At 64.6% G+C, this 115343-nt stretch carries 102 protein-coding genes and 1 pseudogene (1 of these 103 running past the window's edge); 52 read left to right on the forward strand and 51 right to left on the reverse strand.

The genetic code is table 11. From position 1 onward, the window contains the following. Window positions 1–94 precede the first annotated feature (94 nt). A pseudogene (locus tag ACUXH0_RS17770) lies at window positions 95–460 on the forward strand (metallophosphoesterase); the annotation flags it as partial. Between the two features lie 254 nt (window positions 461–714). Here ACUXH0_RS17770 and recG read toward each other — a convergent pair. Beyond that, the gene (gene recG / locus ACUXH0_RS17775; protein ID WP_012436380.1) at window positions 715–2862 is read right to left on the reverse strand and encodes an ATP-dependent DNA helicase RecG; all 2148 of its coding nucleotides are present in this window, start codon (window positions 2860–2862) and stop codon (window positions 715–717) included. A gap of 131 nt (window positions 2863–2993) precedes the next feature. Here recG and queA point away from each other — a divergent pair, with 131 nt between their 5' ends. From queA to secF, 5 genes are all read left to right on the forward strand, one after another. Continuing rightward, on the forward strand, window positions 2994–4103 hold the full coding sequence (gene queA, locus ACUXH0_RS17780) for a tRNA preQ1(34) S-adenosylmethionine ribosyltransferase-isomerase QueA (RefSeq protein WP_182594449.1): 1110 nt from the start codon (window positions 2994–2996) through the stop codon (window positions 4101–4103). Beyond that, on the forward strand, window positions 4075–5226 hold the full coding sequence (tgt, locus tag ACUXH0_RS17785) for a tRNA guanosine(34) transglycosylase Tgt (protein WP_012436382.1): 1152 nt from the start codon (window positions 4075–4077) through the stop codon (window positions 5224–5226). The genes queA and tgt overlap by 29 nt, the downstream gene beginning before the upstream one ends. 105 nt (window positions 5227–5331) lie before the next feature. Next, on the forward strand, window positions 5332–5664 hold the full coding sequence (gene yajC, locus ACUXH0_RS17790) for a preprotein translocase subunit YajC (RefSeq protein ID WP_004632835.1): 333 nt from the start codon (window positions 5332–5334) through the stop codon (window positions 5662–5664). 110 nt (window positions 5665–5774) lie between these two features. After that, a complete protein-coding gene (secD, locus tag ACUXH0_RS17795; protein WP_012436383.1) occupies window positions 5775–7664 on the forward strand; it encodes a protein translocase subunit SecD in 1890 nt (629 codons plus the stop codon). A 79-nt stretch (window positions 7665–7743) separates the two neighbouring features. Continuing rightward, entirely contained in the window at window positions 7744–8715 is a 972-nt protein-coding gene (secF, locus tag ACUXH0_RS17800) for a protein translocase subunit SecF (protein ID WP_004632837.1), read from the forward strand. A gap of 95 nt (window positions 8716–8810) precedes the next feature. Here the strand turns inward: secF and ACUXH0_RS17805 are convergent, their stop codons facing one another. From ACUXH0_RS17805 to purB, 4 genes are all read right to left on the reverse strand, one after another. Then, complete coding sequence (locus ACUXH0_RS17805; RefSeq protein ID WP_012436384.1) at window positions 8811–9407, reverse strand: YceI family protein; 597 nt, start codon at window positions 9405–9407, stop codon at window positions 8811–8813. Between the two features lie 63 nt (window positions 9408–9470). After that, the gene (locus ACUXH0_RS17810; protein WP_012436385.1) at window positions 9471–10043 is read right to left on the reverse strand and encodes a YceI family protein; all 573 of its coding nucleotides are present in this window, start codon (window positions 10041–10043) and stop codon (window positions 9471–9473) included. Between the two features lie 99 nt (window positions 10044–10142). Further along, a complete protein-coding gene (locus tag ACUXH0_RS17815; RefSeq protein WP_012436386.1) occupies window positions 10143–10724 on the reverse strand; it encodes a cytochrome b in 582 nt (193 codons plus the stop codon). Window positions 10725–10986: 262 nt separating this feature from the next. Next, window positions 10987–12360 carry an adenylosuccinate lyase gene (purB, locus tag ACUXH0_RS17820; RefSeq protein ID WP_004632841.1) on the reverse strand — a complete coding sequence of 458 codons (1374 nt, stop codon included), beginning with the start codon at window positions 12358–12360 and terminating at the stop codon, window positions 10987–10989. A 239-nt stretch (window positions 12361–12599) separates the two neighbouring features. Here purB and ACUXH0_RS17825 point away from each other — a divergent pair, with 239 nt between their 5' ends. Next, window positions 12600–13208, forward strand: coding sequence for a glutathione S-transferase (locus ACUXH0_RS17825; protein ID WP_012436387.1), 609 nt, complete (start codon window positions 12600–12602; stop codon window positions 13206–13208). Between the two features lie 20 nt (window positions 13209–13228). On the opposite strand, the gene ACUXH0_RS17830 is transcribed toward ACUXH0_RS17825, so the two are convergent. From ACUXH0_RS17830 to ACUXH0_RS17840, 3 genes are all read right to left on the reverse strand, one after another. After that, window positions 13229–14827 (reverse strand): FMN-binding glutamate synthase family protein, encoded by a 1599-nt coding sequence (locus ACUXH0_RS17830; RefSeq protein WP_012436388.1) that lies wholly within the window; start codon window positions 14825–14827, stop codon window positions 13229–13231. Between the two features lie 89 nt (window positions 14828–14916). Next, complete coding sequence (mnmA, locus tag ACUXH0_RS17835) at window positions 14917–16029, reverse strand: tRNA 2-thiouridine(34) synthase MnmA (RefSeq protein WP_012436389.1); 1113 nt, start codon at window positions 16027–16029, stop codon at window positions 14917–14919. Beyond that, entirely contained in the window at window positions 16026–16520 is a 495-nt protein-coding gene (locus tag ACUXH0_RS17840) for an NUDIX hydrolase (protein ID WP_004632845.1), read from the reverse strand. The genes mnmA and ACUXH0_RS17840 overlap by 4 nt, the downstream gene beginning before the upstream one ends. A 288-nt stretch (window positions 16521–16808) precedes the next feature. Here ACUXH0_RS17840 and ACUXH0_RS17845 point away from each other — a divergent pair, with 288 nt between their 5' ends. The 9 genes from ACUXH0_RS17845 to ACUXH0_RS17885 all read left to right on the forward strand — a co-directional run bounded on the left by ACUXH0_RS17845 (window position 16809) and on the right by ACUXH0_RS17885 (window position 27072). After that, the gene (locus ACUXH0_RS17845) at window positions 16809–17948 is read left to right on the forward strand and encodes a Re/Si-specific NAD(P)(+) transhydrogenase subunit alpha (protein ID WP_004632846.1); all 1140 of its coding nucleotides are present in this window, start codon (window positions 16809–16811) and stop codon (window positions 17946–17948) included. An 83-nt stretch (window positions 17949–18031) separates the two neighbouring features. After that, window positions 18032–18394 (forward strand): aspartate 1-decarboxylase, encoded by a 363-nt coding sequence (gene panD, locus ACUXH0_RS17850; RefSeq protein ID WP_009241493.1) that lies wholly within the window; start codon window positions 18032–18034, stop codon window positions 18392–18394. Between the two features lie 70 nt (window positions 18395–18464). Then, window positions 18465–18794 carry an NAD(P) transhydrogenase subunit alpha part 2 gene (locus tag ACUXH0_RS17855; protein ID WP_004632848.1) on the forward strand — a complete coding sequence of 110 codons (330 nt, stop codon included), beginning with the start codon at window positions 18465–18467 and terminating at the stop codon, window positions 18792–18794. Next, complete coding sequence (locus tag ACUXH0_RS17860) at window positions 18791–20251, forward strand: NAD(P)(+) transhydrogenase (Re/Si-specific) subunit beta (RefSeq protein ID WP_012436390.1); 1461 nt, start codon at window positions 18791–18793, stop codon at window positions 20249–20251. Before ACUXH0_RS17855 ends, ACUXH0_RS17860 begins: the two co-directional genes overlap by 4 nt. A 150-nt stretch (window positions 20252–20401) precedes the next feature. After that, window positions 20402–21439, forward strand: a complete 1038-nt coding sequence (locus tag ACUXH0_RS17865; protein WP_012436391.1) for a response regulator — start codon at window positions 20402–20404, stop codon at window positions 21437–21439. Window positions 21440–22094: 655 nt separating this feature from the next. Next, entirely contained in the window at window positions 22095–23507 is a 1413-nt protein-coding gene (gene phcB, locus ACUXH0_RS17870; protein WP_004632851.1) for a class I SAM-dependent methyltransferase PhcB, read from the forward strand. Between the two features lie 20 nt (window positions 23508–23527). Then, on the forward strand, window positions 23528–24856 hold the full coding sequence (locus tag ACUXH0_RS17875) for a sensor histidine kinase (protein WP_182594450.1): 1329 nt from the start codon (window positions 23528–23530) through the stop codon (window positions 24854–24856). Between the two features lie 7 nt (window positions 24857–24863). Beyond that, on the forward strand, window positions 24864–25970 hold the full coding sequence (gene phcR / locus ACUXH0_RS17880) for a two-component system hybrid sensor histidine kinase/response regulator PhcR (RefSeq protein ID WP_137910750.1): 1107 nt from the start codon (window positions 24864–24866) through the stop codon (window positions 25968–25970). An 82-nt stretch (window positions 25971–26052) separates the two neighbouring features. Further along, complete coding sequence (locus ACUXH0_RS17885; protein WP_004632854.1) at window positions 26053–27072, forward strand: response regulator; 1020 nt, start codon at window positions 26053–26055, stop codon at window positions 27070–27072. Window positions 27073–27105: 33 nt separating this feature from the next. Here the strand turns inward: ACUXH0_RS17885 and ACUXH0_RS17890 are convergent, their stop codons facing one another. From ACUXH0_RS17890 to ACUXH0_RS17925, 8 genes are all read right to left on the reverse strand, one after another. After that, a complete protein-coding gene (locus ACUXH0_RS17890) occupies window positions 27106–28524 on the reverse strand; it encodes a THUMP domain-containing class I SAM-dependent RNA methyltransferase (protein WP_012436394.1) in 1419 nt (472 codons plus the stop codon). 16 nt (window positions 28525–28540) lie between these two features. Then, on the reverse strand, window positions 28541–28963 hold the full coding sequence (locus ACUXH0_RS17895; RefSeq protein ID WP_009277382.1) for a CopD family protein: 423 nt from the start codon (window positions 28961–28963) through the stop codon (window positions 28541–28543). 85 nt (window positions 28964–29048) lie between these two features. Further along, window positions 29049–30329: a glutamate-5-semialdehyde dehydrogenase gene (locus ACUXH0_RS17900; RefSeq protein WP_012436395.1), complete on the reverse strand. Its 1281-nt coding sequence runs from the start codon at window positions 30327–30329 to the stop codon at window positions 29049–29051. Between the two features lie 72 nt (window positions 30330–30401). Then, window positions 30402–31478, reverse strand: coding sequence for a DNA polymerase III subunit delta (gene holA, locus ACUXH0_RS17905; RefSeq protein WP_004632859.1), 1077 nt, complete (start codon window positions 31476–31478; stop codon window positions 30402–30404). Window positions 31479–31503: 25 nt separating this feature from the next. Then, complete coding sequence (locus ACUXH0_RS17910) at window positions 31504–32028, reverse strand: LPS-assembly lipoprotein LptE (protein WP_012436396.1); 525 nt, start codon at window positions 32026–32028, stop codon at window positions 31504–31506. A 30-nt stretch (window positions 32029–32058) separates the two neighbouring features. Next, entirely contained in the window at window positions 32059–34692 is a 2634-nt protein-coding gene (gene leuS, locus ACUXH0_RS17915; protein ID WP_012436397.1) for a leucine--tRNA ligase, read from the reverse strand. Window positions 34693–34870: 178 nt separating this feature from the next. Next, the gene (gene dapB / locus ACUXH0_RS17920) at window positions 34871–35662 is read right to left on the reverse strand and encodes a 4-hydroxy-tetrahydrodipicolinate reductase (protein ID WP_012436398.1); all 792 of its coding nucleotides are present in this window, start codon (window positions 35660–35662) and stop codon (window positions 34871–34873) included. Window positions 35663–35768: 106 nt separating this feature from the next. Next, the gene (locus ACUXH0_RS17925; protein ID WP_012436399.1) at window positions 35769–36425 is read right to left on the reverse strand and encodes an outer membrane protein assembly factor BamE; all 657 of its coding nucleotides are present in this window, start codon (window positions 36423–36425) and stop codon (window positions 35769–35771) included. A 149-nt stretch (window positions 36426–36574) separates the two neighbouring features. Here ACUXH0_RS17925 and fur point away from each other — a divergent pair, with 149 nt between their 5' ends. Further along, on the forward strand, window positions 36575–37006 hold the full coding sequence (gene fur / locus ACUXH0_RS17930) for a ferric iron uptake transcriptional regulator (protein ID WP_004632868.1): 432 nt from the start codon (window positions 36575–36577) through the stop codon (window positions 37004–37006). A gap of 72 nt (window positions 37007–37078) precedes the next feature. On the opposite strand, the gene ACUXH0_RS17935 is transcribed toward fur, so the two are convergent. The 13 genes from ACUXH0_RS17935 to ACUXH0_RS17995 form a co-directional block, all read right to left on the reverse strand. Further along, window positions 37079–38122 carry a LysR family transcriptional regulator gene (locus ACUXH0_RS17935; protein WP_012436400.1) on the reverse strand — a complete coding sequence of 348 codons (1044 nt, stop codon included), beginning with the start codon at window positions 38120–38122 and terminating at the stop codon, window positions 37079–37081. 318 nt (window positions 38123–38440) lie between these two features. After that, the gene (gap, locus tag ACUXH0_RS17940; RefSeq protein ID WP_004632871.1) at window positions 38441–39439 is read right to left on the reverse strand and encodes a type I glyceraldehyde-3-phosphate dehydrogenase; all 999 of its coding nucleotides are present in this window, start codon (window positions 39437–39439) and stop codon (window positions 38441–38443) included. Between the two features lie 86 nt (window positions 39440–39525). Next, on the reverse strand, window positions 39526–41541 hold the full coding sequence (gene tkt / locus ACUXH0_RS17945) for a transketolase (protein ID WP_004632874.1): 2016 nt from the start codon (window positions 41539–41541) through the stop codon (window positions 39526–39528). 115 nt (window positions 41542–41656) lie between these two features. Then, window positions 41657–42805: a galactonate dehydratase gene (gene dgoD / locus ACUXH0_RS17950; protein WP_182594451.1), complete on the reverse strand. Its 1149-nt coding sequence runs from the start codon at window positions 42803–42805 to the stop codon at window positions 41657–41659. A gap of 20 nt (window positions 42806–42825) precedes the next feature. Beyond that, window positions 42826–43452, reverse strand: a complete 627-nt coding sequence (locus ACUXH0_RS17955) for a 2-dehydro-3-deoxy-6-phosphogalactonate aldolase (protein ID WP_182594452.1) — start codon at window positions 43450–43452, stop codon at window positions 42826–42828. Beyond that, window positions 43449–44258, reverse strand: coding sequence for an SDR family oxidoreductase (locus tag ACUXH0_RS17960; protein ID WP_182594453.1), 810 nt, complete (start codon window positions 44256–44258; stop codon window positions 43449–43451). The genes ACUXH0_RS17955 and ACUXH0_RS17960 overlap by 4 nt, the downstream gene beginning before the upstream one ends. Continuing rightward, on the reverse strand, window positions 44255–45139 hold the full coding sequence (locus tag ACUXH0_RS17965) for an aldose 1-epimerase (RefSeq protein WP_012436405.1): 885 nt from the start codon (window positions 45137–45139) through the stop codon (window positions 44255–44257). The genes ACUXH0_RS17960 and ACUXH0_RS17965 overlap by 4 nt, the downstream gene beginning before the upstream one ends. After that, window positions 45120–46034, reverse strand: a complete 915-nt coding sequence (locus tag ACUXH0_RS17970) for an SMP-30/gluconolactonase/LRE family protein (protein ID WP_012436406.1) — start codon at window positions 46032–46034, stop codon at window positions 45120–45122. Before ACUXH0_RS17970 ends, ACUXH0_RS17965 begins: the two co-directional genes overlap by 20 nt. Before the next feature lie 10 nt (window positions 46035–46044). Beyond that, window positions 46045–46992, reverse strand: a complete 948-nt coding sequence (araH, locus tag ACUXH0_RS17975; RefSeq protein ID WP_249262918.1) for an L-arabinose ABC transporter permease AraH — start codon at window positions 46990–46992, stop codon at window positions 46045–46047. A 77-nt stretch (window positions 46993–47069) separates the two neighbouring features. After that, complete coding sequence (araG, locus tag ACUXH0_RS17980; RefSeq protein ID WP_012436408.1) at window positions 47070–48605, reverse strand: L-arabinose ABC transporter ATP-binding protein AraG; 1536 nt, start codon at window positions 48603–48605, stop codon at window positions 47070–47072. 33 nt (window positions 48606–48638) lie between these two features. Further along, complete coding sequence (locus ACUXH0_RS17985; protein ID WP_004632890.1) at window positions 48639–49643, reverse strand: arabinose ABC transporter substrate-binding protein; 1005 nt, start codon at window positions 49641–49643, stop codon at window positions 48639–48641. Window positions 49644–49719: 76 nt separating this feature from the next. After that, window positions 49720–50733, reverse strand: a complete 1014-nt coding sequence (locus tag ACUXH0_RS17990; protein ID WP_012436409.1) for a 2-dehydro-3-deoxygalactonokinase — start codon at window positions 50731–50733, stop codon at window positions 49720–49722. Between the two features lie 174 nt (window positions 50734–50907). Further along, window positions 50908–51972 (reverse strand): porin, encoded by a 1065-nt coding sequence (locus ACUXH0_RS17995; protein WP_012436410.1) that lies wholly within the window; start codon window positions 51970–51972, stop codon window positions 50908–50910. A 175-nt stretch (window positions 51973–52147) separates the two neighbouring features. Between ACUXH0_RS17995 and gcvA the strand changes: the two genes are divergently transcribed. From gcvA to ACUXH0_RS18015, 4 genes are all read left to right on the forward strand, one after another. Then, a complete protein-coding gene (gene gcvA, locus ACUXH0_RS18000) occupies window positions 52148–53074 on the forward strand; it encodes a transcriptional regulator GcvA (protein WP_012436411.1) in 927 nt (308 codons plus the stop codon). 77 nt (window positions 53075–53151) lie between these two features. Next, window positions 53152–53571: a VOC family protein gene (locus ACUXH0_RS18005; protein ID WP_004632896.1), complete on the forward strand. Its 420-nt coding sequence runs from the start codon at window positions 53152–53154 to the stop codon at window positions 53569–53571. 49 nt (window positions 53572–53620) lie between these two features. Further along, window positions 53621–54370: a 16S rRNA (uracil(1498)-N(3))-methyltransferase gene (locus tag ACUXH0_RS18010; protein WP_012436412.1), complete on the forward strand. Its 750-nt coding sequence runs from the start codon at window positions 53621–53623 to the stop codon at window positions 54368–54370. 92 nt (window positions 54371–54462) lie between these two features. Further along, window positions 54463–55062: a YidB family protein gene (locus ACUXH0_RS18015; protein ID WP_012436413.1), complete on the forward strand. Its 600-nt coding sequence runs from the start codon at window positions 54463–54465 to the stop codon at window positions 55060–55062. Window positions 55063–55122: 60 nt separating this feature from the next. Here ACUXH0_RS18015 and ACUXH0_RS18020 read toward each other — a convergent pair whose 3' ends face one another. Further along, window positions 55123–56067 (reverse strand): LysR family transcriptional regulator, encoded by a 945-nt coding sequence (locus tag ACUXH0_RS18020; protein ID WP_012436414.1) that lies wholly within the window; start codon window positions 56065–56067, stop codon window positions 55123–55125. A 199-nt stretch (window positions 56068–56266) separates the two neighbouring features. On the opposite strand from ACUXH0_RS18020, the gene ACUXH0_RS18025 reads away from it, so the two are divergent. From ACUXH0_RS18025 to araH (ACUXH0_RS18050), 6 genes are read left to right on the forward strand one after another with little or no spacing between them, the layout of a single operon-like run. Continuing rightward, entirely contained in the window at window positions 56267–58003 is a 1737-nt protein-coding gene (locus tag ACUXH0_RS18025; RefSeq protein WP_012436415.1) for an IlvD/Edd family dehydratase, read from the forward strand. 26 nt (window positions 58004–58029) lie between these two features. Next, window positions 58030–58971, forward strand: a complete 942-nt coding sequence (locus tag ACUXH0_RS18030) for a dihydrodipicolinate synthase family protein (protein ID WP_012436416.1) — start codon at window positions 58030–58032, stop codon at window positions 58969–58971. Between the two features lie 2 nt (window positions 58972–58973). Then, on the forward strand, window positions 58974–59912 hold the full coding sequence (locus ACUXH0_RS18035) for a Gfo/Idh/MocA family protein (protein WP_012436417.1): 939 nt from the start codon (window positions 58974–58976) through the stop codon (window positions 59910–59912). A 53-nt stretch (window positions 59913–59965) separates the two neighbouring features. Further along, complete coding sequence (locus ACUXH0_RS18040) at window positions 59966–60970, forward strand: arabinose ABC transporter substrate-binding protein (protein WP_012436418.1); 1005 nt, start codon at window positions 59966–59968, stop codon at window positions 60968–60970. Window positions 60971–61027: 57 nt separating this feature from the next. Then, window positions 61028–62557 (forward strand): L-arabinose ABC transporter ATP-binding protein AraG, encoded by a 1530-nt coding sequence (gene araG / locus ACUXH0_RS18045; protein ID WP_012436419.1) that lies wholly within the window; start codon window positions 61028–61030, stop codon window positions 62555–62557. A 33-nt stretch (window positions 62558–62590) separates the two neighbouring features. Then, window positions 62591–63601 carry an L-arabinose ABC transporter permease AraH gene (araH, locus tag ACUXH0_RS18050; RefSeq protein ID WP_012436420.1) on the forward strand — a complete coding sequence of 337 codons (1011 nt, stop codon included), beginning with the start codon at window positions 62591–62593 and terminating at the stop codon, window positions 63599–63601. 103 nt (window positions 63602–63704) lie between these two features. Here araH (ACUXH0_RS18050) and ACUXH0_RS18055 read toward each other — a convergent pair whose 3' ends face one another. The 3 genes from ACUXH0_RS18055 to ACUXH0_RS18065 all read right to left on the reverse strand — a co-directional run bounded on the left by ACUXH0_RS18055 (window position 63705) and on the right by ACUXH0_RS18065 (window position 67574). Then, window positions 63705–64328, reverse strand: coding sequence for a barstar family protein (locus ACUXH0_RS18055; protein WP_004632915.1), 624 nt, complete (start codon window positions 64326–64328; stop codon window positions 63705–63707). Then, window positions 64325–64756: a ribonuclease gene (locus ACUXH0_RS18060; RefSeq protein WP_004632916.1), complete on the reverse strand. Its 432-nt coding sequence runs from the start codon at window positions 64754–64756 to the stop codon at window positions 64325–64327. The genes ACUXH0_RS18055 and ACUXH0_RS18060 overlap by 4 nt, the downstream gene beginning before the upstream one ends. Window positions 64757–65228: 472 nt before the next feature. Continuing rightward, window positions 65229–67574 (reverse strand): NADP-dependent malic enzyme, encoded by a 2346-nt coding sequence (locus ACUXH0_RS18065; RefSeq protein WP_182594454.1) that lies wholly within the window; start codon window positions 67572–67574, stop codon window positions 65229–65231. A 161-nt stretch (window positions 67575–67735) separates the two neighbouring features. Here ACUXH0_RS18065 and thiL point away from each other — a divergent pair, with 161 nt between their 5' ends. Genes thiL through ACUXH0_RS18080 form a run of 3 tightly spaced genes read left to right on the forward strand, consistent with a single transcriptional unit; the run spans window position 67736 to window position 69929 of the window. Beyond that, window positions 67736–68821: a thiamine-phosphate kinase gene (thiL, locus tag ACUXH0_RS18070; protein ID WP_012436422.1), complete on the forward strand. Its 1086-nt coding sequence runs from the start codon at window positions 67736–67738 to the stop codon at window positions 68819–68821. After that, entirely contained in the window at window positions 68818–69396 is a 579-nt protein-coding gene (locus tag ACUXH0_RS18075; RefSeq protein ID WP_012436423.1) for a phosphatidylglycerophosphatase A family protein, read from the forward strand. Before thiL ends, ACUXH0_RS18075 begins: the two co-directional genes overlap by 4 nt. 32 nt (window positions 69397–69428) lie before the next feature. Beyond that, entirely contained in the window at window positions 69429–69929 is a 501-nt protein-coding gene (locus ACUXH0_RS18080) for a CinA family protein (protein WP_182594455.1), read from the forward strand. A gap of 1 nt (window position 69930) precedes the next feature. Here the strand turns inward: ACUXH0_RS18080 and ACUXH0_RS18085 are convergent, their stop codons facing one another. Together ACUXH0_RS18085 and pyrF are read right to left on the reverse strand one after the other, a co-directional pair. Further along, on the reverse strand, window positions 69931–70149 hold the full coding sequence (locus tag ACUXH0_RS18085) for a hypothetical protein (RefSeq protein WP_012436424.1): 219 nt from the start codon (window positions 70147–70149) through the stop codon (window positions 69931–69933). A 40-nt stretch (window positions 70150–70189) separates the two neighbouring features. Further along, a complete protein-coding gene (gene pyrF / locus ACUXH0_RS18090) occupies window positions 70190–71005 on the reverse strand; it encodes an orotidine-5'-phosphate decarboxylase (protein ID WP_012436425.1) in 816 nt (271 codons plus the stop codon). 210 nt (window positions 71006–71215) lie between these two features. Here pyrF and corA point away from each other — a divergent pair, with 210 nt between their 5' ends. Further along, on the forward strand, window positions 71216–72178 hold the full coding sequence (gene corA / locus ACUXH0_RS18095) for a magnesium/cobalt transporter CorA (protein ID WP_012436426.1): 963 nt from the start codon (window positions 71216–71218) through the stop codon (window positions 72176–72178). 12 nt (window positions 72179–72190) lie between these two features. Here corA and mtgA read toward each other — a convergent pair whose 3' ends face one another. The 7 genes from mtgA to mpl form a co-directional block, all read right to left on the reverse strand. Further along, window positions 72191–72895 carry a monofunctional biosynthetic peptidoglycan transglycosylase gene (mtgA, locus tag ACUXH0_RS18100; protein WP_182594456.1) on the reverse strand — a complete coding sequence of 235 codons (705 nt, stop codon included), beginning with the start codon at window positions 72893–72895 and terminating at the stop codon, window positions 72191–72193. A gap of 20 nt (window positions 72896–72915) precedes the next feature. Continuing rightward, on the reverse strand, window positions 72916–73833 hold the full coding sequence (gene aroE / locus ACUXH0_RS18105; protein WP_004632935.1) for a shikimate dehydrogenase: 918 nt from the start codon (window positions 73831–73833) through the stop codon (window positions 72916–72918). Window positions 73834–73844: 11 nt separating this feature from the next. Then, the gene (locus ACUXH0_RS18110) at window positions 73845–74759 is read right to left on the reverse strand and encodes an energy transducer TonB family protein (RefSeq protein WP_012436428.1); all 915 of its coding nucleotides are present in this window, start codon (window positions 74757–74759) and stop codon (window positions 73845–73847) included. A 52-nt stretch (window positions 74760–74811) separates the two neighbouring features. Beyond that, window positions 74812–76908 (reverse strand): ribonuclease catalytic domain-containing protein, encoded by a 2097-nt coding sequence (locus ACUXH0_RS18115; RefSeq protein WP_012436429.1) that lies wholly within the window; start codon window positions 76906–76908, stop codon window positions 74812–74814. Window positions 76909–77060: 152 nt separating this feature from the next. Next, window positions 77061–77639: a chorismate--pyruvate lyase family protein gene (locus tag ACUXH0_RS18120; protein ID WP_004632940.1), complete on the reverse strand. Its 579-nt coding sequence runs from the start codon at window positions 77637–77639 to the stop codon at window positions 77061–77063. Continuing rightward, a complete protein-coding gene (locus tag ACUXH0_RS18125; RefSeq protein WP_004632943.1) occupies window positions 77636–78259 on the reverse strand; it encodes a YqiA/YcfP family alpha/beta fold hydrolase in 624 nt (207 codons plus the stop codon). The genes ACUXH0_RS18120 and ACUXH0_RS18125 overlap by 4 nt, the downstream gene beginning before the upstream one ends. Before the next feature lie 7 nt (window positions 78260–78266). Next, window positions 78267–79652 carry a UDP-N-acetylmuramate:L-alanyl-gamma-D-glutamyl-meso-diaminopimelate ligase gene (mpl, locus tag ACUXH0_RS18130; protein WP_012436430.1) on the reverse strand — a complete coding sequence of 462 codons (1386 nt, stop codon included), beginning with the start codon at window positions 79650–79652 and terminating at the stop codon, window positions 78267–78269. Between the two features lie 78 nt (window positions 79653–79730). On the opposite strand from mpl, the gene ACUXH0_RS18135 reads away from it, so the two are divergent. The 10 genes from ACUXH0_RS18135 (at window position 79731) to ACUXH0_RS18180 (ending at window position 88351) form a co-directional block, all read left to right on the forward strand. Beyond that, entirely contained in the window at window positions 79731–80405 is a 675-nt protein-coding gene (locus tag ACUXH0_RS18135; protein ID WP_012436431.1) for a hypothetical protein, read from the forward strand. Window positions 80406–80471: 66 nt separating this feature from the next. Next, the gene (locus ACUXH0_RS18140; protein WP_004632947.1) at window positions 80472–80996 is read left to right on the forward strand and encodes a TlpA family protein disulfide reductase; all 525 of its coding nucleotides are present in this window, start codon (window positions 80472–80474) and stop codon (window positions 80994–80996) included. A gap of 183 nt (window positions 80997–81179) precedes the next feature. Next, window positions 81180–81647, forward strand: a complete 468-nt coding sequence (aroQ, locus tag ACUXH0_RS18145) for a type II 3-dehydroquinate dehydratase (protein WP_004632949.1) — start codon at window positions 81180–81182, stop codon at window positions 81645–81647. 142 nt (window positions 81648–81789) lie between these two features. Then, the gene (gene accB / locus ACUXH0_RS18150) at window positions 81790–82257 is read left to right on the forward strand and encodes an acetyl-CoA carboxylase biotin carboxyl carrier protein (protein WP_004632950.1); all 468 of its coding nucleotides are present in this window, start codon (window positions 81790–81792) and stop codon (window positions 82255–82257) included. A 132-nt stretch (window positions 82258–82389) separates the two neighbouring features. Next, window positions 82390–83757: an acetyl-CoA carboxylase biotin carboxylase subunit gene (gene accC, locus ACUXH0_RS18155; protein WP_004632953.1), complete on the forward strand. Its 1368-nt coding sequence runs from the start codon at window positions 82390–82392 to the stop codon at window positions 83755–83757. Continuing rightward, window positions 83754–84650: a 50S ribosomal protein L11 methyltransferase gene (gene prmA / locus ACUXH0_RS18160; RefSeq protein ID WP_182594457.1), complete on the forward strand. Its 897-nt coding sequence runs from the start codon at window positions 83754–83756 to the stop codon at window positions 84648–84650. Before accC ends, prmA begins: the two co-directional genes overlap by 4 nt. 96 nt (window positions 84651–84746) lie before the next feature. Then, entirely contained in the window at window positions 84747–86195 is a 1449-nt protein-coding gene (locus tag ACUXH0_RS18165) for a DUF3426 domain-containing protein (RefSeq protein ID WP_182594458.1), read from the forward strand. A 150-nt stretch (window positions 86196–86345) separates the two neighbouring features. After that, complete coding sequence (gene tpx / locus ACUXH0_RS18170; protein ID WP_004632960.1) at window positions 86346–86846, forward strand: thiol peroxidase; 501 nt, start codon at window positions 86346–86348, stop codon at window positions 86844–86846. 92 nt (window positions 86847–86938) lie between these two features. Then, entirely contained in the window at window positions 86939–87874 is a 936-nt protein-coding gene (locus ACUXH0_RS18175; RefSeq protein WP_012436436.1) for a carbohydrate kinase family protein, read from the forward strand. A 9-nt stretch (window positions 87875–87883) separates the two neighbouring features. Beyond that, entirely contained in the window at window positions 87884–88351 is a 468-nt protein-coding gene (locus tag ACUXH0_RS18180; RefSeq protein WP_012436437.1) for an outer membrane lipoprotein, read from the forward strand. A 252-nt stretch (window positions 88352–88603) separates the two neighbouring features. Here ACUXH0_RS18180 and ACUXH0_RS18185 read toward each other — a convergent pair whose 3' ends face one another. Next, window positions 88604–89182 carry a histone H1-like DNA-binding protein gene (locus ACUXH0_RS18185; protein ID WP_476196435.1) on the reverse strand — a complete coding sequence of 193 codons (579 nt, stop codon included), beginning with the start codon at window positions 89180–89182 and terminating at the stop codon, window positions 88604–88606. A gap of 970 nt (window positions 89183–90152) precedes the next feature. On the opposite strand from ACUXH0_RS18185, the gene ACUXH0_RS18190 reads away from it, so the two are divergent. The 7 genes from ACUXH0_RS18190 (at window position 90153) to ACUXH0_RS18220 (ending at window position 97752) form a co-directional block, all read left to right on the forward strand. Beyond that, entirely contained in the window at window positions 90153–90428 is a 276-nt protein-coding gene (locus ACUXH0_RS18190) for a hypothetical protein (protein ID WP_137910748.1), read from the forward strand. A gap of 497 nt (window positions 90429–90925) precedes the next feature. Next, on the forward strand, window positions 90926–91735 hold the full coding sequence (locus tag ACUXH0_RS18195) for a collagen-like triple helix repeat-containing protein (protein WP_012436439.1): 810 nt from the start codon (window positions 90926–90928) through the stop codon (window positions 91733–91735). A 132-nt stretch (window positions 91736–91867) separates the two neighbouring features. Next, entirely contained in the window at window positions 91868–92980 is a 1113-nt protein-coding gene (locus ACUXH0_RS18200) for a collagen-like triple helix repeat-containing protein (protein WP_012436440.1), read from the forward strand. Window positions 92981–93046: 66 nt separating this feature from the next. Then, window positions 93047–93502, forward strand: a complete 456-nt coding sequence (locus ACUXH0_RS18205) for a DUF2147 domain-containing protein (RefSeq protein ID WP_012436441.1) — start codon at window positions 93047–93049, stop codon at window positions 93500–93502. 207 nt (window positions 93503–93709) lie between these two features. Beyond that, a complete protein-coding gene (locus ACUXH0_RS18210) occupies window positions 93710–95257 on the forward strand; it encodes a methyl-accepting chemotaxis protein (protein ID WP_182594459.1) in 1548 nt (515 codons plus the stop codon). Window positions 95258–95375: 118 nt separating this feature from the next. Then, on the forward strand, window positions 95376–96719 hold the full coding sequence (locus ACUXH0_RS18215; protein WP_182594460.1) for a peroxidase: 1344 nt from the start codon (window positions 95376–95378) through the stop codon (window positions 96717–96719). Window positions 96720–96840: 121 nt separating this feature from the next. Beyond that, window positions 96841–97752 carry an EamA family transporter gene (locus ACUXH0_RS18220; protein ID WP_004632979.1) on the forward strand — a complete coding sequence of 304 codons (912 nt, stop codon included), beginning with the start codon at window positions 96841–96843 and terminating at the stop codon, window positions 97750–97752. Window positions 97753–97755: 3 nt separating this feature from the next. Here ACUXH0_RS18220 and ACUXH0_RS18225 read toward each other — a convergent pair whose 3' ends face one another. The 3 genes from ACUXH0_RS18225 to ACUXH0_RS18235 form a co-directional block, all read right to left on the reverse strand. Continuing rightward, window positions 97756–98838, reverse strand: coding sequence for a M14 family metallopeptidase (locus tag ACUXH0_RS18225; protein ID WP_004632982.1), 1083 nt, complete (start codon window positions 98836–98838; stop codon window positions 97756–97758). A 169-nt stretch (window positions 98839–99007) separates the two neighbouring features. Continuing rightward, window positions 99008–100216, reverse strand: a complete 1209-nt coding sequence (locus ACUXH0_RS18230) for a ribonucleotide-diphosphate reductase subunit beta (RefSeq protein ID WP_004632983.1) — start codon at window positions 100214–100216, stop codon at window positions 99008–99010. 116 nt (window positions 100217–100332) lie between these two features. Next, entirely contained in the window at window positions 100333–103317 is a 2985-nt protein-coding gene (locus tag ACUXH0_RS18235) for a ribonucleoside-diphosphate reductase subunit alpha (protein ID WP_004632986.1), read from the reverse strand. A 649-nt stretch (window positions 103318–103966) separates the two neighbouring features. Here ACUXH0_RS18235 and ACUXH0_RS18240 point away from each other — a divergent pair. The 3 genes from ACUXH0_RS18240 to ACUXH0_RS18250 are packed head-to-tail and all read left to right on the forward strand — an operon-like array spanning window position 103967 to window position 108424. Next, window positions 103967–105997 (forward strand): alkaline phosphatase family protein, encoded by a 2031-nt coding sequence (locus ACUXH0_RS18240; protein WP_182594461.1) that lies wholly within the window; start codon window positions 103967–103969, stop codon window positions 105995–105997. 30 nt (window positions 105998–106027) lie between these two features. Continuing rightward, window positions 106028–106228 carry a hypothetical protein gene (locus ACUXH0_RS18245; protein ID WP_012436446.1) on the forward strand — a complete coding sequence of 67 codons (201 nt, stop codon included), beginning with the start codon at window positions 106028–106030 and terminating at the stop codon, window positions 106226–106228. Between the two features lie 36 nt (window positions 106229–106264). After that, the gene (locus ACUXH0_RS18250; RefSeq protein ID WP_012436447.1) at window positions 106265–108424 is read left to right on the forward strand and encodes a phosphocholine-specific phospholipase C; all 2160 of its coding nucleotides are present in this window, start codon (window positions 106265–106267) and stop codon (window positions 108422–108424) included. Window positions 108425–109078: 654 nt separating this feature from the next. Here the strand turns inward: ACUXH0_RS18250 and ampD are convergent. Genes ampD through ACUXH0_RS18275 form a run of 5 tightly spaced genes read right to left on the reverse strand, consistent with a single transcriptional unit; the run spans window position 109079 to window position 114589 of the window. Then, window positions 109079–109675 (reverse strand): 1,6-anhydro-N-acetylmuramyl-L-alanine amidase AmpD, encoded by a 597-nt coding sequence (gene ampD / locus ACUXH0_RS18255; protein ID WP_012436448.1) that lies wholly within the window; start codon window positions 109673–109675, stop codon window positions 109079–109081. Continuing rightward, window positions 109668–111293 (reverse strand): sigma-54-dependent transcriptional regulator, encoded by a 1626-nt coding sequence (locus ACUXH0_RS18260; RefSeq protein ID WP_012436449.1) that lies wholly within the window; start codon window positions 111291–111293, stop codon window positions 109668–109670. The genes ampD and ACUXH0_RS18260 overlap by 8 nt, the downstream gene beginning before the upstream one ends. A gap of 39 nt (window positions 111294–111332) precedes the next feature. Next, window positions 111333–113372, reverse strand: coding sequence for an ATP-binding protein (locus tag ACUXH0_RS18265; RefSeq protein ID WP_004632997.1), 2040 nt, complete (start codon window positions 113370–113372; stop codon window positions 111333–111335). After that, the gene (locus ACUXH0_RS18270; protein WP_004632999.1) at window positions 113369–113635 is read right to left on the reverse strand and encodes a hypothetical protein; all 267 of its coding nucleotides are present in this window, start codon (window positions 113633–113635) and stop codon (window positions 113369–113371) included. The genes ACUXH0_RS18265 and ACUXH0_RS18270 overlap by 4 nt, the downstream gene beginning before the upstream one ends. A 45-nt stretch (window positions 113636–113680) precedes the next feature. Beyond that, window positions 113681–114589: a cytochrome C assembly family protein gene (locus ACUXH0_RS18275; RefSeq protein ID WP_012436450.1), complete on the reverse strand. Its 909-nt coding sequence runs from the start codon at window positions 114587–114589 to the stop codon at window positions 113681–113683. Between the two features lie 174 nt (window positions 114590–114763). On the opposite strand from ACUXH0_RS18275, the gene ffh reads away from it, so the two are divergent. Next, a protein-coding gene (gene ffh / locus ACUXH0_RS18280; RefSeq protein WP_012436451.1) for a signal recognition particle protein crosses the window boundary here: on the forward strand, window positions 114764–115343 show its 5' end (the start). 836 nt of this gene lie beyond the right edge of the window; only the first 580 of its 1416 coding nucleotides appear in the window; the start codon lies at window positions 114764–114766; the stop codon falls past the right edge of the window.

Genomic DNA, 115343 nt, shown 5'->3' on the forward strand with positions numbered 1-115343 from the left:
AAATATGGCATTGGGCGGCTTTACCCCGAAGCAGCGGCTGGCCATGGCCGCTTAGTTTCTACTTCTGCCGACTGTGGAAAACGGGGGCATTACCATCGCAGGCGTGACCGATTTCAGTGCGGGTAAGTTCGACACTGCCCACACGAGCGATCCGACGCGAGCGCTGGCGGGGTCGCCGTCCGGCGTGACGCCCACGATCCTGCTCGCGCATCAACCGCGTAGCGCCCCGGCCGCGGCAGAGGCCGGCTTCGACCTGCAACTGTCAGGACACACGCATGGTGGCCAGTTCTGGCCGTGGAGTTTGTTTGTCCCGCTGCAGCAGCCATTTACGGCCGGGTTGCACAAGCTGGGGCGTCTGTGGATCTACACCAGCCGTGGCACCGGATATTGGGGCCCGCCCAAGCGGTTCGGTGCGCCGTCGGAGATCACGCTGATTCGGCTGGAGCCGACTATCGGCTAAGCCGTGAGGGCGAGCGTCGGACGAAGAGCGATGGGACATCAACGTCTCGCGCCCGGCCGAGTCCACCCGCGCCGTCGCAGAGCATACGAAAGTTGTAACGGCGCCTCATACGGGCGACATGCCGGTCCGTGTCGTTCAGCTGACGGAGAGACGGAGATCGCCGCCCCGCTCAAGCAGGCCGATCGTGCGATGGACACGGTCAAGCGCTTGCGCAAGCAGGCACAGCTGGCGTACCGAAGCGTGCGCCTCAGCCCTTAAACACGCAGGTAGTGCTCGCGCTCGCCCAGCCAGCGCTTGAGATGGGTGTCGACGGCTTCAGGAAAGCGCGCAAGCATCTCGTCCGCGGTGCCCTGCGCAAACTCGACGAGCCACGCATCTTGGTTCAGGTCGGCAAAGCGCAGCATCGCTTCGCCCGATTGCCTCGCCCCCAGGAACTCGCCAGGGCCGCGGATCTCCAGATCGCGCCGGGCGATTTCGAAACCGTCGGTGGTCTCGCGCATGGTCTGCAGGCGTTGCTTGGCCGTCGGGGACAGTGGCGCCTGATACAGCAGCACGCAGACCGATTCCGCCGTGCCGCGCCCCACCCGCCCGCGCAGTTGATGCAGTTGCGCAAGGCCAAAGCGCTCGGCGTGCTCGATCACCATCAATGAGGCATTGGGCACGTCCACGCCCACTTCGATGACGGTGGTGGCCACCAGCACGTGCAGGTCGCCGCCGGCGAAGGCGCTCATCACGGCGGCCTTCTCGGCCGATGGCAGGCGTCCATGCACGAGGCCCACCTTCAGGCCTTGCAGACTTTGCGAAAGCGTCTCGAAGGTTTCAACGGCGGTCTGCAATTGCAGCGCTTCGCTTTCCTCGATCAGCGGGCAAACCCAGTAGACCTGTCGCCCTTCGCGTGCTGCGGCGTAGATGCGTTCAATCACTTCGTCGCGCCGCGCATCGTTGACCAGGCGCGTCACGATGGGCGTGCGGCCGGGCGGCAACTCGTCGATGGCAGAGACGTCGAGATCGGCGTAATACGTCATCGCCAGCGTGCGCGGGATCGGCGTGGCGGACATCATCAGTTGGTGCGGCACCTGGACGTTGGCGGCGGGGCCGTCGCCGTTGCTCGCCTTGCCGCGCAGGGCGAGCCGCTGCGCCACGCCGAAGCGATGCTGTTCATCGACCACCGCCAGGCCGAGCCGCGCGAACGTGACCGCATCCTGGATCAGCGCGTGCGTACCGATCACGAGTTGCGCCGTGCCGGCCGCCACGCGCGCCGCCGCCTCGTCCTTCTGCTTGCGCTTGAGGCTGCCGGCCAGCCAGACGATGTCCACGCCAAGCGGTTCGAGCCACGCAGAAAGCTTGCGATAGTGCTGCTCGGCCAACAGTTCTGTCGGCGCCATCAGCGCCGCCTGCCAGCCCGCATCGATGGCCTGGCAGGCTGCCAGCGCGGCAATGACGGTCTTGCCGCTGCCCACATCGCCCTGCAGCAACCGCTGCATCGGGTACGGGTGCGCGAGATCGGCGCGAATCTCTTCCCACACGCGGGCCTGGGCGCCGGTCAGCTTGAACGGCAGCGCATCCATGAAGCGCGCGAGCAGCCCATCCTTGCCGCTGTCGCGCAGGATGGGCGCGTTGCGCATGCGGCGCGCGGCCTGCGCACGCTTGAGCGACAACTGCTGCGACAGTAGTTCATCAAACTTGATGCGCAGCCACGCCGGGTGCGTGCGCTCGACGAGGCTGTGCTCATCGACATCGGGCATCGGCTGATGCAGCAGGCGCACGGCGTCGGCCGGCGTCATCAGCTTGAGCGGCGCGAGCGGGCCGGTGACGAGGCTGTTCGGCAGCGTTTCCGGCAGCGGCGTGCGCGTGAGCGCGTTCAGGATCGCCTTGCGCAGATAGGCCTGCGCCACGCCGGCCGTGCTCGGATACACCGGTGTCAGGCGATCGGGCAGCGGCTCATCGTCCGCCACGGCGCGCACGGTCGGGTGCACCATCTCGGCGCCGAAGAAGCCGCCGCGCACTTCGCCGCGCACGCGCAGGCGCACGCCTTCGGCCATCTGCTTGACCTGGCTGCCGTAGAAATTGAGAAAGCGCAGGACCAGCTCGCCCGAGTCATCGGCGATATGCACGACGAGCTGCCGACGCGGCCGAAACGCCACTTCATTGCGCGTGACCGTGCCTTCCACCTGCGCAGCCCAGCCGGTGTTGGCGCGGGCCGTGGCCTCGGCAATGGTCAGCAGCGTGGTTTCATCCTCGTAGCGCATCGGCAGATGGAGGACGAGATCGACGTCGCGGTGCAGGCCGAGCTTGGCGAGCTTGTCTGCTGGGCGGGCAGTTTTGGCCGTTGCCTTGGCTGGCTTGTCTGCCGTGGCCGCGCGTTTTGGCTTCGGCGCCGGCGCAGTATCAGCGTCGGGCATAGGAGCAGCATCAGTGGCGGAACGGGCGCGAGACGGCACAGGACGTTTACAATGGCGAACTTTGCGAGTCGCCCGATTGTACCGGCGCCCGCGACCATCACTTGGCGCAATCCACGTCTGCGCCACTTTTCATGCTGACGCTGTCCGATTTCGATTTCGATCTGCCGCCTGAGCTGATCGCACAAACCGCCCTGCCCGACCGCACCGCGAGCCGCCTGCTGGCCGTACGCCGTACGGAAGATGCCGTGCATTTTGAAGACCGCCAGTTTGCCGACCTGGTCGACTACCTGCGCCCCGGCGACCTGCTGGTCTTCAACGACACGCGCGTCATCAAGGCACGCTTTTTTGGCCACAAAGCCAGCGGCGGCAAGGTGGAGGTGCTTGTCGAGCGCCTGCTGGACGAACACACGGTGCTGGCGCAGATCCGCTCCAGCAAGTCGCCCGTCGAGGGCACCTCGCTGCGCCTGGCCGACGCCTTTGACGTGACGGTCGGACCGCGCGCCGAGCCGTTCTTTACGTTGCGTTTCCCGCAGCCGGCGCTCGATCTGATCGAGCAGTACGGCCGCCTGCCGCTGCCGCCCTACATCGAGCACGACCCCGACAGCTTCGACGAGACGCGCTACCAGACCGTCTATGCGCGCAACCCGGGCGCCGTCGCGGCACCCACGGCCGGTCTGCATTTCGACGATGCGCTGTTCGCCAAGCTGGACGCCATGGGCATCCGGCGCGGTTTTCTCACGCTGCACGTCGGTGCCGGCACGTTCCAGCCGGTGCGCGTGGAAAACATTGCCGAGCACCGCATGCACAGCGAGTGGTACGAAATTACGCCCGAACTGGCCGAAGCGATCCGCGCCACGCGCGCAGCCGGCGGCCGCGTGATCGCGGTCGGCACAACGTCGATGCGCGCGCTTGAATCGGCCGCGCAGCCGGATGGCACGCTCAATGCCTGCAGCGGCGAGACCGACATCTTCATCACCCCCGGCTACCGCTTCCGCGCCGTCGACCTGCTGGTGACGAACTTCCACCTGCCCAAGTCGACCTTGCTGATGCTGGTATCGGCGTTTGCCGGCATGAGCGCCATCCGTGAGGCCTATCAGCACGCCATCGCCCAGCGCTACCGCTTCTTCAGTTACGGCGACGCCATGCTGCTGACGCGCGCCCCCACCGAACCCGGCAACCCGGCGAACCCGGCGAAACCCAATCGCTCTGACCATGCTCAAGTACGAACTGCTCACCACTGATGGCCTCGCCCGACGCGGCCGCATGACCCTGAACCACGGCGTGGTCGAAACGCCCATCTTCATGCCGGTGGGCACCTATGGCGCGGTCAAGGCGATGTCCCCGGCGGAGCTGAAGGACATCGGCGCACAGATCATCCTTGGCAACACGTTCCACCTGTGGCTGCGCCCGGGCCTGGAAGTGATGGACGCGCACAAGGGCCTGCATGGCTTCAACGGCTGGGACAAGCCCATCCTGACCGATTCGGGTGGTTTTCAGGTGTTTTCGCTGGGTGATCTGCGCAAGATCACCGAGGATGGCGTGACGTTTGCGTCGCCCATCAATGGCGACAAGCTGTTCCTGTCGCCCGAGATCTCGATGCAGATCCAGCGCCGGCTGAACTCCGACATCGTCATGCAGTTCGACGAATGCACGCCATACAAAATCGGCGATCGCCCCGCCACCGAGGCCGAAGCCGCCGCCTCGATGCGCATGAGCCTGCGTTGGGCCCAGCGCTCACGCAACGAATTCGAGCGCGAGAAGAATCCGAACGCGCTGTTCGCCATCGTCCAGGGCGGCATGTTCGAGAACCTGCGCGATGAATCGCTGGCCGGTTTGCAAGCGATTGACGCCGATGCGGGCGGCGAAGGTTTCGGCGGCTACGCCATCGGTGGCCTGTCGGTCGGCGAACCCAAGGAAGACATGATGCGCGTGCTGCAGCACGTGGCGCCTCGCCTGCCTGCCGACAAGCCGCATTACCTGATGGGCGTGGGCACGCCGGAAGACCTGGTGGCAGGCGTTGCCGCCGGCGTCGACATGTTCGACTGCGTGATGCCGACCCGCAACGCGCGCAACGGCTGGCTCTTCACCCGCTTTGGCGACATCAAGATCAAGAACGCGGTGCACCGCAACGATCCGCGCCCGCTGGACGAGACCTGCGGTTGCTACACCTGCAGCAATTTCTCCCGCGCCTACCTGCACCATTTGCAGCGCGTCGGCGAGATCCTGGGTGCCCGCCTGAACACCATCCACAACCTGTATTACTACCTGGAATTGATGGCCGAAATGCGCACCGCCATCGAGTCGCACGGCTTTGCCGCATTCCAGGCGCGCTTTGCTGCAGACCGCGCGCGCGGAGCGTTGTAACGCGCCTGCCCAGGGTGCCCGGCGCGCCCATTTGCCGCAGCATCGCAATGGTAGAATGTCGGGTCCGATTTTTGACCGATTGACGAACCATTACGGAGTTCTGACGTGTTCCTGATTTCCGACGCTTACGCGCAAACTGCACCGGCAGCTGGTGGTGCCGCGGGTGGCCTGATGAGCTTCCTGCCCATCATCCTGATGTTCGTGGTGCTGTGGTTCATCATGATCCGCCCGCAAATGAAGCGCCAGAAAGAAACCAAGGCGATGCTCGAAGCCCTGGCCAAGGGCGACGAAGTGGTCACCGCCGGCGGCATCCTCGGTAAGGTCAGCAAGGTGGCCGAGCAGTACGTCACCGTGGAAATCGCTGCCAACACCGAAATCACTGTCCAGAAGAGTGCCGTGACCACCGTGCTGCCCAAGGGCACGCTCAAGGCGCTGTAATCGCCACATCCAGGCGCCGCGCACGATTGTGCCGGCGCCGGAACCCCAGGCAGCGCCTATTCTAAGAATCCGCGCCCGCGCCCTTCGGCGTCGCCTCTCTGCATTCCAAGATGAATCGCTATCCGCTCTGGAAATACCTTGTGATCCTGGTGGCGCTTGCCATTGGGTTCCTCTATACGCTGCCGAACTTCTTCGGTGAGGCGCCTGCTGTGCAGGTGTCTTCGGGCAAGGCCACCGTCAAGGTCGACCTGAACGTGCAAAAGCAGGTCGAGAGCCTGCTGGCTGCGGCCAGCATTCAGCCCGACGGCGTGTTCTTCGACAACAACGGCACCTCCGCCAGCGTGCGCGTGCGTTTTGCCGACACCGACACGCAGCTCAAGGCCAAGGACATCCTGGCCCGCGGCCTGAACACCGATCAAGCCGATCCGACCTACATCGTGGCGCTGAACCTGCTGCCCGGTTCGCCGCGCTGGTTGAGCGGGGCACCGTTCTTTGCCAAGCCCATGTTCCTGGGCCTCGATTTGCGCGGTGGCGTGCACTTCCTGCTGCAGGTCGACATGAACGGCGCCGTGACGAAGAAGCTCGACTCGCTGGCCGGCGACATCCGCACGCAACTGCGTGACAAGGGCATTCGACACAGCGGCATCGACCGCAACGGCAACACCATCACGATCAAGTTCAGCACCCCGGACGACGCCGACCGCGCCCGCACGCTGCTGGCCGATTCGACCCGCGAACTGGCCTACACCGTGGACAAGAGCGCCGACGGCGCCACGCTCACCGGCACCTTCACCGCCGCTGCGATGAAGGAAGTGCAGGACAACGCAGTCAAGCAGAACATCGTCACGCTGCATAACCGAGTGAACGAACTCGGCGTGGCCGAGCCGGTGATCCAACAGCAGGGTCCGGACCGCATCGTTGTGCAATTGCCCGGCGTGCAGGACACCGCCAAGGCCAAGGACATCATCGGCCGCACCGCTACGCTGGAAGCGCGCCTGGCCGATCCGAACGCGCCGCTCGCGCCCCGCCCCGGCGACCCGGTGCCGCTGGGCGACGAGCTGTTCACGCAAGGGCGCAGCGCTCCCGTCCTGCTGCAGAAGCAGGTGATCTTCACGGGCGATCGCATCACCAGCGCCTCGGCGGGCTTCGACCAAAACCACAATTCGTCGGTCGACATCACGCTCGACGGCCAGGGCGGCCGCATGCTGCGCGATGTCTCGCGTGACAACATCGGCAAGCGCATGGGTATCGTGCTCTTTGAAAAGGGCAAGGGCGAAGTGCTGACGGTGGCGACCATCCAGTCCGAACTGGGCTCGCGCTTCCAGATCACCGGCATGGGCTCGACCGAGGCGGCTTCCGACCTGGCGCTGCTGCTGCGTGCAGGCTCGCTGGCCGCGCCAATGGAAATCATCGAAGAACGCACCATCGGCCCATCGCTGGGTGCCGACAACATCAAGAAGGGCTTCGATTCGGCGCTGTACGGCTTCCTCGCCATCTCGGTGTTCATGGTGCTGTACTACATGCTGTTCGGCGCGTTCTCGGTGGCGGCCCTGGGCGTCAACGTGTTCCTGCTGATCGCACTGCTCTCCATGCTGCAGGCCACGCTCACGTTGCCGGGTATCGCGGCCATCGCACTGGCGCTCGGTATGGCCATTGACGCGAACGTGCTGATCAACGAGCGCGTGCGTGAAGAGCTGCGCAGCGGCGCGTCGGCACAGATGGCCATCGCCGCCGGCTTTGACCGTGCCTGGGCGACCATCCTCGATTCGAACGTGACGACGCTCATCGCCGGTCTGGCGCTGATCGCCTTCGGTTCGGGCCCGGTACGCGGCTTCGCGATCGTGCACTGCCTGGGGATCGGCACGTCCATGTTCTCGGCGGTGTTCTTCAACCGCGGTCTCGTGAACCTCTGGTACGGCCGCAAGAAGAAGCTCCAGAGCGTCGCCATCGGGCAGGTGTGGAAGCCGGGCAATACGAACGCGGAATCGCCCGCCAAGTAATCACGCCACCCACAACGAATCTCGCATAAAACCGGCACCGCCCCCAACATGAAGGGGCGGTCGCCACAAAGGGCAGACCATGGAGTTTTTCCGCATCCGCCGCGACATTCCGTTCATGAAGCACGCGTTGATCCTCAACGCGCTGTCGTTCCTGACGTTTATCGCCGCTGTCTTCTTCCTGTTCCACAAGGGGCTGCACCTGTCGGTGGAGTTCACCGGCGGTACGGTGATGGAAGTCGCTTACACCCAGGCCGCCGATCTGCCGAAGATCCGCGGCGACGTTGAGAAGCTCGGCTACGCCGATGCGCAGGTGCAGAACTTCGGCACCTCGCGCGACGTGATGATCCGTCTGCCGCTCAAGACCGGCCCGGACGGCAAGCCCATCGCCTCGGCCGTGCAAAGCCAGCAGGTGATGACAGCCCTGAACGCAGTGAACCCCGACGCCAAGCTGCAGCGCGTTGAGTTCGTCGGCCCGCAAGTGGGCAAGGAGCTCGCCACCGACGGCCTGCTGGCGCTCCTGTTCGTTGTGGTCGGCATCGTGATCTACCTGTCGATCCGCTTCGAATGGAAGTTTGCCGTTGCGGGCGTGATCGCCAACCTGCACGACGTTGTGATCATCCTGGGCTTCTTCGCCTTCTTCCAGTGGGAGTTTTCGCTGTCGGTGCTGGCGGGGGTGCTGGCGGTGCTGGGCTATTCGGTCAACGAATCCGTGGTGATTTTCGACCGGATCCGCGAAGCCTTCCGCAAGTACCGCAAGATGAACACGCACGAGGTGATCGATCACGCGATTACCAGCACCATCTCGCGCACGATCATCACCCACGGCTCGACCGAAATGATGGTGGTGTCGATGCTGGTGTTCGGCGGCCCGACGCTGCACTACTTCGCCCTGGCGCTGACGATCGGTATCCTGTTCGGTATCTACTCGTCGGTGTTCGTTGCCGCTGCGCTGTGCATGTGGCTCGGCGTCAAGCGTGAAGACCTGGTCAAGTCCGAGAAGAAGGCCGGTGGCCCGAAAGAAGACGATCCGAACTTCGGCGCGCAGGTCTGAAGACCTCGCTTCGCATCGCCCTGAAAGCGCATTCTCGGGCAACAAAAAGCCCCGCAGCTGCGGGGCTTTTTCTTTGGTTGTAGCGGCTGCGTGGCTTATTGCTGCGCGACGCTGGCGTCTTGCTTGACGCCTTCCACCTGGATCTTCAGCTTGGTTTCCATGTTGAAGCCATAGGCCTTGCCGTAGTCCACGCCGAAGTCGTCGCGCTTGAACTTCATCTCGGCATCGGCGCCGCAGACTTCACGCTTGAGCATCGGGTGCTGCATGCACTTGAACGCGTCGATTTCCAGCTTGGCCGGCTTGGTCACGCCATGCAGCGTCAACTGGCCTTCGGCTTCGGTCGGCACGTCGCCCTTGAACTTCGTGAAGTTGCCCTTGAACGTGGCGGTCGGGTACTTGGCCACGTCGAAAATCTCGGCGCTCTTGGCGTGCTCGTTCATCTTGGCGAGACCGAAGTCGATGCTGTCAGTCTGCACGGTCACGTCGATGCTGCCGGTCTTGGCGGCGCGATCCAGCGTCACGGTGCCGCTGGACTTTTCGAACTTGCCGCGCCACTTCGACAGACCGCCCATGTGGTCAGCTTCGAAGCTTGGGTAGGTGTGGCTCGGATCGAGTTGGTACGTGGCCGGTGCAGCAAAGGCGGCGGTGGCAGCAATGGCCGACAGTGCGGCAACGAGGGTACGCAATTTCATGAGAACTCCTGCGGATAAAAGCGGCACACGAGGGCCGGAAAAACGTTGGGTTGGAACTGCTGATTACTTCTTGGCGATGACGACGCGGAACTTGATCGTTACGTCGTCCGAGACGACCGACGTGTCCTTCCACTCACCGTCACCCACCTTGAATGCGTTGCGCTTGACCGGCAGTGCGCCTTCAAATATCTGCGTGGCGCCTTCCTGCCTGAAGGTGAAAGGTGCCGTCACATCTTGCGTAATGCCCTTGATGGTCAGCTTACCGACCACGTCAACCTTGCCGCCCGCGCCGGGCTTGAACGCAGACGACACGAACGTCGCCTTCGGATACTTGGCGGTGTCGAACCAATCCTTCTTCTTGAGTTCGTCGTTGTATTCCTTACTGCCCACGTCGACGCTGGTGACATCGATGTCGACTTTGGCAGTCGATGCCGCCACGTTGGCCGGGTTGTAGTTCACCGCCGCGTCGAACTTGCCGAACTTGATGTCCATCGGCACACCGAGCTGCTTGCCGGTGGCGGTGACGCTGCTCTTGGCGGCATCCACCTGGGCGATGGCCGATACCGACACGGCAGCGATCGCCAGCGCGCCGGCAGCAACCAGGGCGATGACGCGGGGGCGCACAAAACGTTTCATCATCAGACTCCTTCGGTCAGGCCGGATCATGCCGGCAGTCTTGGTGAGGATGGCGAGGCAGAAGCACCGGCACACACCGTGCACCGGCACGTTTGGAAATCAGCGGAGGAAAGGCACCATGCGGCGCAGCGTGCCGTCACGCTCGACGACGTGGTGCTTGAGCGCAGCCAGGATGTGCACCACGACGATGGCCGCCATGGTCCAGTTCAGCCATTCGTGCGCCATGCTGAAGATGTCTTTCAGCGCGTCGCTCTTGTCGAACGGCATCGGCAGTTCCCACAGGCCAAGATAGACAACCTTGACGCCGGCCGCGACGCTGAGCAGATAGCCGGTCAGCGGCACCGCAAGAATCAAAAGATACAACCCGACGTGCGCGGCTTCCGCGGCGGCGTGTTGCCACTTCGGCATGCCCGGCACAGGGCCCGGCGCGGGATGCGTCAAGCGCCACAGCACGCGCAGCACCGCAAAGATCAGCACCGTGATACCGATCCATTTGTGATACGAGAACAGTTTCAGCTTGGTAGGCGTAAAGCCCGGGATATCGGTCATGTACAGACCGAGCCCGAAGGCCGCGAAGATCAGCAACGCGACGATCCAGTGCATCGCAATCGCCGGCTTGGTATAGGCGCCGTGGTCAGCGGCGCCGCGCATGGCGGGATTCGAGTGGGCGGCTTGTGACATCGGTTCCCTCGGTATTTTGGAGCGCTCGGTGGCGGCGCCTGTGGATAGGGCCACGGCGCCAAACAGTTGTGCATTATTTGCGCAATCCGACCGGTCAAGTCAGCGCGAAGTTCACCAAGCAATTCAAATTTTTTGATTGACTAAGCATATTAATGCCAGCGGCTCAGCGGATAGCTCTGCGGAGGACGCCAACCAAAACGGCCCGCCCTCGGATTCGAGAGCGGGCCGTTCTTCAGACCACACCACCAAATTTTTGCAACAATCAGGCGATACGGCGCGCCAGTTCTTCTGCCTTGCCGATATAGCTGCCGGGCGTCATGTCCAGCAGCAGCTTGCGAGCGTCTTCGGGAATCGCCAGCGTGCCGATGAACTCACGCAGCGCATCTCGCGAAATGCCCTTGCCGCGCGTCAGTTCCTTGAGTTGCTCGTACGGGTTGGCAATGCCGTAGCGACGCATCACGGTCTGCACCGGCTCGGCCAGCACTTCCCAGCAGGCGTCGAGGTCTTCGGCCAGACGGGCCGGGTTGGTTTCGAGCTTGCCGAGGCCGCGCAGGCAGGCGTCGTATGCGAGCAGGCTATAGCCGAACGCCACGCCGATGTTGCGCAGCACGGTCGAATCGGTCAGATCACGCTGCCAACGCGATACCGGCAGCTTTTCCGACAGATGGCGCAGCACCGCGTTGGCCAGGCCGACGTTGCCTTCGGAGTTTTCGAAGTCGATCGGGTTGACCTTGTGTGGCATCGTCGACGAGCCGATCTCGCCGGCCTTGGTCTTCTGTTTGAAGTAGCCCTGCGAGATGTAGCCCCAGACGTCGCGGTCCAGATCCAGGATGATCGTGTTGGCGCGCGCCACGGCGTCGAACAGCTCCGCCATGTAATCGTGCGGCTCGATCTGGATGGTGTACGGGTTGAACGTCAGGCCCAGGCGCGTCTCGATCACGTTCTTCGAGAAGGCTTCCCAGTCCAGCGACGGATACGCCGACAGGTGCGCATTGTAGTTGCCCACGGCGCCGTTCATCTTGCCCAGCAGTTCAACGGCTTCGATGCGGCGGATGGCGCGGTCCAGGCGCGCGGCCACGTTGGCCATTTCCTTGCCCAGCGTGGTCGGGCTGGCCGGCTGGCCGTGCGTGCGCGACAGCATCGGCACGTCGGCGTTGGCATGAGCCAGCTCCACCAGGCGAGCCTGAACGCGGCGCAGCGTCGGCACGATCACGGTGTCACGCGCACCCTTGAGCATCATCCCGTGGGAGGTGTTATTGATGTCTTCCGACGTGCAGGCGAAGTGGATGAACTCGCTGGCGGCTTCCAGTTCGGCATTGCCGCGCACGCGCTCCTTCATCCAGTACTCGACGGCCTTCACGTCATGGTTGGTGACGGCTTCGATCTCTTTGATGCGGGCGGCGTCTGCCTCGGCAAAGTTCTCCACCAGAGCCAGCAGTGCGCCCTCGGCGGCGGCCGAGAAGCGCGGAATCTCTGCCAGGCCAGCCTGCGACAGGGCGATCAGCCAATGCACCTCCACCTTCACGCGATTGCGCATGAAAGCGGCTTCCGACAGCCACTCGCGCAGCGGATCGGCCTTGGCAGCGTAGCGGCCATCGATGGGAGACAGAGCGGTCAGGGCAGAAAGCGACGACATGGCAGGCGGGGAAAAATGTGAAGGGAATCTCAATCCGGACAACCCGGACGCGGCATTGCGCGTTGAACCAAGGTGCATATGCGCACCCAAGCGAGCCCGCGATTTTACCACCCGGCACCTGTCTTTCATGGCCAATCCAGCCTAAAGCAAGCCTCCGTTTGGTTGAGTTGGGGCCAGGCGCCGCCCAGCGCACTCGGGAAAGTGCGCGGCTATACTTCCGCCTCCAACATGACATGCCTATGAAACTGATCGGATCGCACGCCAGCCCGTACACCCGCAAGGTGCGCGTCGTCCTGGCTGAAAAGAAAATCGACTACCAGTTCGTGCTGGAAGACGTGTGGAGCGCAGATACGCAGATCCACCAGTTCAACCCGCTGGGCAAGGTGCCCTGCCTGGTGATGGACGACGGCGGCGCCCTGTTCGACTCGCGCGTCATTGCGGAATACGCCGATACGCTGTCGCCGGTGGCGCGCCTCATTCCGCCTTCGAGCCGTGAACGCGTAGAAGTGCGCTGCTGGGAAGCGCTGGCCGACGGCCTGCTCGACGCCGCGCTCATGCTGCGCATCGAACATACACAGCGCACGCCGGAGCAGCGCAGCGAAACGTGGCTCGCGCGCCAGAGCCACAAGATCGATCAGGCGCTGCAAGCCATGTCGCAAGGCTTGGCCGACAAGACCTGGTGCAACGGAAACCATCTGACGCTGGCCGACATCGCCGTCGGTTGCGCACTTGCCTACCTGGATTTCCGCCAGCCGCAGATCGACTGGCGCGAGCGTCACGCCAACCTCGCCACGTTCTACGCGCGCATTGAAAAGCGGCCGAGTTTCATGGAAACCCAGCCGCAGTAATCCATAGCAATTGGCGAGCGTTACACGGCCACCGGATCAAACCGTTCGGCCCGGGCCATCGGCCAGTAGCGTTCGTACAACTGGAAGCGATACCGCCCGGCCAGCAGGTCGCCGGGTTCGAGGTACTTGAGCAGAGCGGAGAGCAACTGCACCTCGTTACCCGACACGCGCCGCACGATGTGGTGCGCGCGGAAATCCGCCGGATGCTGCAGGCCGGCCGCCTGCGTCAGTTCCAGCAGTGCATGCAGCGTGTGCGCGTGATATTGATGCACGCGCTCGGCCTTGTCCGGCACCACCAGCGCCTTCTGGCGAGACGGGTCTTGTGTCGCCACGCCGGTCGGGCAGCGGTCGGTGTGGCACTTCTGCGCCTGGATGCAGCCCAGCGCAAACATGAAGCCGCGCGCAGCGTTGCACCAGTCGGCACCCATCGCGAGCGTGCGGGCTACATCGAACGCCGTGACGATCTTGCCTGACGCGCCAATCTTGATCTTGTCGCGCAGGTTAGCTCCCACCAGCGTGTTGTGCACCAGCAGCAGCCCTTCCTGCAGCGGCGTGCCGACGTGGTCGGTAAATTCCAGCGGCGCCGCACCCGTGCCGCCCTCCGCCCCGTCGACGACGATGAAGTCCGGCAGGATGCCGGACTCGAGCATTGCCTTGACGATGCCGAAGAACTCCCACGGATGCCCGATGCACAGTTTGAAGCCGGTCGGCTTGCCGCCCGACAGCGTACGCAGCCGATCCACAAACTGCAGGAGCCCCAGCGGCGTGCTGAATTCCGAATGCGCGGCCGGCGAGATGCAGTCCTTGCCGATCTGAATACCGCGCGTGGCGGCAATCTCGGGCGTCACCTTGGCGGCAGGCAGGACGCCACCGTGCCCCGGCTTGGCGCCCTGAGACAGCTTTACCTCGATCATCTTCACCTGGGGGCTGCGCGCCTGTTCGGCAAAGCGGTCCGGATCAAAGCGGCCATTGGCGTCACGGCAGCCGAAGTAGCCGGAGGCGACTTCCCAGATCAGGTCGCCGCCTTCTTCGCGGTGGTACGGCGAGATCGAACCCTCGCCCGTGTCATGGATGAAGTTGCCGAGCTTCGCACCACGGTTGAGCGCGCGAATGGCATTGCCCGACAGCGCCCCGAAGCTCATCGCCGAGATGTTGAACACCGACATCGAATACGGCTTGGCGCGCCCCTCGCCCACCATCACGCGGAAGTCCGACGAGGCAATGCGCGTTGGCGCCAGCGAGTGGCCGATCCACTCGTGCCCCGCCACCTTCACATCGACTTCGGTGCCGAACGGACGGCTATCGACTTCGCCCTTGGCGCGCTGATAAACGATGCTGCGCTGGGCGCGCGAGAATGGCTTTTCGTCCGTGTCGTCTTCAACGAAGTACTGGCGTATTTCCGGGCGAATGAACTCGAACAGGAAGCGGAAATGGCCCCAGAGCGGGTAGTTGCGCAGCACCGAATGGCGCGTCTGCGTGAGGTCGTGCACGCCCAGGATGACAAACATGCCCGGAATGACCGCGCACACCCAATGCAGGCGCCCCGCCACCGCAAACCCGGCGGTGACGGCAAACAACAGCCCAACGCCCGCAAAGGCCCAGTAACGACGTGGCAGCATGACCAACCCTGTGGAGACGAATCAGGGCGCAAGAATAAACGAGTGCCGCAACAGCCGCAGCCACCACAACGCAGTGTTGCGAAAACCGCTTAGGCGATCGCCTTTTCGACGACTGCCGGCTCAGCTGCCGAAATAATGCCGCCGCCGAGGCAGACCTCGCCGTCGTACAGCACGGCGGACTGGCCTGGCGTGACGGCCCACTGCGCCTCGGAGAAGGTCAGCGTGAGTGCGCCGCCTGCCGCGCGTGCGACCGTGCAAGGCGCATCCGCCTGGCGGTAACGCGTCTTGGCGCCAAGGTGCGTGCCTTCGGCGGGCGCGTGGCCGGCAACCCAGCTTAGATCGTCGGCGTGCACGGTATGCGCCAGCAGCCACGGGTGGTCGTGCCCCTGCACGACGTACAACGTGTTGGCCGCCATGTCCTTGCGCGCCACGTACCAGGCATCGCCGGTGCCGTCGCGGCTGCCGCCGATGCCGATGCCCTTACGCTGTCCCAGCGTGTAGAACGCCAGGCCGATGTGCTCGCCGATGGTCTTGCCGTCCGGCGTCTTGATCGGGCCGGGCTTGGTCGGCAGGTAGCGGTTGAGGAAATCGCGGAACGGCCGCTCGCCGATGAAGCAGATGCCGGTCGAGTCCTTCTTCTTGGCGTTCGGCAGGCCAATCTCGGCAGCAATTTCACGCACTTTCGTCTTCGGCATCTCGCCCAGCGGGAACAGCGTGCGCGAAAGCTGCGCTTGGTTCAGCCGGTGCAGGAAGTAGCTCTGGTCCTTCGTGTGATCGAACGCCTTGAGCAGCTCGAAGCGGCCATCGACCTCTCGCACGCGGGCGTAGTGCCCGGTCGCGATGGTGTCGGCGCCTAACGCCATCGCATGATCGAGGAAGGCCTTGAACTTAATCTCGGCGTTGCACAGCACGTCGGGATTCGGGGTGCGGCCGGCCGAATACTCGCGCAGGAAGTCCGCAAACACGCGGTCTTTGTACTCTGCGGCAAAGTTGACGGCTTCCACGTCGACGCCGATCAGGTCGGCCACCGATACCACGTCGATCCAGTCCTGCCGGGTCGAGCAGTATTCGCTGTCATCATCATCTTCCCAGTTCTTCATGAACAGGCCGACGACGTCGTAGCCCTGCTGTTTGAGCAGCCAGGCAGTGACGGAGGAATCCACGCCGCCCGACATCCCGACGACGATGCGCTTCTTGCTCATGACTGCGCTCCCAGGCCGTACACGCTGGCGTGCGTGTGGATGACGTCAAGCGGATACCGCTTGCCGGCCAGGTAGTCCTCCACGCAGGCGAGCAGCAGCGGGCTGCGATGGCGCTCGCGGCTGGCGCGGACTTCATCCGCCGTCATCCAGACAGTGCGAACGATGCCGTCGTCCAGCGTGCGGCGCGGGTCTTGGGGGCCCAGCTCGCCGGTAAATGCCATCCGCACGTAGGTGACCGGATCCCCCTGCGGCGGCTGGAACTGCGCCATGTAGCAGCCCAGAAACGCGGTCGGCACAAAGCTGTAGGCGGTTTCTTCCAGTGCCTCGCGCGCGACGGCGTCGACCAGGCTTTCGTCCGGGTCGAGATGGCCGGCAGGCTGGTTCAGGCGCAAGCCAGCATCGGTGTGCTCCTCCACCAGCAGAAAGCGCCCGTCCTGTTCAATGACGGCGGCAACGGTAACGCTGGGTTTCCAGCGGACAGCTTGGTTCATGGCAAAAAGGCAACAAAAACAAGGCGTTATTGTAGCTGGAGGCTGCCCTCCCCGCTTGCATGGGGCCGCTGGAACAAGGGCATGTCGCGCCAGGCCTGAGTTGTGAACAATTGAGCACACGTTTGCGCAGAATCGGCCCGCATTCCATGTTGGATCGGATATTCGACATGGCATTCGACGAGCGTCCGTGCGCCAAAAAGTTCGGGTAAGCTGCACGTCGATCCTGATCCAGCGCGCCTTCGTTCACTTCGCGCGCATCCTAACCATAATCAGCGAGGAGAGAACACGATGCACATCGGCATCCCGCAGGAGACGCGGGCGGACGAGACGCGCGTTGCCGCGACCCCGGAAACGGTGAAAAAGTACGTGGCGCTTGGCCATCAGGTCACGGTGCAATCGGGTGCCGGTGTCGCCGCTGCCCAGCCTGACGACGCCTATGTGGCGGCCGGCGCCAAGATCGGAACCGCCGCCGAGGCGCTTGGCGCGCAGATCGTGCTCAAGGTGCGCTCGCCGGAAGCGGCCGAACTGGCGCAGATGCAACCGGGCGCCGTGCTGGTCGGCATGCTCAACCCGTTTGATGACGAAAACACGGCCCGCCTCGCCGCCGCCAACGTCACCGCGTTTGCGCTGGAAGCCGCGCCGCGCACCACGCGCGCGCAGAGCATGGACGTGCTCTCCTCGCAGGCCAACATCGCCGGCTACAAGGCGGTGATGGTCGCTGCCAACCATTACCAGCGCTTCATGCCGATGTTGATGACCGCCGCTGGCACCGTGAAAGCCGCGCGCGTGCTGATCCTCGGCGCCGGTGTGGCCGGCCTGCAGGCCATCGCCACGGCCAAGCGCCTGGGTGCCGTCATTGAGGCGTCCGACGTGCGGCCAGCGGTGAAAGAGCAGATCGAATCGCTGGGTGCGAAGTTTCTCGACGTACCGTTCCTGACGGACGAAGAGCGCGAAATCGCCCAGGGCGTGGGCGGCTATGCCCGCCCGATGCCGCCTGACTGGATGCGCCGCCAGGCCGAACTCGTGCACACGCGTGCAGCCCAAGCCGACATCGTCATCACGACGGCGCTGATCCCGGGCCGCCGCGCGCCGACGCTGCTGTCGGAAGCTACCGTGCAGGCCATGAAGCCAGGCTCGGTCGTCGTCGATCTGGCGGCAGCGCAAGGCGGCAACTGCCCGCTGACCGAAGCCGACCGCGTGGTCGTCAAACACGGCGTCACGCTGGTGGGCTACACCAACCTCGCGTCGATGGTGGCGGCCGATGCCTCTGCCCTCTACGCCCGTAACGTGCTTGATTTCCTCAAGCTGATCATCGACAAGGATGGCGGCTTGAACATCAACCGCGAAGACGACATCGTGGCCGCCTGCCTGCTCAGCCAGGCCGGCCAGGTGGTGCGCGCTCCCGCAGCCACGAGCGCCGCCAAATAAGAACGGAGACGGCGGCCTGCCGGGCGTCACAGCCCGGCATGGTGGCCAGTGGCGATTTCATCTTTTGTTTCAAGGAAAGCTTCATGCAACGCAACATGCTTCGCGCCAAGCTGCACCGCGCGACGGTCACCCAGGCCGATCTCGACTACGAAGGCTCCTGCGGCATCGACGAGGACCTCCTCGATGCCGCCGACATGCGCGAATACGAAAAGATCGAGCTGTACAACGTCAACAACGGCGAACGCTTCTCGACCTACATCATCAAGGGCAAACGCGGCTCGGGCGAAATCTCGCTCAACGGCGCCGCCGCACGCCGCGCCCACGTGGGCGACCTGCTGATCATCTGCACTTACGCGCCGATGAACGAAGAAGAAGTCGCCAGCTACAAGCCCAAAGTCGTGCTGCTGGGCGAGGGCAACAAGATCAAGGCCATCAAGGAAACCTGACGCGCCAGGCGGCCGGGCCTGAACGACCTGGCCGCTTCGCACATCGACCAAGAAGCGAGGAGGAGCACTCATGGAGCTGGTCAATCACACGGTGATCAATCTGATCATCTTCGTGCTGGCGATCTACGTCGGCTACCACGTGGTCTGGACGGTCACGCCGGCGCTGCATACACCGCTGATGGCCGTGACGAATGCCATCTCGGCCATCATCATCATCGGTGCCATGCTGGCAGCCGGCCTCACACAGACGGGCCTCGGCCGCACGATGGGCGTGGTGGCGGTGGCGCTGGCGGCAGTCAACGTGTTTGGCGGCTTCCTGGTCACGCAGCGCATGCTTGAGATGTTCAAAAAGAAGGAGCCGAAGGCCAAGGCCGATCAGAGCGAGGGAGCCAAGCAATGAGCATGAACCTTGTCACCCTGCTGTATCTGCTGGCTTCCGTCTGCTTCATCCAGGCGCTCAAGGGGCTTTCGCATCCGACCACGGCGCGGCGCGGCAACGCGTTCGGCATGACGGGCATGGCGATTGCCGCCGTCACGACCGTCGCACTGATCTACAAGCTCAAGGCCGAGATGTTTGCCGGCACTGAGAGCGGCACATCCACGGGTTTCATCCTGATCTTCGCGGGCCTGGTGGTGGGCGGGGGCATCGGCGCCTATGTGGCGCGCACGGTCGAGATGACCAAGATGCCTGAGCTGGTGGCCGCCATGCACTCGCTGATCGGTCTGGCCGCAGTGTGTATTGCCGTCGCTGCGGTAGCCGAACCGTCTGCCTTCGGCATCACGATGGCCGGCGACAACGTGCTGCCCCTGGGCAACCGCGTGGAGCTGTTCATCGGCACGTTCGTCGGCGCCATCACGTTTTCGGGTTCGGTGATCGCCTTCGGCAAGCTGTCGGGCAAATACAAGTTCCGCCTGTTCCAGGGCGCGCCGGTGCAGTTTGCCGGCCAACACATGCTGAACCTGCTGCTGGCGGTGGCCATGCTCGGCTTCGGCATCCTGTTCTTCCTGAGCCAGAGCTGGCTGCCGTTCATCATCATGACGGCCATCGCCTTTGTGCTGGGCGTGCTGATCATCATCCCCATTGGCGGCGCAGACATGCCGGTGGTGGTGTCGATGCTGAATTCGTATTCGGGCTGGGCGGCGGCCGGCATCGGCTTCTCGCTCAACAACCCGATGCTGATCATTGCCGGCTCGCTGGTCGGGTCATCCGGTGCAATTCTGTCTTACATCATGTGTAGGGCGATGAACCGGTCGTTCTTCAACGTGATCCTGGGCGGCTTCGGTTCTGAAGCATCCGCCGGGGCCGCAGCAGGTGGCGGCGGACAGCAGCGCCCGGTCAAATCGGGCTCGCCGGATGATGCAGCCTTCCTCATGGGCAACGCCGAGACGGTCATCATCGTCCCCGGCTATGGCCTGGCCGTGGCGCGCGCGCAGCACGCCCTGAAGGAACTGACCGAAAAGCTGTCGGACAAGGGCGTGACCGTCAAATACGCGATCCACCCGGTCGCAGGCCGCATGCCGGGCCACATGAACGTGCTGCTGGCCGAAGCCGAAGTGCCTTACGACCAGGTCTTCGAGATGGAAGACATCAACGGTGAGTTTGGCCAGGCCGACGTGGTGCTGGTGCTGGGCGCCAACGACGTGGTCAACCCGGCGGCCAAGAACGATCCGAAGTCGCCCATTGCCGGCATGCCGATCCTGGAGGCCTACAAGGCCAAGACCATCATCGTGAACAAGCGCTCGATGAACGCCGGCTATGCCGGGCTGGACAACGAGCTGTTCTACATGGACAAGACGATGATGGTGTTTGGCGACGCCAAGAAGGTCGTTGAGGACATGGTGAAATCCGTCGAGTAAAGCGGCGCACTGACGGCCGTCAATGTGCCGTCAGGCCAGACCGGTTCCGCTTGCTCCCGGCAGCGGCAGACAGTAACGTAGTGGAAACGGGCAGCGCCGGCCACACCGGCCGTGCGCTGCACCCAGCCCTCTTCCGACTCTTCCCGACGTATGCAACAGGACAGCGCCCTGCCGGTCTATTTCCACCCTACCCTGACGGTGGTGGTCGACGACAGCCAATCGTTCGTGGAAAGCCTCGGGTTCCAGATGGACCCATCACGTGCGCTGCTGGCTTTCAATGATCCGGAAGAGGCGCTGGCGTGGCTGCGCCAGTGGCATTCGCTTCGCATGCCGGGTTTCCTGCCCGTGCGCGTCACGCACGATGACCTGACGTTCTCGACCGAGCGCCGCACGATCCAGCTCGACGTCGACCGCGTCTACCGCCAGATCCACGAGGTCAACCGCTTCCTCCAGCCCTCGGTCATCGTGGTGGATTACTCCATGCCACGCATGAACGGTCTGGAGTTCTGCGCCAAGCTCAAAGATCTGCCGTGCATGACGATCCTGCTCACCGGCATGGCCGACGAGAACATCGCCGTGCAGGGTTTCAACGACGGCCTGATCGACCGCTACATCAAGAAAGACAATCCGGCGATGGCCGAGCGGCTCAGCGCGGAAATCGAAGCACTGCAGGTGCGCTACTTCAGCAACCTGTCGAGCACACTGCGCGATCTCCTGTCGCGCCACTCGTTCAGCTTCCTGTCAGACCCGGCGATCACACGGCTCGTGCGCGATTTGTCTACGCGCTACCGCTTTATCGAGTACTACCTCTATCCGCACCCCGCCGGCGTGCTGCTGCTCACGGCCGATGGGCGGGCGACGCTCATGGTCATCGAGACCAACGCGAGCATGCTCACGCACCTGGAAAACGCCGAGGCCTACAACGCGCCCGACGCGCTGCTCAAGGGGCTACACGACAAGCAGATCGTCCCGTTCTTCTGGCCCGGCGATGGGATGTACACCCCGGCCTGTGTGGAGTGGGAACAATATTGCCTGCCCGCAGAGGTGTGCCAGGGGCGCGAGCCGTATTACTACGCGCTGTTCGACATGCCCAGCCATCTGCTGCCGGCACAGGTCTACAGCTACGCCCAATTCCTCACCAACTACAAACAGGATCCGGACGCGCTCACCGGCCGCAAGCCACGCTGAGGTGGTGTTTCCGCTTTGCTCTGCACTGCGGGTTTCCGCATTGTGTGGGTCACATTGGGCAAGTACAATCAATTGCGTCATCCGGCAGCCATGACGTCAGAGCATGGCCCGGCTGAATCGCCCTGATGCATGCGTGGCATACCTGCGGCATCATGGCGAATACGGGTGCCAGCACGCAACATACGATATGGCGCCCCGAGTTCATTACTGTGCGGGATTCTCCTTGAGGGACGATTTGGGATGCAGCAGCGGGCCGCGCGTTCAAGCAGCGCGCGTTGCGGATGTCAGCGGAGTGCATCGTTCCAATCTGGTCATGGTTCACGGTTGCACGATTCCCGTTGCCACGCTGTTGATCGGCGAGCAGTAGAGGTGCCGCGGTAGCAGTACTGAAGGCGCCGGCTGCAGTCGATCATCCTCCCCGATCTTCTCGAAGCGGGTTTGGGCGAGAGACGCCCGGGCTGGCGCGTATTGCGCACAGCCAGCGGACGGCTTCAAGCACGCTTTCACGACTGATGCGGCGGCATGCCCGGCAGTGTCGGCGGGGCGCGCCGTATTCGCGGTGCCCGGATCGCGCTACGACCCCGGGTGCGCGGTTGTTGGAGTGAGCGTCCCGCTTGGCAGACGTTTTCCCTGAAGTCTCCGGCAAATTCGCACCGTGTACTCACCCAACCAAATCGATCCCGCGGTCAGCTTCCGCAACTCACAGGGTCAGCAGGTCCGCGGCACCATCATCACGCTGCAGCGGCGTGCCCTGGTGATGGAGATCTACAACCCCTACTCGATCGTGCAGGTGAGCGAGGTGCTGTCCGAACTCGCGATCAAGATGGGGACGCGCCAAGCCTATCTTGGCAAGGCGGTGGTGATCAGCCTGGTGAACACGGGGCTGACCGCCGTCGTCTCGCTCACGCTGATCGACGAATGGCGCGAGCTGTCGGAAGTGGCCGACACGCCCGCCTCGGTGGGCGAAGAAGCGCGAACGTTCGTGCAGGAATGGCAGGAACGTTTCCGCATCCATCGCGACTATCAGATCGTCGTCAACGAGATGCGAGCGTTCCTGGCCGAAGTGTCGCGCTGGGTGGAACAGGTGGATCTGTCGAAGACATTGCCGCGCGAAGACAACAAGCTGCGCATGGATGTCTTCCAGGAGCTGGCCGAGCCGATCATGCTCAAGCTCAAGGGCTACATGGACGGGCTGGAATCGGAAGCGGGCAAGGTCGAGGCGGAGCTTGCACCTGCTCACCGCACGTTCGCGCAGGCGGCGCTGCATCCGCTGCTGTTGCGCGCGCCATTCATCTATCGCACGTACACCAAGCCGCTGGGCTACGCGGGCGACTACGAGATGGTCAACCAGATCCTCTCCGACCCGCGAGAGGGGCCGAACACGTACTTCCAGATCGTCAACGCCGCCTTCTTGCGTACCGACGTGGCCGAGGCGCACCGCAACCGCATCGACATTCTCGTGCAGTATCTGAGCGACCTGGCAGCCCAGGCCAAGGCGGCGGGCCGACCGTTCAAGGTGCTGAACGTCGGCTGCGGGCCTGCGGTGGAAATTCAGCGCTTCATTCAGGAGCATCCCGAGCCATCGCTGCTGTCGTTCGAGCTGGTGGATTTCAGCGAAGAGACGCTCGACTACACCCGCGAGCAGATGCGCCGCGCGATGGACCGCGCGCGCAAGACCGTCACCGTCGATTTCGTGCATGAATCGGTGCATCAACTGCTCAAGCGCCGCATCACGGCCGACAGCCCGCAAGCCGGCGATTGCGATGCAGTGTATTGCGCCGGCCTGTTCGACTATCTGTCCAACAAGGTCTGCCAGCGCCTGCTCTCCTACTTTGCTTCGCGCACGCGCCAGGGCGGCGCCATTCTTGCGACGAACGTGCACGGCAACAACCCGATGCGCTTCGTGATGGAACACGTGCTGGAGTGGTACCTCGTCTATCGCGATGAACCGCTGATGGCTGAGTTGCTGCCCGAAGGCTCGCACGACGTGCGTGTCTATACCGACGTGACCGGCGTCAACGTATTCGCCCAGGCCAGCGTGGCCCGGCTTGCCACATCCGCTGCTTAATCCGCAGCCCAGGAACACGCATGGAGCCTATTACACATCGCGGATACCAGGCCGAGCTCAAGCAGTTCCGGCTCGTCTTCAGCCGCATGGCCGCCATTACCGGCATCGTGCTGGTGCTGGCCGGTGTCGGGCTGGACTACGGCATGTATGTGGACAAGCTGTGGCTGTTCGCTTCGCTGCGCGTCATCACGTCGCTCATCATGCTAGGCGCACTGCTGGTGCTGTACACGCGCTGGGGCGAGGAGCACGTGCAGAGCCTGACGTTCTTCTGGCTGATCTGTCCGCAGATCATGATCTCGTGGATGATCTACGACACCGAGGGCGCCAGTTCACCGTATTACTCGGGGCTGAACCTGGCGATCTATGCAGTGGGCATGGTGATGCCGATCGGCTTTCTGCAGGCCGTACTGTTCGGCACCTGCACGTACATCTTCTGGGTGATCGCGTGCACGCTGCATCCGGGCGGCATCCAGTCGCGCGAGATCTTCATCGTGCATTCGATGTTCATCCTGTTCTCGATTGCGACGAGTACGCTGTACACGTACTTCAACGAGCGCGGGCGCTTCCAGCTCTTCCGGCTCAAGGAAGAAGTGGCGCAGAAGAACGAGCAGCTGGCGCAGACCAATCAGAACCTCACCGACATCAAGGGCCAGCTTCTGCAGCAGGAAAAGATGGCCGCCATCGGCACGCTGTCCGCCGGCCTGCTGCATGAGATCAACAACCCGGTCAACTTTTGCCTGATGGCGATTGCCGTGGCGCAGGAAGATCCGACCGCCAAGAGCAGCCCGATGCTGCTCGAATGCCTGACCGATGCCAAGGAAGGCATGCAGCGCGTGCAGCACATCGTGTCGGACCTGAAGACCTTCGCCTACCGCAGCCCCGAGAAAGGCGAAGCCGATGCACCGTTCCTGGTCGAGAAGGCTATCGACTCGGCCGTCCGCCTGACGAGCCACGAGTTGCGCGGCGTGGCCCTGGAACGCAAGCTGCCGGCTGACACGCTCGTGCGCGGCGACGAGGCGGCCATCATCGGCGTGCTGATCAACCTGTTGTCGAACGCGGCGCTTGCCATGCAAAAGGTGCAGCGCGAGAACCCGCGCATCGAAATTGCCGGTGAGTGGATCGACAACCGCCTCCATGTGGTGGTGACCGACAATGGCCCGGGGATCTCGGAAAAGAACCTGTCGCGCGTGTTCAAGCCGTTTTTCACCACGCGCGATGTCGGCAAGGGCCTGGGCCTGGGCCTGTCGATCAGCTACAGCGTGATCCAGCGCCACGGCGGCACCCTTGCGGTGACGAGCCAGGAAGGCGAGTGGGCGCGCTTCACGTTCGATCTGCCGCGCTCGGAGTAGACGCATCATGGACACCACGCCGGAGACCGTCACCATCCTCTACGTCGACGATGAAGCGCAAGCCTGCAAATGGTTCGCGCGCACCATCGGCGTCGGCTACGAAGTACTGACGGCCAACAGCGTCGAAGAAGCCAAGACCGTGCTGCGCGATTCGCACGAGCGCATCAGCGTGGTCCTGACCGACTTCCGCATGCCCGGCGGCGACGGCACCGAACTGCTGCGCTTCATCGATGCAGAATACGGCGACATCGCCACCATCCTCGTCACTGCGTATGCCGACAAGGACCTGCTGATCCAGGCCGTGAACACCGGACGCGTGTTCAAGATCCTGGAGAAGCCCTATCAGCCCGAAGACGTGCGGCGCTCGCTGCAGGAGGCTCTGGCACTGCGCCAGGACCGCCTCTTGCGTACCCAGCGCCTCATGGCAATCGACGAAACGCTGGCCTTTCTGGCGCACGAGTTGAACACGCCGCTGGCGGCCATCTCCAACTTTGCGCGCGGCATCCGCATGCGCGTGGACCAGAGTGAGCCCACGCCCGGCGCCCTTCCTGAAATTGGGCGCGCGGCCGATCGCGTGCAAGACAACGCGCGCTACTGCCTTTCAGTGATCGCCACGTTTCTGAACTCCGTGCGCAACACCTACGGCAAGCCCGGCACCGCAGCCACGCCCAACAGCGCGGGCGGGCTGATCCGCTCGTTGTTCGATACGTACCCGTTTACGAACGCACAGCGCGAATGGGTGTCGTACCGCGTGGAAGAGGATTTTCCGATCCAGACGCTGCCCAACTGCGTGATGCTGGTGCTCTCGTCGCTCACGAGCAACGCGTTGCAGGCACTGCGACACACCCATGCGCCGAAGCTTGAAATCGTCGCAAGCCGTGCGCCAGATGCGGGCAACGCCCAGCACATGATCCGCATCGAAGACAACGGCCCCGGTATCGCGCCCGACGTTCTCGCGCGGCTGACCATCGACCCCGTGACCACGCGCGCCGAAGAAGGCGGCAACGGCATGGGCATGATTTTTTGTACGCGGATCATGCAATCGTTCGGGGGAGCGATTGCAATCGATTCCGCACCCAGCGCAGGCACGCGCGTGACTCTGACGTTCCCATGACAAGACCATCAACATTACGAACCACGCCGCACGTGATCCGCGCGTTTGCCGTATTGGCCGCATTTGCTATGAGGAGTGACGGATGACCAATCCCGGGGGCCACACGCCCACTAACCCGCCCAAGATCCTGTACGTGGACGACGAGACATTGGCGCTGACGTACTTCGGCCGTGCCATCGGTTCACTGGCGCCGGTCGTCACCGCCACCTCGGTCGAAGAAGGCAAACGCATGCTCGACCGGCACGCCGCCACACTCGGTGTGCTCGTGTCGGACCAGCGCATGCCCGGTGAACTCGGCAACGAGCTGCTGCGCTATGCCCGCGAGCGCTATCCGCACCTCGTGCGCATCCTGACGACCGCCTACTCCGAAATCGAAGACACGGTGGAGGCCGTCAACCAGGGGCAGATTCACCGCTACATCAAGAAGCCGTGGGACATCACCGCATTGCGCGTGGAACTGAAGCAAGCATTGGAGTTCTCCGATCTGCGCCGCGAACGCGACGCGCTGCTACGCGAGAAGATGACGGTGCGCCAAAGCCAGACGCTGACGCATCGCATCGGGGCGCTGCAGACGCTGTACCTGGCGGTGTCGGGGCTGTCATCGTTCAGCGCCGTCAACGATTACCTGCGTGCTGCCGCAGCCGTGGGTCTGCAATCGTTGGCACAGCCCGACTGGGCGATGAAGGACTACACCGAGCTGGTCGGCGAAGAAAGCCTGCGCACCGGCGAGTTCAGCCACGCAGTACGGCAGGCCTATCTCGACTTGTCGTCGCGCTTTGACAGCAAGCCGGCAGCCCAGGCGTTGGAGGTGCTGGCCGAGGCGCTGGACGGCAAGGTCTCGCCGTCGGGCCACGATGCTGCGGCGGTGGTTGATCTCACCACGCTGACGGAATTCCTGGAAGCCGCGTCCACGCACAAGGTGTCGGAGGCGCATGCCAAGTGGCTGGCGTTCCTGCTGTGGCTCGATGGCAAGGGCTGGTCGCTCACGGCCGAGCGCGATGGCGCGACCGTCAAGCTGCGCCTGCTCGACAACCAGACGCAGCTCACGCCGGATCAACTCGCGGCGTGGATGGAGCATTTCCAGGATCTGCAGGCCGCCTGAAACGGGCCCGCAGTTGTCACACAGCGCCGATGCCTATGCGTCGGCGTTGTCGTTTGAGGCATCGCCCTTTGCGGGCCGCTCGGGCCGTTCGGGTCGATCACGCATGCCGCCCTTCACCATGTCGAAGCGGAACAGGCGGCATTCGATGTTGCCGTTGTAGAGCGGCGTGCGCTGCGATTCCTTCAGCCGCATCCGACGCGGCATCGAAAGATCGCCGGTGAAGACGAACGCCTTCCAGCCGGCGAACTCACGCTTGAGCGTGCCGGCAAAAGCCTGCGCGAATTCGTTGGCGGCGGCCTCTTCCTCGGGGTCAACCGGGGGGGGCGGCTCAGGTTGCCGCAGCTCGCGCATCGGACGGCGGCCATCGTCGCGCGGGGCACCCATGGCGCGGCTGGCGCGCTCGAACACGGTGCCATCCTCGTCGCCCTCGCCTTCCGGTCGGCGGCGGCGTGAACCGTGTGCACCGCGCACGGCGATACGCTCACCGTAGGGCGGGTTCATCAACAACACGCCGGCTGCCTCGAACGGCGGCTTGCCGAAGCGTGCATCGACTTGCTTGAGCGCCGGCTCGCCGGGCAGGCCGGCACGCTGCCAGTTGGCGGCGGCATAGGCCAGCATGTCGGTGGAAATGTCGGAGCCGGCCACCAGCGGCGGCGCACGGCGCATGGATGCGGCGGCCGCATCGGCGGCAGCTTCGCGCAGGCGCTTGAAGCATTTGGCGTCGTGGTCCTGCAACCACTCGCAGGCGAAGGCGCGCTGCCCGCCCGGTGCAATGCCCAGAGCACGTTGCGCAGCTTCGATGAGGAACGTGCCGCTGCCGCACATCGGGTCGTAGAACGGCATGCCGTGGGCACCCGTCCAGCCCGTCAGGCGCAGGATGCCGGCCGCGAGGTTCTCCTTCAGCGGCGCCTCGCCCTTTTCCTGGCGCCAGCCGCGCTTGAAGAGCGGCTCGCCGGTGGTGTCGAGGTAGATCGTGCAATCGGTCTCGGTCAGGTATGCGTAGATGCGCACGTCGGGGGAGACCGTATCGACGCTGGGGCGCGCGCCCATGCGCTGGCGGAAGCGGTCACACACCCCGTCCTTGACGCGCAGGCCGACAAACTTCAGGCTCTGCAACGGCGATTTGTGCGCGGTCACGTCCACGCGGATCATTTCGTCGGGCGTGAAATAGTCTTCCCAGCGCTGCGCAGCGGCCAAGGCGTAGATGTCGTCTTCCGAGCGATACCCGCGCGAGCCCAGGCGCATCAGCACACGGCTGGCAATGCGGCTGTGCAGGTTGACGGCATACGCCGCGCCCTGCGTGCCGAAGAAGTGCACGCCGCCCGGCACGGTGCGGCCCACCTCGAACGCGGCCAGCTCATCCACCTCGGGGCGGATGGCGATTTCGGCCAGTTCATCGGCCAGCGCCTGTTCCAGCCCACGGGGGCATGGCGCGAAGTAAGCAGTTGCCATCGGAAAACCAGAAAAATCAGAACGGCTTGACGACCACCAAGATCGTAATCGCCAGCAACAACAGCACCGGCAGTTCATTGAACCAGCGGTAGAACTTGTGGGAGCGCTTGTTGGCGCCCGCCTCGAACTTGCGCAGCAGCACGCCGCAGCCATGGTGGTATCCGATCGTCACGAGCACCAGCGCGAGCTTCGCGTGCATCCAGCCATTGGGTGGATACAGCCCGATGCGATATCCCAGGAACAGCCACAGCCCCAGCAGGATCGCGACAATTGCCAGGATGGTCGTAAAGCGGAACAGCTTGCGCGCCATGATCAGCAGGCGCGTGATGGCCGCGCGCTCGGTTTCCATTGCCAGGTTGACGAAGATGCGCGGCAGATAGAACAGCCCAGCAAACCACGACGCAATGAAGACGATGTGAAAGGCTTTGACCCAGAGCATGCGAACCGTCCCGTGAATGGAGTGAAGCGCGATCGGTAAAAACAGCGCGCCGCTCGTGGCGGCGCTCAATGTGCAGCAAGCGATATCAGGTGCGAATCTCGCCGTGCCCGAACACGACGTACTTCAGCGAGGTCAGTCCCTCCAGCCCGACCGGCCCACGCGCATGCAGCTTGTCGTTGGAGATGCCGATCTCGGCGCCCAGGCCGTACTCGAATCCATCGGCAAAGCGCGTGGACGCGTTGATCATCACGCTGGCCGAATCGACCTCGCGCAGGAAGCGCATGCCGGTCGAATAGTTCTCCGTGATGATCGAATCGGTGTGCGCGGAACCGTAGGTATTGATGTGCTCGATGGCCGCGTCCAGACCGTCAACGGTGCGGATCGACAGGATCGGCGCAAGATATTCGGTGTGCCAGTCGGCCTCGACGGCATCTTTCAGATTGCCGAAGCCTGCAGCTTCGAGCGTAGCGCGCGTGCCCGGGCACACCCGCAGTTCGACGCCCTTGTCCTGGTAGATACGTGCCAGCGGCGGCAGCGCGCGTGCGGCCACATCGCGCGACACGAGCAGCGTTTCCATCGTGTTGCACGGCGCATAGCGTTGCGTCTTGGCGTTGTCGCACACGCGCACGGCCTTCTCGATGTCCGCGTCGGCGTCGATGTAGACGTGGCAGATGCCGTCCAGATGCTTGATCATCGGCACGCGTGCTTCTTCGATCAGTCGCGCGATCAGGCTCTTGCCGCCGCGAGGCACGATCACATCGACGTACTCCGTCATGGTGATCAGCTTGCCGACGGCCGCGCGATCCGTCGTAGCCACCACTTGTACGGCGTTGGCCGGCAGGCCTGCGTCTGCCAAGCCTTCCTCGATGAGCGCCGCCAGCGCGCCGTTCGATTCGATCGCTTCGGAACCGCCTCGCAGAATGGTCGCGTTGCCCGACTTGATGCACAGCGCCGCGGCATCCACCGTCACGTTCGGCCGCGACTCATAGATGATGCCGATCACGCCAAGCGGCACGCGCATCTGGCCGACCTGGATGCCGGTGGGCCGGAACTTCATATTGCTGATCTCGCCGATCGGGTCGGGCAGCGCAGCGATCTGCTCCAGGCCCGCGGCCATGGTATCGATGGCGCGGTCGGTCAGCGTGAGGCGGTCGATAAAGGCAGCATCCTGGCCGTTGGCGCGGGCACGCTCGACGTCGCGGGCGTTGATCTCTTTGAGCTTGGCGGCATCGCGACGGACAGCGGCCGCAATATGCAACAGCGCGCGGTTCTTTTGCGCAGTGCCGGCGCGTGCCATGCCGCGCGAGGCAGTGCGCGCCTGACGGCCGACCAGGGCCATGTATTCGTTGACGTCGAGCTGCTTCATGATGATCGCGACCGGCAAGCTGCCGGCAATTCAGTGTGAGGACAATTCGAAGGCTTGCGCCGATGGCGCGGATCAGGCCGGCACCGGGAGGCTGCCCGGCCGCGCGATACGCATCGCCAGTTGCAGCAAGCCATCCCAAGGTTCAGCGGGTAGCGATGGTTCACGCAACCCCTTGACCTGCCGATCCAGCTTGGCCGCCATGGAGAGCGCTCCCTCCAGCTCGCGCTGCGACAACCGCTGCGCCGCCTGCGGCACCAACCGCTCGCGCGGGCCCCACACCCGAAGTTCCCGCAGCATGGACGCCACCGGCTTGCCTTGGGCCGCGCCCGAGGCGATTTTTGATAATACGCGAATTTCTTCGGTCAACGTCCAGAGGACCAGGACCGTCGCTTCGCCCTCGCCCCGCAGCCCTTCGAGCATGCGTACCAGGCGCGGCACGTCTCCAGCCAGCATGGCTTCGGACAGCTTGAACACGTCGTAACGCGCCACGTTGAGCACCGCATCGTGCACATCGTCGAACGTCAGTACACCGGGCGGATGCAGCAAGCCGAGTTTCTGGATTTCCTGATGCGCGGCCAGCAGATTGCCTTCCACACGGTCGGCAATGAACTGCAGGGCGCGGCGGCCAGGCTCACCGGGCTCCACACGTTGCTGCTGGCGCGCCAAGCGCTCGCCAATCCAGCCGGGCAGCTTGGTGCGGTCCACCGAATCGACCTTGATCGACACGCCAGCGCCTTCCAGCGCCGCGAACCACGCCGACTTGGCGGTCGCAAAATCCAGGCGCGGCAGCGTGATCAGCGTGAGGGTGTCGGTGGCGGGGCCGGACGGTGTGCCGGCCGCCAATGCGCGCAATGCTTCGCCGCCATCCTTGCCAGGCTTGCCGGACGGAATGCGCAGCTCGACGATCTTGCGATCTCCGAACAGCGACATCGACTGCTGCGCCTCGGTCACGCGCGACCACGAGAAGCCGCGTTCGACGCTCATCACCTCGCGCTCGCTAAAGCCCTGCGCGCGCGCAGCTTGGCGCAGCGCATCGACAGTCTCAAGTGCGAGCAGGTGCTCGTCGCCGTGCACCACGTACAGCGGCGCGAGCCCCTTGGCAGTGGCCTGCTTCAGATGACCTTCGAGCGCGTCGAGCCGCAATTGCATGGGAAACCTTGCCCTGATCTGCCGCTTACGACGGCAGTTTCACGGCGCCCAGGCGCCGTACGAGCTGGTTGATCGTATCGCCCTGCATGTCCCGGTAGAGCGCCGCTTCTTCGTAGTCCTTGGCGAGCACCTGTGTCTCGTTGTACGAGAGATCGCGGAACTGCGTGATTTCCGACGGCGGGATCAGCAGGTTGTCGTGCGCATCGCGCAGCTGGAAGCGGAAGCGGTACGTGATGCGGTACTCGCGCACCACACCCTGCGGCGTGAGCGACGAGATGGTCTTCACGCGGTCTTCGGCCAGCACGTCGAGCAGCGCATCGGCGTCTTTCTTATCCGACACGATGATGGTGTCGGAGCCGTTGTCGATCAGCCGGCGCAACTGCGCGCGCATCTGCGAGTTCTGCGGCAAGTTGATGTACAGCCGCTTGAACGCGAAGTCGGTGTTGCCCCGCATGTGGAAACCGCAAGCGGACAGCGCCGGCAGCGCAATCGCAAGCGCAAGGACAGAGCGGCCAAAGCGACGGCGGGACAAACCTCGGGACAACGACATAACCATGCGTTCCTTGAGTGGGATGGCCGATCAGGCCACCACGTTCACCAGACGGCCCGGCACCACGATGATCTTCTTGGGCGGCTTGCCTTCAGCAAATTTCTGGACAGCTTCATCCTTGGCGGCAATCGCTTCGATGGCAGCGCGGTCGGCATCGGCCGGCACGACAATGCTGCCGCGCACCTTGCCGTTGACCTGCAGCACGAGTTCGATCTCGCTTTGCACCAGCGCACCTTCGTCGACCTGCGGCCACGGGGCATCGAGCAGGTCGCCATATGCGCCCGCGTAGCCCAGTTCCGTCCAGAGCACGTGCGTGATGTGCGGCACGACCGGGTACAGCACGCGCAGCAGCAGCCCCAAGCCTTCGCGACGCGCGTCGGCACCGGCGTCCTTGGCGCCTTCCAGCGCGTTGAGCATCTTCATCGTCGCGGAGACGACGGTGTTGTACTGCAGGCGCTCGTAGTCGTAGTTCGCTTGCTTGAGTACGGTGTACAGTTCGCGGCGCAACGCGCGATCGGCATCCGTCGCACCCGCCACGACGCCATTGCCGTGGCCGCCGCGAATGGCGTCACCATGCACCACACCAAAGTTCCACAGACGGCGCAGGAAGCGCGAGGCGCCCTCCACGCCGGCGTCGTTCCACTCGAGTTGTTGCTCGGGCGGCGCGGCGAACATCGTGAACAGGCGCGCCGTGTCGGCACCGTACTGGTCGATCAGCGCTTGCGGGTCGATGCCGTTGTTCTTCGACTTCGACATCTTCTCCACGCCGCCGATCACCACCGGCTGGCCGTCGGCCTTGAGCGTGGCACCCACCGGGCGGCCGCGTTCGTCAGTCTGCACGTCAACATCGGCGGGGTTGATCCACTGCTTCTTGCCCGATGCATCTTCGCGGTAGTACGTCTCGTTGAGCACCATGCCCTGCGTGAGCAGGTTGGTGAACGGCTCGTCGAATTTGACGAGGCCCAGGTCACGCATGACCTTGGTCCAGAAGCGCGCGTACAGCAGGTGCAGGATCGCATGCTCGATGCCGCCGATGTACTGGTCCATCGGCATCCAGTAATCGTTGCGGGCATCGACCATTGTTTCGCCGTCCGGGCACGTATAGCGCATGTAGTACCAGCACGAATCGATGAAGGTATCCATCGTGTCGGTCTCGCGGCGCGCGGGCTTGCCGCACGACGGGCACGTGCAATTCAGAAAGCGCGGATCCTTGGCGAGCGGATTGCCCGTGCCGTCCGGAACGAGGTCTTCGGGCAGACGCACCGGCAGGTCCTGCTCGGGCACCGGCACGACACCACAGCTCTCGCAATGGATCAACGGGATCGGCGTGCCCCAGTAGCGCTGGCGCGAGATGCCCCAGTCGCGCAGGCGCCAGGTGGTCTTCTTCTCGCCCAGGCCTTGTGCGGCCAGATCGGCAGCCACGGCATCAACGGCCTGCTGATAGTTCAGGCCATCGTACTTGCCGCTGTGGAACAGCACGCCGTGTTCCTTGTCGCCGTACCAGTCGGCCCAGGTGGTCGTGTCGTACGACTGGCCCTTCACGTCGATCACCTGCTTGATGGGCAGGTGGTACTTGTTGGCAAAGGCAAAGTCGCGCTCGTCGTGCGCGGGCACGCCCATCACGGCGCCGTCGCCGTAGGTCATCAGCACGTAGTTGCCGACCCACACCGGCACGGATTCGCCCGTGAGCGGATGCGTGACGGTCAGGCCAGTCGGCATGCCTTTCTTTTCCATGGTGGCCATGTCGGCTTCCATGACACTGCCGTGCTTGCACTCTTCGATGAACGCGGCGAGTGCCGGGTTGCTCTGCGCGGCGTGCGTAGCAATCGGATGCTCGGCGGCCACGGCGCAGAACGTCACGCCCATGATCGTGTCGGCGCGCGTGGTGAAGACGTACAGCTTGCCGTCGTTGATCAGCTTGCCGTCGTCACCGGAAATGTTATGCGGGAATGCGAAGCGCACCCCCTCGCTCTTGCCGATCCAGTTCTGCTGCATCAGCTTGACGCGCTCGGGCCAGCCCAGCGGGTCAAGGTCGGAGAGCAGTTCCTGCGCATACTTGGTGATGCCCAGGTAGTACATCGGGATCTCGCGCTTTTCCACCACCGCGCCCGAACGCCAGCCGCGCCCGTCGATCACCTGCTCGTTGGCGAGCACGGTCTGGTCGACCGGGTCCCAGTTCACGGTGCCGGTCTTGCGGTAGGCGATGCCCTTTTCGAGCATCTTCAGGAACAGCCACTGGTTCCAGCGGTAGTAGTCGGGGCTGCAGGTCGCCACTTCGCGCGACCAGTCGATCGCCAGGCCCATCGACTGCATCTGCTTCTTCATGTAAGCGATGTTGTCGTAGGTCCATGCAGCCGGCGCCACGCCGTTGTTCAGCGCCGCGTTTTCCGCCGGCATGCCGAAGGCGTCCCACCCCATCGGCATCAGCACGTTGTATCCCTTCATGCGCAGTTGACGCGTCATCACGTCGTTGATCGTGTAGTTGCGCACGTGGCCCATGTGCAGCTTGCCCGACGGATACGGCAGCATCGAGCAGGCGTAGAACTTGGGCTTGTCCGAGCCGTCAGCAGCGCGCGCGTGTTCGGTCACGCGGTAGGCATCCAGAGCCTGCCAGTGTTGCTGCGCTTGCTGTTCGACGTCGGACGGGGAGTATTTGTCTTGCATGGTGATGGGTCGTCCGGGTGTCCGGGCGATTGCAGCCGCGCCACCAACGCGCGCAGCCGGATTGAATAACGGAAAAGGCCCGATTATACCGTCGCCACCCGCGCCATCCGGGCGATCGCGAGCGGAGAAAAAAAGGGCGCCGGACAGGCCTGCCGGCGCCCTTTCCTGCCCGCCTGATTTACAGGCCGAGCACGTCGTTCATGTCGTACAAGCCTTTCTTGCCAGCCACGTAAACCGCAGCACGCACTGCACCTTCGGCATACGACTGGCGGGTGTTGGAGCGATGCGTGATTTCGATGCGCTCGCCGTCGCCAGCAAACAGCACGGTGTGGTCGCCCACGATGTCACCGCCACGCACGGTGGCAAAACCGATGGTGCCAAGCTCCCGCGGGCCGGTCTCCCCTTCTCGGGCGTACACTGCGCGATCAGCCAGCTTGGTGCCCTGCGCCTCGGCCACGATCTCGCCCATCTTGAGCGCGGTGCCCGACGGCGCGTCGATCTTGTGCTTGTGATGCGCCTCGATGATTTCGACGTCGTAGCCCTGCGCCAGGATCTTGGCGGCGACTTCGATCAGCTTGAACGTCGCGTTCACGCCCACGCTCATGTTCGGTGCCCAGACCACGCCGATCGACTCGCCGTAGGTCTTGAAGCTGGCCTTCTGCTCGGCCGTGAAGCCGGTTGTACCGATGACCACCGCGGTGCCCAGCTCACGGGCCACGTTCAGGTGATTGAGCGTTGCATCAGGACGCGTGAAGTCGATCAGCACGTCGGCTTGCGAAAGCCCCGCACGCACGTCGTCGGTCACAATCACGCCGGTGGTCTTGCCCAGCTTGACGCCGGCGTCCTGGCCCACGGCGTCGCTGCCTGGGCGGTCCAGCGCAGCGCCCAGCGTCACGCCGGGCGTGCGCAGTACGGTGTCGATCAGCATCTGGCCCATGCGGCCCGAGGCGCCTGCAATCGCAATTTTCATGTCGGTGGAAGCGAAAAGCTGCAAAAGAGAAAACGGTCTGTCAAACGCACAAGCGGCGGAACCCGTCCGCCGCTCGCTCGAAGATGGTGTGCCGATGCCTGGGCGCTCAGGGCGACGTCGTAGCCGGCGGCGGAACGCTGGTGTCGGTGCCGCCACCGCCCGTGCGGCGCTCCGGCAGCGTCACGTCAACACTGTTTTTGGAGCCGGCGGTCGATTGCACGCGGTCAGTCACCTCAGCCGACGGGATCGACGGAGCGCGCGCTGCCGGTGCGGCACCCGCAGCAGCAGCGGCTTGCGCGGCATCCTTCTTCGGGCGTTTGATGCCGTCGATCTCAGAGATCAGCTCCGATTCGGACGGCAGCTCATCAGCGCCCACCCACTTGGCGAGGCGTTCGCCATCAAACCACACGGTCAGCTTGCGTTCCTGCACAACGGCCGTGTTGCCGCGCTTGAACGAAAAGATGTAATCCCAGCGGTTGGCATGGAACATATCGGTCAACAGTGGCGTACCGAGTACAAAGCGCACCTGGTCACGCGTCATGCCTTCCTTGAGTTGTGCAGCCTGTTCTCGCGAGACGAAATTGCCTTGCACGATATCGATGCGATACGGCGTGATGGCATTGGCGATCTTGCGCGTGGTGCTGTCATAGGTGCCGCATCCGGCCAGCAACGCCGACGCGGCGAGCATGGCACCCACCAACAGGCCGCCGCGACGGGCGACGTTGGCAAAATGGACAGGACTGCGCGCAAAGGGAAAGGTCATGAGCGATCGGCCTTCAAACGGTTCCGGACATGCCGGTACAGGAGGAATCGGCGGCGGCCAGGCACATTGTGCAGGCCCGTCAGTAGGACTTTTGCCGCCAAAACCCTTATGATTGGAATCCGAACATTGTACTCTAGGGAGCCTGGCGCATGCCGAGTCCTGCAGACCTCAAGAACATCGGTCTGAAAGCCACGGTGCCGCGGTTGAAGATCCTCGAGATCTTTCAGACCAGCGAAGAGCGCCACATGAGCGCCGAAGACGTGTACCGCATCCTGCTCGCCGAGCACATGGACATTGGCCTGGCCACCGTCTATCGCGTGCTGACGCAGTTCGAGCAAGCGGGGCTGCTGTCACGCAACAACTTCGAATCCGGCAAGGCGATCTACGAACTCAACGAGGGCAAGCACCACGATCACCTGGTGTGCCTCGACTGCGGCCGCGTGGAAGAATTTTTCGATGCCGAGATCGAACAGCGCCAGCAGAGCATTGCACGTGCGCGCGGCTTTGCGCTGCAGGAGCACGCGCTGTCGCTCTATGGCAATTGCACGAAGGAAGCCTGCCCGCATCGGCCAAAGCGCTGAAGCAGCGTCGCAAAAAAGAAACGGCCGCATCATCTGCGGCCGTTTTTCATTGGAGCGGAGAGACGACGAATGTCAGGCGGACAGCCGCGTCTCGCCCTCCTTTTCTGCGTCGCCCTGGCCGCCCTTCTCGGCCTTGCCGTGTTCGTTGGCCTGCATGGGCGGATGGGTCGGAGCGCCCGACGCCTGGCCGGTGTATTCGGCCACGACCTGCTTGAAGAGCTGTCGCGCCCACACCAGCATCGGATGCGTGTTGCGGCTGCGGTGCCACAGCATGTTGAGGCCGAGCACGGTTTCCAGCTCCGCCGGTAGCGGAAACGCGTTGAGGTCGTACATCTTGCAGACCATATCCTTCATCAGCGAATTGACCGTGAAGATCATGTCGGTCTGGGCAGCCACTTCGCCTTGCGTGCGCCAGCTATGCACCGTCATGGTCGAATTGCGCTTGAGGCCGCGCTGCTGCAAGGCGTAATCCAGCGGAATGAGCGACGGCGCGACACGGCTGCCCGGGCTGCCCTGCGCGATGAAGATGTGCTCGCAGTCCAGGTATTGCTCGAGCGTGCAGCGATCGCCGAGGATCGGGTGGTCCTTGCGTGCGCAAACCCACATGTTGAAGGAGGTCACGACCTCTTCCATGATCTCGGGGTGGCGCGTGGGGAACGGCGAGAACGCCAGATCCAGCTCGTTCGCGCGCATAGCGGCCACATCGGCTTCCCACGAGGACGACTCCGTCAGGCGCACCTGCAATGCCGGCGCCAGACGCTTGATGCGCAGCAGGAAGCGATCGAACAGCGCATCGCCCAGCGTGCCGGCAAAGCTCACGTTGAACGTGCCGGTGGCTTCGGCCGGGTCAAACGTGGCGATATCGCCTTCGTTGATGGCGGCCCACAGGTCGAGCATCTCGCGCACCTTCGGGCCCAGCTCAAGCGCCTTGGGCGTGGGCGTCAGGCCGTGCGGAACACGGATGAAGAGGGGATCGTCGAAGATTTCGCGCAGACGGCCCAGCGAATGCGAGACAGCCGGTGCGGTCATGTGCATCTTTTCGGCCACGTAGGTGGCGTTGCGCTTGCTGAGCAGCTCAACAAAAATCACCAGCAGCTTGGTATCGACGTTGACCATGGGACGCCTTGGCTCGAACACGTTGGAGACTGGAAAGGCAACCATTGCCGAGGCAATGGGCCGGACGCGACGTAAAAGCCCCGCCACATCACAATGTAGTATTTGTTCAGTGTACGGACTGCAACCCGATTTTCAAAGCGAATTCCTGTAGCCCGAATTCGAAATTTGCCAATTCGCAAACGTTTTCGTTCCAGTCCATAACAAACATCGATTTGTACCCAAGCGACAACGTTTTGGGGAGACACCTCACCCGGGCCGCAGGCCTATGAAAAAACGCGCCCGAAGGCGCGTTCTCTTTCGACTGCTAAGTGGGTTGGATTACTTGCCCACCACACGTGCCATTTCCAGGCACTTGTTCGAATAGCCCCACTCGTTGTCGTACCAGCTCACGACCTTGATGAAGGTGCCATCCAGTGCGATGCCGGCTTCGGCGTCGAAGATGGAGGTGCGTGCATCGCCGCGGAAATCCGTAGCGACGACCTTGTCTTCGGTGTAGCCGAGCACGCCCTTCAGCGGGCCTTCGCTCTGTGCCTTCATTTCGGCGCAGATTTCAGCGTACGTGGCGGCGCTTTCCAGCTCGACGGTCAGGTCGACGACCGACACATCCGAGGTCGGCACGCGGAACGACATGCCGGTCAGCTTCTTGTTCAGCTGCGGAATCACCACGCCCACGGCCTTGGCGGCGCCAGTGGACGACGGGATGATGTTTTCCAGGATGCCGCGGCCGCCGCGCCAGTCCTTGTTGGACGGGCCGTCAACGGTCTTCTGCGTGGCAGTGGCAGCGTGCACGGTCGTCATCAGGCCGCGCTTGATGCCCCACTTGTCGTTCAGCACCTTGGCAACCGGTGCGAGGCAGTTGGTCGTGCACGAAGCGTTGGAGATGATCGCCTCGCCCTTGTACGTTTCGTGGTTCACGCCATACACGAACATCGGGGTGTCGTCCTTCGACGGGGCCGACATGATCACCTTCTTGGCGCCCGCGTCGATGTGCTTCTGCGCGCCTTCCTTGGTCAGGAAGATGCCGGTCGATTCGATCACCACGTCGGCGCCGACTTCGCCCCACTTCAGCTCGGACGGATCCTTCACGGCGGTCAGGCGGATCTTCTTGCCGTTGACGACGAGCGTGTTGCCGTCGACCGACACTTCACCGTCGAAGCGGCCGTGCACCGAGTCATACTTCAGCATGTACGCCAGGTAGTCGGGCTCGAGCAGGTCGTTGATGGCAACAACTTCGATGTCCTTGAAGTTGGCGGCGGCGGCGCGGAACACCATGCGTCCGATGCGGCCGAAGCCGTTGATGCCGATCTTGATGGTCATGGTCAGTCTCCTGATAGCAGAAAAGAAATCGACGATGCGATAAAAACCAGCGCGGCACCTCGTAGGTGCCGCGTGCGCAAATTCAGTTAAGCAATGACGCTCTTGGCGGTGTTCACCACGTTCTCGACGGTGAAGCCGAAGTGCTTGAACAGCACACCTGCCGGGGCGGATTCACCGAACGTGTCGATACCGACCACGGCTTGTACCTGGTACTTCCACCAGAAATCGGTCACGCCCGCTTCCACGGCGATGCGCGGCACGCCGGCCGGCAGCACGCTCGCCTTGTAGGCCGAATCCTGTTTATCGAACACGGTGGTGGCGGGCACGGAAACCACGCGCGCGTGGATTCCCTCGGCGGCGAGCTGGTCTGCTGCACCGACCGCCAGGCCAACTTCCGAGCCGGTGGCGATGATGACCACGTCCGGCTTGCCGTTGGCCGCATCGCGCAGCACATAGCCGCCGCGCGCGATGGCTTCGCGCGTGGCCGGGTTGCGCGCCTGGAACGGCAGGTTCTGGCGGCTGAAGATCAGGCAGCTCGGGCCGTTCTGGCGCTCGATGGCAGCGGCCCAGGCAACGGCGGTTTCGGTCGTGTCGGCGGTGCGCCAGACATCCATGTTCGGGATCAGGCGCAGGCTGGCAACGTGCTCGATGGACTGGTGCGTCGGGCCGTCTTCGCCCAGGCCGATGGAATCGTGCGTGAAGACGAAGATCGAGCGGATCTTCATCAGCGCGGCCATGCGCAGCGCGTTGCGGCTGTAGTCGGAGAACGTCAGGAACGTGCCGCCGTACGGAATGTAGCCGCCGTGCAGCGCGATGCCGTTCATGATGGCGCTCATGCCGAACTCACGCACGCCGTAGTTGATGTGGTTGCCCCAGGCATCCACGCGCACGGCCTTGCTGCCGCTCCAGTTGGTCAGGTTCGAACCGGTCAGATCGGCCGAGCCGCCCAGCAGCTCGCCCAGGACCGGGGCGTAGGCTTCAAGCGTGTTCTGGCTGGCCTTGCGGGTGGCGATGGTCTCAGCCTTGAGTTCGCATTTCTCGATGAACTCGTCGACGGCCTTTTCGAAGCTGGCGGGCAGTTCGCCGCGCATGCGGCGCTCGAATTGTTCGGCTTCGGCGGGGTAGCGGTCGGAATATGCATCGAACAGCGCGTTCCACGCCTTTTCCAGCGCCTGGCCCTGTCCTTTGGCATCCCAGGCGTCGTACACGGCTTGCGGGACTTCGAACGGGGCGTGCGGCCAAGCCAGCGCTTCGCGCGCAGCGGCGATTTCAACGCCGCCCAGCGGGGCGCCATGCACGTCGTGGCCGCCTTCCTTGTTGGGCGCACCCTTGCCGATGAGCGTGCGGCAGCAGATCAGGGTCGGCTTGTCGGACTTCTTGGCCTCGGCAATGGCGGCGTCCACGGCGTCAACGTTGTGGCCGTCCACGGCGCGGATCACGTTCCAGCCGTAGGCTTCGAAGCGCTTCGGGGTGTCGTCGTTGAACCAGTGGACGACGTCGCCGTCGATCGAGATGCCGTTGTCGTCCCACAGCGCGATCAGCTTGTTCAGCTTGAGCGTGCCGGCCAGCGAGCAGGCTTCGTGGCTGATGCCTTCCATCAGGCAGCCGTCGCCCAGGAAGACATAGGTGTGATGGTTGACGATGTCAAAGCCCGGGCGATTGAATTCCTGACCCAGCAGACGTTCAGCCAGGGCCATGCCGACGGCGTTGGTGATGCCTTGGCCGAGCGGGCCGGTGGTGGTTTCCACGCCCGGGGTGATGCCGTATTCCGGGTGGCCGGCGGTCTTGCTGTGCAGCTGGCGGAAATTCTTCAGTTCCGACATCGGCAGGTCGTAGCCGGTGAGGTGCAGCAGCGCGTAGATCAGCATCGAGCCATGGCCGTTGGACAGCACGAAACGGTCACGATCAGGCCAGCGCGGGTTCAGCGGGTTGTGGCGCAGGTGGCGGCTCCACAGTGCCACGGCGATATCCGCCATGCCCATCGGCGCGCCGGGGTGGCCCGAATTGGCCTGCTGGACGGCGTCCATGGCGAGCACGCGAATGGCGTTGGCCATTAACTGGGTAGGCTGGGTGGTGTTCGAGTGGAGGGCGGGGGCGGTCATGCGAACCTGCGGCAGGAGATAGGCGGGAAAACCGCAATTTTACCAGACGGGGATGACCCGGCTGGGGTGATCGCGGTCAGTAAAACGTGCTACGACGTCCCCTCCCCCGCCCGGCTTACCACTCCGCGACAGAACCGTCGGCGTGGCGCCACACCGGGTTGCGCCAGTCGGGGGCTTCCTTGCTGCGTTCGATGACCAGCGCCTCGTCGATGTCCACGCCCAGGCCGGGCAGGCGCGGCGGGCGGATATACCCGCCTTCCAGAGCAAAATCGGCCTTGTTTCGCACGTAATCGAGCAGTTCGGCGCCCTTGTTGTAGTGGATGCCCATGCTCTGTTCCTGCAACGTGGCGTTCCAGCTGACGAAATCCACGTGCAGGCAGGCGGCCAGCGCGATGGGGCCGAGCGGGCAATGCGGCGCCAGCGCCACATCGTAGGCCTCGGCCATTGCGGCGATCTTCACGCATTCAGTAATGCCGCCGGCGTGAGACAGGTCCGGCTGCAGGATCGACACCCCGCCCGCTTCCAGCACGCGCTTGAAGTCGAAGCGCGAGAACATGCGCTCGCCGGCAGCGATAGGCAGTTGGGTGTGGGCGGCCAGGCGGGCGTAGGTTTCAGCCTGCTCGGCAAGCACCGGTTCTTCGATAAACAGCGGGCGGTACGGCTCCAACTCCTTGATGAGCACCTTGGCCATCGGCGCAGAAACGCGACCGTGAAAATCCAGCCCGAATTCGACGGTGTTGCCGAACGCCGAGCGGATCTCGGCAACCTTCGCCACCGCGGCATCCACGGCGCGCGAGGTGTCGATGATGCCCATCTCTTCGCAGCCGTTGAGCTTGAAGTGGTCGAAGCCGCCGGCCTGCAGCGCCTTCATGCCGGCAATCACGTCGGCCGGGCGATCGCCGCCCACCCAGCTGTAGGTGCGCATCTTGTCGCGCACGAGGCCGCCAAGCAGTTCGTACACCGGCACGCCCAGCACCTTGCCCTTGATGTCCCACAGCGCCTGGTCGATGCCGGCAATGGCACTCATCAGGATCGGGCCGCCGCGGTAGAAACCCGCGCGGTACATGGTCTGCCATAGGTCGTTGATGCGACTCGGGTCTTGGCCGATGAGGTAGTCGGACAGCTCGTGCACCGCCGCTTCCACTGTGCGCGCACGGCCTTCGATAACGGGTTCGCCCCAGCCGGTGACGCCCTCGTCGGTCTCGACTTTCAGGAACATCCAGCGCGGCGGCAGGCGGTACGTGGTCAGGCGGGTGATTTTCATGGATCGAATCGATGGTGCGTTCAAGTGCGGTCGGATTGGGCGCTGCGGTAGGCGGTGACGAAGGCGCGCGCGCGTTCGGCGGTGCGCTCGACGGGCTGGCCCGGGCGATACAGGTCGCTGCCGAGGCCTGCGCCGATGCAGCCGGCGGCAAGGTAATCGGCGAGGTTCTCCGGCGTGATGCCACCGACGGCAAACACCGGCACCTCGGCGGGCAGCACGGCCTTGAGCGCGCGCACGTAGCCCGGGCCGAGCGCGCCGGCCGGGAAGATCTTCAGCGCCTGCGCGCCCGCGTCGAGCGCGGCAAAAGCCTCGGTGGCGGTCATGCAGCCGATGCAGGTGACGAGCCCGGCCTGTGCGGCGGCGCGGATCACAGGCGCATGCGTGTTGGGCGTGACGATCAGCTTGCCGCCCGCCGCGACCATCAGGTCAACGTCTTCGGGGCGCAGCACGGTGCCTGCGCCGATCAATGCGCGTTCACCGAAGGCGCGCGCGGCAAGTTGCACGCTCTGCGCCCAGTCGGGCGAGTTGAGCGGAATCTCGATGGCATCGAAACCCGCATCGACCAGCGCCTGCGTGTGCGCGAGCACCTCGTCAGGCCGGATGCCGCGCAGGATGGCGATCAGCGGAAGGTGGGTTGTCCAGGTCATTCCTGATAGAGCTGCGAGCGGCCGCCATCGATGAGGATGTCGGTCGCGTTGATGAAACGCGCCTCGTCGGAAGCGAGGAACAGCGCGGTGTAGGCCACCTCTTCGGGCGCGCCGATGCGCTTGCACGGCAGCAGCTCGGCCTGGCGGCGGCGTTCGGCTTCGGGGTCAGGCGCGGCGGCAAAGCCGGCCTCGGCAATCGGCGTGAGGATCAGTCCCGGCGAGATCGAATTGACGCGGATACCGCGCGCCGCATATTCGATGCCCAGCGCCCGCGTGAGCCCGATCAGCCCATGCTTGGCCACCGGATACGGAAACGCGCCGGGAATGATCTTGTGCCCATGCACCGAGGCAATGTTCACGATGCTGCCCGCCCCGCGCGCCAGCATGTGCGGCAGCACGGCGCGCGCGCAGTGCCACGCGCCTTCCAGATCGACGGAAAGGCAGCGCGCCCAGTCGCCCTCGCTCAACTTGAGCGGATCGGAAAACACGTTGATGCCGGCGTTGTTGACCAGCACGTCGATGCCGCCAAAGCGCTCGACGCCGGCAGCGACCATCGCGTCGATCTGCGCACGGTCGCGCACGTCGGCTTGCACGAGGAGGATGTTGTCGTCGTTGCCAACGCTGTTGCCAATTTCGGCGGCAAAGGCTTCGGCGCGCGCGTCACGGATCAGCGCGTTGACGATCACGCGCGCGCCGTGCTGCGCGAACAGCTTGGCGATCGCACCGCCAATGCCCTGCGTGGCGCCCGTTACCAAGGCGACCTTGCCAGCAAGACGCGGCGGAAAAGACATCGGAGAAGCAGTCATGCGTTGGGTTGATTCACGGTGAATTGATAGCTGCGCTGCAAGCTCTGCCCGGTGCCGAGAATGGTCAGGCCGTGGTCTTGCGGCAAGCCCGGCAGGTTGTGCGCATTGATCGCGTGGTCGACCGGCTCGAAGCAGAAGAAGTCGTACGCAACCGGCGTGTACAACACATAGCGCGACGTATCGGCGGTGATGCCCACAGACACGCGGCGGCTGGGCCAGACGATTTCGGCGCGGCCATCCCAGCCTTCAAAGCTGTGATTGATGGCGGCGCTGGCGTCCAGCTTCCGCAGCTTGCGAAAGTCTGCATCTGCCGATGGCGCGTTCAGGACCGTCGGCAGATAGTCCGGCGCGGATTGCCACATGGCCGTGGCTCCCGCGCGCAACTGGACATCGGGCGTGCGGGGGAAAAACGGATGCACGCCCAGCCCGAATGGCAGCGGTGAGCCTTCGTTGCGTACCGTCAGCGCGATATTCAGCGTGTTGCCTGCCAGCACATAGCGCTGCAACGCGAGATAGCGGAACGGGCGGCCGTGATCGACCATCGCAGCGAGTTCGACCGACGTGGCTGTCTGCGAGACTGGGTGCCACGGCATCAGCCAGCCGTGACCATGCAGCGGATACGGCTCGTCGCCACGCGTGCGCGGCACTTCGATGGTCCGCCCCCGGAACGGGAACTGCCCGCCGCCGATGCGGTTGGACCACGGCACCAGCGGATAACAGGCCAGCGTTCTCGTATCGCGCAGCGCGGCGTCTGTCTCGCCCGGACGAAAGATGGGCATCACAGCGCCATCGCGCAACAGATCGAAACGCAGCAACCCGCCGCCGGCCTCGGGCAACACCTCGGCGCGCAGTACGCCGTTTTCAAGCTGCAACGTAGGCATGGCCGAAGCGGCCCTCCGGCAATCCGCGTACGTCCGGCACGGCAAGCCGGAACGTCGCGCCGGCATTCACGTCTTCCGCCAAGCGGCGCGCCGACAAGCCATCGCGCGCCGTCGTCAGATACAGCGTGTCGAGCGCCTCGCCGCCAAATGCCGGACATGTCGGCTGCGATGCCGGCACGGAAACGCGCGCCAGCACGCGCCCGTCTGGCGCGTAGCGCGTCAGCCGGTTGCCGCCCCACTCTGCATTCCACAGGCAGCCGTCTGCGTCGACGGTGGAGCCATCGGGTGAGCCTTTGTGCGCGCCATCCGCATCCTGGCCGCGCAGATCGGCGAAGACGCGAATATTGGCGACTTGGCCCGTCTGCCCCTCGTAATCGCACGCGTGGATGCGCCGGCTGCTCGTATCGCACCAATACAGGGTCGCGCCGTCGGGACTGAAGGCGATGCTATTGGCGATGGCGATGTGCGGCAGCGCAAGGCGTTGCAGCGTGCCCACGGGCGTGAAGCGATAGAAGCTGCCGGTCGGTTCCGGGCCGCCTTCGTGCATGGTGCCGAAGACGTAGTTTCCGGAGCGGTCGGCACGGCCGTCATTGACGCGCGTGGTCGGGTTGTCGGGCTCGACGTCGGCCAGCAGCGTGAGCGCGCCGGTACGCGTGTCGAAGCGGGCGATGTTTTTGGCAAGGCCCAGGATCAGCACGCCTGGCTCGTCCGTCAGCACGAAAGAACCCACGCGTTGTGGCAGCGGCCATTGGCGCTCCTGCCCCGTCGCCGGATCGTGCTGCCACAGCAGCGATTCCTGGATGTCGGTCCACCAGAGCACGCGCAGGGCGTTGTCCCAGACAATGCCTTCGCCCAGCGTACAGCGCAGATCGGACAGCGTGGTTGCGGTTGTCATCTGCACGGCCTCACTCACGGCCGCCGCGGTTCTTCAACTGGTCGACCAGCACCGCTGCCAGCAGAATCGCGCCGCGCACGAGGTACTGATAGAACGCGTCGATGTTCAGCAGGTTCATCGCGTTCTGCACGGTGCCCATGATCAGCACGCCGACCAGCACCCCGCTGATGGTCGCGCGGCCGCCCAGCAGCGACACGCCGCCCAGCACGCAGGCCGAGATCACGTTCAGCTCAAAGCCTTGCGCCGCATTCGGCTGGCCGCTGGTGATGCGCGCCGCCAGAATCACACCGGCCAGCGCGGCAATCACGCCCTGGATCAGGAAGATGACGATGCGCGTCATGTTGACGTTCACGCCGGCCAGCCGCGCCGCTTCAGGGTTGCCGCCGATCGCCAGCGTATTGCGGCCGTAGATTGTCTTGTTGAGCAGGACACCAAACACCACGAAGCACAGCGCCGCGACCCACACCGGCGTCGGCACACCAAAAAAGATGGTGTTGCCGAGGTCGAAGAAATCCATGTCGGACACGCCCACCGCCTGCCCATGCGAGGCGATGAAGGCGAGGCCGCGCACGATTTCCATCGTGGCCAGCGTGGTGATCAGCGCATTGATCTTCAGCTTGGCGATCACGAAACCATTGATGCCGCCGATGATCGCGCCTGCCACCAGGCTGGCGCCAATGCCGAGTGCGATGCTGCCGGTGGCATTGATGATCATCGCGCAGAGCACGCCGGCAAACGCCACCGTGGAGCCGATCGACAGATCGAAATCACGCGACGCCAGACAGAACATCATCGTGCAGGCGACCATGCCGATCTGCGAGACCGACAGCGCAAGGCCGACCATGTTCTGCCACGAGAAGAAATACTCGACCGAGAACGACAGCGCGGCAAAGAGAATGGCGAAGATCAGCGGCAGGCTGAAATCGTCCAGCAGGCGAAGCAGGCGCGTCTTGTTCATGGCAGAGCGTGCCGATGCGGCGACGGCATCGGAATGTTGCAGGGGTTGAGACTGGGACATCTTGGACTCCGGGGTTCTCAGGCAGCCAGCGGCGGCTGCGGTGCAGATGGCAGCGGCGCAGATTCAGGTCGCAGTGCGAGCTTGAGCACGGCTTGCTCGTTGGCCTGTTCGCGCGGCAGTTCGCCGGCGATGCGGCCTTCGCTCATCACGAGCACGCGATCGGCCACACCCAGAATTTCCGGCAGCTCGCTGGAAATCATCAGCACGGCCACGCCGCGTTCGGCCAGCTCGTACAGCACCTGGTAAATCTCGTTCTTGGCGCCAACGTCGATGCCGCGCGTCGGCTCGTCGATGATGAGCACGCGCATGTCGTCTTCCGCCAGCCAGCGGGCCAGGATCGCCTTCTGCTGGTTGCCGCCCGACAGCAGGCGGATCGGCTGCTCGCGGTTGGGTGTCTTGATGCGCAGGCGCGTGATGTAGTGGTCGGCCGTCTTCGCTTCCTGCTTGTCGTTGACGAACAGGCCGAAGCGACGCTGGTTGCGCCGGCAACTGATGTTGATGTTTTCCGACACCGAGCGGCAGCCGATGATGCCTTCTTCCTTGCGGTCTTCCGGGCACAGCACGATGCCTTGGCGGATGGCGTCGGCCACGTCGCGGATGCGGATTGGCGCGCCGTCGAGCGTAAGACTGCCCGCCGTCTTGCGATCAGCGCCGTAAATCAATCGCGCGAGTTCCGAACGCCCCGCGCCCACCAGCCCGAACAGGCCGACGATCTCGCCGCGGCGTACGAACAGGCTTGCCGGTTCAGCCAGCTTCGGGCCCATCAGGCCATCCACCTGCAAGCGCACGTCGCCAAGCGGGCGCGCGCGGTAATCGAAGATGTCGTCGATCTGGCGGCCGACCATCTGCGCCACCAGCTCGTCGCGCGTGACGTTGGCCATCGACGGGAAATCCGCCACCTTGCGGCCGTCGCGGAAGATCGTGCAGCCATCGCACAGCTCGAAAATCTCATCGAGACGGTGCGAGATGTAGATCAGCGCCCGGCCCTGCGCGCGCAGGTCTTTCACAAGGCGGAACAGAATGTCGGTCTCGCGGATCGACAGCGAACTCGTCGGCTCGTCCAGCGCAATGACGCGCGCATCGCGCAGGATCGCCTTGCAGATCTCGACCATCTGGCGCTGCCCGATCGACAGGTGTTTCAGCTTGGCGCGCGGGTCCAGATCGACGCCGATGCGGCCGAGCTGCTCGCGCGTCCAGGCCATCGCCTCGCGCTGACGGATGAACCCGCCGCTGGCCGGCAGGTGGCCCAGCAGCAGGTTGTCCATCACCGTCAGCTCGGGCACCGTCTGCAGTTCCTGATGGATGACGGCAATACCGGCATCCAGCGCCGCGCGCGTCGTCGGGAACGCCGTCGGCTTTCCCTCCACGACGATCTGCCCGCCATCGGGCTGATAGTCGCCGCCCAGAATCTTCAACAGCGTCGACTTGCCCGCGCCGTTCTCGCCCAGCAAGCCGTGCACGCGACCGCATTCGATGCCGAACGACACATCGGACAGCGCCCGCACACCCGGAAACACCTTGCTGATGCCACGAAACTCAAGAAACGCCGACATGGCAAGTCTCCTTCAACAACGGTATCCGCAAGATCACAAACCCATCTCTTGGCGGACGGCCTTTTCGTTGTCGCGCGTCATCAGGCGGCCGCTGGTCAGGATGAGCGGGTCCGGCGCCTTGTTGCTCTTGACCCACTCGTACATGTTGAGCGAGGTTTCATAGCCGTGGCGCTTCGGGCTAATCAGCACGGTGCCGAAGAAGCCGGTCTTCTCGGGCTTGGCAAACTCGTTGAGCGCAGACTGGCTGCCGCCGATACCTACCCCGATGATGTCCGCCGGCTTCACGCCGTGGCCTTCCGCTGCGCGCACGGCACCCAGCACGGCTTCGTCATTCAGGCCGAAGGCAATCCAGTGCTTGAACTTCGGGTTCTTGGTCAGGGTGATGTTGGCGGCGTTGAAGGCGGCTTCGGTATCCGTCTTGGCCTGCGGGCTGGTCAGCACGTTGGCGGCCGGGAAGCCCGCCTTGCTGAGCGCGGCGACTGCACCGTCGGTGCGCTCCTTGGCGGTCGGCAGCTGGTCGTAGGCGATGCGAATGGCGCCGACCTCCGACAGGTTCCAGCCGCGCTTCTTCATCTCCTGCGCGATGGCATCGCCCACCTGCTCGCCGATCTTCGTGGCCGAGATGCCCATGTGCGGCACGGCTTCGATGGGCTTGCCGGCGCCATCCACCAAACGGTCATCCACCGTCATCAGCTTGAGGTTGTTCTGTTTGGCCTTGGCCACGACTGCAGGTCCGAGCTTCACGTCGGGCACGCAGATCACGAAACCCTGCGCGTGCTGCGCGCCCAGGTTGTCGATGGCCGTCAGCACTTCGCCGCCGCTGGGCACGCCGATCTTTACCAGCTTGAAGCCCTTCTCCTTGGCGGCCTGGTCTGCGAACTTCCACTCATCCTGGAACCACGGCTCTTCGGGCTGCTTGACCAGGAAACCGATCTTCACGTCATCGGCTGCATGGGCAAACACTGAAAGGCCGCCGGCCATGGCAAACAGCGTGGCAGCCGCAATGGCCTTGAATGTCCCGCGTCGTTGTTGTTGCATGTTTGTCTCCTTGCGATACCGTCATTGCGGCATCTGTTCTGCGTTGGATGAAAGAGGGATGGCGTGTGCGCCGGGCTCACGCCACCTTCAAGGTTTTGACCAGGCCGCGCTCGCGTGCGATGGCGATCGCGCCGCTGCCGGCCAGGTGCTCCTGCTGTTCACTGCTGGTGACGGTGACCTTGCCCGAGAAGAAATCGTCGTCCGACACCAGCACGGCCAGCGCTTCGCGCAGCAGCGGCTTGCCCGTGATGACGAACTGCGTGCCCGGGTTCATGCGGATCGCGCTGCTGTTCTTGAGCGTGAGCAAATCCGCGCCCAGCACCGCGCCCAGCAGGAAGTTGGCCCGCGCATTGCGCTCGTAGATCGTGAACTGGCCCAGCGTGCGCACCATGAAGCAGGCGCGCCCCAGTCCGATGCTGCTGGCGCTGCGCGCGCCGGACAGCAACATTTCCGGATCGACCTCGGTGGCAAAGTCCGAGTCGAGCGCGTCGGCCAGGATGGTGTTGTGGGTAATCACGTGGAGCAGCTCGCCGGCCAGCGTGGTCACACAGCCGGTGATGCGCTGGTCGGCGTCCAGATGCACGAACTTCGAGTGCGACCCGGGCAGCACGATCACCGCCGGCTCCGTGATGCCGAGGCGCGAGACCAAACCCATGGTCTCGACCTCTTCGCCGCGCATCATGTCCATCGACTCGATGTTGTGCAGGCCGAGGTTGTCCACCGGATTGCGTACGCCCGGCACGAACCAGATTGGCTGAGGGCACACCTCGGGAATGCTCGCCTGCACCATCCCGGCCGCCAGGTCGCGCAGGCCGGCCGGCGCGATCAGGTGCGGGACTTCGTGCAGGCCAACGTTGGAGGTGATCATGCCGGAGGCCAGCACCAAGTCGACCTGGCCCATGCCGAAACCGGCCTTCTGCAGCGCAGCGTCAATCGTGTCTTGCACGCCGCGCTGCAGCGTCGTCCGGTTGCCGGTGATGGCGGTATCGCGCACACCAACCTGGCGCGCAGCCTGGCAAAGCGCAACGTCATCGCGCCAGACCGTGACGCGTGTGTTGGTGGTACCGGTATCGATGGTGAGGATGTTCATGCGTGGCATTGCTTGGTGTGACTTGGGACGCGGCCCGGGTTAAAACCATCCATGAGCCGCAGCGGGCGGCCCCAGGTTGACTTGAGAATTGCCGCCGCTCATGAGGACGTCATCTGGAAACAGCAGCATCGCGGGGTCAAGTTGGGGGTGCGCACCACGATCATGAGCGGTTTTTTAGAACGAGTGAACGATACCCGTATAGGCACCCAGCTGGTTCTTGCCCGGCGCCGGGTTGTTGTTGGTCGCTTCTACCGAGAAGTTGGCGGTGGCGCTGTTCTGCACGGTGCCCACGCTCGCGTACAGCATCGTGCGCTTGGACAGGTTGTAGTTTGCGCCGGCCATGAACAGGTTGGCGTTGCCGCCACCGTGGTTCACGTTGACGCGGTAGGCCGCGCCGATCAGCGTCAGCGCCGGCGTGAGTTCGTAGTTGATGCCCAGCCAATAATGGTTCGCCTTGGTCGGGGCGCCGGCTGCGGCATCCGGGGCCGACAGGTTTTCATACACGGCAAACAGCTTCGCCTTGCCGATCGTGTACGTACCGCCGACCGTCGCTTCCTTCGAGAAGTTGAAGATGTCGCTGAACTTGCCGTTGCCGTCGCGGATCACGTCGTAAATCGCGCGCACTTCCAGCGGACCGGCGGAGTAGACAGCAGACACGCCATCGCGCCGGCTGTTCGTGAAGGAGCCCGGCTGCTCGCCCAGGCCGGTCTGCAGACCGATCTGGAAGCCGCCCCAGGTCGGGCTCTGGTATTCGACGATGTTGTTGGCACCCGGCCAGTTGCGCCCGCGCACGAGCGTGGCCGAGCCGATGAACTGCTGGCCGGTCGGGTCGAGGAACCAGACGTCGTTGCTGATGAAGAGGTTCTTGCCCGCAGTCAACGTGCCCCAGGTGGGGCTGGACAGGCCGACGTACGAACGGCGGTTGAACAGCGCATCGCCATTGGTTTTGCCCTGGGCTGCGCCGAAGCCGGATTCGAGCCGGAAGACCGCCTGCAGACCACCGCCCAGATCCTCCTTGCCCATGAATCCGAACATGCTGGTCCCCCACTGGTTGTCGGCGGCGCGCCAGAGGCTGCCGCCCGGCGAGGTCGCGGTGGGGGCGACGTTGTTCTGGTAGTCGATGCCGCTGGCGACGCGGCCGTACAGCGTGACGCTGGTTTGTGCGAGGGCGGGAGCGGTCCAGCCAGCGAGCGCAAGGCCGCACGCCAGCATCCCGCGAACAGCGGTGGTTCGATTCATGACGTCTCCTGAAATGTTTTTGTAGGCGGGGTCCGGTGCGTCGCGTGGTTTGAGATCGCTGGAGGCACGCACCAGGCATCGTCACCGTCCCCAGGCGCATTTGTAGTTGGGGCAGCCTTAACGTGGCAAACTACAAATTCTTCGTGAGACGTTAAATTTTTCTTAACGAGAACGCATGCCACGGCGCCTCCCTCCCCTTAATGCATTGCGCGTCTTTGAAGTCGCGGGCCGTCACCTGAGCTTCAGCCGGGCTGCGGATGAGCTTTGCGTGACCAACGCCGCCGTCAGCCACCAGATCAAGCAGCTCGAAGATCATCTGGGCAAGAAGCTCTTCGCACGCCGCAACAACCAGCTCACGCTCACAGACGCGGGCGACAACTACCTGCCCCGCGTGCGGGACGCGCTGCGTGCGCTCGAACAAGCCACCGACCTGTTGATGGACACCGCCGATGCGCCCCTGCGCGTGGCCGTGCCCCCAACCTTCGGCGCCAAATGGCTGGTGCCGCGGCTGTACCGCTTCTTCAACCAGCACCCGCACGTGCGCGTCGAGGTGTCGACCGCCGATGTGCAGGACCACGGCCAGTTCGATCTCTGCATTGATGACCGGCAAGTCAACGCACCCAATCTGCGCGTCGAGTGGTTCACCTCCACCGACTTCTTTCCGGTATGCAATGCCACGCTGCAGGCCGCGATCCGGATGCCGCAGGACCTGGCCACACAGACGCTCCTGCACGAGCGCGGCGGACGCCATCTCGCGCACCATCCGACATGGCGGCAATGGCTCGACGAGGTGGGCGTACCCCAGATTGATGCCACGCGCGGGCCGGCGTTTTCCGAGGCGTTGATGGCGCTGCAGGCGGCCATTGACGGCCAGGGCGTGGCGCTCGGGCAGGGCATTCTCGTCGAATACGACATCGCCGCCGGACGCCTGATGCGCCCACTGGCGACCGAAGCCTCGCTGCGCCTGTCGTACTACCTGATCCATCCGCACCAGGCGGCCGAGCACGCAGGCTTTGCACTGTTCCGCCAGTGGCTCGTCGACGAGGTTGCACGCGGCGGCGGCCGCGCACGCAACCAGCCCCCGGCAAGCGAGGTGTTTTGATTTCTTTTTGATTGTGGCGTGGCGGGCGCTCTACACTACTCGTCCCTGGTTGCACCGCGCCGAAGAAGGAGCCCGCCATGAGCTTCCCCCGCCCCGCCAACACCCCGTGGCTGGTCCCGTACCTGACCGTGCGCGACGCCTCGGCCGCCATCGCCTTCTATCGCAACGCGTTCGGTTTTGATGTGCAGGATGAAATGCACGACCATGGCCGCCCGATCCACGTCGAGATGACCTACCAGGGCCAGCTCATGCTGATGTTTGCGCCCGAAGGCGTCTTTGGCTCCACCGCGAAAGCCCCGGCCGGCGCGGGCTTTGAATGCCCGCAGAGCTTCCACCTGTATTGCGACGACGTCGACACCGTGTATCAGAACGCGCTCGACCAGGGCGCCGCGTCCATCATGGCGCCGCACGATGCCTTCTGGGGCGAGCGCTACGCCGCCGTGCGCGATCCCGACGGCTATCGCTGGGGCCTCGCCTGCCGCCCCGCAGCGGCCTGATCGCTCCATCGCTCGATCGCCTGACCGATTCACCACAAGGATTGCTGTAATGGGGCTTCCCCGTTTTTTCGTCGACACGCCGCTGGCCCCCAACACCACCGTCACGCTGGACGAGTCCGTCACACGCCACATCCACGTGCTGCGCCTGGCCGCTGGCGATGACATCTGCCTGTTCGATGGCTCCGGCTACGAATTTCGTGCACGGCTCGACGCCATCAACAAGCGCGACGCCACCGCCAGCCTTGTCGACGCCACGCAGCCCGACACCGAGGCGCGCTACGCCATCACGCTCGCGCAAGGCATTGCCGGCGGCGACAAGATGGATTGGCTGATCGAGAAGGCCGTCGAACTGGGCGTCAATGCCGTCGCGCCGCTGCAGACCGAACGCGGCGTGGTGCGACTCTCCGGCGAGCGTGCCGTCAAGCGCGTGCAGCACTGGCAGGCATTGGTGCAAGCGGCCTGCGAGCAGTGCGGCAGAGCCCGCGTGCCGGTGGTCGCACCCGTCGCCACGCTGCGCGAATGGCTTGCCACCGCCAAGTCCACCGACGCGCCGCGCGTGTTGCTGTCACCGCGCGGCGCGCAATCGCTCACGCAGTGGGCCGTGCAATCGCGCACGCGCATCGTAGGCAGCGGCATCGTGCTGCTGATCGGCCCCGAAGGCGGGCTTTCGCCCGACGAGGAAGCACTTGCCGAGGCCGCCGGTTTCTTACCACTGACACTTGGACGACGTATTCTGAGAACGGAATCGGCGGCGCTTGTGGCCGTCTCCGCGCTGCACGCCGTGCTCGGCGAGTTCTAGGTTCTGACGACGAAACACTGACCGTTACTGGCCGTTTGATCCCACCGGTGGGCCTTTCCCCCGTGCCCGCCATTGACCAAAGGAGCTTCATCATGGGTCTACTCGATTCGATTCTCGGCGGCGGCAATGACGCCAGCGGCGCGCAATCGTCTTTGCTGGGCAACAAGAAAGTGCTGCTCGCCATGGGCGTGCTGGCCTACCTGGCGATGAAGCACAAGTCGCAAGGCGCGGGCGATGCGGCCGCGCCGCAAGGCCAGGAAGATCAGGGCGGCGGCCTGTTCGGTTCGCTCGGTGGCCTGCTGGGTGCGGCAGGCGGTGCCGGCGCGCTGGGCGGCCTGCTCGGCGGCGCTGGCGGAGCGGGTGGCCTTGGCGGTCTGCTTGGCGGTTTGCTGGGCGGCGGCAACACCAATGCTGATCAGGCAGCGGTGGGTGGCCTCGGGCCGCTGCAGCAGATCCTGGAGCAAGCCGGCCTGGGCGAACAGGTGAAATCGTGGATCGGCAATGGTCAGAACTTGCCGGTGTCGGGCGAGCAGATCACGCAGGCACTGAGCGGCACAGGTGCGTTGGAGGAGGTGTCGAAACTGGCCGCCCACCTGGGCATCAGCGAAGGCGACCTCGCCAACCACCTCGCTGAAGGCCTGCCCGAAGCGGTCAACCACCTCACGCCGCAGGGCGCAGTGCCGGCGGCCTGAACGTCATCGCCGCACAGAAAAAGCCCGCAATTGCGGGCTTTTCTTTTTTTGCGCTGGCATTCAACCCGCGCTGTAGGCCATTCGGCCTGCTTCGTGCAGCGCCTGCACCACATGCAGCGCAGCCGGAGACAGCAACCGGTCGGTGCGCGTGATGATGCCGAAATCGTCCATCTGGCACGGCATCGCTATCGGAAGAATCGCCAGCATCCGATACGACGCGTAGTACTGCGCGACGTCGGTGCCGATCACGGCCAGCATGTCGCTCTGCTCAAGGATGCGCGTCAGGAACAGCAACGCGGAGGTTTCCACCACGCTGGACGGCGCTGTCAGGCTCTCCCGCTGGAACATCAAATCGAACCGGTGGCGCAGAACGCTGCCGATGGGTGGCACCACCCAGGTGGCCGGCTGCACATCGGCCAAGGTCAGCGACGGTTCTGCCAGCAGCGGATGCCCCGGCCGCGCCACCGCAACCACCGGTTCGTCGGCCAGCGGCTCGTAGCGCAGATGCAGCTTGTCGTGCTCGGCAAACAGGCGACCGACCACCAGGTCGAGCTTGTCCTGCGCCAGTCGTTCCAACAACACGTTGCTGCTTTCGATTTCCAGCGACACCCGCAGCCCCGGATGCTCGCGCGTGATCTGCGCCACCACCGGCGGCAACAGCCGCACGCCCGGCGAGGTGATGGTGCCCACCGCCACGTGCCCGAGGTGTCCCGCCTTGAGCCCGAGCACTTCCTCCTGCGCCTGGTCCAGGCTGCCGACGACTGCGCGCGCGTGGCGGATCAGCGCGTCGCCATAGCGCGTGGGCCGCATGCCGCGCGGCATGCGCTCAAACAGTTGCACATCCAGCATGGCCTCCAGCTCGCGCAGCAGCTTGGAGGCGGCGGGCTGCGTCATGTTGAGCGCGGCGGCCGCCCGGTGGATGTTGCCCTCCTCGGCAAGGGCAATCAGCAACAGCAATTGCCGCGTCTTCAGGCGCGCACGGACATACCAGGGGCTGTTCGACATCGGGTCTTCCTCGGGATATCAAATCGGATATCGGTCGCGGCCAATATTTCATTGGAAGGATATCAGGGCGCTCCGTACACTCGGTCCGATCAAAAAACCACAACCACACCGGAGACAACGGACGTGCCGCGCGCCCTGCGAGTGCCGCGCTGCGGTCGACGCGCGCGCCTCGACAACCACGTCCGTGACACACGCACCCATGTCGGAATCGAAACCCAAGCTGCGCTCGGCCCAATGGTTCGGCACTGCCGATAAAAACGGCTTCATGTATCGAAGCTGGATGAAGAACCAGGGCATCCCCGACCACGAATTCGACGGCCGCCCGATCATCGGCATCTGCAATACCTGGTCGGAGCTGACGCCGTGCAACGCGCATTTCCGCAAGCTGGCCGAACACGTCAAGCGCGGCATTTACGAGGCGGGCGGCTTTCCGGTGGAGTTTCCGGTGTTCTCCAACGGCGAATCGAACCTGCGCCCGACCGCCATGCTCACGCGCAACCTTGCGGCCATGGATGTGGAAGAGGCGATTCGCGGCAACCCGATCGACGCGGTGGTGCTGCTCACCGGCTGCGACAAGACCACGCCCGCCCTGCTGATGGGCGCAGCCAGCTGCGACGTGCCGGCGATCGTCGTGACGGGCGGGCCGATGCTCAACGGCAAGCTCGACGGCAAGAACATCGGCTCGGGCACGGCGGTGTGGCAGTTGCACGAATCGCTCAAGGCGGGCGAGATCGACCTGCATCACTTCCTGTCGGCGGAAGCCGGGATGTCACGCTCGGCCGGCACGTGCAACACGATGGGCACGGCGTCCACCATGGCATGCATGGCGGAAGCGCTCGGCACATCGCTGCCGCACAACGCGGCCATTCCCGCGGTGGATGCGCGGCGCTACGTGCTTGCGCATATGTCAGGTATCCGCATCGTCGATATGGCGCTGCAGGGGCTGACGCTGTCCAAGATCCTCACGCGCGCCGCGTTCGAAAACGCCATCCGTGTCAACGCGGCCATTGGTGGCTCGACCAACGCGGTGATCCACCTCAAGGCGATTGCCGGGCGCATTGGCGTGCCGCTTGAGCTGGAAGACTGGTCACGCATCGGCCGGGACACACCGACCATCGTCGACCTGATGCCCTCGGGACGCTTCCTGATGGAGGAGTTCTATTACGCCGGCGGCCTGCCCGCAGTGCTGCGCCGCCTCGGTGAAGCAGACTTGCTGCCGCACCCCGATGCGTTGACGGTCAACGGCAAGACGCTGTGGGAGAACGTCAAGAGCGCGCCCATCACCGACGATGAAGTCATCCGCCCGCTCACCAACCCGCTGATCGACGATGGCGGCATTCGGGTGCTGCGCGGCAACCTCGCGCCGCGCGGTGCGGTGCTCAAGCCATCGGCCGCCAGTCCGGAATTGCTGCGGCATCGCGGCCGTGCGGTCGTGTTCGAAAACCTCGAACACTACAAGGAACGCATCGTCGATGAAGCGCTGGACGTGGATGCCAGCTCCGTGCTGGTGATGAAGAACTGCGGGCCGAAGGGCTACCCGGGCATGGCCGAGGTCGGAAACATGGGCCTGCCGCCCAAGCTGCTGCGCCAGGGCGTAAAGGATATGGTCCGCATTTCCGACGCGCGCATGAGCGGCACGGCCTACGGAACAGTCGTGCTGCACGTCGCGCCCGAAGCGGCGGCCGGCGGCCCGCTGGCCGCGGTGCAGGACGGCGACTGGATCGAACTCGACTGCGAAGCCGGCACGCTGCACCTGGACATCGACGACGCCGAACTTGCGCGTCGCATGGCCGCCTATCAGGCGCCGCGCTCCCATGGTGAAGGCGGTGGCTACCAGCGCCTGTACGTCAACCACGTATTGCAGGCCGACGAGGGCTGCGACCTCGATTTCCTGGTCGGCTGCCGTGGCGCCGCCGTGCCGCGCCATTCGCACTGAATCGACACACGCGTAGGAGACTGGCTTTGCCGATTGATCAACCCGCCGCGCACGCACCGCGCTATCGCGGCATCTTCCCGGTGGTGCCCACCACGTTCACGGAAACTGGCGAACTCGACCTTGCCAGCCAGAAGCGTGCGATCGATTTCATGATCGATGCAGGCTCCGATGGCCTGTGCATCCTGGCCAATTTCTCCGAGCAATTCTCGCTGTCGGACGACGAACGCGAGGTGCTCACCCGCACCGCGCTGGAACACGTGGCGGGCCGCGTACCGGTGATCGTGACCACGTCGCACTACAGCACGCAGGTCTGCACGCAACGCAGCCGCCGTGCGCAGGACATGGGCGCCGCCATGCTGATGGTGATGCCGCCCTACCACGGCGCCACCTTCCGCGTGCCCGAAGCGCAGATCTACGAATTCTCTGCGCGCGTGTCGGATGCGGTGGGCATTCCGATCATGATTCAGGACGCGCCGGCCAGCGGCACGGTGCTCTCAGCGGCGTTCCTCGCGCGCGTGGCCCGCGAAATCGAGCAGGTCGCCTACTTCAAGATCGAAACGCCCGGTGCGGCGGCCAAGCTGCGCGAACTGATCCGCCTCGGCGGCGACGCCATCGAAGGCCCCTGGGACGGCGAAGAAGCCATTACGCTGCTGGCCGATCTCGATGCTGGCGCCACGGGCAGCATGACCGGCGGCGCGTATCCCGACGGGATCCGGCCGATCATCGAGGCGCACGCCCAAGGGCAGCACGATCTCGCCTTCGATCTGTACCAACGCTGGTTGCCGCTCATCAATCACGAGAACCGGCAGGCCGGCATCCTGGCCGCCAAGGCGTTGATGAAGGAAGGCGGCGTGATCGCCTGCGAGGCATCGCGCCATCCGTTGCCACCGATGCATCCAGATACGCGCCGGGGCCTGATCGACATTGCCCGGCGGCTTGACCCGCTGGTCTTGCGCTGGGGGCGATAGCCATGCACGGTGACCGTTCCCCCGTTGCGATCGGCATTGTCGGCGTTGGCAAGATCGCGCGCGACCAGCATCTGCCGGCGCTTGCCGCGCAGCCGGGCTTCACGCTTGCGGCCTGCGCGAGCCCGCATTCGCGCATTGACGGCCTGCCGCATTACACGACGCTCGAGGCCATGCTGGCAGACGAACGCGCATTGCAGGCGGTCTCGCTGTGCACACCGCCGCAGGTGCGGTTTGCCCAGGCCCGCGCGGCGCTCGCTGCGGGCAAGCACGTGATGCTGGAGAAGCCTCCCGGTGCCAGCGTCTCGGAAGTGGCGATCCTCGCTGAACTGGCGCGAAAGCATCGCTGCACATTGTTCGCCTCCTGGCACTCGCGCCACGCGCCTGGCGTCGAGGTTGCTCGGGAGTGGCTTGCAAGCCGCGCCATCGTCTCGGTCAACGTGCAATGGAAAGAAGATGTACGCCGCTGGCACCCGAACCAGGCATGGATCTGGGAGCCCGGCGGCCTTGGCGTGTTCGACCCGGGCATCAACGCGCTATCGATCCTGACCCGCATCCTGCCGCATGCGTTCTTTCTGACGTCGGCCAACCTGTGGGTGCCCGCCAATCAGCAGACGCCGATTGCCGCCCACCTCGCATTCACCGATGAACGCGGCACTGCCATCGCAGCGGAATTCGACTGGCGCCATGACGCAGGCGAACTCTGGCAGATCGGTGTGACCACGAGCGACGGCACCCTGCGGCTCGCCCAGGGCGGCAAGCAATTGACCATCGACGGCGCGGAGATCGACGTCGGCCCCGAACGCGAATACCCGAGCCTGTACACCCGCTTTCTCGAACTGATCGCCAGCGGCGAAAGCGATGTGGATGTCCGCCCGCTTCAGCACGTGGCCGACGCCATGCTGCTCGGTCGGCGCCATCTGATTGATCCGTTCGTGCCGTGAAGCACGCCCGACCCACGTAGTGCCATCAGAGCCATTCCAACGAGGAGACAACCATGCAACGCAAACTTCGCCGGCTGACCCTGTCCGCCCTGGCAGCCACCTTGTGCCTGGGGCCGCTGGCCGCCACCCTGCCCGCCCACGCCGACGAGCCGCTCAAGATCGGCTTCCTGGTCAAGATGCCGGAGCAGGCCTGGTTCATCAACGAGCAGAAGGCTGCCACCGAACTTGGCAAGAAGGACGGCTTTTCGGTGGTGAACATCGGCACGCCCGATGGCGAAAAGGTGCTGTCCGCCATCGACAACCTGGGCGCGCAAGGTGCGAAGGGCTTCGTCATCTGCGCACCGGACGTGCGCTTGGGGCCGGCCATCTCCGCACGCGCCAAGCACTACAACATGAAGTTCGTCACGGTTGACGATCAGCTCGTCGACTCGTCCGGCAAGCCGCTGGCCAACGTGCCGCATCTGGGCATGTCGGCGTTCAAGATCGGCAACCAGGTCGGCCAGGCCATCTCCGACGAGATGAAGCGCCGCGGCTGGAAGCCCGAGGAAGTGGGCGCGCTGCGCATCACCAATTACGAGTTACCGACCGCCAAGCTGCGCACCGACGGCGCCACGCAGACGCTGCTGGCCGGCGGCTTCAAGAAAGAGAACATCTTCGACGCGCCGCAAAAGACAACCGACGACGCGGGCGGCTTCAATGCGGCGTCGCCGGTGCTGGCGCAGCATGCGGGCATCAAGAAATGGGTGATCTTCGCGCTCAATGAAGAGAGCGTGCTGGGCGGCGTGCGCGCCACCGAGCAACTGCACATTCCGGCCGCCGATGTGATCGGCGTCGGCATCAACGGGGCGGGCGAGGCGTTTGCCGAGTTCCAGAAGAAGGAGCCGACAGGCTTCTTCGGCACGATTGCCGTCAGCTCGACCAACCACGGAAAGGACAGCGCGGCAAACCTTGTCGAGTGGATCAAGACGGGCAAGCAACCGCCGGCCGATACGCAAACCACCGGCAAGCTGATGGTGCGCGGCAATTGGCAGGAAGTGCGCAAGGAACTGGGCATTTGATGCAACGCGCGGCGCGGGCCGGTCCCGCGCCCCACGCGCATCCGCAAAGAGCAATCGATGACAGTCCAATCACTTGATGAGAGCGGCCCGCCCGACGCTTCCGCTGACGCCTATCTGAAGCTCGACGGCATCACCGTGCGCTTTCCTGGCGTGCTGGCGCTCGACCATGTCTCGCTCGACATCCGCCGCGGCGAGGTGCACGGCCTGATGGGCGAGAACGGCGCGGGCAAGTCGACGCTGCTCAAAGTGCTGTCGGGCGTCAACCAGCCGGAGGTTGGCACGCTGTCGCTCGATGGCGTGCCGCAGCAGTTCACGAACACGCGCGCGGCCATTACGGCGGGCATCGCGATTATCTATCAGGAACTGCACCTCGTGCCGGAACTGACGGTGGCGGAAAACCTGATGCTCGGCGCGCTGCCCAACCGCTTTGGCGTGCTCGACGAGAAGACGCTGATCACCCGTGCGCTGCGCGAACTCGAACGGCTGGGCGAGAAGCTCGATCCGGCGCAACCGGTCAAGCATCTATCGATCGGCCAGCGCCAGATGATCGAGATCGGCAAGGCGCTGATGCGCGACGCGCGCGTGATCGCGTTCGACGAACCAACGAGTTCGCTCTCCTCGCGGGAGACGGCACAGTTGTTCCGCATCATCCGCGCGCTCAAGGCCGAGGGCCGCGCGGTCATCTACGTCACGCACCGCATGGAAGAGGTGTACGAACTGTGCGATCGCGTGACCGTATTCCGTGACGGCCGGCACATTGACACGTTCAACGCCGGGGCGAGCCTCGACCGCGAACGGCTGATCCGCTGCATGGTCGGCCGCTCGATCCAGGACGTGTACGGCTACAAGCCGCGCCCGCTCGGTGGGGTGAAGATCGACGTACGCGGCTTGATGGGGCCAGGCTTGACTGAACCCGCAACGTTCCGGGCGCATGCAGGAGAAATCGTCGGCTTTTTCGGGCTGGTCGGCGCGGGACGCTCGGAGCTGATGAAGCTGCTTTACGGCGCAGTCGGACCCACAGCGGGCGAGGTCCGCCTCAACGGCAAGCGCGTCCAGTTCAACACACCGCGCGATGCGGTGCGCGCGGGTGTTGCGCTCTGCCCGGAAGACCGCAAGCAGGAAGGCATCGTTGCCATCGCCTCGGTCTCGGACAACCTGAACATCAGTTGCCGGCGCCACTTCAGCCGCTTCAGCGTGCTGAACAACCGGCAGGAAGCGCGGACCACGAAGTCGTTCATCGACAAGCTCGCCATCAAGACACGCAACGGCGAGACGCCCATCGGCAAGCTCTCGGGCGGCAACCAGCAGAAGGTGATCCTCTCGCGCTGGCTGGCCGAGGACATTGACGTCTTCCTGATGGACGAGCCCACACGCGGCATCGACGTCGGCGCCCGCAGCGAAATCTACAGCCTGCTCTACGGCCTCGCCGAGACGGGCCGCACCGTCATCGTGGTGTCGAGCGATCTGGCCGAAGTCATCGGCGTGGCAGACCGAGTGCTCGTGATGAAGCAGGGCCGCATCGTCGGCGATCTGCCCCGAGAGCACGCCTCGCCCGACACCCTCATCAAACTAGCGCTGCCGCGCTAGCGCGCGATCCACGCCCTCATGGAAACCGATCCTATGCAAACGCCATCCACCGAATCCGTGCCGGGCGGCCCGCCACTGGCCGCCCCGGGCATTCCCAGCCGCGCCACCCTCACCTGGGAGCTGGTCAACCGATCGGGCATCGTCGTAGTGTTCCTCTTGCTGTTCACCGCGCTAGCGTTCACGGTGCCGGGCTTCGTCAGCAGCCGCAACATCCAGGGCTTGCTGCTGTCCGTCACCTTGATCGGCTCGATCTCGGTCACGATGATGTTCGTCCTCGCACTCGGCGAAGTGGACTTGTCCGTTGCCTCCATCGTCGCGTTCGCGGGCGTGGTGGCCTCCACGCTCATCACCGCAACGCACAGCGTGGTGCTTGGCGTCGGGGCCGGCGTGCTGGCCGGCGGCGTGGTCGGGCTCGTCAACGGCGTGCTGGTGGCGCGCTACCAGATCAACTCGTTGATCGTCACGCTCGCCATGATGGAAGTCGTGCGCGGGCTCGCCTTCATCACCTCCAACGGCGACGCGGTAATGATTTCCGAAGAGCGCTTCTTCGACCTGGGCGGCGGGTCATTCCTCGGCATCTCGTACCCGATCTGGAGCAACATCGTCGGCTTCGCGGCGTTCGGTTTCCTGCTCAAGAAGACGGTATTCGGCAAGAACGTGCTCGCCGTCGGGGGCAATGAAGAGGCCGCACTGCTTGCTGGCCTACCGGTGACGCGCATCAAGATCGCCGTGTTCGTCTTGCAAGGTCTAGTGACAGGCTTTGCCGGCGTGATGCTGGCCTCGCGCATGAGCCTGGGCGATCCGAAAACATCGGTCGGGCTTGAGCTGGGCGTGATCTCGGCCTGCGTGCTGGGTGGGGTTTCACTCACGGGCGGAGTGGCAACCGTGTCCGGTGTGCTGGTCGGCGTTCTCATCATGGGGTCGGTGCAGAACGCAATGAGCCTGATGAACGTGCCGACGTTCTATCAGTACCTGATCCGCGGCGGCATTCTGCTGCTGGCGGTGTGGTTCGACCGCATTCGCCGCAATAAGCGGGCGAGTTGACAGGCCGGCGAGTTGACAGGCCGGTCGGTCTTCATACGGCAACAAAAAAGCCCGCAAGTGCGGGCTTTTCATTTAACGCCGATTGTCCGGCAGACGAGCAAGTTCAAGCGAACGAATAGAACACGCGGAACTGAACCTTGCGCTCGGCCCAGAATTCGGCCGCGTCGCGGAACACGTCGAGCAGCACTTCACGCGCTTCCTTGTCGAACTTCGGCTGGCACGGCAGGCCCTCAAGCACGATCACAAAACCCGGTTGCGGGCCGGCCTTGTAGATCATGTCGGTCAGGCAGTCGGCCAGGGCATCGAAGTTCTTGCCAAAATGCTTCGGGAACAGGAACTCACGCGCAATCACGTCGAGCACTTCGCTCTTGGTGGTCGCAGCCGCGCAGTTGGCGTACAGGAAATGCTGGCCAAGGCTGGCCGCCGACTCGGCCAGATCCGCCACGCGGAACGCGCGGATCGACTGCACGATATTCGGACGCACCGTCTTGAAGAGGTTCATGGCGTCTTCGCGACCTCCGTCGTCGTCCGTCTGAGTGTTGTCCTGCGTCATGATGTTCTGCGGTGCACTTTGAGGCAACTTGGTCGCCCCCCCGACGCGTGCGCCCAGGGCTTGCATCCCGACCACACCGTCGTACAGATTTTGCGCCTTGTGCCACGCATCGCGGGCCACGCGCTCATCGCGTGCGGTGAGCGAGTCGTCCAGCCCAAACATGTTGGTCGTCATCGCTGTATCCGTTGAAAACTGTTGTAGTGATCTTCCGTGTAGTAGCAGTCGTTGGCCGCTTGCTGGTCGCCGCCGCAGATGATGCGTCGGGCGCCGCGGTTGCGAGCCCCCCGCGTCTTCACGGTGTACTCGTGGTAATAGCCACGCCGCTGGGCAGGCAAACGCCGTTCATAGTTGCCGAACGTGATGCCGTCTTTGGCATAGGGGAACGGACCGCCCTGCTCGATCAGTGCCAGCGTGCGCTGCGCCTCGTTGGGCAGGTCTGCCGGGCGAATGGTTCCCACGGCGGCAGCCATGCCGGAGGTGTCCCGGGCGACCGCATTGGTCGGCAAGCCGGCCACCGACAACGCAAGCGTTGCCGCAAGCGCGCCACGCGCCATCGCCTGAGATACGGAGCGGCCGATCCACGCTCCAAGTCGCTTTGTCATCAGCAGGCCCTAACGGGAGAATCGCGCCGACCGGAGCCCGGCGCAGGTCACAAGCGCAGGTGGCCGTCCAATAACGATCCGGACAGCCGGTTTGCAGCTGAAAGCGAAGCGGCTCAATGCGCGAGAGGCCTGGCAGGAAATGACAAGTCGGGCGACTGCCGAAGACTTGGGGAATCCTTCCGCCTGCAAAAACCTACCCATTGCGCGCACCGAATAAGGCGACCCTGTCAGACGTGTGTACGGAAAACCGCCTTTTTGAACCCGTCTGGCCCGGATCAGACCTCATGTGCTCAGAAGCACCCCTTCAGCCCATAAGGGTACGCTCATCGATGACAACAATCAACCGACGGTGAAAGCCTGAAGGGTTTTTTGATATGGCTATTACGTCTTAAGAAATGTAAGCACACGCAAACTTAGTGAATTAAAAAAGGGAGCGCAGCATCGTGCGCTCCCTTTTCCAGTGCAGTGGCGATCAGCGTTGCGCTTGTGCAGCGGCATCCACAACGGTCAGGGCCGTCATGTTGAGGATACGTCGCACCGTTGCCGACGGCGTGAGGATGTGCACCGGCTTTTTTGCGCCCAGCAGGATCGGGCCGATGGCGATGTTGTTGCCGGCGGCCGCCTTCAGCAGGTTATAGGCGATGTTGGCGGCATCGATATTCGGCATGACCAACAGGTTGGCTTCGCCCTTGAGCGTCGAATCCGGCACCAGCGAGTCCCGCAGCTTCTCGTCGAGTGCGGCGTCGCCATGCATCTCACCGTCCACTTCCAGGTTCGGGGCGCGTTCGCGCAGGATAGCCAGCGTTTCGCGCATCTTGACGGCAGAAGGCGCCTCCGACGAACCGAAGTTCGAGTGCGACATCAGCGCAACCTTTGGCTTGATGCCGAAGCGGCACAGTTCCTCGGCGGCCATGATGGTGATCTCGGCCAGTTGCTCGGCAGTGGGGTCGATATTGACGTGCGTATCTGTCAAGAAGATCTGACGGCCAGGCAGGACCAGACCGTTCATGGCGGCGTACACGCAGTTCGTGCCACCGATGACCTGGTCGATGTAGCGCAGGTGCGCAGCGGTGGTGCTGACCGTGCCGCAAATCATGCCGTCGGCTTCGCCCTTGTGGATCATGACGGCGCCGATCAGCGTCGAACGGCGGCGCACTTCCAGCTTCGCGTACTGCGGCGTCACGCCCTTGCGCGCCATCAGCTTGTAGTACGTTTCCCAGTAGTCGCGGAAGCGCTCGTCGTGCTCGGGGTTCACCACGGTGAAATCCACGCCTTCACGCAGACGCAGGCCGAAGCGTTCGATGCGGTGGGCAATCACGCTCGGGCGGCCGATCAGGATCGGGCTGGCGAGCTTTTCATCCACAACGATCTGCACGGCACGCAGCACGCGCTCTTCTTCGCCTTCGGCAAAGATGATGCGCTTGTTCTCCATCGGCACCTTGCGGGCGGCCGAGAAGATCGGCTTCATCAGCGTGCCCGAGTGGTAGACGAATTGCTGCAGGTGCTGGCGGTAGGCGTCCATGTCTTCGATCGGACGCTGCGCCACGCCCGAGAGCATGGCCGCCTGCGCCACGGCCGGCGCGATCTTGACAATCAGGCGCGGGTCGAAGGGCTTCGGGATCAGGTATTCGGGGCCGAACGACAAGTCCTGGATGCCGTAGGCGGAAGCGACGATGTCGCTTTGCTCCTGGCGAGCCAGTTCAGCCACGGCGTGCACGGCGGCAACTTCCATCTCACGCGTGATGGTGGTCGCGCCCACATCCAGCGCGCCGCGGAAGATGAACGGGAAGCACAGGACGTTGTTGACCTGGTTCGGGTAATCCGTGCGGCCGGTGCCCATGATGACGTCCGGGCGCACTTCCTTGGCCAGTTCCGGCAGGATTTCCGGGTTCGGATTGGCCAGCGCGAAGATGATCGGCTTGTCGGCCATCTTCTTGACCATGTCCTGCTTAAGCACGCCGGCGGCGGACAGGCCCAGGAAAATGTCAGCGCCATCGATGACTTCGGCCAACGTACGCAGATCGGTCTTCTGTGCGAAGTGCGCCTTGTCCGGATCCATCAGTTCGGTACGGCCTTCGTAGACCACACCGGCCAAGTCCGTCACCCAGATGTTTTCGCGCGGCAGGCCGAGGTCGACCAGCAAGTCCAGGCAGGCCAGCGCCGCAGCGCCCGCGCCCGACGCCACCAGCTTGACCTTCTTGATGTCCTTGCCGACCACCTTGAGCGCATTGGTGATGCCTGCGCCCACGACGATGGCGGTGCCGTGCTGGTCATCATGGAAGACGGGGATCTTCATGCGCTTGCGCAGTTCGCGCTCGACGAAGAAGCACTCCGGTGCCTTGATATCTTCGAGGTTGATGCCGCCGAAGGTCGGCTCCAGCGAGGCGATGATATCGACAAGCTTTTGGGGGTCTTTTTCGTTGATCTCGATATCAAACACATCGATACCAGCGAATTTCTTGAACAGGCCCGCCTTGCCTTCCATGACCGGCTTCGAGGCTTCCGGGCCGATATCGCACAGGCCGAGCACGGCCGTACCGTTGGTCACCACGCCGACGAGGTTGCCGCGGGCGGTGTAGCGGAACGAGTTGGTAACGTCTTCGACGATCTCTTCACAGGCGGCGGCAACACCCGGTGAATACGCCAGGGCGAGGTCGCGCTGGTTCGACAGCGGCTTGGTCGGCGTGACGGAAATCTTGCCCGGGGTCGGAAACTCGTGGTACTCCAGCGCGGCCTTGCGCAAGGCGGCGCGCTGCTGCGCCTTGAGTTCTTCATCCGTGCGGGCGGGCTGCTGAGGCTGGGTATCCACCGTGGTCATGGGTCTCTCGTATCGGGTGGCCAGCGCGCGCGCCGGCCGTCGCATCTAGCGGGCCACCGGGATACCCTCACGAGCGCCACGGGAATACGGTCCGCCTCCTTGGGCCCGTCATTTTATATAGTGAAAAGCGATCTCACAACGGGATTTTGGGTGGGAGTGCCATGCGCATTCGCTACAATATTTCACCGTCCCGTCACGGCACCATCGGGCTTGCCCCATATTCCTCCATCGCCGCTGCCGTGTCCAAGCCCGTCCAACCCCGCAACTCCGCTGATGATGCGTCAGACCTCTCCGAATTCGGCCTGATTCGCCGTTATTTCACGCGGCCGACGCCAAGAGCGACATTGGGCGTGGGCGACGATTGCGCCTTGCTCGGGCCACGTCCTGGGTACGAATTGGCGATCTCCACCGACATGCTGGTCGCCGGTCGTCACTTTTTTCCCCATGCGGAGCCCCGCGCACTTGGGCACAAAGCGCTGGCTGTCAACCTATCGGATCTGGCTGCCATGGGTGCGGAGCCACGTGCTTTTACGCTGGCCGTGGCGCTTCCCAAAGCCGACCCCGCCTGGCTCAAACCGTTTTCCGAAGGCCTGCTCGCCCTGGCGGATGCCTTTCACTGTGAACTCATTGGCGGTGACACCACGCGGGGGCCGCTCACGCTGAGCCTGACCGTCTTCGGCGACGTCCCCCTCGCTGCGGCATTACGCCGCGACGCCGCCCGTCCCGGCGATGACCTCTGGGTCTCGGGCACTGTCGGCGATGCGCGACTCGCGCTGGGTGCCCTGCGCAACGAATGGGCGCTTACGCCCGAAGCGCTCGCACAAGTGCAGCCACGCATGGACATGCCGACGCCGCGCGTGGCACTCGGTCTGGCATTGCGCGGTGTCGCCCGGGCGGCGCTCGACGTATCGGACGGCTTGTTGGGCGATCTTGGCCACATCCTCACGCAATCCCGCGTTGGGGCGACGGTCATGGTCGACGATGTCCCGCGTTCGCCGACGCTGGCCGCGCAGTCCCGGGCGCTTCAGCTGCAATGCACGCTGGCCGGCGGCGACGACTACGAACTGTGCTTTACTGCTCCTGCCGATGCTCGCGACGCTGTGATCGCAGCGGGCCAGCGTGCGGGGGTGGCTGTCACACGCGTCGGCCGCATTGACGCCGAAACCGGCTTGCGCCTCGTCGATGCCCAAGGTGCCCCGGTCATCTTCACGCATGGCAGCTTCGACCATTTCTCTTCCGCATCATGATGTCTTCCGCTCCCTTCCCGCCCTCCAATCCGCCGGGCCAGCCTGAAACCGTCGTCCTTGAGGCGGGCCAGGCCGCACAGGTACGCCGCCCGACGGCGCGCTTCATGTTCGGCCATCCCGCACGCATTCTCGCGCTCGGCTTCGGCACGGGCCTATCGCCGATCCTGCCGGGCACGGTCGGCACACTGTACGCCTGGCTGATTTATGTGGTGTTGGCGCGCTGGATTTCAGGACCCACGTGGCTGCTGATCGCGGCCGTTGGTTTCGTGATCGGCATCTGGGCATGCACCCGCACCGCACGCGATCTGGGTGTGGCAGACCACGGCGCCATGGTGTGGGACGAGATGGTGGCGTTTTGGATCGTGCTGGCGTTTGTCACGCCCACCACGCTGGGCGGGCAGTTCGCCGCATTCCTGTGGTTCCGCTTCTTCGACATGGTCAAGCCGGCGCCCATCCGCTATTACGACCGCACGCTCAAGGGCTTCGGCGTGCGCGGTGGCTACGGCGTGATGGTCGATGACATTTTGGCGGCGTTCTACACGCTGCTTGTGTTCGCGCTGTGGCGCTCGTTTTGACGTTTGACGACCGAAGCTTCGAAGGTATCGCAATGGCTGAATCCCGCGCCCTGGCCCAATTGGCCGAACTCGTCGCTGACACGCTCCACAAGCGCAGCCTGATGATGGCATCCGCCGAGTCGTGCACTGGCGGGCTGGTGTCCGCCGCCATCACCGACGTATCGGGTTCTTCCACGTGGTTTGAGCGCGGCTTCGTCGTCTATTCCAACGAAGCGAAATCGCAGATGTTGGGCGTTCCGGCGGCGCTGATCCGCGAACATGGCGCCGTGAGCGAACCGGTGGCGCATGCCATGGCTGAGGGCGCAGTGCTCAACAGCCGCGCGCAGGTGGCCGTCGCGATTACCGGTGTGGCGGGCCCGACCGGCGGTACGCCCGACAAGCCCGTCGGCATGGTGTGCTTTGGTTGGAGCAACCGGCTGCAAACGCGCGTGGAAACGCGCCACTTCAAGGGCGATCGCAAGCAGGTTCGCCTGCAGGCTGCCGAGCACGCGCTGCGCGGCGTACTCGACTTCCTCGACTCGGCGGAATGCTGATCTAGATCTCGCTGGGATGATCCGGCCGGCGACGATCTCCGTGATCGTGTTCCGACTGGTGTTCGTGGTCGTGCTCGTGGCGACGGTCGCGATCATGGTCGCGGCGCGTCGTCTCGTGCTGGTGGGTGTCGTCGCGCTCTTTCTCGAGCTTGCGGTCCGGGTCCTTGCCGGTCTCTTCCCGGTGCGTACCGGCAACGGGGCCGTGCGGATGCGTGGTCATGGCGTCCTCGCTCTTACCGCAACCGGACCGACAGAGCGGATCAGTTGCGGAACTGGTTGATCTGGTCTCGGGTGGCAAGCGCCACGCGGCGAGCGGCATCGGCGAAATCGCTGTCGGTGCTCGCGTAGAGAATGGCCCGCGACGAGTTGATCATCATGCCGGTACCGTCGGCCGTGCGGCCGGCGCGCACCGTGGCTTCGATGTCGCCTCCCTGGGCGCCAACGCCCGGAATCAGCAGCGGCATGTCGCCGACAATCTCCCGCACCTTGGCAATCTCTTCGGGAAAGGTCGCACCCACCACCAGGCCCATCTGGCCGCTGGTGTTCCACACGTCGCGCGCACGTTCGGCCACGACCTGATAGACAGGGCGGCCGTCGGTTTCGAGGAACTGCACATCGCTGCCGCCGGCGTTGGACGTGCGGCACAGCACGATCACGCCCTTGTCGGCGTGCGCGAGATACGGCTGCATCGAGTCAAAACCCATGTACGGGCTGACGGTGACGGCGTCGGCCTGGTAGCGCTCGAAGGCTTCCTTGGCGTAGTGCTCGGCGGTTGAGCCGATATCGCCGCGCTTGGCATCAAGAATGACGGGAACGCCCGGATAGGCTTCGTGGATGTAGCTGATGAGCTGCTCGAGCTGGTCTTCAGCGCGCTGCGAGGCAAAGTAGGCGATCTGCGGCTTGAACGCGCAGACAAGGTCGGCGGTCGCGTCCACGATGGCGCGGCAGAATGAGAAGATCGCTCCGCCCGTGCCGGTCAGCGACGCCGGCAGGCGTGCCGGGTCAGGATCGAGCCCGACGCACAGCAGGGAGTTGTTGCGTTGCCAGGCGGCAGCCAGTTGTTCGGTAAATCGCATGGTGTCGGGAATGTGAGAGCGGCCGGACGGCCGCATGACTTGCGTTCATTTTACCCGTCGGGCGGCCCGGTGGCGGCATCTTCCGGACGTGGCATCGGCCCCACGCGTGCGCGCCAAGGCACCGTTTGTGGCTGAATCCGCAGGCTCTTTAGGCTACACTCGGCGCGATTTTTCGCCGCCCGTTCAACGCCTGCTTCAAGGAAACACCCCATGATCAATCTGTTCGTCGTGCAAAAAGGTCGTCTCGCGCAGGAACAGGTTGAAGAACGCAGTGAACTGCTGCAGCACAAGCCGATCTGGATCGACGTGATCGACCCAGACGACGAAGAGCTGGCGTGGATCAAGGAAGCCTACGGCGTGGTCCTGCCCGAGCTGGAGCAATTGGGCGACCTGGAAGCCTCCGCCCGCTACTTCGAAGGCGAAGACGGCCACATCCACATCCGCACCGATTTCCTGCTCGACGAAGAAACAACCTCGCGCAACGTGCGCGTGGCCTTCGTGCTGACCAAGGATGTGCTCTTCTCGATCCACGACGAAGATCTGCCCGCGTTCCGGCTGGTGCGCATGCGTGCGCGGCTGCGCCCGGGCTCGGTGCGCAACGCCAAGGATGTGCTGATGGATCTATACGCCACCGATGCGGAATACTCGGCCGACTCTATCGAAGAAGTCTATGAACGCCTCGAAGATGCCAGCAGACGCGTGCTGGCCGATGAGGTGACCGATGCTGCCGCCGCCGATGTGCTGGAGATCATCGCCCGCGTGGAAGACTTGAACGGCCGAATCCGCCGCAATGTCATGGATACGCGCCGAGCCGTGTCATTTCTGCTGCGCAGCCAGTTGCTCTCGGCCGATCAGCAGGACGAAGCGCGCCAGGTGCTGCGCGACATCGATTCCATCGAGAATCACACGGCGTTCCTGTCGGACAAGGTCAACTTCCTGATGGATGCCACCGTCGGCTTCATCAACATCAACCAGAACAAGATCATCAAGCTGTTCTCGGTGGTGTCGGTGGCGTTGATGCCGCCCACGCTGATCGCCTCGATCTACGGCATGAACTTCAAGGTGATGCCGGAGCTGGACTGGGCTGAAGGCTACCCGTACGCGATCGTGATGATGGTGGTGTCGGCGGCGATTCCGCTGGTGTACTTCCGCCGCAAAGGCTGGCTGAAGTAGCTCGCTGCGAGGTCAATCCGGCAGCGTGGCCGAGCCCATGCGGTTGGCGATCACCGTGGCCTTGCGCGTGAAGTTCACGTGCACGTTGGCGCAGTAGCTCTTCTTGTCGAAGCACTTCGGTGCAGGCAGCGCCGCCGCCAGTCGCGCTGCCTGACCGACCGTGAGTTGCGAGGCCGGGCGTTTGAAGTAATGCTGCGCCGCCGCTTCCGCGCCGAACACGCCCTCGCCCCATTCCACCGAGTTCAGATAGATCTCGAGAATGCGTTCCTTATCGAGCCAGAACTCGAGCATCCACGTGATGACAAGTTCTTCGCCCTTGCGCAGGTAGTGGCGTTCGCCCGAGAGGAACAGGTTCTTGGCCAATTGCTGCGTGATGGTCGAACCGCCCGCGACCACGTGGCCGCGCCGCTTGTTTTTCTCCCACGCGTCGAGCATGGCGTCGACTTCCCAGCCGCTGTGCGAGACGAAATCCGCGTCTTCACTGGCGATGACCGCGCGTTTGAGGTTGCGCGAGATCTGGTCGTAATTGACCCAGCGGTGGTCGACCTTGCAGGTGAAAACATTGGCGCCGCACAAGCGCATACGCTCAGCGCGCATGAAACTCGTAGACGACGGATCAAATACCTGCCAACTCGCGATGGCAGCGAAGAAGTACAGGTTGAGTGCGACCACGCCCGCAACGAAGCAGCCGATCACGTAGCTGAACCAACGCATCATCGCAGGGCTGCGCTCCAGGTTCAGCGAGGCGCGCGCGCCGCGACCGCGGCTTCGCCCTGCAGCCCTTCGCGCATGGCGAGCAGCACCGGCGCGGTGTCCGGGCGCACGCCGCGCCAGACGAAGAACGATTCCGCGGCCTGCTCCACCAGCATGCCCAGGCCGTCCCATGCGCGGGCGCCGTTGCGCCGGGCGAACTCCATGAACACCGTCGGACGCGGGCCGTACATCATGTCGTAGGCCAGCGCGTTGGGGCCGAACACGGTGGTCGGGATCGGCGGCACTTCGGCCTGCAGGCTGCTCGCCGTGGCGTTGATGATGACGTCGAAAACGTCGTCCGCAGCAAGCTCGTCATAGCCCCCGCCCACGAGTTCAACCTCGTGCAGCTTGGCCGAGACCTCGAAGCGCTCGACCAGCCTGTTGGCGCGATCGGCCGTGCGGTTGGCCAGGAACACGCGCGCGGGCTTGTGCTCCAGCAGCGGCAGCAGCACGCCGCGCGCCGCACCACCCGCGCCCAGTAGCAGCACGCGCTCGCCTTCGAGCGCGTTGCCGATGTTGTGGGTGATGTCGCGCATCAGGCCGACGCCGTCGGTGTTGTCGCCAAAAATCTCTTCACCATCGAACTTGAGCGTGTTGACCGCGCCGGCCGATTCCGCCCGCAGCGACAACGACGTCGACATGGCATACGCATCGAGCTTGAACGGCACCGTCACGTTGAGCCCGCGTCCGCCTTCACGCACGAAGGTCATCACGGTTTCGTCAAACGCGATCAACTCGGCGTAGATACGGTCGTAGCGGATGCGCTGCCCGGTCTGCTGCGCAAACGCGGCATGGATGATGGGCGACTTGCTGTGCGCGATCGGGTTGCCGATCACGCCATAGCGATCTGTGGGCGGCGCGCTCGCGGCGGCGAGGATGGCCTCTTGAAACGACGACGGCATGGACGACGAAATCAACGGGTCTGCAGGTGGGTTTCCAAGCCTGCGCGGGTGAACTTGAACGTGGCGACCACATCCTGGATGTCGACGCGCTTGCGCATCTCGGCCGGGAAGGCGCCAAACGGTGAAGACGAACGCACGATGGCCACGGCCTGGCGATCCAGCGCGGGGTTGCCCGAGCTCTTTGCGATCTCGATGCCTTCGATCTTGTAGCCGTCCTGGTTATAGCCGAGCTGGCCTTCGCGGTTGATGCTGATCACGACGATCAGCTCGCCATACAGCGGGCGGCCGTTCTGGCTGGGAAAGTTTGCGGTGCCGCGGGCTTCGATCTTGCGCCGCACGGCATCGTAGTAGCGGGCGTAATCCACCTGGCGGGCGCTGGCGGCTGTCAGCACATTGCGGCGCGGGCGCTTGGCGTAGTTCTCGAGATTCCGGTCGATCTCGGCCTGCAGCCGGGCGATTTCGTCTTGCGTGGTGCGGTCGTCGGTGCCGTTGGTGGGCGACGGCTGCGGACGCTCGCCGGGCTTGACCTGACGATCGTTGACCAGCGGCGCGCGCTCGGTCGATTGCGTCAGCAGGCGGCGCTGCTCTTGCTCGAGATACTCAACGCGGCGCTGTGTGAGCTTGATGGCGTCGCCGGTCTGCTCATTGGTGTCAGCGGGCAGCGGCGTGGTGGCGCGCTGCTGGTCATATTCGCCACCGCCGTTCAGGTTGACCTGGGCCACGGCCGTCGCCTTGGACGGTGCCGTCGACGACTTGGCGTTGACCAGCACCACATCCAGGCCCGGATCGTCGCGCTTGATATCGAACGCCTCGGGGGCCACCACGCGCACGAACAGCAGTACAACATGCACGGCCAGCGACACCACCAGCGCCTTGGTGAGCGTGCTGCTGCCGGACCAGTCCGGACGGTTTGCGAGGGCGGCCATGGGGCGATTCCTGGTCGATGCGCGAAGAATGAAGGTCAGGCTGCGATTGTAGTTAGGCAGCGGCAGGCGTTCCACCGCTCTCGCCGTCTTGCGGCGGCGGCGCCACAGCCGCGTCGGCTTCTGCGCGAGCCTCTTCCCCATCAGCAGCCGGTTGTGGTTCAGCCGGCACATCAGCCTCAGCCTCTGCCGCGGCCAGTTCTTCTTCAATGGCTTCGGCTTCAGCTTGTGCGCCCGCTTCGGGCGCGAGGATTTCAACCACGCGGCACGACACTTCCAGGCTGATCTCGTCGGTGTCCAGGACATCGAGCACGACATGCGTGCCGCGTGGCGTCTGTGCCAGTTCCGGCACCTTCGTCACCAGCGGAATGTCGGCGAAGCGCACGGCGCCTTCCTTGAGCACCACGGCCTGCATGCGCGTTCGGTTTTCCTGCTTGAGCCAGCGCAGGCACCAGTAGCGCTCCATGGTCGACTGGTGGTCGGCATAGGCAGCGTAGGTGGCTTCAAAGTCGGCCACGGCGGCCAGCAGGTCGGCATCTTTGGGCTTGAACGGCGCGATCAGCTTGGCCGTCACGCCATGCTGCGCCACCGCAGCGATCTGCCATTGATTGACCAGATCGACATAGCGGCGCAGCGGCGAGGTGCTCCACGCATACTGCGCCACGCCCAGACCTTCATGCGGCGCCGGATACGTCTGCATGCGCGTGCGGTGCATACCCCAGGCCTTCTGCGTGCGATAGATGCCCGGCACCCCAGCGTCGGCCAGCATGCGGCCCCACGTGCTGTTGGCCAGGATCATCAATTCGGCGACGATCTTGTCCAGCGGCGAGCCGCGTTTGCGCTGTTCGATCCGCACGCGCTCGCCGCCACCATCGGCCTCGGGAATCGCATCGATGTAGAACGAATAATCGCCCTTCTGCGCGCCCTCGGGCTTCAGGCCGCTGGCAATGCGTGCCTGCTGGCGGCCGTCGTACAACGCGCACACAAACGGCCACAACACGGCCAGTTCGGCCTTGAACGGGTAGTCGCCCGAGCCATCGGCCAGCGCGTCGGCGGTGATCACGTCGTCGAGCAGGTTGTGGCGCAGGTTGGCCGCCACGGTCACGGATTCGCAGCGCGTCTCGCTCGCGGTGACCGCCCACGTTGCACGGTCGACCGTCACATACAGCGACAGCGCTGGGCACGCGCGCCCTTCTTGCAGCGTGTAGCGATCCACCACCGACTCCGGCAACATCGTGATCTTGTCGCCGGGGAAATACACGGTCGACAAACGCTGGCGTGCAATCACGTCCAACGGCTCGCCACGCTGGATGCCGAAGCCCGGCGCGGCAATGTGAATACCGATCCGCACCGTGGCGTCATCAATGGGCGTAACGGAGATGGCATCGTCGATTTCCGTGGTGGTCACGTCATCGATCGAAAAGGCGCGCACGTCGGCGGCCGGCAGCTCCATCGCCGGTTCCGGCACGGTCACATCCGGGAAACCGGTGCCCTTCGGGAAGCATTCCGAAAGGAAACGCGCCTCATGCAGCGCGCGGGCATTGGCAATGCCGCCCACTGCCACCATCAGGCGCATCGGCGACAGGCCCAGCACCGTGCACGCCGCATCGAGCGCCTTGTATTCGAGACTGTTCTTGTCCGGCTTGAACAGCAGTTGCAGCGTCTTGCCGCGGAAGGCCTCGGGCAGTCGCATCGCCTTCAGCTCGGCTTCGTATTCGGCTTGCAGAGCAGCTTGCTGCTTCTTGCGCTCCAAGCCTGCGAGCGCGGCCTTCAGTTGGTCTTCAGGTGCGCGCTGATAGCGGCCTCGGCCCTTGCGGCGGAAGTAGATCGGCGAGCCATGCAGCGCGATGGCCAGCGCCGCCTGCTGTGTGGCATTGGCGCCGGCGCCAAAATACTCGCCGGCCAAATCGGTGAAGCCGAACTCGTCCGCTGAAGCGCATTCCCAGAGGAAATCCAAGTCGATCTCTGCCGACAGCGCCTGGGCCGCCTGCGACAGCTCACCGGCGGACGGCTGCGCGAATTGCAGCAACACGTCGCGCGATTTGACCTTGGTGCGCTTGGCGCTCGGCAACTCGACCTGATAGGCCTCGCCCTGTTGGGACAAGACAGTGCCCGCGCGGATTTCGCCGCCTTCTTCAAACAGCAACTGCATGGATTTGTATGGATCGCGGCACTCGCACGAGCAGGCACCGCTTTGAATGAGTGGAATGACCGCGCGCCCTTACGTGACAACGTTACGCGCGGCGATAAAAAGTTGGGGGCGATGATACCGCACTGGCTCGACGCCCGGCCCGCGAAATACGCTTACCGCGGAGGTTGGAAGCGAGCCAGCGCAGGTAGGAAAACCTCCGTTACCAGCATCGCGCTCGCTCCGCGCCGGAAGACCGACCGGCGGGCTGGCAGCCGGGCGGTGCCGACAACAGGCGCATCGCCTAGCGCGTCATGCGCGCGGCGCACCAGCGGGTGGCGCGCGTCCAGCAAGGCGAATTCGAAACCACCGCGCTCGACACGCGGATCGGCAAACAGCGAGTGGCCCAGCGGCTGCGTCCCCAGCGCTTTCAGGAACGGCCAGTCGAGCGCCACACTGCGCGGATGCACGATCGTGTGTGCATAGACCACCGGGATCTCGTCGCAGATCAGCAGGACTTCGCGGACCAGCGTCTCAGCAGGGCCCGACATGCCAAGACAACGCCACTCGTCACGCAACGGCATCGCGCGCCGCTGGCCGAGCAATTGCACGCGAAAGCGCGACGATGCCGCACGAAGCCTGGCCGTCAGCGAATCGGCGCCTACGGCCCAGCGCGCCCAGTGCCGGTCATAGACCACTGCCGGAGGCAACGCGCTGCGCCAGAGGCCCCGCGGGTACGACGGGAAATCGGTCATGCGGCACAGAAAGGGTGGGCCGCCAACAGATCGGCTGGAACGCCGCAGAACACGAGCACTTCGTCCATATACTGCGCGAAGTCGCTGATGCCGTGGTCGCTGCCGTCAATGAGGCGAGTGGCCGCGCCAGGAAAGTGATCGAGCATTTCGCGGTAGTCGAGCACCTCGTCGCCGGTGGCGGCGAGCAGGTAGTAGCGCTCGGGCTGCGTGATGGCGGGCACGGCCAGCGCGCGCAGCTCATCCAGATGATGCGGCTCGACGCGGATCGTGCCACCGCCATGCCACAACGGCTGTTCGCCGACGTATTTGGCGAGATCCCGCTCAGGACGCGTAGCCGGATTGAGCATTGCCGCGCGAAGCCCATGGCGCTCTGCCAGCCAAGTGGCGTAAAAGCCGCCCAGAGACGAGCCGATGAGTGCCGGCTTGGTGCCGTCACGCGCACTCAGCTCCGCGATCAGCGCATCTGTCTCGGCCATCGCCTCGCGCGGCGAGACGGGCAGCATCGGGCATACGTACTGATTCGCCAGCCCTACGGACGCCATCCGCCTGCCTAGCAGCTGCGCTTTGAACGAGCGCGGCGACGAACGAAATCCGTGCAGATAGACGATGGATGCCAGCATATGAGATTCAATTCGCTGTCTCGGCGCGTTCGGCCAAGGCGTCCAGCAGCTTCTGATGTACGCCTCCGAAGCCGCCGTTGCTCATGACAAGCACATGGTCGCCCGGGCGGGCGGCAGCTGTGACGGCTTCGATTAATGCGCTCAGATCAGAAAACGTCTTCGCGCGCTCCCCCAGCGGGGCCAGCGCCCCAGCCAAATCCCAGCCGAGGGCGTCGCGGCCATTGGCTGCGCCATAAGCGAAGATCTGTTCAGCGCCGGACAGGCTGTCGGGAAGGGCCAGTTTCATCACGCCCAACTTCATGGTGTTTGACCGTGGCTCCAGCACTGCCAGGATGCGCCCCTTGCCGACACGACGGCGCAGGCCCTCGATGGTGGTGCGAATCGCCGTCGGGTGATGGGCAAAATCATCGTACACAGTCACGTCATTCACGGTGCCACGCACTTCCATGCGCCGTTTCACATTTTCGAAACGGGCCAGGCTTTCAATGGCTTGGGCAGGCGGCACGCCCACGTGGCGGGCGGCGGCAATGGCGGCCAGCGCGTTCATGCGGTTGTGGTCGCCCTGAAGTGCCCACCGGACCCTGCCCTGCGTTTGGCCCTGGAAAACGACATCGAAGCTATCGTCATCGGCGAGGTTTTCGACTTCCCAGCCGAGGTTGCCCTCCGCCCCGAACTGCTCGACTTCCGACCAACATCCGCGCTCAAGTACACGCTTCAGGCTATCTTCCCGACCATTGACCAGGAGGCGGCCCTGACCGGGCACGGTGCGCACCAGATGATGAAATTGGGTTTCGATCGCGGCAAGATCGGGAAAGATGTCGGCGTGATCGAATTCGAGGTTGTTCAATATGGCTGTACGGGGGCGGTAATGAACGAACTTGCTGCGCTTGTCGAAGAAGGCCGTGTCGTACTCGTCCGCTTCAATCACGAAGAAGTCGGATTCCGTCAGGCGCGCCGACAGCCCGAAGTTGCGTGGCACGCCGCCCACCAGGAAGCCCGGGTTGTAGCCGGCATCCTGCAGGATCCACGCGAGCATCGATGTCGTGGTCGTCTTGCCGTGTGTGCCTGCCACGGCAAGCACCCACTTCTGGCGTAGTACGTTGTCGCCGAGCCATTGAGGACCGGAGATGTAGGGCAAATTGCGATCCAGGATGGCTTCCATGAGAGCGTTGCCACGGGAGATCACGTTGCCGATCACGTAAAGATCGGCGCCGATGGAGAGCTGTTCGGGGTCAAAGCCTTCGATCAGCTCGATGCCTTGCGCTTCGAGCTGGGTGCTCATCGGAGGGTAGACGTTGGCGTCGCAGCCGGTGACGCGGTGGCCGGCCTGACGGGCGATCAGGGCAATGCCGCCCATGAAGGTGCCGCAGATTCCAAGGATGTGGATATGCATGGGAGCCATCTCAACTTCGTTGCGCCGCATTGTACCTGCGGCTTCAGGGCGGCCCGCGCGCTTCAGTAAAATAGAGCCATGTCCAAACGACCCACCCTCGACCCCGCCCGCGTGCGGGAGGAAATCGCCGTCAGCGCCGCCCGCATGATCGCGGAAGACGGCGTTGACTACGCCACCGCTAAACGCAAGGCCGCGCGCCAGGTGCTCGGTACGGAATCCCGCGCGCCCGGCGAATGGCTGCCGGACAACGAACAGGTCGAAACGGAAGTCCGCGAATACCAGGCGCTGTTCCAGGCTGAATCCCAGCCGCGCGTGCTGGCGTTGCTGCGTCGCATTGCACTGGTGCTGATGGAAGGGCTGGCAATCCATAACCCGTACCTCGCGGGCGCGGTCTTCAACGGCACCGCCAGCGAGCACTCCGACATCCACCTGCAGGTCTTCTGCGACAGCCCGAAGGACGTGGCGATCTTCCTGCTCAACGCCGGCGTGGATTTCGACACGACAGAAAGTGCTCACTTCGCCGGCCGCGACGAAGTAGAAACGCTCAGCTTCCTGTGGCGTGGCCAGTGGCCCGCCGGGCCCGAATCTCGTGAGCTTGCGCGGGAGTTGCGCGCTGAAACGGGCACACCCGTCGGCGTTCATATCGCCCTATACGACATGAACGACGTGCGCGGCGCGCGGCGCGCAGACGCTACCGGCAAGACCCAACGCGGCGACGCGGCGGCGGTACGCGCCCTGCTGTCGCAGGGGTGATCGCCCGACAGGAGTACAATCCCGCACGCTCCGCCTCTGTCTATATATAGAGACCTCTGCAAAACCATGTCCCGCCGCACCACTCTGACTGCCCTGCTGATGGCCGGCCTGATTGCCGCGACGACGGGCGTCTATTTCGGGCATCGTGCCACCGAACCCAAAACGCCGGCTGACACTGCTGTCGCCGCGTTTTACAGCAGCAAGCTCCCGGACGCCAATGGCGCCCCGTTGGATCTGGCCGCTTTTCGTGGTCAGCCGGTGGTGATCAATTTCTGGGCACCGTGGTGCGGTCCTTGCGTGGAAGAAATGCCAGAACTGTCTGCGCTGGCGCAGGAGCAGAAGGCCCAGGTAAAGTTCGTTGGCATTGGCATTGACTCGGCGTCCAATATCCAGACCTTCCTGGGTAAGGTACACGTCACATACCCGATTGCGGTGGCGGGCTTTGGTGGGACGGAACTGGGCCGCCAGTTCGGCAACGAAGTCGGCGGCCTACCGTTTACTGTGATTCTCAATGCACAAGGTGAGATCACTTTCCGGAAGATGGGTCGTGTGCATGCGGACGAACTGCGCGAGGCCCTGCAGCGCACGTGAATGTACAAAAACGTCATATGACGCTCATGTGCACGCAACTCCCCTTCTTCTCCGGCAAAAGCATAGGCGGGACGCCCAAGATCGGTGAAAACACCGATTTGTTGAGAGTTTTTCAGCAAAAACTAGACAAAGCATTCTAAGTTGCTGTAAATTGCGCCCAACTTCGCTCAACCGGTCAAAACCGTGGCTGACAAACCCATCGCCAAAGCGCTTCGCAACGTGCTCGTACTGCACGGCCCGAACCTCAATTTGCTTGGGACGCGCGAACCGGAAGTCTATGGTGCAACCACCCTCGCCGACATCAATACCGCCTTGGTCGAACGCGCTACGGCGCGCGGCGTGACGCTGGCGCACTTCCAGTCGAACCACGAAGGCGCACTGGTCGACCGCATCCATGCCGCCAAGAGCGAAGGCATCGAATTCATCATCATCAATCCGGCCGCCTACACGCACACGAGTGTGGCCCTGCGCGATGCGCTGGCCGGCGTGGTGATTCCGTACATCGAAGTGCATCTGTCCAACGTGCATCGTCGTGAGCCGTTCCGCCACCATTCGTATCTGGCGGACCAGGCGGTGGGCGTGATTTGCGGGCTGGGCTGGCGCGGCTATCTGGCGGCGCTGGACTTCGCAATCGACCAACACGGCGGCTGATCAGCCGTCTTCTTCCTTTTATTTCAATCACTTAACCAACGCAACGACGCCAGCGCCTGGAGCGCCTTTCACCGATGCGCGACTGAAGAGCCATTCGCGCGCATCCACCGCCCCAGATCGCCGACGCTGCAGGAGAACGTTCATGGATTTGCGCAAGCTGAAAACGCTGATCGACCTGGTGGCCGAATCGGGCATTTCGGAGCTCGAAGTGACCGAAGGCGAAGGCAAGGTCCGCATCGTCAAGTCGGCGCCGCAAGTGATGGCCCCGATGCAATATGCGCCGATGCCGATGCAGGCTGCACCGGCTATGGGCGCACCCGCCGCAGCAGCTCAGGCTGCCGTCGGCGCTGAGGCTGCTGCCCCGGCCCTGCCCGCCGGCCACATCGTGACGTCACCGATGGTCGGCACGTTCTACCGCTCGCCGTCGCCGGGCGCAGCCGAGTTCGTCAAGGTGGGCGACACCGTCAAGGAAGGGCAGACCATCTGCATCATCGAAGCGATGAAGCTGCTCAACGAGATCGAAGCCGACAAGGCCGGCGTCATCAAGGAGATCCTGATCGAGAACGGCCAGGCGGTGGAATACGGCCAACCGCTGTTCGTGATCGGCTGATCTTCCGGCATCTGACCCTCTTCGTGCGGCGCGCAGCGCGCCGCATCCGAGCGCGAGCCGGCGTACAAGGGCTGCCACTGAGCGCGGCCCGGCCACAGCGCCCTCGCCTCTCCTTTTTGTAGCGAGAACACGATGTTCGACAAGATCCTGATCGCGAATCGCGGCGAGATCGCTCTTCGCATCCAGCGCGCCTGCCGCGAACTCGGCATCAAGACCGTGGTGGTCTATTCCGAGGCGGACAAGGAAGCCAAATACGTCAAGCTGGCCGACGAAGCCGTGTGTATCGGCCCGGCACCGTCGCCCCTGTCGTACCTGAATATGCCGGCCATCATCTCGGCCGCCGAGGTGACCGACGCCCAGGCCATCCACCCCGGTTACGGCTTCCTGTCGGAAAACGCCGACTTTGCCGAGCGTGTAGAGCAATCCGGCTTCACCTTCATCGGCCCGACGCCCGAATCGATTCGCCTGATGGGCGACAAGGTTTCAGCCAAGCAGGCGATGATCAAGTCAGGCGTGCCGTGCGTGCCGGGCTCGGAAGGCGCCCTGCCGGAAGACCCGAAGGAAATTCTGGCAACGGCCAAGAAGGTCGGCTATCCGGTGATCATCAAGGCAGCTGGCGGCGGCGGTGGCCGTGGCATGCGCGTGGTGCACACCGAGGCTGCGCTGATCAACGCCGTCAACATGACGCGCGAAGAAGCCGGCCGCGCCTTCGGCAATCCGGAAGTCTATATGGAGAAGTTCCTGGAGCATCCGCGTCACGTGGAGATCCAGATCCTGGCCGACCAGCACCGCAATGCCGTCTGGCTGGGCGAGCGCGATTGCTCCATGCAGCGCCGCCACCAGAAGGTGATTGAGGAAGCGCCGGCACCGCACATTCCGCGCCGCCTGATCGAACGCATTGGTGACCGCTGCGCCGAGGCCTGCAAGAAGATCGGCTACCGTGGCGCCGGCACGTTCGAGTTCCTGTACGAGAACGGCGAGTTCTACTTCATCGAAATGAACACGCGCGTACAGGTCGAACATCCGGTCACGGAAATGATCACGGGCGTCGACATCGTGCAGGAGCAGATCCGCGTGGCGGCCGGCGAAAAGCTGCGCTTCCGCCAGAAGGACATCGTGCTCAAGGGCCACGCGATCGAGTGCCGCATCAACGCGGAAGATCCGTTCAAGTTCACGCCCTCGCCTGGCCGCATCACGTCGTGGCACGTGCCGGGTGGTCCGGGCGTCCGCGTGGACTCGCACGCCTACAACGGCTACTTCGTGCCGCCCAACTACGACTCGATGATCGGCAAGGTCATTACGTACGGCGCCACGCGCGAGCAGGCCATCGCCCGCATGCGCATCGCCCTGTCGGAAATGGTGGTGGAAGGGATCCAGACCAACGTGCCGCTGCACCGCGACCTGATGCTCGACGCCAACTTCGTTGAAGGCGGCACCGACATCCACTACCTGGAGCACCGTCTGGCGCAACAGGAAGTGGCCAAGGGTGGCGGCAAGTGACGTACCGCGAATGCGTGCTCGAAGTGGCGCGTGACGACGCCGAAGCGTTGTCCGAAGCTCTGTTTGATCTTGGCGCGCTGTCGGTCTCGGTGGAAGATGCCGATGCCGACACGCCCGAAGAGCAACCGCTCTTTGGCGAGCCCGGCCACGAACCAACACGCCTGGCGTGGAACCGCTCGCGCGTGGTTGCCCTGCTCGCCGAGGATGCCGATCCGGCATTGTTGGTGGCAGCCGCAGCCAACGAGATCAACCTGTCGCCGCTGCCTGCGTACACCGTGCGCGAAGTCGAAGAGCAGGACTGGGTGCGCGTCACGCAATCGCAGTTCGAGCCCATCCATATTGGTGAGCACATCTGGGTCGTGCCGTCCTGGCACGACGCGCCAGAACCCGACGCCGTGGTGCTGGAACTGGACCCAGGCCTGGCGTTCGGCACCGGCAGCCACCCGACCACGCGCCTGTGCATGGAATGGCTGGAGCAGCACGTGCAACCCGGTGAACGCACGCTGGACTACGGCTGCGGCTCGGGCATCCTGGCCATCGTCGCCAAGAAGCTGGGCGCCGGCGAAACCATTGGTGTCGACATCGATCCCAACGCGGTGGAGGCTTCGCGCTACAACGCCGAACGCAACCACGTCGAAGCCACCTTCGCCCTGCCCGACGATGCGCCGGAAGGCACGTTCGATCTGGTCGTCGCCAACATCCTGTCGAACCCGCTCAAGCTGATGGCAGCCATGCTCTGCGCGCGCGTGCGCCCGGGCGGCCGGCTGATTCTGTCGGGCGTGCTTGAGCGCCAGGCCGAAGAAGTCGCCGCTGCGTACGCCTCCACCATTCCGCTTACCGTGTGGCGTGCACGTGACGGCTGGGTCTGCCTGCATGGTGTGAAGCCGACATAATTTCATCGCATTGCGCGCCAGTGCCCCCTGCAAAGGTCGACGCTGGCGCCTCTGTCTGCAATACTCGCGCGGTCGGCTTTTTTCTCCTCGTCCCGCATGGCAACTGCGCCACAAGCTGCGCCACGTTTGGCCGCCCGCTGCCCCAACTGTCAAACCGCATTCCGCGTTGTTGCCGATCAGCTTCGGCTGCGCGGCGGGCTGGTCCGTTGCGGCCGCTGCAATCACGTCTTCGATGGCCGCGATCACCTGATCGAGCTTGGCGCCCCGCCCGCGCCTGCAGCGCGGACCGCCGAAGCACCGCAGCCACAGCAATCACCGGAACACGCTACTCGCATTGCGCCGCTCGCAACGCCCGCCGCCCCTGAACCGGAAACGCCCGCGGCACCGCCTGCCGCAGACGACGACCACGGCTTCGGCATGACGCTGATCTGGGAAGAAGACGTTCCCGAAGAAGGCGTCGCAGAAGTGCATCTGGGGGAAGTTGAAGGCGCAACACCCGCGCCCGACGTGCAATCGACCGCACCCGACACGCGTCCGCTGCCGGACGAAGCGCCAATCGAGCGCGCTGCCGAGCCTGCCGCCGAACCCGCGCAGCAGGCACCTCAACCGGAACCGCCCGCGGCGGCCGCCACGCCCGCCGATCCGTTCCACGGCCTGCCTCCCATCCGCGACCTTGACGACGAGGAAGACGCGTTCGCGGCCGCCATACCCAAGCAGCCGTCGGCCGACTTGCCGGTTGAGCTTGCCGTCTCGCCCACAGCGGTTCCGGTAGCGACAGCGTCCGCGTCGGGAGCCATCGCATCACCAAAGCCCGAGGCGGAAAAGCACGATTCGGTCTGGATGCGCCACGAAACCGATCCGCACACGCTTTTTGCGCCGGTGCCGCGCCGCCATGGTCACGCACGTCGCACGCAAGCCGAGGCCGCCAGCCCGACGCCACAGCGCACGCTGACCGGCGCCCCGCGTCCGCGCAAGGTGCGGGGGCCGAACCACGGTGTCTCTGCCGCGACGCTGGATTTCTTGCGCGCCGCGCAAGCCCGCGACCAAACACGCAAAACGACGGGACGCCGCGCACTGGCGCGCGTTGCGATCGGCGTGCTGGCGGTGACGGCCGTGCTGCAACTGCTCTTCCTGGCCCGCGCCGAGATCGCGCGCCGCGTGCCCTCCACACGGCCGATGTTGGAGGCGATGTGCCAGCCGTTGCATTGCACGATTGCGCCACCGCGTGATCTCGATGCATTGCAGATCGAATCGTCACAACTGCAGCGGCAAGAAGGCGAAGCGTCCGACCAGTACGTGCTGACGGCGACATTGCGCAACCGCGCCGGCGGCCCCATCGCCCTGCCGGCCATCGAGTTGGTCACGACCGACTTGCAAGACCAGCTGCTGTCGCGCCGCGCACTGTTGCCTACCGACTACCTGAACCCGACCGACAGTGCATACGGCAAGTCAGGGCTGCCCGCCCGCGCCGAACTACCGATTCGGGTACGATTCCAGTCACAGCGCCCGACGGCCAATTACCGGGTCCTGATTTTTTACCCCTGAATTTTCACCCCTGGCGTAGAGCCGCTAACAAGACCCTCCTGGCCGGGCATGCCGACGCAGACAGTGCAAGCGGTACGGCAAGGAGGCGACGCCAGGCGGGTTCTGTTAGCGGCTCTTCCCCCAACACGTATCAAAGGAAGGAGTAACACCATGGCAAACGTGACCCTTGGCGGCAACCCGATCGAAGTCGGCGGCCAATTCCCGACCGCAGGCTCGAAGGCCCCGGCATTCACGCTGGTCGGCGCAGACCTGAAAGACGTGTCGCTCGCTGACTTTGCCGGCAAGCGCAAGGTCCTGAACATCGTGCCGAGCCTGGACACCCCGGTGTGCGCCACCTCCACGCGCAAGTTCAACGAAGCCGCTGCCAAGCTGGACAACACGGTCGTGCTGTCCATCTCTGCCGACCTGCCGTTCGCAGCCGGCCGCTTCTGCACCACCGAGGGCATCGCGAATGTGAAGCCGCTGTCGACCTTCCGCGACAAGGGTTTCAAGCAAGCCTACGGCGTCGACATCACGTCGGGCCCGCTGGCTGGCGTGACCGCCCGCGCCGTGGTCGTGCTCGACGCCGACGACACCGTCCTGTACTCGCAACTCGTGCCCGAGATCAAGGACGAGCCGAACTACGACGCGGCCCTGGCTGCGCTGAAGTAAGCTGAACTGATTGCATCGAGACCAGCTTCCGGTCTCTCGTTCATCACACGGCCGTCCACTGGGCGGCCGTGTCATATCTGGAGTGCTTCAATATGGCCAGCGTGATCTGCGGCTCGATTGCCTACGACACCATCATGACGTTCGACGGACACTTCCGCGAACACATCCTGCCCGACAAGATCCACATCCTGAACGTTTCCTTCCTGGTGCCGACCATGCGCCGGGAGTTCGGTGGCTGCGCAGGCAACATCGCCTTCACGCTGAAGATGCTCGGCGGCGAGCCCATCATCATGGGCACGGTCGGCCAGGATGCCGGCCCGTATCTGGACTACCTGAAGAAGCTCGGTATCTCGACAGCGCATGTCACGGAGGTTCCGGACACGTTCACCGCGCAGGCGATGATCACGACTGACCGCGACAACAACCAGATCACCGCGTTCCACCCCGGCGCGATGAGCCATTCCAGCATCAATTCGGTCAAGAATGCACTGCCGGCAAGGCTCGGCCTGGTGGGCCCCGACAGCCGCGAAGGCATGCTGCACCACGCCACCCAATTTGCTGAATCCGGCGTGCCTTTTATCTTCGATTTGGGCCAGGCAATGCCGCTGTTTGACGGCGCCGACCTCCGCCACTTCGTTGAACTCGCCAGCTACGTGGTGGTCAATGACTACGAAGCGCAGGTCATGCTGTCACGCACGGGCTACAGTGCGGCAGAACTTGCGCAGCGCGTCGAGGCGTACATCGTCACGCGCGGGGAAGAAGGGGCGGAGATTTACGCCGACGGCAAGCAGTACACTATTCCGGCCGTGCCGGCCGAACGTGTGGTCGACCCGACCGGTTGCGGCGACGCGTTCCGCGGCGGCCTGCTCTACGGCATCGAGAACGGCCTGGACTGGGACACCACCGGTCGACTCGCCAGCCTGATGGGCTCGCTCAAGATCGCTTGCCAGGGCCCGCAGAATCATGGCCTGCCCGTCGACGAGATTGCCCGGCGCTTCGAATCCGCTTTCGGGTACCGGTATCAATAAGGAATAGACATGAAACCCATCTATCGCATCGGCGCCGCGACTCTGCTGGTCGCCGTCCTTGGCCTGCAAGGCTGCGCCATGGGCACCAATTCCAACAGCGCCTACTCCTCTGGTCAGGCGCAGCGCGAGCAGACCGTGCGCTTCGGTACGGTAGATTCCGTGCGCAATGTCGTGATCGACCGTGAGCAGACCGGCGTTGGCACGATTGCCGGCGGCGCGATTGGCGGCATCGGTTCGGCTGCGGCCATCGGGCGCGGCAACGGCTCGGTTGCGGCGGGTGTGCTCGGTGCGATTCTCGGCGGCGTCGCAGGCAGCGCGCTCGAAGGTCAGATGAACAAGCGGCCGGGCCTGGAAATCACCGTCAAGCTCGACAACGGTGAGTACCGCGCCATCACGCAAGACGCGGACGAGGCGTTCCGCCCTGGCGAGCGCGTGCGCCTGCTGTCATCGGGCGGCGTGACGCGCGTCACGCATTGATCGAGAACGCTCGGCCGATAGACCGAGGGGTTCATCGGAAACACCGCATCGGCTTCGTGCCGGTGCGGTTTTTTTATGCCCGAGAGAAACGTATGTGCGACGCTTGCGCCAAGAAAAAGCCCGCCGGGCGTGAGCCGATCGGCGGGCGGTGCAAGACACCAAGGTCTTGCGGACCGGATACGCAGTATCCGATCAGGTGGGCGCGACGTGCGCGCCGCTGTGGCCCCGGAGGATCACCGTCGTAAGAATGACTTACGGACGGTTGCCGGTCGGGAACGGCCATGCCGCAGCCGGGTTCAGCGCGGTCTTGGCAGCGGGTGCAGCAGGTGCAGCGGCCGGAGCAGCAGCGGGCTTGGCGACAGCCTTCTTGGCCGGAGCCTTCTTCGCAGCAGGCTTGGCAGCAGCCTTCTTGGCGGCCGGGGCCTTCTTCGCGGCAGCCTTCTTGGCGGCCGGCTTGGCAGCAGCCTTCTTCGCAGCCGGAGCCTTCTTGGCTGCAACCTTCTTCACTGCAGCTTTCTTGGCCGGGGCCTTCTTGGCTGCAACCTTCTTCACTGCAGCCTTCTTCGCAGCCGGGGCCTTCTTGGCTGCAACCTTCTTCACTGCAGCTTTCTTGGCCGGGGCCTTCTTGGCTGCAACCTTCTTCACTGCAGCTTTCTTGGCCGGAGCCTTCTTGGCAGCGACCTTCTTAGCTGCGACCTTCTTGGCCGGAGCCTTCTTAGCGGCCGGAGCAGCCTTCTTTGCAGCAGCCTTCTTGGCGGCCGGAGCCTTCTTTGCAGCGGCCTTCTTGGCCGGGGCCTTGGCGGCCGGTTTCTTCTTAGCAGCAGTTGCCATGGGAAACTCCTTCAAGATTGGGTATCGAACTATCGAGATTGAGCAACCCGACCGGCCCGATCCCACGATGCATTGGCACCGCCAGACCAACCGAGCGAGCGATTCATCGGCGCGCCACCAGACAGCAGTCGCACGCTAATGAATTCGGTAGGAAGATCTGCGACTTGCGCGGCGGACACACGCAGCAAGTTGCACGCCCCGGTCGCGCGCACGAGCGCAACCGTAGTCGGCCAGACAGGACACATCCGGCGAGTCTTCATCAATTGAGAGGACCGGGGCATCGTGGCCACACCGGTCGAAATTTGATCTTGCGCGAATCGCTGCGTGGACCACAAAGCCGCTTGCAGCGTGACTTTGCGGACAGCGAAAAACTGGAGAGCGCGCGTTTTCTTTTGGGGGTAGTACGCCCATCCCGACGGGGGGATCGCAGAGACGGCACCGAGTTCAAACAGCCCTGTCGGCGTGGCGTGCATCAAAGTGGTTACGCTCCTCGACTACCTTTCACTTGCCGCTTGGAACTTCATCGTCGTTGATCGCGCGAAGGTTCCTTGCATCGAAGTCAACGTCTTGTCAAGGCGAATCATAATTCGTTTGTGCGGTGATGTTAAGAGATTTATGCAAAAAGCGCGGTGAGTTTTGGTGAAGGATTGCGCTGCGTCTGTGCGTCGCTGCGATTCGCATCGCGCATGCGTGCAGATCGCTCTCGCGAACGCGCATTTTCTTGCGTCGTGACACCACGTTACGGCGTTGCTCCACGTTGACACATGCATCCCGCAAACCCAGTGATCATGCCGGTTTACAGCAACACGCGATGTCGTGTGGATGTACATCGTGAACACGTGCATGCACCTCGCGCGCGTTCGGTATCGTCGCGTGCGTCGACGTGCGCGCTGCGCGATGCGTGTCGAAAAAACCGATGCGTAGATGCGACAACGCACGCGAATTTTTCGCGCTCGACACGTCGATACGCATGCAATCGAAGCGATCGACGCGCGCTTATCGACGTGTTGAGCGTGTCGACAACGCCGCTGACACGCATCTCGACCACCGTCGATGCGCGCTGCGCGAAGTCGATGCGATTGCGATGGTCACCAGCGTGCATGCAGGTGCCGCAAATCGCGTGCCGCGCATCCGATGGGCGAGGTGGCGACGATATGGCCAACGCATCGATGCATGCGTGAGCGCGAATCGCATCGACGCGTCCGATACAGATATCGATGCGTGCGACACCGGCGCCCAGGCGTGATGATGGCGAACTGCGGGCGAGCACGACCGCGCAACCGCGACATGCGCTGTGTGAAAACCGATCGCCGATCGCGGGAAAACCCTGCTCAGCAACCGCTGAAAAGTTCACGCAACAGCGTTTGAAACGACGCTGTTTTACGACGATAGAAGGATTGTTCTACGGCAATCCGCAGGCCATTTTTGCTGCGATCTTATCGCCCGAAGAATGGCTTGCAGTCAAGTTTCATTCTGAATTGAGTTCCTAAATTGCTGCAACTGCATATTTGGGTGTCAGGTTGCCGCTGATTGTCACGCCATTCGGTTTCACTTCACGATCCGCTCACCACATCAGCACGGCATCGATCGCGCGATATGGCACGGGCCTGCGCGTGGCACGTGAGAAGACAGGGAGGTCGTCGCCAACCCCACACGCCTGGCGACGACAAACCCGATGAGCAAAGAGCGCAAGACAGAAGGGGTCCAACACAAGCGTTCTGTTTTGAGTCGTGGAGGCACAAGATGCGCGATCGAGCGTTCTTGTCAAAATCGAATCCGCCGAAGCGCGGAGTGGTCCTGCAGTGCGTGCTGGCGACGGCATCGCTCGCCATGTTGGCCGGTTGCGCGAATTCGGGCAGCGGCGACATGGGTACGTCGCTTGGCGGCGGCAGCGATTCGCAGTCCAAGCCGGCGATCGCGGCATCGACGTCGCCGACGTGGTCGAACGGCAACAGCAGCAATGCAACGGGTAGCACCGGATCGACCGGCAGCACGCCCATCGCGACGCTGACCGGCCCGGTCGAGCAGGTGACGACCACCACCATCACCGCCATCGTGCCGCTCACGAGCACGCTGACTTCCACCACGCAAACGCTGGGTGCGGCCACCGGCCTTGGTGCGCCGGTGAGCAACGTGTTGTCGACGTTGGGCAGTGCGCTCGGCAGCGAGGGCAGCACGATCAAGACGGCCGGCAAGGGCGATGCGCTGGTGTCGACGCTGGGCAATACGGTCAGCGCGCTTGGCTCGCTCACCAGCGGGTTGTCGACGATGGTCGCACCGGCGGCGCCGTCTGCATCGGGCGGTGCATCGGGCGGTGCGTTGGGTGGTGCGTTGCCCGGTGCGCTCGGCGGTGCGCTGGCGCCCGTTACGACGGCAGTCGGTTCGCTGACAGCGGGGTTGCCAGGCATCAGTGCGCTTGGCTCGGTTGGCACAGCCGGCGGTGGCGGCACGGCCGCGACGGGTCCGCTGGGCGGATTGGGCAGCGTCGGCACAACGGTGGGCGGATTGGTTGGCGGTGTGCTGTCGGGTGTGACATCCGGCGCGCATCACTGATCACTGCTCTGTAAAACTTTCTTTGCATTCGACGGCAAACGCAGGCGGATGCTACCCGCTGGACGCCAGATGCGCGTTCTTCTGACCCGGCGGTGACACGCGGTACGGGCCGCGCTTACAAGGAGACTCACCATGAAAATTCAGAACCCGCTCCACACTTCTTCTTCCACTTCGTTGTCCGCCGCTTCGGCGTCGCGCACGCTGCTGGCAGCGGCTGCAGTGGCCGTGCTGACGCTGGCCGGTTGTGCTTCGGGCGGCAACCCGAACGGCGATACGACGCCGTCATCGTCGGCCAACAACAATCCGGGCGCGGTGCCGGTCGGCAACGTTGCCAGCGGCGGCGGCAACGTCGTCACGCAGACGGGCAAGACCGTCAGCGACCTTGGCACGACGATCGGCACGGCGTCGGTACCCGTTATCGGCGGCACGGCGGCGCAGAAGGATCTGGGAGCGACGGTCACCTCCGCCGGCAACACGGTCCAGACGTTGGGCGCCGGTATCAGCAACGGGCTGGGCAAGATCGGCTCGACGCCCGACCCGGTCGGTACCACGGTGCAGAGTTCGGGTGATGTGATCCGCTCCGCCGGCGTGACGGTCGGCAACGCGGGGCAGACCGTCTCGGATCTGGGTGCCGCCGGCAGCCCGCTGGCGCCGCTGAATCCGGTGACGTCGCCGGTGGGCAGCGGTGTGTCTGCGCTGGGTCAGGTGATGCAGGGTGCCGGCGGGCTCGTCACGATTGGCACGTCGAGCGGCCCGGTGCAGCAGATCACGCAGCAGACCAGCAACGCGATCGTGCCGTTGTCGTCGCAGGTCGCGCAGGGCACGCAGGCGGTCGGCAGCACGACGATGCTCGGCGGGCCGCTGGCCGGTGCGCTAAACACGGTTGGCGGTGGCCTTCAGAGCGCTGGCGCGCAAGTCGGCGCGGCCGGCGGCAACCCGCTCACGCGTGACGTGGGCGGTGTGGTCGGCGCCGCTGGCGGCACGGTGGCCAGCGCCGGCGGATTGATCAACGGCGGCAGCGGCGGCTCGGCGAATCCGTTGGCACCGATCACGGGCGCGCTCGGTGGCGGCCTCGGCGGCGGCAGCAATCCGCTGGCTCCGGTAACGAGCGCACTGACCGGCGCTGCCGGCAGCGGCAACCCGCTCGCCCCAATCACGAATGCGCTGGGTGGCGTCACGAACGCCGCCGGCGGCTCCGGCAGCAATCCGCTGTCACCCCTGACCGGTGCGTTGAGCGCGCATTGATCCCTGCGCCGACATCATCGATCAGCCCTCACCGATTTTTTTGACTGACAACAAGGAGACTCCACGATGCAACATACCCCCTACGCTCTCGCGCGCCTGGCTGGCGCACTGGCCCTCGCTCTGGCAGCCGGCAGCGCCTTCGCGCAAGCCAGCCCCGCCGGCACCTGGAAGACCATCGACGACAACACGGGCAAACAGAAAGGCGAAGTGACGATCGTCGATAACGGCGGCACGTTCACGGGCAAGGTCAGCAAGATCCTGGTGCCCGGCGACGAGAACAAGACCTGCACCAAGTGCACGGACGACCGCAAGGACCAGCCGATCAAGGGCCTGACGATCCTGACGGGTCTGAAGCCGAACGGCAACAACAACTGGGATGGCGGCCAGATCCTGGACCCGGAAAACGGCAAGGTCTACAGCGCCAAGATGTCGCTGTCGGAAGACGGTCAGAAACTGAATGTGCGCGGCTTCCTGGGCATCAGCCTGCTGGGCCGTACGCAGACCTGGATTCGCGAGCAATGATCGCCCGCCGATAACGACACCTCCCAACGCGCGGCGGTGCCCCCTCCTTGCGGGTGGGGCGCCGTCTCTTCAGGCGCCGGTGCAAGCCGGCGCCTTCTTTTTGCGGAAATCCGCACACTGCGCGCACGCCATCTCCACTAAAGAAGGCCACTCCATCGCCGTTACACCGATGCGGAGTCGTCAAACAATAAGTGGAGAAAACACGACATGCGACAGTGGACACTCAAAGCAAAGCTGCGCCTCGCGCTGGCCCTGATGTGGCTGGGGCTGATCGGCGTCGGGATCTGGAGCGCGATGGAGACCCGCGCGACCATGCTCGACGAACGCAAGGCCGGCCTGCAGAACCTCGTAGATGCCGCCGAGGGCATCGCCAAGCTGTATCACGGCCGCGCGCAATCGGGCGCCATGACCGAAGCTGATGCCAAGAAAGCCGCGCTGTCGACGCTCGCCTCGATGCGCTTCGGCACCACGGGCTATCTGTTCGTGGTCGATTCACAGTTCATCCTGCTGATGCACCCGACGCTGGCGGACATGGTCGGCAAGAGCACCGCGGGCTTCAAGGACCCGACCGGCAAACCGGTCTATCCGACCATCGTCAACGCCGCCAAAGACAAGGGCTTCGGCTTTGCCGAATACCAGGGTCGCCTGCCCGGCAGCGAGACCGCATTGCCGAAGATCGGCTACGTGAAGCACTTTGCGCCATGGGACTGGAATCTCTCCAGCGCGGTCTTTCTGCAGGAAGTGGATGCGGCGTATCGCCATTCACTCGTCGCGAACCTGATCGTCATTCTGCTGGTGGGCGGCGCGGTGTCGCTGGCCATGTCGCTCATCATCCGCAACGTGCAGCGCGGACTGGGCGGCGAGCCGGGCTACGCCACGGAGGTCGCACGGCGCATTGCCGGCGGTGATCTGGCCGTGCAGGTCCAAACCCGCTCCGGCGACCGCGACAGCATGCTGGTCGCCATGGCGCAGATGCAGCAGCAACTGACCGGCACCATCGGCCATATCAAGACATCGGCGGACTCGATCGCGAGTGCCACCAAGCAGATCGCCGCCGGCAACGCCGATCTGTCGCAACGCACGGAAGAGCAGGCTTCGTCGCTGGAAGAAACCGCGTCGAGCATGGAAGAGCTGACGAGCATCGTGCGTCAGAACGCCGACAACGCGCGCCAGGCCAGCACGCTGGCCGTCAACGCGTCGGACATCGCAGTCAAGGGCGGCGAGGTGGTCGGCCGCGTGATCGACACCATGGCCGGCATCAACGAAAGCAGCAAGAAGATCGCGGACATCATCGGCGTGATTGAAGGCATTGCCTTTCAGACGAACATCCTGGCGCTGAACGCGGCGGTCGAGGCCGCGCGCGCCGGCGAACAGGGCCGCGGCTTTGCCGTTGTGGCCGGCGAGGTGCGCAACCTGGCGCAGCGCTCGGCCGGGGCGGCCAAGGAGATCAAGGAACTCATCGGCGATTCGGTCGGCCGCGTGGAAAACGGCACCACGTTGGTGGCCGAAGCGGGCAACGTGATTGACGAGGTGGTGGTCGCGGTCAAACGCGTGACGGACATCATGGGCGAGATCAGCTCGGCCTCCGAAGAACAAAGCGCCGGCATCGAGCAGGTCAACCAGGCCGTGACCCAGATGGACGAGGTGACGCAGCAGAACGCCGCACTGGTCGAGCAAGCGGCCGCCGCTGCGCTGTCGCTGGAAGAACAGGCGCAGGTGCTGCGCGACGCGGTGGCGTCGTTCCGCACCGCCTGATCGCCGAGATTTCATGCGCTATTCCCCAACGATGGGAGGGGCGCCGCGCCGTTCTCTGGTGTGTCGCATGGTGCTATGCTGCGCGCCAGAGAGTTGACAAAACAAAGTTGGAATAGCCATGCCCGAGCGCAACCGGCCGCCATTGAGGGGCCTTTTTGGCGCGATTGCCGGGTCGACCACCAGCGCCTATGCCGCAGCAGGAGACACTGCCGGCGACGCCCATGAGCCGATGTCCGGCGGCCGCCCCAGTGCGGTGCGCGATGTCGCCGCACAAGATCTGGCCAGCGACATCGCGCTGTGGCGCTTTGCGCTGGCCGCAGAGCACGGTGGCCGAGCGCCCCACCCCGACGCCACCTTGCGCGACGATCTGTCCGTCCTGCGCATCCTGCGCCACGCTGATGGCCTGCGCCTGCTCAGGCAAGGATTGCGCAGTGCGTTCCCGGGTTCGGCCCTGCGCCTGACCACCTTCTGGCCCGAAGAACAGCCGCACGCGTACCCGGCTCGCACGGAAGCCCGCCCAGCGGAATTCGGCGATCTGCTCGTGCTGCTGCGCCTGCGCGGCGCGGTGCCCACGCTCGATTGCCGCGCGCTGTTTCTCACCAGCCGCCGCATCGACCAGCCCGACGATGCGCTCGACAAGCACCATGCGCTGCCGCAGATCAACCTGTACGAAGGCTGGCCCGACTTCAACGTCTATGCGCGTTCGCCGATCAAGTCGCGCAACGCAACCTTCCTGGGCAAGTTCGACCTGTCGGCTGAGCTGGACCCGCTGCGCCGCGTTGGCCGCGACCAGCGACAGTGGCGCTACCTGACACCCTGCACGGGCCTGCAGCAGTACGCGCAATGGCCCGGCGCCCGACCGGCCTCGCCGCTGCAATGGCGCTGGCCTTCCGGCCCGCACGCCAGCGGCGCACAGGCCAGCTCCGGATCGTTCACCGGCCTGCTGCGCCAGCTCGCCCGCCCGGAAGGTCCCGGCGAGGACTGCTCCGCCGGCACCGACGTGCCGACGTGGGGCCGCCTCATCAACAAACTGCTCGACCACAGCTGGGAAGTCGCCCCGAGCCACGCGCTCAAGAGCGGCAATATCAGCTCGCTGGCGTTCTGGACGCGGCTGCGCGGCTTCCTGACAGCGGAATACCTGCTCGGCTCGCACTCGTTGCAGAAGGGCTTTGGCGCGTCGTTGCAGTTCGAGATGGCCAACGGCCTGCAGGACATCGCCCGCGACGACTGGACGGCCACCACCGGCTTCGACCCCGAAGACCTCGACGTGCCTGGCGTGCGCGGCACGCTGCAGCGCATCGCGGCGTCCAGACTGGCCGTCTTCGGCATGAGCGCCGAAGACCCGGCACCGCTCGCCGCCCCGCGCCCGCAGCGCGGCGTGACCCCGCGCCCCGATGGCGAACGCGAAGGCCTGCGCGTGTTGCTGATCGACGTGATCCGCCCCAGCGCAGCCGCCCTGTAAGCCCGCCAATTCGATAAAAAGCGACGCCCGCGCCGCCGAGAACGCAACGATTTCTCGATGGCGCGCGGCTATGCTGTGGCGTTCCCCTGCCGCGCCTCCTGCCGCGCCTGCGCTGTTGCCCATGTCTTCCGCTGCTCCCGCCTCCGCCGCTTCCACCACGATCACCTCACCCTGGATGCCCATCCTTGCGCTGATGGGCTCGATGGCCTCCGTGTGCCTCGGTAACTCGTTTGCCAAGACGCTGTTTCCGGTGCTGGGTGCCGCGGGCACGGTCACGTATCGCGTGACCATTGGCGCGGTGATCCTGCTGGCGTTCTGGCGGCCGTGGCGCCTGCACCTGAGCCGCGCGGATGCCGGCCGCATCGCGCTGTACGGCGTCACGCTGGCGAGCATGAACCTGCTGTTCTACCTGTCGCTGCAGCGGTTGCCGATCGGCATCGCGATCGCCATCGAGTTCACGGGGCCGTTGGTGCTGGCCGTGCTGCTGTCGCGCCGCGCGCTGGATTTCGTGTGGATCGGGCTGGCGGTGGTTGGCTTGCTCATGCTGACGGTGGCCGACAGGTCGGTCGGTCAGGTCGACCACCTGGGCGCGGCGTATGCGCTGGCCGCCGGTGTGTGCTGGGCGCTCTACATCCTGACCGGCAAGAACCTCGGCGGTCTGCATGCGGGCCAGGCCACGTCGATCGGCATGCTGGTCGGTGCGCTGTTTGCGATCCCGTTTGGGGTGGCGCAGGCAGGGTCGGCGCTGCTCGCTCCATCGCTCATTCTGGCGGGACTGGGCATCGGGCTGCTGTCGAGCGCGATCCCGTATTCGTTGGAGATGGTGGCGCTCAAGCATCTGCCGGGCAAGACGTTTTCCGTGCTGCTGAGCCTGGAGCCCGCCATTGGCGCGCTGGCGGGGGCAATCGTGCTGCACGAGCAACTGACCGGGCGCCAGTGGGTGGCGATCCTGGCCATCATCGCTGCGTCGGCAGGATGTGCACTGACGGTGCGGGCGCCCAAGCCTTCTCCGGATCCTGCCGGCGTCGCCTGACGCCTAGCCGGAAAACCGCGCCAGCGCTTGCAGAACCGCCATGCGTGTCTGCGCGTAGACCATTCCCTTCCATTCGGGCACATCGCAATAAAACGCATCACGCAACGCCTGGCGGATGCCGGCCCGCTGCGCGGCGCCCTGCTCCGGGTGGCGATACAGCCAATGGTCGGCACGCAGCGCCTGCAGCACCGCCAGCGGCGCGAGCGTGCCGAACTCCAGCGTGACGCAGGTCTTCTCGACGCCGGGCAGCAGTTCGTAGGCGATGCCCACCAGATCGCCCTTGACGACTGACGAGACCGAACCCGCTGCCGCAATCGGCCGAACATCGGCGCCCCAGGTGCGCATGGCGCGCTCCAGTTCGGCAGGATCTGGACTGTTGAAGATCTTCTCGCCGTGACCGTAGTGGCCGAGTCCGGTATGCAGGTCGATCCATACCAAGTGCGACATGCCGGCCGCATGTCGGGACACGATTCCGCGCATCTGCAGCGTGCTCCAGCATGGCGCGCTGCCGCCGTAGAACATGCCGTCCGGCACGCGGTATTGGCCGCTCGTCGCGGCGTCTTGCAGGGCTTTCTCGCCGCGGGTGACCATGTAGTGCTGCAGCGCTGCCTGGTCAGCCTGACTGGGCGGCCATGTGTGCGGCAGCAGGAGCCGATCGACTTCAAGATAGGCCGGATTCGCCGAAGCGGTCTCCGTAAAGTCGACGCTGTTGCGGTTCAGGTCAACGTTGTCTTCATTCACGCGCCGCAGGTGCGCAAACCCGTACGGATTGACCGCGTGCACCAGCAGCAGCGCGACCTTTGCAGCCGCCAGCCGTGCGAAGAGTTCGTCGTCTTGCAGCAAGCCCGTCTGGCAACCGGAGCCGCAGAACCCCTCCACGCCATGGACGCCGGAGGTGACGATCAGCAGCGCTTGGGCCTGCGCCGGCGCAAGCAGCGCGGTGTCGATGGAAAGCTGCTCGCCGGACGGCCCGACCACATCCGGATGCAGATGGCGCTCGATGCGGAGCCTGCGGGTCTGAGCGGCGGCGAGGAACTTGCCGCGCGCTTCATCGTAGGTCTGCGAGAAGAAAGCTTCGACCGTCATGGCGGGGATCCGGGGGCAGTGGTAGCCGCAGCGTGCCATGCCCGACAGGCGCGGCGCAACCGCACAAACGTGAATCGACCACCCCAAAATGCAAACAGGCGACGCATGGTGCGTCGCCTGTCTACATTGATGCCGGGGGTCGAGCCGAGTGTCGAGCCGGTGGCTCAGATCACTCCCAGGACAGCGCGCCGCCGGTCTGGTACTCGATCACGCGCGTCTCGAAGAAGTTGCGCTCCTTCTTCAGGTCGATCATCTCGCTCATCCACGGGAACGGGTTTTCCTCGTTCGGGAACAGCGCGTCCAGGCCGATCTGCTGGCAGCGACGGTTGCAGATGAAGCGCAGGTAGCCCTTGAACATCGGTGCGTTCAGGCCCAGCACGCCACGCGGCATGGTGTCTTCTGCGTAGCGATATTCCAGGTCGACGGCCTTCTTGAACAGCTCCGTAATCTCGGCCTTGAACTCGGCCGTCCACAGGTGCGGGTTCTCCAGCTTGATCTGGTTGATCAGGTCGATACCGAAATTGCAGTGCAGCGACTCGTCGCGCAGGATGTACTGGTACTGCTCCGCAGCGCCGGTCATCTTGTTCTGACGGCCCATCGCCAGGATCTGCGTGAAGCCGACGTAGAAGAACAGGCCTTCCATGATGCAGGCGAAGACGATGAGCGACTTCAGCAGCTTCTGGTCGTTCTCGGGCGTGCCGGTCTTGAAGGACGGATCGGTCAGCGTGTCGATGAACGGGATCAGGAACTCGTCCTTGTCGCGGATCGACTGCACTTCGTGGTACGCGTTGAAGATCTCGGCCTCGTTCAGGCCCAGCGATTCAACGATGTACTGATACGCGTGCGTATGGATCGCCTCTTCAAACGCCTGGCGCAGCAGGTACTGGCGGCATTCCGGCGCGGTGATCTGGCGGTACGTGCCCAGCACGATGTTGTTGGCGGCCAGCGAGTCGGCCGTCACGAAGAAGCCCAGGTTGCGCTTGATGATGCGGCGCTCGTCTTCGGTCAGACCGTTCGGGTCTTTCCACGTCGCGATGTCGCGCGACATGTTGATTTCCTGCGGCATCCAGTGGTTCGCGCAGCCGGCCAGGTACTTTTCCCAGGCCCACTTGTACTTGAACGGCACCAGCTGGTTGACGTCGGTGGCGCCGTTGATGACGCGCTTGTCGGCGGCGTTCACGCGGCGGTTGCTCTGTGCGGCAGCGGCGTTCGGATTGTTGCCAAGGATGCCCGTGCCGGCGGCCTGCGTGGCCGACGGGGGCAGCACGCCGCCCTGGTCGGCGGTGGCCGTTTGCAGCTGCGGCTGCGGTTGGTACGCGGGCTGCGGCGCAGCTTGCGGTTGTGCGGCAGGTTTGACGTCGTCGTCCCAGCTCAGCATATGTGTTTCTCCTAATTCTTTGCTCGTCGCTCCCGCTCTTTCGGAGCGCGAGTCCAGTGTCGTGCAGGTCACGGCGCCCCCGCTTGCGCGGGAGCAACCTCAGACACTGTTTTGACTTATTGGCAGGCTTCGCATTCCTCGAAACCGGGGTCGCCTGGGCGCATCGTGCACACGGCGCCTTCAGCTTCCGGCATCGCCTGGGCGGTGGCAGCAGCGGCATCCAGCGCGCTGGCCGGCGCGGCCGAAGTCACTCCGGATGCACCTGCCGCCGACACACCACCGATATCGCTACCCGACGACACCGCATTGAGCGTGCCGCGCGACACGGTCGACTTCTCTACGTGCGTGGCGCCGATCGTGCGCAGGTAGTACGTGGTCTTCAGGCCACGCAGCCACGCCAGCTTGTACGTGTCGTCCAGCTTCTTGCCCGACGCGCCGGCCATGTAGATGTTCAGCGACTGCGCCTGGTCGATCCACTTCTGGCGGCGCGATGCTGCTTCCACCAGCCACAGCGGCTCCACTTCGAAAGCCGTTGCGTACAGGTCGCGCAGGTCTTGCGGGATGCGGTCGATGCGGGCCAGCGAGCCGTCGAAGTACTTCAGGTCGGCGACCATCACCTCGTCCCACAGGCCGCGTGCCTTCAGGTCGCGCACCAGGTAGTCGTTGACCACCGTGAACTCACCCGACAGGTTCGACTTGACGTACAGGTTCTGGTACGTCGGCTCAATGCAAGCCGACACGCCGATGATGTTGGAGATCGTTGCCGTCGGAGCGATCGCCACGCAGTTCGAGTTGCGCATGCCGTACTGCTTGATGCGGCCGCGCAGGCTGTCCCAGTCCATGGTCGACGACATGTCGGCTTCGAGGTAGCCGCCGCGCTCTTCGGCCAGCAGCTTGAGCGAGTCTTGCGGCAGGATGCCGCGATCCCACAGCGAGCCCTTGTAGCTGCTGTAGCGGCCGCGCTCTTCAGCCAGCTCGGTCGACGCCCAGTAGGCGTAGTAGCACACGGCTTCCATCGAGGTGTCGGCAAACTGCACCGCTGCGTCGCTGGCGTATGGCACACGCAGCACGTGCAGCGCGTCCTGGAAGCCCATGATGCCCATGCCGACCGGACGGTGGCGCAGGTTCGAATCACGCGCCTTCTTGACCGCGTAGTAGTTGATGTCGATCACGTTGTCGAGCATGCGCATGGCGGTGCGCACGGTCTTCTTCAGCTTCTCGTGATCGAGCACGACGCTGCCGTCAGCCTGCTTGACCAGGTGGGCGACCAGGTTGACCGAACCCAGGTTGCACACGGCGATTTCGCTGTCGTTGGTGTTCAGCGTGATTTCCGTGCACAGGTTGGAGCTGTGCACCACGCCCACGTGCTGCTGTGGGCTGCGGATGTTGCACGGATCCTTGAACGTGATCCACGGGTGGCCGGTTTCGAACAGCATGCCCAGCATCTTGCGCCACAGTTGCAGCGCCGGCATCTTCTTGAAGAGCTTGATCTCGCCGCGCGCGACCTTGTCTTCGTAGGCCAGGTAGGCCTGCTCGAATGCCTTGCCAACCTTGTCATGCAGGTCCGGGCAGGTGGACGGCGAGAACAGCGTCCACTCGCCACCTTCCATCACGCGCTTCATGAACAGGTCGGGAATCCAGTTCGCCGTGTTCATGTCGTGGGTGCGGCGGCGGTCGTCGCCGGTGTTCTTGCGCAGTTCCAGGAATTCTTCGATGTCCAGGTGCCACGTTTCCAGGTACGCACAGACAGCGCCCTTGCGCTTGCCGCCCTGGTTCACGGCCACGGCCGTGTCGTTGACCACCTTCAGGAACGGCACCACGCCTTGGCTCTTGCCGTTGGTGCCCTTGATGTGCGAGCCGAGTGCGCGCACGTTGGTCCAGTCGTTGCCCAGGCCGCCGGCAAACTTCGACAGCAGCGCGTTTTCCTTCAGCGCTTCGTAAATGCCGTCCAGATCGTCCGACACGGTGGTCAGGTAGCACGACGACAGCTGCGAGCGGCGCGTGCCCGAGTTGAACAGCGTCGGCGTGCTCGACATGAAGTCGAACGACGACAGCAGCTGGTAGAACTCGATGGCACGGGCTTCGCGGTCGATTTCGTTCAGCGCCAGGCCCATCGCCACACGCATGAAGAACGCCTGCGGCATCTCGATGCGGGTTTCGCTGATATGCAGGAAGTAGCGGTCGTACAGCGTCTGCAGGCCCAGGTAGTTGAACTGGAAGTCGCGCGAGGCGTCCAGCGCTGCGCCCAGGCGGGCCAGGTCGAACTGGGCCAGCTTGTCGTCGAGCAGTTCGGCGTTGATGCCGCGCTTGATGAACTGCGGGAAGTAGTCGACGTAGCGCGTGCTCATTTCCGCTTGCGTGACTTCTTCGCCGAGGATTTCGCGGCGGATCGTGTGCAGCAGGATGCGCGCCGTGACCTGGCTGTACGCCGGGTCCTTTTCGATCAGGGTACGCGAGGCCAGGATGGCCGAGTCGTACACCTGCGTCATCGGCACGCCTTCATACAGGTTCTTGACCGTTTCCTTGAGGATCGGCTCCGGGTCCACCGCTTCGCCCAGACCTTCGCAGGCCGAGACGATCACGTTGCGCAGCGCCGCCATGTCCAACGGGCGGGTGATGCCGCCGTCGGTCACGTTCAGGCCGATGAAGGCCGGTTGCTGCTGGGTTTCGCCGGCTTGCGCGCGCTCCTGGGCGCGGCGCTCGCGGTACAGCACGTAGGCGCGGGCCACGTCGTGCTCGCCCGAGCGCATCAGGGCCAGTTCCACCTGGTCCTGCACGTCTTCGATATGGAACGTGCCGCCGTTCGGGCGGCTGCGCAGCAGTGCGCGAACGACGTTCTGCGTTTGTTGGTCGACCAGCTCGCGCACACGCGCGGAAGCAGCACCCTGCCCGCCATTCACGGCGAGGAAAGCCTTGGTCATGGCCACGGCGATCTTCGAAGGCTCGAAGCTCACCACGGCGCCGTTGCGGCGAATGATCTTGTAGTCGGCAAGATTGACGCCGGAAGCGGTGCCGGGGGCCACGGCCGTGCCGCCAGCGCTTTGCGCAAATTGCGAAGGATTGGCGGTGCCGGAGTGGATTTCGGATTGGGCCGTCTGCATGTGGACTCCTGTTGAACCGTTCGTTTTATTGGCTCGCCGATGGTGAAACACCCTGGGCGAATCCTTGCGCTACGCGGAGAAATGAGACGGAAAAGACCCCTGCCTTTCCTCAGCCCCCAAGCGCCGGCTCGACCTGCCGTACGCCCGCCCCCGCGTGGCGCTGAAATAAGAATCCCGGAAAGCGACCACTACATCTAGTGTTCAACTCCGGGATTGACGCTAAGTATAGTGGCCCAATCGAATTTGCCTAGACTTGACAGGTGGGGGCGGAGGGCTATTTTTCACCCGCCAATGCAGTGCCGCAAGCCCGCGACGCCAGTCTGCACAAAGGGTCGGCGGGACTGGCGTGCGGCGTCGCAATGACCGTTTCTTCAGAATAATTCTTTCTATCGACGTCGCAAGTTCAATAGACGTCACCTCATCTACGGTAGGGGTATGTGTGCGGCGCACTGCACCGGTGCACGCGTGCCGCGCACCGGGGCATTTCCCGACATTCCCCGCTCAAGAAATCCGAATAGCCGCATCAGCATTCTTGCCGCGGCTGTCACTTGAGCGACAGCCCCCCACCCTACGCTTCGGTCGCATTGCAGGGAGCGCAATCACAGCGGCGAGACACCGAGCGCCGCGCACAACGACCGAGGAAATCGACATGGCTTGGAATCACCCCGCCCGGCGCCTGCTGACGGCCGCGCTGAGCACGACCGTGGCAGCGACGCTGGCGACTACATTGACCGCATGCGGCGGTGGCGACAGCGGCCCCATCGCCAACCAGGGCAGCACGGACGCGCCCTCCGCCACCGCCAGCAAGAAGGTGCTGATGGTCGGCGTGGACGGCGCCACCTATGCGCAGGTACAGAGCGCGCTCTTGCAGCGCAGCCTGCCGAACCTGGGTGCGCTGGCGGTGATGCCGGCTTCGACCGGCGGGACGCTTGGCACCATCACCGCCCAGCCGCCGCTGGACACGCCCAGCTGGGCCACCGTGCTGACCGGCGCCTGGCAAAACCGCCATGGCGTGACGGACGACACGATCACCACCCTGGCCGCCCCAAGCGTGTTCAGCTACGCGCGCAGCGCCGCCAAGGCCACGGGCACCACGCAACGGCTGGGCGCCGCTGTCAGCTCGGCCGCGCTGCCCGCGCTGCTCAAGGCAGATCAGCAAGCCGGCAACCTTGACACGCTCGTCGACTGCGCCCAGGTGGACACCTGCGTGACGCAGAACAGCGTGAAGCTCGTGCAGTCCGGCTACGACATCGTCTTCGCGCAATACACCGCGCCGGCCGCCGCCGCGCTGGCTTCGGGCCTGCAAAGCGATGCGTACACCGCTGCGCTGGCCAACGTCGACCAGGCGCTCGGCACGCTGCAGGCGGCCATCGCCCAGCGCCGCGCTGCCAACCCGAACGAAGACTGGCTCGTCGTCGTCACCACCAGCCACGGCCTGGACGCCACGGGGGCCACCACGTCGGCGCCGACGCTGGAAAACCGCACCGCCTTCATCGCCCTGAACAAGCCGGTCAACGCCGTGCTCGGCAAGACCGGCATGGCGGCGCCCACGTCGGAAGCTACGCTGGCGGCCCTGCCGAGCGAGGCTGACATCGTGCCGACCGTGCTGGCGCAATTGAACGCCGCCGTGCCGGCCACCGCCCACAAGCTGGACGGTGCAGCGCTCACGGCCAGCGCCGTCGGCGTGCGCAACGTCCAGAGCACGGTGGGCGCGTACAACGCCTCGCTGGTACTGAACTGGCAGAACCCGACAGCGGCGAGCGGCCCCATCACCGTGCTGCGCGACGGCAAGCCGGTTGCCACGCTGCCCGCCACGGCCACGCAGTACACCGACAGCAACATCGCCACCGCAAGCGGCATCTACCGCATCAACTACACGCTGGTGCGCAACAACGTGCCGGTGTCGATGCTTGCGCAGATCGCCTACGTTGCGCCGACGCCGCTGGCGACGTCGCTCACCAACGGCCTGGCCACGTATTACGGCTTCGACACTCTGCCGCCGACCGACCGTAAAGCCAATTCGACGATCGGCCCGTGGGTGGCTGGCACCGACGGTGGCTCGGCCACGGCCGACCCGTTTGGCGGCACGGCCCTCTCGGTCGATTCGCGCATCGACGCCTACAAGCTCACGCAGAACGGCGCCGACATCGCGCAAAGCCCGCAATTCACCATCGGCTTCTGGTTCAAGTCGGATTGCACACAGGGCAACGGCACCGGCGAGCCGATCCTCGCCAACAAGGACTACACCTCCGGCTCCAATGCCGGCATCGCCATCGGATTGTGGGGCGGCTGCGAAGTGCGCTTCAACCTCGGCAGCGGCGGCAAGCGCGACGACATCCAGGGCATGAAGTTCAGCGCCAACCAGTGGGCCTATCTCGCCCTGTCGGTCGACGCGCAGGCCAAGCGCTTCAGCGCGTACATCCTCGACCCGGTGCTCGGCGTGCAGAAGGTGGAAGACAAGGCCATCGCCAATACCGACGTCACCAAGCTCAATGGCCTGACCACCAAGGTCTGGGGCATGAACGACGACGCCACGCACAACTACGTGCCCAACAACCCGGGCTCGCTCAAGGGCGTGATGGCCTACGACGACCTCGCCATGTGGACGCGCCGGCTGACGCTGGACGAACTCAAGACGATCAACGGTTCGCACCAGCCGCTGTCGTCGCTGAACCCCTGACCCCCTCCCCCAACCCGAACGAGACCGCTCATGAAGCCCTTCATCCACCCTCTCGCGCGGCCGCACCGGCTGGCCGCCGTGCTGCTGTGCGCCGCCACCTTGTCGCTGTCGGCCTGCGGCGGCGATTCGAACGACGGCACGCCCGGCACAGGTACCGGCCCTGGCACCGCCCAGCCCGATCAACCCGGCCAGCCGCCGGCCAACAAGCCGACCCTGCACTGCGCTCCGTAACGCGCGGCTTCCCATCGACTTGCGTTTGAGACCGACATGACTTCCGACACGAACCACGCCAACAACGGCAGCCGCCGCAACTTCCTCAAGATGGCCAGCACGGGGGCGATTTCCGCCGCTGCGCTCGCCGCCTTCCCGCCGTCGATCCGCCGTGCGCTCGCGATTCCCGCCAACAACGCCACCGGCACGATGCGCGACGTTGAGCACGTGGTGATCCTGATGCAGGAGAACCGCTCGTTCGACAACTACTTCGGCACGCTGAAAGGTGTGCGCGGCTTTGGCGACCGCTTCCCCATCCCGCTGGCCGGCGGGCTGAACGTCTGGCAGCAGACCTATGTGCCAAGCAGCGGGCCGAGCCGCGTCGTGCTGCCGTACTACCTGGACAGCAGCGCCGGCAACGCGCAGCGCGTCTCCGGCACGCCACACAGCTACCCTGATGCGCAGAACGCATGGGACCTCGGCCGCATGAGCAAGTGGCCGACCTACAAGCAGACGCAGTCGATGGGCTACTACAAGCAGGCCGAGCTGGACTTCCAGTTCGCGCTGGCCAATGCCTTCACGCTGTGCGATGCGTACCACTGCGCCTTCCACGGCGGCACCAACACCAACCGCCTGTTCCACTGGACGGGCACGAACGACCCGACCGGCGCTGCGGGCGGCCCCGTCATCGACAACAGCGGCGACCACCTCGATGCCAGCGTCACGTACAACTGGACGACCTACCCCGAGCGCCTGCAAACGGCCGGCGTGTCGTGGAAGGTCTACCAGAACATGCCGGACAACTTCACCGACAACCCGCTCGCGGGGTTCAAGGCCTACCGCGATGCCAACGCCGCGCGCGGCAACCTTGCCGACGGCACGCCGTTCCCGCCGTACACGCCGGCCGACGAAACCGTCAGCCCGCTCATCAAGGGCATCGGCAACACCATGCCCGACGGCGGCTTCCTGCAGGCCTTGAAGGACGACATTGCCGCAGGCCTTCTGCCGCAGGTGTCGTGGATTGTCGCGCCGGCCACGTATTCCGAACACCCCGGCCCGTCGAGCCCCGTGCAGGGCGCGTGGTACACGCAGGAAGTGCTCAACGCACTCACCGCCAACCCGGCCGTGTGGAGCAAGACCGTGCTGTTCATCAACTTCGATGAGAACGACGGCTTCTTCGACCACGTGCCCCCGCCCGCGGCCCCTGCCTACGAAAACGGCGTGCTGGCCGGCAAATCGACCATCAGCACGGCCGGCGAATACCACACGGACCAACACCCCTACGGCCCCGGCCCGCGTGTGCCGATGTACATCGTCTCGCCGTGGAGCCGTGGCGGCTGGGTCAACTCGCAGACGTTCGACCACACCTCGGTGCTGCGCTTCCTGGAACTGCGCTTCAACGTCAAGGAGACGAACATCAGCGCGTACCGCCGCGCCGTGCTGGGCGACCTGACCAGCGCCTTCAACTTCGTCAACCCGAACAACGAGACACTGCCGACGCTGCCAAGCCGCGACAAGGCAACCGCCGACGCCATCCGCACCGCGCAAGGGCTGCAGCCGCAGGTGCCGCTGCCCTCCGTCACGGCGCAGCAGATGCCTACACAAGCCACCGGCACCCGTCCCTCGCGGGCCCTGCCGTACGAGCTGCACGTCAGCGCCCGCGAAGACGCCACCAACCGCGCGCTGCGCCTGATCTTCAGCAACACCGGCACGGCCGCGGCTGTCTTCCACGTGTACGACCGCCTGCATCTGGACCGCGTGCCGCGCCGCTATGCGGTGGAGCCCGGCAAGATGCTCGACGACACGTGGGACGTGTTCACCGCAGACAAGGGCAAGTACGACCTGTGGGTGCTGGGCCCCAACGGCTTCCACCGCGCGTTCTCGGGCGATGTGAGCGCCGTGTCGGCAGCGGGTTCGAGCGCACCGGAAATCCGCGTGTGCTACGACCTGGCCAACGCCGAGGTCTACGTGACGATGATGAACACCGGCACCGCCGGCTGCACCTTCACAGTCAAGCCGAATGCGTACCGCAACGACGGCCCGTGGACGTACGACATCCCGGCCGGCAAGCAGCTCGACCAGCACTGGCCGATCGCGCGCCAGGGCAACTGGTACGACTTCACGGTGACGGTGCCGCAAGGCGGCTTCACGCGGCGCTTTGCCGGTCGCATGGAAACGGGCAAGGACAGCGTGTCCGACCCCGCGATGGGCACCTGAGGCTGGCAGTGAAGTAGAAGGATCAGCAGGGGAAAACGCGGGCAGCCTTCGAAAGGAGGCTGCCCGCTTGCGTTTCGGCGTCCGCGCAGCGAGCGGTGGACTGCGCGGGCCGCGCTCGGCCTGCGGCGTGTCGGCCTCGGAGGGTCGAAGGCCACGGTTTCGCCCCGACGCTTGGGCCTCTCATCATGACGTTCGAGACATTTATCCCCTCGCGTGGGGCTCACACCGTCGTGTTCGGGGTTCAACTGTCGTGCGCGAGCCTCAGCCCCTGGAATCGCTCACGGAATGATGGACGAAGTGAGCCTTGGAGGGTCGCGCTTCAGGGTTTCACACTCGCACGCGAGCCTCGGACCGTGACGCTCCACGGTTTTACTGTCGTGCGTGAGCCTCAAAGACTGGAGACATCCACAGTTTTACCCTCCTGCGCGAACCTCGGACTGTGGCGTTCCACGGTTTTAGGCTCGCGTGCGGCGCCTGGACATTGACGTTCCACAGTCTCACCCTCGTGCCTGAGCTTTGGAGGGTGACACTCCACGGTTTTACCCTCGCACGTGAGCCGCAGACCGTGAGGCGTCGGCGCCTTACCGCCGTGTGCCGGCGCCGCGCCGAGGTGCGCCGCCTTTCTACCTTGGCGAGCGAACGGGGGTTGTCGCGTCAGAGCGCGTGCTGATACGGAAACAACGCCGCGTTGAACCCGCCGAGCGCGCGCAGATGCACCCAGTCGAAATGCGGTCCCGGGTCCGTCTTGCGGCCCGGCGCAATGTCCGAGTGACCGGCGATTGCTGCGATCGGATACGCCGCACAGATCGCCCGCACAAGCGACGCCGTAGCGACGTACTGCTCAGGCGTGAAGGGCAGATCATCGGTGCCCTCGATTTCGATGCCGATCGAGAAATCGTTGCAGCGCGTGCGGCCGAAGAAGTCCGACGCACCGGCATGCCAGGCACGCGCGTCGCACGAAGCAAATTGCACGCATTCGCCCGTGCGGCGGACGAAGAAATGCGCCGACACGCGCACGCCGCGCAACTGATCGAAGTACGGATGCGCGTCGCAGTCAAGCGTGTTGGTGAAGAAGTCGAGCACGTGGCAGGTGCCGAAGTCGGCCGCGGATTGCGCAGGCGGCAGGCTGATGTTGTGCAGCACGATCAGGTCGATGGGCATGCCTTCGGGCCGTGCGTCGATATTCGGCGAGGGATGGCGGCGCGCGCCATCCACCCATCCGTCAGCGCCGACGTGCAACCGTTCAGGCATCGCCGTTCAGCCCATTTCCGGCCGGTTCACCGACGCTGCCCGGCGACGCTTCAACGTCCCGCGGATCACGAATGCCAAGCTGCTGCATGCGATAGCGCAACTGGCGGAATGACAGCCCAAGCAGCTTGGCGGCCGCCGTACGGTTGAAGCCGGTCTGGTCCAGCGCGGCCAGGATCACGTTGCGCTCGACCGACTCCAGGTAGGCCGGCAGATCGATCGGCAGCGAAACGCTCGGCAGGGCCGGCTCCGCCGGCTGCGCAACGGGTGCCGGCTCGGGCTGTGCGACCGGTTGCGGCATCCCCAAGGGGCTTGGCACCGGCGCCGGCATGTAGACGGCATCAGGCCAACTCGTCATCGGCGCCGGCGACATCGGGTGATGGGCCGCTGCGGCAGCCTGCGCCTCGCGCGTGCGGTGGAACAGCGGCGAGCGTTCGATCTCGGCTCCCAGCGCGCCAAGGTCGTCCACGTCGATCGACTCGCCTTCCGCAAAGGCGTAAGCGCGCTCCAGCAGGTTCTCCAGCTCGCGCACGTTGCCCGGGAACGGATACGCGCACAGTTGCTGCAGCGCCGGTCGCGTCAGGCGCTTGGGGCGCGGATCGCCGTAGCGGCTGGCGAGCTGTTCGAGCAGCACGCCGGCCAGCACGGGCACGTCTTCGGCACGCTCGCGCAGCGTGGGCATGCGCAGTTCCAGCACGTTCAGGCGGTAGAACAAGTCTTCGCGGAAACGGCCAGCGGCCACCAGACGGGCCAGATTCTGGTGGCTCGCGCACACGACGCGCACATCGACGGGGTCTTCACGGCTTTCGCCGATCTTGCGTACGCGACGCTCCTGCAACGCACGCAGCAGTTTCACCTGCATGGTGAGCGGCAGGTCGGCCACTTCATCGAGCATGAGCGTGCCGCCGTTGGCGGCCTGGAAGAAGCCCTGGCGATCAGTGTCGGCGCCGGTAAAAGCGCCCTTCACGTAGCCGAAAAACTCGGCCTCCATCAGGTTCTCGGGAATCGCGCCGCAGTTGACCGCCACGAACGGCCGCGATGCACGCGCAGACAGCGCATGCACGGCGCGCGCCGCACGCTCCTTGCCGCTGCCGGATTCGCCGCTGATCACCACCGGCGCCATGCTGCGTGCCAGGCGCATCAGCGAGCGGCGCACTTCCTGCATCGCAGCGGAATGCCCGGGCAGCAGGTCGTTGGTGCGCTCGGCCAGATCGGCGTTGCCCGGGTCGGGATCGCGCTGCTGGCGGCCCAGCGCGTTGAGCACGAGGCTGCGCAACTGATCAAGCGAGAGCGGCTTGGCGATGTAGTCGAACGCGCCGGCCTTGAGCGCTTCCACCGCGTTCTCGGCGCTGCCATAGGCGGTGATGACGGCCACCGGCGTGCGGTCGGCCGTGGCAGAAAGCTGGCGCACGAGTTCGATGCCCAGGCCATCGCCCAGGCGCATGTCGGTCAGCACAAGTGCGAAGCGCTGGCGAGAGAGCGCCTCGCGCGCCTCGGCCAGCCCGCTGGCGAGCACGACGTCGTGCCCCATGCGGCGCAGGGAAATCTCCAGCAGCTCGCGCAGGTCGGCTTCGTCATCGACGACGAGAATGGGTTCGCGAACGATGGCGGCTTTGGACATGAATCAGCAGAAGATCGGCGGAAATTCGCAGCCGGCGGATCATTCCGCTACGGCCAGGGCAGGTTGGTCAAACATCAGGGTGATGACGAAGGCCCGTCGCGGCAACGTGTCGCGCGCCTCCATGGTCAACGCTCCGGTGCGATCGAGCAAGGATTCCAGTGCGATGGCGCCATAACGGATCTGCGCATCGTTGGCGCTGCACAACTCGCGCGCCATGTAGAGGCCCAGGCCAGTGCCTTGGGCGTCATTCGTGAAGAACGGCTCGAACAGGCTGCGCTGCTGCTCGGTGGGCACTTCCGGGCCGTCGTTCCAGATCACGAGTTCGGCGTGGGTCTCGTCCAGCGCGTAGGCTGCCAGCTGGATCGAACCTGGCACACGGCGGCAATAGCGCAGCGCGTTGTCGAGCATGTTGCCCACCACCTGCTGCAACTGCGCCGGGTCGAAGAGCACGGGCTTGTCCAGGTCGACCGCCACGCGCACGAGGTTCGGGTTGATCTCGGTCGCTTCGCCTGCGCGGCGCAGGGCTTCGGCACGCCAGCGCTCGACCACTTCCGGTAACACCTGCGCCAGTTGCACGCGCACGCGTTCGCCACGCGGGCGGCGCGAGAGCATCAGCACGTCGGCGACCACCTGGTCGAGCCGGCGCACGTTGTCGCGGATGATGCGCAGCAGGCGCGTCTCCACGCCCGAGCTTTCCAGGCGGACATGTGTACCGCCATCATGGCCGTCGCCCGGGTCGTCCAGCAGTTCGGCGGCCTGGCTGATCGCAGCCAACGGGTTGCGGATCTGGTGCGCGACGCTGGCCACCAGCCGCCCCATCGAGGCCAGCTTTTCCTGCTGCGCCTGCTCCGCCACACGCTCCCAGCTTTCCACGTGGACCAGCACGGTGTCATGCAACTCGTGGCGCAGAAACGCTTCGTCATCCACAGACCAGCCCTGCGTGATCGCCTCGGCCGATGGAATGCGAGGACGCATCTCGCCGCCCTCGCCCGGCAGGCCCAGGCCGATCGAGCTGACAAGGCTATCCATATAGACGCTGCGCAGGTTGGCCAGGCTCGGCAGGATGAAGCGCAAGCGCAGCCGGGCGCTCAACATGGCGCGGCCACCCCGGCCGCCCGAGGCGATGGGCAGCAGGTCGAGAATGCGCGGTGCATCGTCGTCACCGGTGCCATCGGCGGGGCGGCTCTTGCGGCGCAGCCACTGACGCAGCGTTTCGAGCAGCGGACGCAGGTGCGGCACGTCCTTCAGGTCGAACAACATCGCACCGCTGCCGACAAACGCGCTCTGCGGCACGCCCAGCAGCATGGCTGCGGCCGGGTTGGCGGCAACGACGCGGCCGTCGGCACGCACCAGCATCACGCCGTCCTGCATGTCGTAGACCATCAGGCGGTTGACGAGCTGTTGCAGGCGCAACTCCCGCTCGCGGGCCATCGTCAACCGTTCCTGCGCAACCTGACGGTGCGACAGGCCGTACATCATCGACGCGGCCATCATGTAGACCAGGCCGTACAGCCCGGCGGATGCCAACCCCGGCGCAATCACGCCCTCGCGCATCATCTGCAGGAACGGATCGGTCAGCACCACGATCGACGCCACTGCCGCCGTGAACAGCGCGAAGAGCAGGCTCGTGAGCGCACCGGCGGCCAGCACCGGCACCAGCAGTACCATTGCCACGCTCGCCGACAGCCGCGAGAGCGTGGCGTATGCCAGCCCCAGAAAGAGCAGATCGAGCACCACATCCAGCCGGACGCGGAATTGGAATCGCGTGCGCCACCAGCCGGCTGCGGCAAGGATGAGCAGGGCCATCGCCAGATACGGCAGCGTCAGGCTGAGCAGCGCTTCGCTATTGGGCAGGCCGGCTGCTTCGTTGTGCTCGCGCGGCACCATCACGAACAGCAACAGCACCAGCGCCACGGCGGCGCGGCTGAAGGCGAAATAGCGCAGCAGGCGCCACTGGAACTCAGGCGGATCAGGCTCCAGCCAGACTGATCGGAGTGCGCGCCAGGCGTTCAGGCGCGAGAGCAGCCTGCGGGCGGTGGACGGTGTTGCCCGCGCGTCACCCGACGCGTCGGGCGTCATGTGTTGCCCCGGTCAGCATGCTCGGGGCAGCGATAGCGGCCGCCCGGCAGCGCGATCATGCCGGTGCGCGGCGCGTGCACGCCGCACACGGCACATTGCTCGATGGGCTGAGAGGCCTCGGGCTCAGGCGTGCGCTTGGCTGAGCCCTGTCCGCCCGAGGCTGTCTGGCGCTGCCCCGAGGAACGGGACGAACGCGTCCCCAGGCGGCTCAACCACCACCAGCCGGCGAGCAGCATCAGGATCAGCAGGACGGGACGGGACATGGGGAACTGACAAGGACAAGTAACGGCGCAGGCGCCAGGAACGCACTAGGCGCGATGCAGGATGACTTCGAGCACGAAGCGGCTGCCCACGTACGCCAGCATCAGGATCGCGAAGGCCGCCATCACCCAGCGCAGCGCCACGCGTCCGCGCCAGCCGCGAAAACGCCGACCGATCAGAATGCCGCCGAACATCACCCACGACAGCACGGCAAAGATATTCTTGTGATCGAAATGGAAAGCGCTGTGAAACAGCTGCTCGGAGAACAGCACGCCCGAGGCGATCGTCAGCGTCAGCAGAACGAAGCCCGCCCCGATCAGCCGGAACAGCAGTTTTTCGAGCGTGAGCAGCGGCGGCAGCAGATCCAGCCAACGGCCGAACCCGCTTGCCTCCGGGCGGTTGATGGTGTGCAGGCGGCGCTCTGCAGCCAGCATGAGGATCGCGTGGAATGCCGCTAGCGTGAACAGCCCGTAGGCGACGTTGGCAATAGCGAAGTGCAGCTTGAACAGGGGGCTGGCCGCATAGCCGAGAATTTGCGTGCCCGGAAAGGCCAATGGCAGCAGACTTCCGACCAGCGCCACTGGCATCACGAGCAAGCCGAGGCCGGCCAGCGAGAAGAAGAGGCTTTCGATCCAGAAAATGCCCACGCCCAGCCACAGCATGGCCGACAGCGCATAGGCAAAGCCAAATATCATGGCGCTGGCCGGGAAGATCGTCTCGTGCAGCAGGAACCCGTGCGCGATCAAGGCGGCCAGCAGACCCCAGCGCCACCAGCCCGGGACAGTGTCAGCAGCCCCCGGAGGCGGCGGAACGAGCACCGTGGCACCCGGCGACTGACCGCCTGCCGCCATGGCTCCCGCCGGCGCCCGGGCACCCAGTCCACCGCGTCGCGCCCACGCTACCGAAGCGAGGATGCCGTAGAGAAGCGCCGTCAGCGCATACAGTACAATTGCCATTTGCACAGTTTACCGCAGCGCACCCCAGTTTTGGCTGGGGCCCGCCCCCCGCCGAAAGCCTCGTTGGGCGGCAACGCAACATGCGCGCATTGAACACATTCCCAGCCGGTGCGAACCAAACGCGCCCCGGCCGCCTCTTCATCCCGTCCCCAATTCCGGATTCCTGTCACTGTCATGCTGGATAACCTGACCCAACGGCTCGCGCGCGTGGTCAAGACCATGCGCGGCGAAGCGCGCCTGACCGAAGCCAACACCGCCGAGATGCTGCGCGAAGTTCGCATGGCGCTGCTCGAAGCCGACGTGGCGCTGCCGGTCGTGCGCGAATTCATTGCCCGCGTCAAGGAAAAGGCGCTCGGCGAAGACGTCATCACAAGCCTTTCGCCGGGCCAGGCGCTGGTCGGCATCGTGCAGCGCGAGCTGACGGCCATCATCGGCGGCCAGGAAGCGCTGGAAGGCGTCGGCAGCAACATCATGGGCGGCCGCGCCGCCGAGCTGAACCTCAACGTCACGCCGCCCGCGATCATCCTGATGGCTGGCCTGCAAGGCGCGGGCAAGACCACCACGGTCGGCAAGCTCGCCAAGTGGCTCAAAGAGAACAAGAAAAAGAAAGTGCTGACGGTGTCGTGCGACGTGTATCGCCCTGCCGCCATCGCGCAGTTGAAGACCGTTTCCGAGCAGGTTGGCGCGGACTTCTTTCCCTCGCAGCCCGACCAGAAGCCGGTGGACATTGCCGCCGCCGCACTGGACTGGGCCA

Source organism: Ralstonia sp. 110700041-2 (assembly GCF_056280165.1).

Coding starts and splice junctions, on each gene's coding strand:
- recG (WP_012436380.1), bottom strand. CDS start 2,862: ATGCCCGACGCTGATACTGCGCCGGCGCCGAAGCCAAAACGCGCGGCC.
- queA (WP_182594449.1), top strand. CDS start 2,994: ATGCTGACGCTGTCCGATTTCGATTTCGATCTGCCGCCTGAGCTGATC.
- tgt (WP_012436382.1), top strand. CDS start 4,075: ATGCTCAAGTACGAACTGCTCACCACTGATGGCCTCGCCCGACGCGGC.
- secD (WP_012436383.1), top strand. CDS start 5,775: ATGAATCGCTATCCGCTCTGGAAATACCTTGTGATCCTGGTGGCGCTT.
- secF (WP_004632837.1), top strand. CDS start 7,744: ATGGAGTTTTTCCGCATCCGCCGCGACATTCCGTTCATGAAGCACGCG.
- ACUXH0_RS17805 (WP_012436384.1), bottom strand. CDS start 9,407: ATGAAATTGCGTACCCTCGTTGCCGCACTGTCGGCCATTGCTGCCACC.
- ACUXH0_RS17810 (WP_012436385.1), bottom strand. CDS start 10,043: ATGAAACGTTTTGTGCGCCCCCGCGTCATCGCCCTGGTTGCTGCCGGC.
- ACUXH0_RS17815 (WP_012436386.1), bottom strand. CDS start 10,724: ATGTCACAAGCCGCCCACTCGAATCCCGCCATGCGCGGCGCCGCTGAC.
- purB (WP_004632841.1), bottom strand. CDS start 12,360: ATGTCGTCGCTTTCTGCCCTGACCGCTCTGTCTCCCATCGATGGCCGC.
- ACUXH0_RS17825 (WP_012436387.1), top strand. CDS start 12,600: ATGAAACTGATCGGATCGCACGCCAGCCCGTACACCCGCAAGGTGCGC.
- ACUXH0_RS17830 (WP_012436388.1), bottom strand. CDS start 14,827: ATGCTGCCACGTCGTTACTGGGCCTTTGCGGGCGTTGGGCTGTTGTTT.
- mnmA (WP_012436389.1), bottom strand. CDS start 16,029: ATGAGCAAGAAGCGCATCGTCGTCGGGATGTCGGGCGGCGTGGATTCC.
- ACUXH0_RS17840 (WP_004632845.1), bottom strand. CDS start 16,520: ATGAACCAAGCTGTCCGCTGGAAACCCAGCGTTACCGTTGCCGCCGTC.
- ACUXH0_RS17845 (WP_004632846.1), top strand. CDS start 16,809: ATGCACATCGGCATCCCGCAGGAGACGCGGGCGGACGAGACGCGCGTT.
- panD (WP_009241493.1), top strand. CDS start 18,032: ATGCAACGCAACATGCTTCGCGCCAAGCTGCACCGCGCGACGGTCACC.
- ACUXH0_RS17855 (WP_004632848.1), top strand. CDS start 18,465: ATGGAGCTGGTCAATCACACGGTGATCAATCTGATCATCTTCGTGCTG.
- ACUXH0_RS17860 (WP_012436390.1), top strand. CDS start 18,791: ATGAGCATGAACCTTGTCACCCTGCTGTATCTGCTGGCTTCCGTCTGC.
- ACUXH0_RS17865 (WP_012436391.1), top strand. CDS start 20,402: ATGCAACAGGACAGCGCCCTGCCGGTCTATTTCCACCCTACCCTGACG.
- ACUXH0_RS17875 (WP_182594450.1), top strand. CDS start 23,528: ATGGAGCCTATTACACATCGCGGATACCAGGCCGAGCTCAAGCAGTTC.
- phcR (WP_137910750.1), top strand. CDS start 24,864: ATGGACACCACGCCGGAGACCGTCACCATCCTCTACGTCGACGATGAA.
- ACUXH0_RS17885 (WP_004632854.1), top strand. CDS start 26,053: ATGACCAATCCCGGGGGCCACACGCCCACTAACCCGCCCAAGATCCTG.
- ACUXH0_RS17890 (WP_012436394.1), bottom strand. CDS start 28,524: ATGGCAACTGCTTACTTCGCGCCATGCCCCCGTGGGCTGGAACAGGCG.
- ACUXH0_RS17895 (WP_009277382.1), bottom strand. CDS start 28,963: ATGCTCTGGGTCAAAGCCTTTCACATCGTCTTCATTGCGTCGTGGTTT.
- ACUXH0_RS17900 (WP_012436395.1), bottom strand. CDS start 30,329: ATGAAGCAGCTCGACGTCAACGAATACATGGCCCTGGTCGGCCGTCAG.
- holA (WP_004632859.1), bottom strand. CDS start 31,478: ATGCAATTGCGGCTCGACGCGCTCGAAGGTCATCTGAAGCAGGCCACT.
- ACUXH0_RS17910 (WP_012436396.1), bottom strand. CDS start 32,028: ATGTCGTTGTCCCGAGGTTTGTCCCGCCGTCGCTTTGGCCGCTCTGTC.
- leuS (WP_012436397.1), bottom strand. CDS start 34,692: ATGCAAGACAAATACTCCCCGTCCGACGTCGAACAGCAAGCGCAGCAA.
- dapB (WP_012436398.1), bottom strand. CDS start 35,662: ATGAAAATTGCGATTGCAGGCGCCTCGGGCCGCATGGGCCAGATGCTG.
- ACUXH0_RS17925 (WP_012436399.1), bottom strand. CDS start 36,425: ATGACCTTTCCCTTTGCGCGCAGTCCTGTCCATTTTGCCAACGTCGCC.
- fur (WP_004632868.1), top strand. CDS start 36,575: ATGCCGAGTCCTGCAGACCTCAAGAACATCGGTCTGAAAGCCACGGTG.
- ACUXH0_RS17935 (WP_012436400.1), bottom strand. CDS start 38,122: ATGGTCAACGTCGATACCAAGCTGCTGGTGATTTTTGTTGAGCTGCTC.
- gap (WP_004632871.1), bottom strand. CDS start 39,439: ATGACCATCAAGATCGGCATCAACGGCTTCGGCCGCATCGGACGCATG.
- tkt (WP_004632874.1), bottom strand. CDS start 41,541: ATGACCGCCCCCGCCCTCCACTCGAACACCACCCAGCCTACCCAGTTA.
- dgoD (WP_182594451.1), bottom strand. CDS start 42,805: ATGAAAATCACCCGCCTGACCACGTACCGCCTGCCGCCGCGCTGGATG.
- ACUXH0_RS17955 (WP_182594452.1), bottom strand. CDS start 43,452: ATGACCTGGACAACCCACCTTCCGCTGATCGCCATCCTGCGCGGCATC.
- ACUXH0_RS17960 (WP_182594453.1), bottom strand. CDS start 44,258: ATGACTGCTTCTCCGATGTCTTTTCCGCCGCGTCTTGCTGGCAAGGTC.
- ACUXH0_RS17965 (WP_012436405.1), bottom strand. CDS start 45,139: ATGCCTACGTTGCAGCTTGAAAACGGCGTACTGCGCGCCGAGGTGTTG.
- ACUXH0_RS17970 (WP_012436406.1), bottom strand. CDS start 46,034: ATGACAACCGCAACCACGCTGTCCGATCTGCGCTGTACGCTGGGCGAA.
- araH (WP_249262918.1), bottom strand. CDS start 46,992: ATGAACAAGACGCGCCTGCTTCGCCTGCTGGACGATTTCAGCCTGCCG.
- araG (WP_012436408.1), bottom strand. CDS start 48,605: ATGTCGGCGTTTCTTGAGTTTCGTGGCATCAGCAAGGTGTTTCCGGGT.
- ACUXH0_RS17985 (WP_004632890.1), bottom strand. CDS start 49,643: ATGCAACAACAACGACGCGGGACATTCAAGGCCATTGCGGCTGCCACG.
- ACUXH0_RS17990 (WP_012436409.1), bottom strand. CDS start 50,733: ATGAACATCCTCACCATCGATACCGGTACCACCAACACACGCGTCACG.
- ACUXH0_RS17995 (WP_012436410.1), bottom strand. CDS start 51,972: ATGAATCGAACCACCGCTGTTCGCGGGATGCTGGCGTGCGGCCTTGCG.
- gcvA (WP_012436411.1), top strand. CDS start 52,148: ATGCCACGGCGCCTCCCTCCCCTTAATGCATTGCGCGTCTTTGAAGTC.
- ACUXH0_RS18005 (WP_004632896.1), top strand. CDS start 53,152: ATGAGCTTCCCCCGCCCCGCCAACACCCCGTGGCTGGTCCCGTACCTG.
- ACUXH0_RS18010 (WP_012436412.1), top strand. CDS start 53,621: ATGGGGCTTCCCCGTTTTTTCGTCGACACGCCGCTGGCCCCCAACACC.
- ACUXH0_RS18015 (WP_012436413.1), top strand. CDS start 54,463: ATGGGTCTACTCGATTCGATTCTCGGCGGCGGCAATGACGCCAGCGGC.
- ACUXH0_RS18020 (WP_012436414.1), bottom strand. CDS start 56,067: ATGTCGAACAGCCCCTGGTATGTCCGTGCGCGCCTGAAGACGCGGCAA.
- ACUXH0_RS18025 (WP_012436415.1), top strand. CDS start 56,267: ATGTCGGAATCGAAACCCAAGCTGCGCTCGGCCCAATGGTTCGGCACT.
- ACUXH0_RS18035 (WP_012436417.1), top strand. CDS start 58,974: ATGCACGGTGACCGTTCCCCCGTTGCGATCGGCATTGTCGGCGTTGGC.
- ACUXH0_RS18040 (WP_012436418.1), top strand. CDS start 59,966: ATGCAACGCAAACTTCGCCGGCTGACCCTGTCCGCCCTGGCAGCCACC.
- araG (WP_012436419.1), top strand. CDS start 61,028: ATGACAGTCCAATCACTTGATGAGAGCGGCCCGCCCGACGCTTCCGCT.
- araH (WP_012436420.1), top strand. CDS start 62,591: ATGCAAACGCCATCCACCGAATCCGTGCCGGGCGGCCCGCCACTGGCC.
- ACUXH0_RS18055 (WP_004632915.1), bottom strand. CDS start 64,328: ATGACGACCAACATGTTTGGGCTGGACGACTCGCTCACCGCACGCGAT.
- ACUXH0_RS18060 (WP_004632916.1), bottom strand. CDS start 64,756: ATGACAAAGCGACTTGGAGCGTGGATCGGCCGCTCCGTATCTCAGGCG.
- ACUXH0_RS18065 (WP_182594454.1), bottom strand. CDS start 67,574: ATGACCACGGTGGATACCCAGCCTCAGCAGCCCGCCCGCACGGATGAA.
- thiL (WP_012436422.1), top strand. CDS start 67,736: ATGCGCATTCGCTACAATATTTCACCGTCCCGTCACGGCACCATCGGG.
- ACUXH0_RS18075 (WP_012436423.1), top strand. CDS start 68,818: ATGATGTCTTCCGCTCCCTTCCCGCCCTCCAATCCGCCGGGCCAGCCT.
- ACUXH0_RS18080 (WP_182594455.1), top strand. CDS start 69,429: ATGGCTGAATCCCGCGCCCTGGCCCAATTGGCCGAACTCGTCGCTGAC.
- ACUXH0_RS18085 (WP_012436424.1), bottom strand. CDS start 70,149: ATGACCACGCATCCGCACGGCCCCGTTGCCGGTACGCACCGGGAAGAG.
- pyrF (WP_012436425.1), bottom strand. CDS start 71,005: ATGCGATTTACCGAACAACTGGCTGCCGCCTGGCAACGCAACAACTCC.
- corA (WP_012436426.1), top strand. CDS start 71,216: ATGATCAATCTGTTCGTCGTGCAAAAAGGTCGTCTCGCGCAGGAACAG.
- mtgA (WP_182594456.1), bottom strand. CDS start 72,895: ATGATGCGTTGGTTCAGCTACGTGATCGGCTGCTTCGTTGCGGGCGTG.
- aroE (WP_004632935.1), bottom strand. CDS start 73,833: ATGCCGTCGTCGTTTCAAGAGGCCATCCTCGCCGCCGCGAGCGCGCCG.
- ACUXH0_RS18110 (WP_012436428.1), bottom strand. CDS start 74,759: ATGGCCGCCCTCGCAAACCGTCCGGACTGGTCCGGCAGCAGCACGCTC.
- ACUXH0_RS18115 (WP_012436429.1), bottom strand. CDS start 76,908: ATGCAGTTGCTGTTTGAAGAAGGCGGCGAAATCCGCGCGGGCACTGTC.
- ACUXH0_RS18120 (WP_004632940.1), bottom strand. CDS start 77,639: ATGACCGATTTCCCGTCGTACCCGCGGGGCCTCTGGCGCAGCGCGTTG.
- ACUXH0_RS18125 (WP_004632943.1), bottom strand. CDS start 78,259: ATGCTGGCATCCATCGTCTATCTGCACGGATTTCGTTCGTCGCCGCGC.
- mpl (WP_012436430.1), bottom strand. CDS start 79,652: ATGCATATCCACATCCTTGGAATCTGCGGCACCTTCATGGGCGGCATT.
- ACUXH0_RS18135 (WP_012436431.1), top strand. CDS start 79,731: ATGTCCAAACGACCCACCCTCGACCCCGCCCGCGTGCGGGAGGAAATC.
- ACUXH0_RS18140 (WP_004632947.1), top strand. CDS start 80,472: ATGTCCCGCCGCACCACTCTGACTGCCCTGCTGATGGCCGGCCTGATT.
- accB (WP_004632950.1), top strand. CDS start 81,790: ATGGATTTGCGCAAGCTGAAAACGCTGATCGACCTGGTGGCCGAATCG.
- accC (WP_004632953.1), top strand. CDS start 82,390: ATGTTCGACAAGATCCTGATCGCGAATCGCGGCGAGATCGCTCTTCGC.
- ACUXH0_RS18165 (WP_182594458.1), top strand. CDS start 84,747: ATGGCAACTGCGCCACAAGCTGCGCCACGTTTGGCCGCCCGCTGCCCC.
- tpx (WP_004632960.1), top strand. CDS start 86,346: ATGGCAAACGTGACCCTTGGCGGCAACCCGATCGAAGTCGGCGGCCAA.
- ACUXH0_RS18175 (WP_012436436.1), top strand. CDS start 86,939: ATGGCCAGCGTGATCTGCGGCTCGATTGCCTACGACACCATCATGACG.
- ACUXH0_RS18180 (WP_012436437.1), top strand. CDS start 87,884: ATGAAACCCATCTATCGCATCGGCGCCGCGACTCTGCTGGTCGCCGTC.
- ACUXH0_RS18185 (WP_476196435.1), bottom strand. CDS start 89,182: ATGGCAACTGCTGCTAAGAAGAAACCGGCCGCCAAGGCCCCGGCCAAG.
- ACUXH0_RS18190 (WP_137910748.1), top strand. CDS start 90,153: ATGCAATCGAAGCGATCGACGCGCGCTTATCGACGTGTTGAGCGTGTC.
- ACUXH0_RS18195 (WP_012436439.1), top strand. CDS start 90,926: ATGCGCGATCGAGCGTTCTTGTCAAAATCGAATCCGCCGAAGCGCGGA.
- ACUXH0_RS18200 (WP_012436440.1), top strand. CDS start 91,868: ATGAAAATTCAGAACCCGCTCCACACTTCTTCTTCCACTTCGTTGTCC.
- ACUXH0_RS18205 (WP_012436441.1), top strand. CDS start 93,047: ATGCAACATACCCCCTACGCTCTCGCGCGCCTGGCTGGCGCACTGGCC.
- ACUXH0_RS18210 (WP_182594459.1), top strand. CDS start 93,710: ATGCGACAGTGGACACTCAAAGCAAAGCTGCGCCTCGCGCTGGCCCTG.
- ACUXH0_RS18215 (WP_182594460.1), top strand. CDS start 95,376: ATGCCCGAGCGCAACCGGCCGCCATTGAGGGGCCTTTTTGGCGCGATT.
- ACUXH0_RS18220 (WP_004632979.1), top strand. CDS start 96,841: ATGTCTTCCGCTGCTCCCGCCTCCGCCGCTTCCACCACGATCACCTCA.
- ACUXH0_RS18225 (WP_004632982.1), bottom strand. CDS start 98,838: ATGACGGTCGAAGCTTTCTTCTCGCAGACCTACGATGAAGCGCGCGGC.
- ACUXH0_RS18230 (WP_004632983.1), bottom strand. CDS start 100,216: ATGCTGAGCTGGGACGACGACGTCAAACCTGCCGCACAACCGCAAGCT.
- ACUXH0_RS18235 (WP_004632986.1), bottom strand. CDS start 103,317: ATGCAGACGGCCCAATCCGAAATCCACTCCGGCACCGCCAATCCTTCG.
- ACUXH0_RS18240 (WP_182594461.1), top strand. CDS start 103,967: ATGGCTTGGAATCACCCCGCCCGGCGCCTGCTGACGGCCGCGCTGAGC.
- ACUXH0_RS18245 (WP_012436446.1), top strand. CDS start 106,028: ATGAAGCCCTTCATCCACCCTCTCGCGCGGCCGCACCGGCTGGCCGCC.
- ACUXH0_RS18250 (WP_012436447.1), top strand. CDS start 106,265: ATGACTTCCGACACGAACCACGCCAACAACGGCAGCCGCCGCAACTTC.
- ampD (WP_012436448.1), bottom strand. CDS start 109,675: ATGCCTGAACGGTTGCACGTCGGCGCTGACGGATGGGTGGATGGCGCG.
- ACUXH0_RS18260 (WP_012436449.1), bottom strand. CDS start 111,293: ATGTCCAAAGCCGCCATCGTTCGCGAACCCATTCTCGTCGTCGATGAC.
- ACUXH0_RS18265 (WP_004632997.1), bottom strand. CDS start 113,372: ATGACGCCCGACGCGTCGGGTGACGCGCGGGCAACACCGTCCACCGCC.
- ACUXH0_RS18270 (WP_004632999.1), bottom strand. CDS start 113,635: ATGTCCCGTCCCGTCCTGCTGATCCTGATGCTGCTCGCCGGCTGGTGG.
- ACUXH0_RS18275 (WP_012436450.1), bottom strand. CDS start 114,589: ATGGCAATTGTACTGTATGCGCTGACGGCGCTTCTCTACGGCATCCTC.